Below are 115,343 nucleotides of genomic sequence, written 5' to 3'. Positions count from 1 at the left end.
CCGCCTCGAATCTGCACGCGTCAACGATCACCAACGAGGCCTCCGGCACGGCGACTATCGGCGGCAGGATGCTCGTCGTACTCGACGCGGACGGCAATCCTATTGTCGACAGCGACGACGTACCCGCGCCATTCATGCTGAAGTCGCTCGGCGGCGCTGCCAAAGTCACCAACCACGGCACGCTGAAGATCCAGGACACGGACCTTCAGGACATGGCGTTGACCAATGCTGCGGGCAATACCTCGATCTCGGCGTCAGAGGGCGGTCATGCCATCGTTGCCAATGCTGACGGGGCAACGCTGTCGTTCACCGCCACGCAGCTTGAGCGGATGCACCTGACGAATTCGGGCATTGTCAACATGGCCGATAGCGTCACGGCTCATCAGGCCAAGATCGAAATGGGCGCCGGCGGCGTCCTGGATATTTCGAAGGTAGGCGGTACGAACGCCGACGGCGATTCCGACAAGACGCTTTCCATCGGTTCGTTGACCGGTGCGGGCGCGATCTATACCGGCGATACGGCGCTTGTGCTCGGCGAATTGAATGGCGACGATCGCTTCGCCGGGTCGATTTCGCATGGTGCGCCGCCGGCCCCGGTGGAAGTGGCAGAAGGACACACGTCGGAGACGCTGCGCATGGCGTCGGACGCTACGCTGGACGACGCGGCTCCACTTGCCGCGAAGGTGGTCCGAGTGGTCAAGGTCGGCACGGGCAACCTGACGTTGGCAGGGGATCAAAGCGGTGTCTCGATCCTGAACGTGGATGGCGGTACCGTGACGGCGACGCATGCCAACGCGCTGGGCTCGGGCACCGTGAACGTCGCCAGTGCGAGCGCCGTTTCGTTGAACACGAACGTCAGCGGCGTGAAGAACCTGCAGAACGACGGTACGGTCGACTTGGGTATGAACAGGCTCGAGGTGGGCACCTATGCCTCTGACGCAGGTGCGAAGATCACGTCGCGCATCGAGAAGGTCGAGGGCGCGCTCGCCGGCGGTCAGATCCACGTCACGCAGAGCGGTGACTTCAGCAATACGAAACTCGATGTTGCGCTTGCCGACGACATCGAACTTCTCGATCTCCTGGGCAATTTGCAAGTGGTGACGTCCGAAGAGAATGCCGGAGTGATCGGTGGGGAAGTGACCGTGGGTAGTATCACGGGTGGCAAGCAACCGGAACCGACGATTACGGACGCGACGGATCCGACGACCAACCCGGGCATCGAGACGACGATCACTGGACAGAACCTCGTCAAATTCCTGGCAGCCGAAGGTGGCTACACGGCCAACGAACAAGCGGTGCTGGCGTCGGTCGACGGCGTGGCGGTGGGCGATCTGGCCTCGGGCAAGATCGGCGGCAAGGTGCTTTCGGCAATGGCGCTGCAAACGGCCGGCTCGGAAGCGCAGCGTCGTTCGGCCCGTCTGCTCTCGGGTGAATCGCTGGTGAACAACGCCACGGCGGCGCAAGGCGCGGCCACGTCGTTCCAGCGCGGCATGCAAACGCGCATGATCGCCGGCGGTTCGATGTTCGACGACAAGACGGCGAACGGCGCGATGGCGGCGGACAACGGCATCGCGGGTTGGGCCTCGTTCAGGGGCGGCAACGCGAGCCAGCGCGGCGACGGCATGTCGTTCGACGTGAAGGGCCTGGACGGCGCGATCGGTATCGACAAGCGGGTGGGCCAGAATACGCTGGTGGGCGCGTCGATGGGCCTGGGCAACCAGGAGTCGAAGGCGAAGGGCATGCCGGGCGAGTCGAAGGTCAACAGCGTGAGCGTGGGCCTGTACGGATCGCACCTGAGCAGCGCGAACTGGTTCGTGAACGGCGCGTTGTCGTACACGAATCACAGCGTGAAGACGGATCGCACGGTGGCGGCGCGCAATGCGTCGGCCCGCTTGACGGGCAAAACGAGCGGTCAGACGTTCGGGATGTTCGGCGAGGTGGGTAAGCGCTTTGGGGTGTCGGGCGTGAACATCGATCCGTCGGTGGGCGTGCGCGTGGCCTCGACGCGTCTGAACGCGTTCGACGAAACGAACCGGGATGGCCAGGGTAACGACGGCCTGAAGGTGGGATCGCAAACGCAGACCTCGACGCGCGGGGTGTTGGGCGTACGACTGTGGAGCGAAGTGGCGAGCTTTGCGGGCGGCAAGGTGGCGCCGTCGCTGCGCCTGTCGTACGAGCACGAGTTCGGCAACACGCAGAGCCGCCTGACGAATGCGATCTACGGCGCGCCGCGTGACTTCACGGTGAAGGGGCCGAAGTTGGGCCGGGACATCATCGCGGCGGATCTGGGTGTGGACATGCAGATCAAGAAGCAACTGGAAGTGCGCGTGGGCGGCAACGTCAGCGTGCGCAAGGGCGAAAGCGCGATGGGTGGCGGTATCTCGGCTAAGTATCGGTTCTAAGGAAGTCGGCAAGACGCTTTCCTCGCAAGGGGAAAGCGCAGATCGCCTCCGAAGACGATTCAGATCGCGCATCGCGCAGTCATGATCGATGCGTTATTGGCCGAATACATTTGGGTCGAAACCCCCGCTACTTATCGTCAGGAAAAAGCCGTCCGGCAATGCGCCGGACGGCTTTTTCGCATCTCGCGCCCGGGGGCTCGCTACTACGCCGCCTGATCAGAACGAATGCGACACGCCGACATAGGCGCCGGTCTGGCCTTTCCCTGCGGGCGGGTTGTCGAGCGAGTCGCTCGGAATGGCCGCGACCGAGAAGTTCTGGTTCGAACTGTTTTTCACGTAAGCGAGGGTGCCATACAGGAACGTGCGCTTCGACAGGCTGTACGTCGTGCCCACCTCGAACATCGTCGCGTTGCCGAAGCCGCCCGGCACGTTGACATGATAAACCGCCGCATTAGCGGCCCAAACCGGGGTGGCTTGATACCTTACGCCGGCCCAGTAATGGTCGGCACGCGTGGCGAAGTCGGGCGCGGGCGCGTCCGGCGCGGACATATGCGTGTAGCCGAGTGAAATCGTGAAGCGGTTCAGGAACACATTCGCGCCGGCGAAGTACTCGCGCGACGTGGCGAAGACATCAGTGAAGCGCCCCGTGCTATCGCGAATTTCGTCATACAAGGCGCGCAACTGGAACCGGTCATGCGTGTAGGTCAACTGGGCCCCCATGCCACGCCCGTTGTTGAACTGCCCGGCGATGTTGGAGAACGCGTATTGGCCCGCCACGTCGAAGCCGTACCAGTTCGGGCTCTGGTAGTTGACGGTGTTGCTCGCCTGCGGCCAGTTACGCCCGCGCACGAGCGACGCCGAGGAGAAGGCTTGCTGCTGGAATGGATCGAAGTCCCAGACCCCGTTGCTGATGAACAGATTTCGCCCGATCGTCAGTTGCCCCCACGAGCGGGAGTTGAAGCCGACCAGCGCGCGCCGGTCGAAGATCGAACCCGCGCCATTGTTGTTGAAGCCGTTCATCAACTGGAAGCCGCCTTCCAGGTTGAATACCGCATGCAATCCTTGCCCGAGATCCTCATAGCCGCGCAGGCCGAACAGGCTCGTGCCGTAGTCGCCGCCTTGCGCGCTCCAGCGCGAGACGGTGCCGCCGTTGCCGTCCTGAAGGTGGTTCATGAACTGAAAGCCGCCATCGACGCGGCCATAAAGTTGCACGCTCGACTGCGCGTGCGCAAACGTGCCGATGCTGCAAAGCAGGCTCGCTGCGATGAGCTTCTTTTTCATGGTCTGCTCCCCAGTTGCGTTTTGCCCCGCACCTTCTTGCGCGGTTATGACCGTCGTCGTCGCACAGCGTCCAAGCGAAGACAACACGAGATGTCGTCGAAAAAGCTTGAAAAGCCTGAAAATTCGTTACGAGTGACAAAGCATCGGGAAGCGGGCACGCCTGGGCAACGGGCGCCGCATGGGGGCATGCGGGCGGTTGCGAGTGATGCCGTCACGCTCTGGTTGTCAGAGTTCATCGTCATGGCAGTCCACTGGCGTAGCGTCGTCGGCGGGGCGGCGCCAATACAGGCGCACACGCGGCCATACGACCGGATTCGGCTGGCGAGGCGGCAGGCGATGCTTCGCATGTCATGGACTGCGACGCAACGAGCCGTTATCGCCCGGATGGCTTCATTTATAGACGAATTCCCCCGCGCGCAACATCGGGGAAAGGCTTAATACGACGATTGTTGCGTGCCAGCAACCGAAGCCGGGCAACGCGGCGACCGGGTCCATGCCCGTCGACGTTGGCCGTTCACGTCAGTCCGGGGCGCCAAACGCTTCCATCTTGCTCGCCAAATGGGTCAGCAAGCGGTTGGCCGCGCCGGACAGCCGCCGGCCTGTGCGCGTGACGAGATGGGCTTCGGCCTGATTGAGAATCGGGTGATCGATCGGCAGCGCGCGCAGCTCGCCGGCCTCGATCTCCTGTGACACGGCAAACGCGGGCAGGAATGTGGCGCCCAGTCCGGCGCGCACGAAATGCTTGAGCACGGAAATCGAGTTGGTCGTGACCGCGGGCGTCAGCCGATACTTTTCCGACTGCTCGGCCAGCGCCATCAACTGGCGGGTGCCATACGCCCCATGCATAAGGGCGAGGGGCACGTCGTAGAGCGCGTCGAGCTTGAGTCCCCCGGCCGCGCGACACCGCTCTACGAGCGGCGAGTCGGGCGCGACGATCGCGTGCACCGGTTGGCGCATCTGCGCGCGCGACACGATCTTGGGTTCGATCGGGGGGTTATAGACCAGCCCGATGTCCGCATCGTCTTCCGCGACCCGCCGCATGACTTCGTTGGTTCCCGCCAGATCGAGCGTGAGCGTGATGTCCGGATAGCGCTTGCAGAAGTACTGCAGCGGCGCGCCCATCAGATCGCTGACGAACCCCTCGCCGACCGCCAGCCGGATATGCCCGCGCCGCAACCCCCGCACCTCCTGCAGCTTGGCAAGCAAGTCCTCCTGGTGTGCGCGCTGTTCCCGGTAATACTCCATGAGCAACCGGCCGGCCTGCGTCAGATGGACGCCGCGTTTGTGACGTTCGATCAACGGTAGCGCCATTTCGGCCTCCAGCAGGGCGATCTGACGGCTGACGGCCGAAGGGGCAATGTCCAGTCTGTCCGCCGCGGCGCGCACGGTGCCGCACTGGACGGCTTCAAACAGATACAGCAGTCGGTTTTCGTTGATGGCAGGTGTCATACCCTAAAGACTAATTTTTAGAACAAAAATCTTCAAGCGTTGTCATTGAGCGTCGTTTTTTTTCATCCCACACTGCCAATCAATGTCCAAGCGTTGGCCGGCACGTTCGGCCGACGAAGCAACGCGATGTCGCCCAAGGGGGAGACGTCATCCTCGCAGTCAATCTGGAGTCAACATGAAAATCATCGGAGTGGTCGGACTGGGCAACATGGGACGCGGCATGGCGCTGTCGTTGCAGCGCGGCGGTTTCACGGTGCTCGGCTTCGATCCGTCGCCGGCCGCCGGTCGCGCCTTGGCCGACGCGGGCGTCGGACTGCGGGCGTCGGTGGCCGAACTGGCCCGCGAAGCCGACGCCCTCGTGCTGTCGCTGCCGACCTCGCAGGTCGTCGAGGCCGTGGTGAATGGCGCCGATGGGATTGCCGCGAACGGTCGCAAGGGCCTGATCGTCATCGACACCTCGACGGCCGATCCGGCAAGCACGCGTGGACTGGCTGCCACGCTGCGCGAGAAGGGTATCGCGCTGGTCGACGCACCGGTCTCCGGCGGCCCGAAGGGCGCCCTGAACGGCGCGCTCACGATGGTGCTGGGCGGTTCGGTGGAGGACATCGCGCGGATCGAACCGGTGCTCGCCGCCATGTCCGCCAAGCGCGTGCATATCGGCGACGTGGGCGCCGGTCACGTGACCAAGCTGATCAACAACCTGATGTGCGCGGCGCATCTGGTCGTGGCGGGCGAAGCGATGCGTCTGGCCGAAGCCGCCGGCGTAGCGCCGGCGCAAGTGCTGGAGGGGCTGAATGCCGGCTCGGGCCGCAGCGGCGTGACACAGACCAACTACCCGACGTGGATCCTCAACAACGCGTTCGACTCCGGTTTCACGATGAAGCTCATGCGCAAGGACGTGCGTCTGGCGATGGCACTCGCCGAGCAGACGGGCACGCTCGCCACGGGACCGCTCTCGGCCGAAGTCGGTCGTCTGTGGGCCGCAAGCGCGGCAACGGTAGGCGATGACGAGGACTTCAATCGCATCGTGCAGTTCATCGAGCCGGGCCGGGCGTGATCGCGCGTCAGCCCGCTCCGGCATTACGCCGGGTCGTTTGATTTTCCATTGTTGTTTGACGAAACGATGCGCCCGATGCGGCGCGTCGCACGGAGTGTTCTCATGGCAGACCCACAAGCCGCCGCTTTGCTCGGCGCATTCGCAAAGTTCTTCCCCAAGGCCACCACCCTCGGCTCGTTCGTGAATGGCGAACTGCTCGAAGGCACGGGTGACGCGAACATCGAGATCGTGAACCCGGCCACCGGCCAGACGGTATTGTCGTATCGCGACGCCGGTGCCGCCGTCGTGGCCCAGGCGGCCCACGCCGCGCAAGCCGCGCAGAAAACCTGGTGGGCGCTGACCCATGCGGCGCGCGGTCGTGTGATGCAGGCCGTCGGCAGCAAGATCCGCGAAAACGCCGAAGCGCTCGCGCAACTCGAATCGATTGGCGCGGGCAAGCCGATTCGCGACTGCCGCGGTGAAGTCGCCAAGGTCGCCGAGATGTTCGAGTACTACGCGGGCTGGACCGACAAGTTCTATGGTGATGTCATCCCCGTACCGAGCACGCACCTGAACTACACGCGTCGCGAAGCGATGGGCGTGGTGTTGCAGATCACGCCGTGGAACGCCCCGGTCTTTACGTGCGGCTGGCAACTTGCCCCGGCTATCGCCATGGGCAACGGCGTGCTGCTCAAGCCGTCGGAACTGACCCCGGCCAGCTCACTGGCGGTGGCCGAACTGGCCGAGCAGGCGGGCGTGCCGCGCGGTCTCATCAACGTGCTCGCCGGTTTCGGTCACACCACCGGTCAGGCGGCGATCTCGCATCCGGTCGTCAAGAAAGTGGTGTTCGTCGGCTCGCCCGCCACGGGCAGCAAGATCGCCGCGGCCGCCGCGCAGCGCCTGCTGCCGAGCGTGCTGGAACTGGGTGGCAAGTCCGCGAATATCGTGTTCAACGATGCCGACCTGAAGCGCGCCTGCCTCGGCGCTCAGGCCGCCATCTTCTCGAGCGCAGGCCAGAGCTGTGTGGCCGGCTCGCGTTTGCTGGTGCAGCGTGGCGTGTACGACGAGATGGTCGACATGCTCGCGCGCGGCGCGGAGAAGATCCGCGTGGGCGAGCCGCTCGACGACACGACCGAGGTCGGTCCGATCTGCAACCGTACCCAGTACCAACACGTCATGAACATGATCGATGCGGGCGTCGCGGGCGGCGCCCGGTTGGCGGCCGGTACGCAGCAGCGCAGCGATGGCGGCTTCTTTGTGCGCCCCACGGTGCTGGCCGACGCGAACAATACGATGGGCGTGGCGCGTACCGAAATCTTCGGCCCGGTCGTCGTGGCGATTCCCTTCGACACGGAGGAAGAGGCGCTGGCGATCGCCAATGACAGCGAGTTCGGCCTGGCCGGAGCGGTGTGGACGCAGGATGTCGCGCGCGCGCACCGTGTGGCGGCGCAGGTCAATGCCGGTACGTTCTGGATCAACGGCTACAAGACGATCAACGTGGCGTCGCCGTTCGGTGGCTACCACCATAGCGGTTACGGTCGCTCCAGCGGCATGGAAGCGCTGTATGAGTACACGCAGACGAAGAGCGTGTGGGTCGAGACCGCGGCGAACCCCGCCACGCCGTTTGGCTACGTCTGATGCTGGTCCGCGGCGAGCGTAGGGCCATCCGGGGGGAAGGGGTGTCGTCATGCGTTCGGTCGTCGGGGGCGTCGCGTCGACGGGGGCGCGCTGGATCGGGGCGACGGTCGTGAGACCCCGCTCGGTACGGAGCCGTTTCAGCCCGTGAGATTCGGGGCCGAAACGGCCATTTTGGCCGCGTATAATGCCGCCCTCGGGTGGTTCGGCGCGGAACGCTGTTGTTGTCACCGAGGTGTGCCAACCTGGCGAGCCGTCAGGCGTCATGGGGAAGTCCGACGGTCTGGGGACCGGACGGATGGCGTGCCGAATTTCCTTAACCACCGAAATGTTCGTACACCTTCCGGGTCACCGGACGGCACCGGACCGGTTCAATAGCATGTGCAGGGGAGACCCAGATGGCAGTCATGGAAAAAAGCGCGGGCCAACCGCAAGGGGGCGCCTTCAGCGATGGTGTGCGCCTATATATTTGGGCAATCGTGATTCTCGTCATCGCGGAGCTGATCGGGGCGATCAGCATCAATGCGGGGCACGGCAAGATCGTGTTGCTGCCGATGGTCTGGGCGTTGCTGCTCGGCGCGGCGTTGGGTTTGTCGCAAGCGCGTCTGCCGCGTTTTGCGCAGATCAACCTGCCGATGCAACACAAGGCGTCCGCCATTCTGCAACCGGCGCTACTGCTCTTCGTGGCCAAGCTGGGGCTGCTCGTGGGGGGCTCGCTGCCCAAACTCGTGGCCGCCGGTTGGGCGCTCGTGTTCCAGGAGTTTGGCCATTTCGTGGGCACGATCATCCTGGGCTTGCCGGTCGCGCTGATGCTCGGCATCAAGCGCGAGGCCATCGGAGCGACGTTCTCGGTCGGTCGTGAGCCGAGCCTGGCCATCATCGGTGAAAAGTATGGCTTCGATTCGCCGGAAGGCCGTGGCGTGCTGGCCGAGTACCTGACGGGCACGGTGTTCGGCGCAGTGTTCATCTCGCTGTTCGCGGGCTTCATCGCCAGCCTGAATCTGTTCCACCCGCACTCGCTCGCCATGGGCGCCGGCGTGGGCTCGGGTTCGATGATGGCCGCTGCCGCCGGCGCCATCGCCGCGCAGCAAACGCCGGAAGTCGCCAAGGAAGTGGCCACGTTCGCCGCCGCATCGAACCTGATCACGACGACCATCGGCACGTACTTCACGCTGTTCATCTCGCTGCCGCTCGCCGTGTGGGGCTACCGCGTGATGGAGCCGGTGCTGGGCCGCATGAGCCGCCGCGGTCGCGCCAACGCCGAAGCCGCTGCGGTGGCCGATGCCGACGCCGCCAAGGAACTCAAGGAAGCGAGCACGGCGCACACCGTCGAAATGAATTTCGGTGCACGTTTGTTCGCCTGGGTGTTCTCGGGTGCGCTGGCGCTGGTCGGTAACACCATCGCCTTCAAGACGCCGTTCCTCGACGGCGTGCCGGGCATGGTCATCATGATCGGTGCCGTGATCGTGGGCGAGGCGCTGTACTACGTCACGCGCCGCAAGGTGCCCGCCGTGTGCTGGGTGTCGCTCATTGCGATGTTCCTGACGTCGCCGGCTTTCCCGTTCGCGCCGATCGTCGAGCAGTTCACCGGGAAGATCAACTTCCTCTCGTTGGTGACGCCCATGCTGACGTACGCCGGTCTGTCGGTCGCCAAGGATGTGCCGGCGTTCCGTCGTCTGGGCTGGCGCATCGTGGTCGTGTCGTTCCTCGCGAACGCCGGTACGTTCCTCGGTGCTGCGCTCATTGCCGAGTTCTTCCACGTGTAATACGTGCCTGTTGTGCGCGGCGGTGACACGCCGCACGCATGACGCGCAAGCGAATACGCCACGGCATGCCGTGGCGTATTTTTTTGCGCTACCGAGCGAGGGGCTCAGGGTTTCGTGGTTGCCGCGTCGGCTTGCGCGCGCTCGTGATAGTAACGGCGGAAGTAAGCGCGAATCTCCGCGGGCGAGAGCTTGCCGTCACGATTGGCGTCGATCAGCTCGAAATGCCGATCGAGGAACGGCTCGGCGGCCGCCGTTTCGTCGCGGCTCAGATAACCGTCGCCATCCTTGTCCGCCGCCTTGAAATAGCGCTCGAACGTGGCGCGACGCGCCTGCAACTGGCTGTGCTGATAGGCCGACCATTCATTGCGGTCGATCTTGCCATCGCGATTGGTGTCGATGGCGTCGAACGAGCGTTGCAGGTACAGCCCGAGCGCTGCGTTCTGATCCGACGCGTCGCCGTAGTCCGGGCCCGGTAACGGCGCAGGCATGGGCGCCGAAGGTGTCGTCGGCACGACGCCGTTCATCGGCGTCCGCGTCTGTGCATGGCCGGGCAGCGCGACGAGCGACAGGGCGGCGGCGCTGGCGCAAAGCGTGATGACGGCGAGTGTCCGGCGCGCCGTACGCCGTGTCGCGAGGGTTCGAAGCGTACGTTGATGCGGTGTCTGTTGAGATGTCATGCCGCGCTTCTCCTGATTCGTTGAACAGTGACGGCGGTATCGGCCTCGCGATGCGATGCGCTGACGAGAGGGGAGCCGCCCGATGACGGGGAGACCGGTATCAACGGCGACGGCGGTCGTCCGTGATGACGTTACCGATCACGCCGCCGACGACGGCGCCCCCCACGGTCGTGCCCAGGTCGCCGCCGGAGATGAGGGCGCCACCCAGGGCGCCGACGCCGGCGCCAACTGCCGTATTACGCGATTCGCGTGGCGTCATGCCGCCGCAGCCGGCCAGCGTGCCGATCAATGCGGCCCCTGCGAGTACCGGGCCGGCCGAGCGTGACAGACGGGAGAGGTGCGAGATCCATCGTTGTGTAGTTTTCATGACGCATGACTCCTTCAAAGAGGGGGGCGTCGGGCCCCGGGCAATCGCAGGCATCGCCTGCCGTTCAATAACAGCGGTCGCTGACGGCGCAGGCTTGATACACGATCCATTTACGGTCGATGCGCAGTCCAATGCGGTATTGCGCGGTATTCGTATTCATGGCGTCTGTCGCCAGCGCTGATTGATTTAGGTTTGACGCAAGTTGCGGTATTTGGGTCGCCCGATCTTGTAAGACTTTGTAAAGCCCTTGGGTCGGGCGTGACGGTCGCGAACCTGTGAGCTCCACGGTGCTTTCTGTGCGATCGGTATATAAAATGCAGTCCGAAATAAATTGTGGACGTTCTGACGATGCGGAGGGCGACACCAGCGACGCTGGCGCACGCACCATCGCGCATGTTCCTGTGCTTGTGCGACGCCGCGGGCGGATGTCGTCGTAAAGCGGAGCTGGCGAAAGCGTGACATCGAAATTGTTCAAGTTTGAAATGTCTCGGCCGGCGGCTTTAAAAGCCGCCATTCACGCCGGAAGGTGCGGAATGCGCGGAGTATGCGATTACGCGGCGTATTACGCGATGTCTGTCATCGCAAATCGCGCTGAATGCGTTGAAACCATCGGGAAAGTCCGGGGGAGTATTTGCGCTTAGTTTTCGCCGCAAGCTGCGTTTGCGCTGGCATACTGTGCCCGCTGAAGTTCGGTACTGAATTCAGCGATTGTTGAGACAAATCGATTGAGGTGCTCGGCCTATCCGCGCAAGCTTATCCATGCCACAAGTCAAGAAAGAAGACATTCGTCTGGCCATTTTGGAAGCATCGCATGCCCTGTTTCTCGACAAGGGCTATGTCGAAACGACCATGGTGCAGATCGCAAAGCGTGCCGGCATTTCCCACGCGAACATCTACAGCTACTTCACCGCAAAGTTGCAGGTCTTCTTCTGCGTCTACGAAACCTGGTTCAAGGCGCGCATTACCTTGCTCGAAGCCGAGGTGATGGCGGCACACGGCGCCCATGCCCGCATGCGCACCCTGCTCGACGGCCTGCTGGTCCAGATGCCGAGACTCGACAACGGCTTTTCGCACAACCTGGTGCAGGCGCTGGCCACCGTCCGCCCGGGCGATCCGTACGACGCATCGCTGCTGCGCTGGTTTCGCGAGCATCTGTCGGGCATGCTGGCGGCAGTCGCACCGAGCCTTGCGCGCGATAGCGTGCGACGTGCGCGTCTGGTGGATATGCTTGTGCTGACGTTCGACGGATGCCTCGTCAACCATCATGTCAATCCGGCGTCCCTGCCGGACGCCGCGATGCTGGAGGAGTACGTCGTCGCATTCCTGCCGGGCGAACCTGCCGAGTCTGACGCGGCTGCGTCGGTGGCGCCCGCGGCGCAGGGCGTGCCGGGGGCGGGGGCGGTGATACCGTCCGGCTCCGCGGCGGCGGCCTGAACGGCACGCCGATGCGCTCGCTGCCCTGGACCTCCCTCAATCTCGGACGAAAGCTCAAGTTCCACCAGCTTCAGGTGTTCGATCGCGTGCTCGAGACGGGCTCGCTCGTGCGCGCCGCCAACGAAACCGGTCTCACACAACCGGCCGTGAGCAAGATCGTGCACGAGCTGGAATCGTGTTTCGAAGGACCGCTCTTCGTACGCAGTAATCGCGGCATGCAGCCTACGGAACTGGGCGAACTGCTCGGGCATCGCGTGAAATCGCTGATGGCCGAGCTGCGCTACCTCACGGACGAAGTGAATGCGTTCAGCGCAGGTACCAGTGGACACGTCATCGTCGGTACGCTCATCTCGGCCGCCGCGGATCTTCTCCCGCGCACGATTGCGATGCTCAAGTCGCGGACCCCGGGCGTACTGGTCACAGTGCGTGAAGCGACGACCGCGCAACTCTTCCCCGCGCTGGCCAGCGGCGATCTGGATATTGTCGTGGGCCGTCTGCCCGAGCGGGCATTGCCTGTCGCGAACGCCTTCGCCCTGACGCACGAAGTGCTCTTCAACGAATCGCTCAGCGTAGTCGGTGGGGCGCGTCACTGGCCACAGGGGCCGGCGCGCGTGCCGCTTGCGCAGTTGCGTGAAGGGGCGTGGATTCTGCCGGTGCCGGAATCGCCGTCGCGGCTCGCTGCCGAGCGGCTCTTCCACGATGCGGGGCTGGCATTGCCCGAGGACGTCGTCGAGTCGCTCTCGGTGCTGACCAACATCGGCTTGATGCTGGAGACCCCGCGAGTAGCGCTGATGCCGCGTGTGGCGGCCACGCCGTTCGTGGAATCGGGATTGCTGCGGGTGCTGGCCGATACCATGCCCGGCAGCTTCGGCGATGTGGGGTATTCGCTGCGTGCCGACAGGCCGCCGAGCCCGGCTTGTGAGCGCTTCGTCGCCTGCCTTCGCGAAGCGTGCGGCCTCAGGCCGTAGCGCCTTCCTGCCGATGTCGCCAAAACGAAGGGCGGCATGCCGGTGCATCGGCGTGCCGCCCTTTGCGATGGGCCGGCGCATGAACCTGCCCACGCGCCCCAACGGTAACGCGAACTGCCGACGCGGCGAATGGCGTGAACGCAATCGCGACACTTGCGAAACCCTGCAGCGAAGCCACCACGGATGCGATGACGATCGTGCGAATGCGGGTCAGAGACGTGCGAGCGACGAGACTAGCCCGGGGTTCTGTTGCACGAGCCGAATGAGGCAGGCGGCCTGGGCATTGGGGCGCGCGCGACCCTGCTCCCAGTTCTCCAGCGTGCGCGGATTCGTACGCAAGTAGTGCGCGAAGACGTTACGCGACATGCCGAGATGCTTGCGCAGGGCGAGCAATTCGTCGGGAAAAACTTCAAGTTTCGGAAGCGGTGTGCGCGGCAGCTCCTTGATATTGAGCGGAAGATCCGCAGGCAGGCCGTTCTTGACGTGCGCCGGTTCGGCAGGCGGTGGCGCACCGGTGTCCTGAGAGAGCAGCCAGCGGAAGGGATTCGAAGGCGTATTGGAGTAAGCCATAGTCCTACCCGGGTGTCGGTGTTAAGTGAAGGGATAAGCACGCTTGCGAAGTCAATCAAGCGGAACCGATTGCACCACAGAGTTCTACTGGGTGCTTTCACAAAACACTCCGGATTTTCGCGTATGACACCCATCGAGGACCAAGCACCCCGCCGAAACGAGGTGCCGTAGAGTGTACGCAAAACGGTGCGGTACGCAGCGTGGCGCGTGCCTCAAACGCCCAGATACGCCTGTAATTCCGGCAACGCGCGACGCAGGCTTGGCGAGTCGCCTTGCCAAGCTACACGGCCTTTGTCGACGATGTAGTGGCGATCGCCGAGTTCGAGCATCGGTGCAAGGTTCTTGTCGATGCACAGGATCGACAGACCGCTGCCTTTGAGTTGCTTCAGGCACTGCCAGATTTCACCCCGAATGAGCGGTGCCAGCCCCTCCGTCGCTTCGTCGAGAATGAGTAATTTCGGATTCGTCATCAGCGCGCGGCCGATCGCGAGCATCTGCTGCTCGCCGCCGGACAGGTTGCTGCCGAGGTTTTTCTCGCGTTCGCGCAGCCGCGGAAACAGGGCGTAGATGCGCTCCAGTGTCCACGGCGAGCGCGCACCATGACGATTGCTGGCGGTGGCCACGAGGTTCTCGCGCACTGTCAGCGTGGGGAAAATCTGGCGTCCCTCCGGCACGAGCCCCATGCCCGCGCGCGCGATACGGTGCGACGGGCTGGTGTGCACCGGCTGTCCGTCGAACACGATTTCGCCACGGGCAGGGCGCATGAGGCCTGTCATCGACTTGACCGTGGTCGACTTGCCCATGCCGTTGCGGCCGAGCAGCGTGACGAACGCCCCCCGCTCGATGTCGAGTTGCATGCCGAACAGCGCCTGACTCGCGCCGTAGTACGACTCGACGCCAGACAAAGACAACAAGGGGCTCATGCGGTCGCTCCCAGCATTTCGTTGCGGGTGTCATCCCCGAGATAGGCTTCGCGCACGCCCGCGTCGTTGCGGATCGTGTCGGCGTTGCCGCAAGCGATGGCGCGCCCGTAGACGAGCACGGTGATGCGGTCGGCCAGGGCGAAGACCGCGTCCATGTCGTGCTCCACCAGCACGATGGCGTAATCGCCCTTGAGATCGGCGAGCAGATGTGTCATCTGTTCGGACTCGGCCTGCGACATGCCGGCCATCGGCTCGTCGAGCAGCAGCAGTTTCGGGCGTCCCGCGAGCGCCATGGCCAGTTCGAGCTGACGATGTTCGCCGTGGGCAAGCGCGCTGGCGGGCACGTGCATGCGCGCGGCCAGTCCGGTGCGCGCCAGGATCTCGCGCGCCGGCTCGACGAGCGCCGCTTCGCGAATGGCTGGCCGCCAGAAGCCGAAGCTATGGCCTTGCATCGCCTGCACGGCCACGAGCACGTTCTCCAGCGCGGTGAATTCTCGAAACACCGACGTGATCTGGTACGAGCGCGCGAGCCCCGAGCGGGCGCGCTGCTCGATCGGCATGGCCGTGATGTCGTGTCCGTCGAAATGGATGCTGCCTTCGTCGGCGCGAAGCTCGCCGGCCAGTTGGCCGATGAGCGTGCTCTTGCCGGCGCCGTTCGGGCCGATGATGGCGTGCAGCTCCCCCGGCGCGACATCCAGGCAAAAGTGATCGGTGGCGATCAGCCCGCCGTAGCGTTTGACCAGTTGGTCGACTTGAAGCAGGGTCATGCCTTGCCCTCCACGGTACGGGCGCGCCGGGCGAGCCGCACCTGCAGGTCGCCGAGCAGGCCATACAGGCCGCGTCGCGACACCAGCACCGCCACGACGATGAGCGGCCCGAAGATAATCATCCAGTGCTCCGTCATGCCCTTGAGCCATTCCTCGATCAGCAGCATGGCGGCGCTGCCCAGTACCGGCCCGAAGAACGATCCCAGCCCGCCGAGGACGACCATCACGATCAACTCGCCCGACGCCGTCCACGCCATGTAAGCGGGCGAGACGAAATGCGTGAGGTTGGCGTAGAGCATGCCCGCCACGCCGCAGGTCATGGCGCTGATGATGTAGGCCACCAGCTTGTAGCGCAGTGTCGGATAGCCGAGCGCGCGCATGCGGCGATCGTTTTGGCGCGCACCGCGAATGACCATGCCGAAGCGCGCATCGACCAGCCGGCGACCGGCCCATACGCACAGGCACAGCACGGCGAACGCCACGTAATACAGCGTGGCGGGGTCGTCGAGCGTCATGCTGCCGAAGCGGCTGCCGGCGGTGACCGGCAGGCCGTCGTCGCCGCCGTATTGCCTCAGGCCGACGGCGAGGAAGTAGAACATCTGGGCGAACGCCAGCGTAATCATGATGAAGGCGATGCCGGTCGTGCGCAGCGAGAGCAGACCGGTGACGGCGCCGACGACGGCACACAGCAGCAGCGTCGCCCCGAGATGCAGGAAGCCGTTGTCGATGCCGTGATAGCTGAGAATGCCGACGACATACGCGCCCAGCCCGAGATACAGCGCGTGGCCGAAACTCACCATGCCGCCGTAGCCGAGAATCAGATCGAGCGAGACGGCCGCGATGGCGAACACCACAATGCGCCCGAACAGGGTGAGATAGAACGGTTGCTGGGCAAACGTCGCGTAGAGGGGCACCAACGCCAGCACGGCGAGCAACAGCAGCGGCACGGCGGTGCGAAGATTGAGTTTCATTTCCATCGTCAACCGTGTTTGACCGGGAAGAGACCTTGCGGACGCACAGCAAGCACGGCGGCCATGACAAGGTAGATGAGCATCGAAGCGAGCGCGGGCCCGGCGGTGTCGGCGGTGCTGCGCTCCATGAGGCTGCGCAGCAGCGTGGGCAGGGCAGTGCGTCCCACGGTGTCGACCACGCCGACGATCAGCGCCGCGAGAAATGCCCCGCGCACCGAGCCGATGCCGCCGATCACGATCACGACCATCGTCAGGATCAGAATCGGCTCGCCCATGCCCGGCTGCACCGACAGGATGGGGCCGGCCATGAGCCCGGCGATCCCGGCGAGAATCGCGCCCAGTCCGAACAGCAGCGAGTTGAGCAGCACGATGTTCACGCCGAGCGCGCCGACCATCTGGCGATGGGTCGACCCGGCGCGGATCAGCATGCCGATGCGCGTGCGGTGAATCAGCAGATAGCAGCCCAGCGCCACGGCCAGCCCCACCACGATGATCAGGAAGCGATACGCCGGATACGCGAGGCCGAACAGATCCACCGTGCCGGCGAGCCAGTCGGGCACTTCCATGTAATACGGCGACGGCCCCCAGATCATGCGCGCGAGCTCGTTGAAGAACAGGATCAGACCGAAGGTGGCCAGCACCTGATCGAGGTGATCGCGGTCGTACAGCGTCTTGAGCGCGACGAATTCGACGATCAGGCCGATCACGAGCATTGCGGGAACGATGGCGATCGCGGCGAGCGCGAACGATCCCGTATGGTTGTACACGGTGGCGGCGATGAACGCCCCGATCATATAGAGCGAACCGTGTGCGAGGTTGACGAAGTTCATGATGCCGAACACCAGCGTGAGCCCGGCCGCCATCAGGAACAACAGCACCCCGAGTTGCAGCCCGTTCAGGCACTGCATGACGAAAAGCGTCAGACTCATGCGGCCTCCCGGGGTAGCCCCATCAGGCGAAAGATGGCTTGCGTGAGCGGACTGGCGGTGTCGTTGAGCGTGAGCACGATATCGAAGTGATTGGTGCCGGGCATCGGGACATAATCACCTGCGAAGCCACGGGCGCGCCATGCCGCGAGATAGTCCTCGCTCTGGCGCTTGAATTCCGCCGTCTCGCTCTCGCCGTAGGACACCACGATCGGGCAGCCGTGCGCGGGCAGATGGAAGTGGGGGCTGTTGCGATGCGCGTCGTCGGCGGACAGCTTCATCCAGTCGTTGATGTGCGTGAACGGAATCGGCGTGAGATCGAACAGGCCGGAGAGCGGGGCGGCGCCGGCGACGACGTCGTGGGGCACGCCGTAATCGGCGTGCCAACCCTGAGCGAGCAGCATGCCCACGAGGTGGCCACCGGCCGAGCTGCCGCACACGTGGATGCGGCGGGCGTCGCCGTGGTGTTCGCCAATGTGCCGGTGCACCCAGGCCAATGCACGGCGCGTCTGGTCGACGATGGTATCAAGCGAGGCGCCGGGCGCAAGCGAATAGTTGATCGTGACGACCGTCGCGCCGGCGCGTGTGAAGGCGGGCGCCATGTTGCTCGAATCGTCCTTGCCGAGCGCGCGCCAGTAGCCACCGTGAACAAAGAAGAAGACGGGGGCGTCGGGGACCGGTGACGGGAAGATGTCGAGCGTCTCGTCGGGGTGATCGCCGTAGGCGACATCGAGGACGCAGGGCGTGGTCGCGCGGGCGTGCGCGCTCTCGGTGGCGTACTGCGTCAGGATGTCGAGAACGTTGGGCGTGGTGGCGCGAGCGTTGTACTGAACGTCCAGCTCGGCCTCGTCGAAATTGCGGTAGCGCTTCATAAACCCTCGATCGTGCTCAGGTACGGCTCGGGTCGTGCACCTGCAGTGCCGCCGGCCTATCGCGTGGTATCGCGCCCGCCCGGGACGGCCGGGCGGCGCGTCGGCAACGGCGGGCATCGTCCGCGTCGAACCGCACGCCGGCGATGCCCGCCCGTCGCCTTACGACTTGATCTTGCACTGCGCGGCCAGGTCGGCGCGCGTCTTGATCTGAATCTGCCCCTTGGTCGCGAACCGGGCGCCGTTGGCGTCCTTCACGACATCCACGCGGTAGAACTGCGCCACGGGGAACTGGTTGCTGGCGAACTTGAACGGCCCGCGCACCGACGAGAAATCGGCCGCCTTGAGTGCGGCGCGCAACGCTTCGCGATCCGCCACGTTGCCCTTGGTCTTCGTGAGGGCCGAGTCGATCAGGTTGGCGGCGTCGTAGGACTGCGCGGCATACATCGACGGCACGCGGTTGTATTTCTTCTGGAAGGCCGCCACGAACTGCTTGTTCTGCGCGTTGTCGAGATCGGGCGAGTACGGGGCGCTGGTGATGGCGCCGACCGCCAGTTCCTTGAGCGCGGGCAGGGTCGAGCCGTCGATGGTCGACACGGAGATCAGCGGAATCTTGCCGAGCAGCCCGGCCTGACGGTATTGCTTGACGAAGTTCACACCCATGCCGCCTGGATAGAACACATAGACGGCGTCGGGCTTGGCGGCCTGCAACTGGGCGATTTCGGCCGAGTAGTCGGGCTGGTTGACCTGTGTGTACACCTCGTCGACGATCTGGCCCTTGTAGTCGCGCTTGAAGCCGTTCACGGCGTCGCGTCCGGCCTGATAGTTCGGGGCCATCACGTACATCTTCTTGTAGCCCAGGTCGCTCGAGAGCTGGCCACCGGCCTCGTGCAGTTCGTCGTTATCCCACGACGTCGAGAAGAAGTTCGGCGAGCATTGCGCGCCGGCAATCGGGGTCGGCCCGGCATTCGAGCCGACCATGACCACGCCCGCATTCGTCACGGTCTTGTGAATGGCCATCATGACGTTCGAGAACGTCACGCCGGTGATGAGCGACACCTTGTCGCGCTCCACCAGCTTCTGCGCGGCCTGCACGCCGACGTCGGGCTTGAGCTGGTCGTCTTCCTTGATCACCTGCACCGGCACGCCGCCCAGTTTGCCGCCCTTTTGCTCGATGGCGAGCATGAAGGCGTCGTACTGATCCTGGCCGAGCGCGCCGCCCGGGCCGGAGAGCGTGCCGATGAAGCCGATTTTCACCTGGGCGTGCGCGCCGCTCGAGGCGAATATCGCCGCGCCGGCGGCAAGGGCGCCGAGCACGGCGATGGCTTTGCGTTGCGTGGTCTTCGTTCCCGTCATCATGGTCTCCAAACTTAGTTCCAAAACAGGCAAACACTTTCCGCAGAGGACTCGCGCCGGGAGACTTGACCGCTTCTTCACGTCGGTCATCGCAGGCCAGGCGCGTCAGACTACCTAAATTGTTTAAGCATCAAATATTTAAGTGCCCAGCGTAAACGACGCCTTTTACGTAGGCAAGCGATTTCAAAAACACCTCGGGAAAGCACCAGTTACAGGCCGAAGAACTCGCGGGCGTTCGCGGCCAGAATGCGGTGGCGAGCCACGTCGTCCAGATCGGGCTGCTCGGCCACCAGGCGGCCGATGTCCTGCTCGCCGAGCGGGAACGGATGATCCGAGCCCAGCATGATGCGTTCCGAGCCCAGGGTGTCGACCAGCAGGCGCAAGGCGCGCGGGTCGAACACGGCGCTGTCCACGTAGAAACGATCCAGATAATGGGACGGCGGATGCGGGCTGTCGGCACGCACGATGTCGCGGCAATGCCAGGCATTCTCGGCACGGCCCAGCAGATACGGGAACGCGCCGCCGCCGTGAGCGAAGCACAGCTTGAGCGAGCGGGGCAGACGCTCGAACGCGCCCGAGAGGATCAGCGAGAGGATCGAGAGCTGCGTCTCGGCAGGCATGGCGACGAGCCACGGCATCATCCATCGCTTCATGCGGCCGTCGGTCATCATGTCCCACGGATGCACGAGCACGGGGATGTGTTCGTTGCCGCAGTGCCGCAAGAAGGCCACGAGCTGTTCGTCGTCCAGGTCCTTGTCGCCGAGATGGTTGCCGATCTGCACGCCGACGTGGCCGCTCGCCTTGGCGCGCGAGGCTTCCGCGCAGGCCAGATCGAGGTTCTGCAGCGGTACTTGCGCCATCGCCTTCAGGCGCGACGGCGCGTAGGCACAGTGCTCGAGCGCCAGATCGTTCATGCGCTGCACCCAGTCAATGACTGCGTGCCCGTCGTAGCGATAGCCGAACATGATCGGCGTGGCACAGACCACTTGCAGGTCGATGCCGTGACGGTCGAGTTCTTCGACGCGCAGCGCGGGGTCCCACAGCGCGCGGTAGACCGGTCGGAAGGCGCGGTCGTCGATCATGATGTTGCCGGTCTCGCCGCCGTCGTCGATGCGCAGCCACGGCGCGGTAGCGGGGTCAAGGCGGGCCGCCTCGTCCCGCGTGATGCGCGGGAAGAAGTGGGCGTGCATGTCGATTTTCTTCATGACGTAACGGGTAAGGGGCTGGGCGCGGCGTCGCGAATCAGGCCGACGCCGGTGCCGTAGTCGTGGGTTGCGCGGCGCGGCCCGGGTGGATCTCGCCGCAACTCGGGCAGCGGCGCAGCGATTCGGTGCCGTAGAACGTTTCGAACAGCGGCGGCAGGTCGGTCACAATGCTCTTGAGCTGCACTTCCACACGGTGAACCAGCGTGCCGCATTGGAGGCAGTACCACTCGAAGCCGTCGAGCAGGCCGGGCGGGCGCTGGCGTTCGATCACCAGGCACAGGCTTCCCGCTTCGGGCCGCTGCGGCGAGTGGCGCACATGCGGCGGCAGCAGGAAGATGTCGCCCTCCTTGAGGTCGATGCGCTCCGGGCGGCCGTCGATCCACAGATTGACCCACGCGTTGCCCTTGAACTGATAGAAAAACTCCTCGAGCGGGTCGTCGTGATAGTCGGTGCGATGGTTCGGTCCGCCCACCACCGTCACGATGAAATCGCTGTCCTGCCAGACCTGCTGATTGCCGACGGGCGGCTTGAGCAGTGACGCGTGATCGTCGATCCAGCGCTGGAAATTGAAGGGCTTGCCATACGTCAACATGCTGTCTCCCAGGTCATGCGGCGTCAGGTGGAGTCTCGGGGTGCTTCAGCGCGAACGCGGCGCGTAGGCCACGCACTTGATTTCGATAAGCAGCAACGGATGCGGCAACTGGTGGACGGCCACCGTGGTGCGCGTCGGCCCGCTCTCGTCGAAATACTCGCCGTACACCGCGTTGTAGCCGCCGAAGTCGTTCATGTTCACGAGGAACGCGCCGACTTCGACCACGTCGGCGAGGGTGGCGCCTTCGCTGGCGAGAATGTCGCGAATGTTTTCAATGACGGCGCGCGTCTGCTCACGAATGTCGAGCTGCGTCACGCCCAGCGCATCGACCTGCGCACCGGCGTAGGTGTTGTCCGGGCGGCGCGAACTGGTGCCCGAGACGAACAGAAAGTCGCCGGCGCGCTTGATGTGCGGGAACTTGCCGCGCGGCTTGGCCTTGCCGGCCACCACGCGGGCCTGCGTGTCTTGCGATGCGCTCATGTGTCGTCAGTCTCCGTTGTGCCTTGTTCTTGGGACGGCGCACGGGTGCGGGGGGCTCGACCCCCATCGATACCCCCGCACCGTCGCCTCACAGTTTGATGCAGATGTTGGTGATTTCGGAATAGAAGTCGAGCGAGTGGCGTCCGCCTTCGCGGCCCAGTCCCGAGCGCTTCACGCCGCCGAACGGCGTGCGCAGGTCTCGCAGGAACCAGGTGTTCACCCACACGAGCCCCGTCTGGAACTGACGCGCCACGCGATGCGCGCGCGACAGGTTCGTTGTCCATACGCAACCGGCAAGTCCGTACTCGCTGTCGTTGACGCGGCGAATCACTTCGTCCTCGCGATCGAACGGGGCGACGTGGCACACGGGGCCGAAGATCTCCTCGCGGACACAGCGTGCCGTATCGGGCAGGCCGGTCCAGACCGTGGGCTGGACGAAGGCGCCGTCGTCGCGGGCATCGCCGAAGGCGGGCACGCCGCCGCCGGTCACGACCGTCGCGCCTTCTTCCACCGCCAGACGATAGTAAGCGAGCACCTTCTCTCGATGTTTGCGAGACACGAGCGGACCCATCTGCACGCCGATGGCGTCGGGCGCGTCGATGCGCAACGCGGCGGCACGCTCGGCCAGCGCGGCGACGAAACGGTCGAAGATCGGTCGCTCGACATAGACGCGCTCCGAACACAGGCACACCTGACCCGCGTTGGTGAACGACGAGCGAACCACGCCATCGAGCGCGCGCTCGAAGTCGGCGTCCGCGAACACGACAGCGGCGTTCTTGCCGCCCAGTTCGAACGAGATTTCCTTCACGCCGTCGGCCACGGCCTTCATGATCGCGCTGCCGGTCCGCGACTCGCCGGTAAAGGTGATCGCCGCTACGTCCGGGTGTTTCGTCAGGTGTTCGCCGGCCGAGTCCGGGCCGAAGCCGTGCACGAGGTTGAAGACCCCGGGCGGCACGCCGGCGGCGTCCATCACCTCGGCGAGCAGGGTGGCGGAAGAGGGCGTTTCTTCCGACGGCTTGGCGACCACGCAGTTGCCCATCGCCAGCGCGGGGGCCACCTTCCATGTGAAGAGCAGCAGCGGCAGGTTCCACGGCGAGATGATGCCGATGACCCCGAGCGGTTTGCGCGTGACGTAGCTCATGACGTCGCCCCCGTCGGCGGCGCGCATGTCGTACATCTCGGTGCCGGCCGTCTGGACGAGATCGGCGAACATGCGGAAGTTGGCGATGCCGCGTGCGATGTCGAGGGTGCGGGCCTGTTCGACGGGGCGGCCCGTGTCGGCCACTTCGGCCGCGACGAAATCGTCGAAGCGCGCCTGGATGCCGTCGGCGATCCGATGCAGCACCGCGGCGCGCTCGGCGGGCGTGGTGTTGCCCCACGGCCCGTCGTGCAGGGCACGGCGCGCGGCGCGCACGGCGCGATCGACGGTAGCGGCGTCGGCTTCGCAAACCTTCGCGACGAGCCGCCCGTCGACAGGGCTGACATTATCGAACTGGCGATCGGTGGCAATGAACGCGCCATCTACGTAGTGCCGCAGCAGCGGCGGAGTCGCAAGGCTCACGAGGTCTCCTGGAGCAGGGTGTTTTGCGGGGTGGCGAGGGCGCGAACGCCAGGGCACAACCGCCGGATGCCCTCCAGTCTAGGCATCTGGCTATATAAAAAATAATGAAAACTATCGTGGCGTCTATTCCTGATTGGAATAGCAAGGGGCAACAGGGAACAGAAAGGGGGCAGCGGGGAACAGCAGCCAGGCTCAGTGGTGCGCGTCGTGGCTCATCCGTGCGCGCGCCTCGCGCAGGTCACGCGCCTCGCGCGCTTCGCCGATGGCGGCGGGCGGCAGGTCGGTGTCGAGGCACTCGACCAGATGGGCGTTGAGCAATGCCGCGAGACCTTCGCCGCCACGTCGCATGACGTAGTTGTGATTCCAGCGGAACAGCGGACGGGCAATGGGCGCGAGCTTGTTCATCCAGGCGCGCTCCGTATGCACGTCCCAGGCATAGCGCACCGCCGTGATCGGCCCTTCCGTGTCGAAGCGCCACACGCCGGTGCCCTCCAGCTCGCCTGACGCGACACTGCGCACCTCGCGCATCGGGTCGACGTGCGTGACGCGCGTCTCGATGGTGAGCGAGTAGGGCAGCGCACCGTGCCAGGTCAGCACACGCACCGCGCCCACGCCTTGCGCGTCGCCCGGATCAAGCGTGCGCACGTCGCGCACGCACGGCCACCACCGTGCCCAGTGGTCGACGTCGCGAATCGCGTCCCAGACTTCGTCCAGCGGCGCGGTGAGCCGCCACAAGGTGAGGAAGTGATAGTCGTTCATGGCCGATCCCGGTCGTGGAGGGAGAGGGTGCCGTCATGCCCCTTCGGGCTGGGGAATTTCAGTATAGGCGGCATCCCGGGGGCCGGCGTGCCGCTGCTCATGTCGACCACGCCGGGCAATGCGAGCCAGGGCTGGACGGGCGAATTGCCGGCGGTGTCTGCCCGTTGTCGTTCCTTGTCATTTTTTGGGCGATGTCATGAATCCATCACATTGTCTCCATAGAATCCCGAAGTGAAAACGTTTTCGTAAACGTTTACATTTGCAAAAAATCCGTCAACGGCAAGTATCGACGGTACGACACAAGGGAGACGAGCGTGGCAGATATCCGGGACGTGGCGCAGCGCGCGGGGTGTTCGATTGCGACGGTGTCGCGCGCGCTCAATTCACCTCGGTTGGTGCGTCCCGAGACACTGGCGCGCGTGCAGGCGGCCGCCGCCGAGCTCAAATTCCGTCCCAATGCACTTGGCCGTCAGTTGCGCGGCGAGCGCACCGGACTGATCGGCGTGATGCTGCCCACGCTGGGCAACCCGGTCTTTGCCGATTGCCTGGAAGGCATTGAAGCCGCCATTGACGGCACGGGCCGACGGTTGTTGCTCGTTACCACCCAATACGACCCGGAGCGCGAGCGCAACGCCATCGAGACCTTGCTGCAACAGCGCGTTGATGGCCTGCTGCTGACGCTGGCCGACGCCGAGCACAGCGCGCTGCTCGACGATATCGCGGCGGAGGGCGTGGCGTGCCAACTCGTCTATAACGATGCGCCGGAGCGTCCATGCGTCTCCGTGGACAATCGGACCGCTGCCGCGCAGGGGGTGGCCATGCTGATCGAGGCGGGTCATCGCGACATCGTGATGGTGACGGGCGCGTTGCATGCTTCCGACCGCGCCAAGCGCCGCTATCTCGGCTACGGCGATGCCATGCAGGCCGCTGGGCTGACGCCGCGGCCGGCCTTTGAGATCGACTTCAACAGCGGGGCCCGTGGCGAGCGGGTGCGCGAATGGCTGGCGCAGCGCGAGCGCGACGGCGCGCGTCCCACGGCACTTTTTTGCTCCAACGATCTGCTCGCCCTTGGCGTGATGCGCGCCCTGCGCGAGGCGGGGCTGCGAGTGCCCGACGATATGTCGGTGCTGGGCTTCGACGGGCTGGGGGTGGGCGAGCTGCTTTCGCCGACGCTGGCGACTGTCGTACAACCGAGTGTGGACATCGGCCGTCACGCGGCGCAACGTTTGCTCGCCCAGATCGACGCGCGCGTCGGCGCGACGCCCTCGCACGACGCCTCACTCAGCCATGCGCTGATTCTGCCGCACGAGATTCGTCGCGGCGGCACGGTGTCGGCACCGCCGCGCCGGCGGGGGTGAGACGCGCCATCGAACGGTATTGCACGGTTTTGAAGGGAACGTAGTAGCAAGGAAAGCGGCCGACGACTGGCTCCGGAAAGAGAGTTCAGCGCCGGCCGAGGCAATCAGGCATCCGGGCATGAGGCCCGCACTTATCCGGCGGCACGTGAGTTCCGCCAACGCTCAGACATTCAGGAGCTTACCAACATGAAGCTTTGGATCACCCGCGCCGCCCGCACGCTGGCGCTGTTCACCCTGCTCGGCGCTGGCGCCGCGCAGGCCCAGCAGACGGCCATCTGCTACAACTGCCCGCCGGAATGGGCCGACTGGGCCGGTCAGGTCAAGGCGATTGCACAAGACACCGGCATTCGCGTGCCGCTCGATAACAAGAACTCCGGCCAGGCCGTTGCGCAATTGATCGCCGAGCAGAAAGCGCCGGTGGCCGACATTGTGTATCTGGGCATCACGTCTGCCATCGAAGCGGCGAAGAAGGGCCTGCTCGCGCCGTACAAGCCGGCGAACTGGGATCAGGTGCCGGCCGCCATGAAGGATCCGAACGGCATGTGGACGACGATCCATTCGGGCACGGTCGGCTTCTTCGTGAACCGCGACGCGCTGGAAGGCAAGCCGGTGCCGCGTTCGTGGGCCGACCTGCTCAAGCCGGAATATCGCGGCATGGTGGGTTACCTGGATCCGAGCAGCGCATTCGCCGGCTATGCCGCCGCGATTGCCGCCAATCAGGCGCTCGGCGGGTCGATGGACAACTTCGGTCCGGCCATCAGCTATCTCCAGAAGCTCAAGGCGAACGCGCCGATCGTGCCTAAGCAAACGGCGTATGCGCGCGTGCTCTCGGGTGAGATCCCCATCCTGATCGACTTCGATTTCAACGCCTACCGTGCCATCTACAAGGACCACGCCAACGTGCAGTTCGTGATCCCGAAGGAAGGCACCGTGTCGCTGCCGTACGTGATCGCGCTCGTGAAGAACGGCCCGCACCCGGACAACGGCAAGAAGGTGATCGACTACACGCTGTCCGACAAGGGCCAGGCGCATTGGGCGCAAGCGTTCCTGCGTCCGGTGCGCGCGAGCACGATGCCGGCCGAGGTCGCCGCCAAGTTCTTGCCCGCGAGCGACTACGCGCGGGTGAAACCGGTCGATTTGCAGAAGCTCGCCGCGCAGCAGGACGCGTTCGGTCAACAGTATCTGAAGAACGTGCGCTAAGCACGCAGGGTCGTTTCGCCCTGATGTTCAACGAGGAAGAGGAGCAAAACAAGCGATGCGTGACCTGACTCTGCCGCGCGGCTGGCGCGTGGCACTGCTGCTGCCGGCGCTGGCGGTCTTTCTGGCGTTCTGGCTGTTGCCAATGGCTGCCCTGGTGCAGGTGAGCGCCGACGGTCACGCGTTCGAGACCTATCGCGCCATTCTCACCAATGCGCGTTATCTCGACAGCCTGTGGCAGACCATCGCGCTCTCGGCGCTGGTCACCCTTGCCACGCTGGCGTTATCGCTGGTGGCGGGCCTCTTCCTCACCCGTCACGACTTCCTGGGGAAATCGGCGCTCGTATCGATGCTGACGCTGCCGTTGGCGTTCCCCGGCGTGGTGGTCGGCTTCATGGTCATCATGCTGGCGGGGCGTCAGGGGCTCATCGGCGATCTGTCGGCGAAACTCCTTGGCCACAAACTCGTGTTCGCGTACTCGCTCACCGGGCTCTTCATCGGCTACCTGTATTTCTCGATTCCGCGCGTGATCCTCGCCGTGATGGCCGCGGCGGAGTCGCTCGATCACTCGCTCACGGAAGCGGCCGCGTCGCTGGGCGCCGGGCCGTTCGCCATCGCGCGCGACGTGACGCTGCCTGCGTTGGCGCCGGCGCTGATCGCGTCGGGCGCGATGTGTTTCGCCACCTCGGTCGGCGCATTCGGCACGGCCTTTACGCTGGCGACCGATATCGACGTGCTGCCCATGACCATCTACACCGAGTTCACGCTCAACGCCAACGTGGCGACGGCGGCGGCGCTCTCGGTGGTGCTCGGCGTGGTGACGTGGGCGGTGCTCATGCTGGCCCGCAATTTTACGGGGCAGGCGGTTGCCGCCGGAGGTTGATTCGCATGCTCAAGAAAACGCTTTTCACGCTGCAACTGCTGCTCACGCTGCTGATGTGTGCGTTCCTGCTGGTGCCGGTGGGTATGTCGATACTTGCCGGGCTGTCGGTGAACTATTTCCGGGGGCCGTCGGCCGGCCTCACGTTCAAGTGGGTGATCCAGGTCTGGCAGGACTATCACGACGCGATTCTGAATTCGCTGTACGTCGGCGCCGCCACGCTTGTGCTGGTGACGCTGCTCGGGGTGCCGGCCGGTTACGTGCTGGCGCGCTGGCGCAGCCGCATGGCGCGCTGGATCGAGGAGCTGCTGACGTTGCCCATCGCGCTCCCCGGGCTGGCCAGTGCGCTCGCGCTGATCAGCGTGTATGGCGGCATGCGCGGCTTCCGCGAGAGTCTCGCGTTCATTGTCGTGGGTCACGTCATCTTCACGCTGCCGTTCATGGTGCGTGCCGTGGCGGCGGCATGCGCCGACGCGCGCATCAAGCTGATGGAGGAGGGCGCGGCAAGCCTCGGCGCGGGTTTCCTGCGGCGCTTCACGACGGTGGTGCTGCCCAACATCCGCAGCGAGATCGTGGCGGCCGCACTCATCGTGGTGACGCTCTCGCTCGGCGAATTCAACCTGACATGGATGCTGCACACGCCCGACACGAAGACGCTGCCCGTGGGGCTGGCGGACGCTTACGCGTCGCTGCGCCTGGAGATCGGCAGCGCGTACACGGCGGTGTTTTTCGTGATGATCGTGCCGTTGCTGGTCGTCATGCAGATGACGGCGCAACGGGCCAAAGTGTCGAACGGGAAAACGTCGGCGCGTGGCCGCACTTGATCCGGCGGATGCGAGTACGCCACCGAATGCTTAGGATATGACGATGAAACTGACTTCCATCCCAATTCATCTCGAACGCTGTGCCAAGACGTTTCACGGCACCACGGTGTTGCAGCCCCTCGATCTGACGATCGGCGCGGGCGAGACGCTGGTGCTGCTCGGCCCGTCGGGGTGTGGCAAGACCACGACCCTGCGCATGATCGCCGGACTCGAGCGGCCCGACGCCGGCGGCCGCGTGCGCTTCGGCGACGAAGACGTCACGCGTCTGCCCATCGAGAAGCGCCGCGTGGGGATGGTGTTCCAGAACTACGCGCTGTTCCCGAACTTCACCGTGCGCGGCAACGTCGCGTATGGCCTGAAGCTGCGAGGCCTGCCGTCCGCGCAGATCGACAAGCGCGTGAACGAGCTGCTCGACCTCGTGCAGCTCACGCCGTTCGCCGAGCGCGCGATCGCGCAGCTCTCGGGCGGTCAGAAGCAGCGCGTGGCGTTGGCGCGCGCGCTCGCGCCGGAGCCTCGCGTGTTGCTGCTCGACGAGCCGCTCACGGCCCTCGACGCCAAGCTGCGCGAGACGGTGCGCGCCGATATGGATCGTCTGCTGCGTGGCCTGGGGGTCACAACCGTGTATGTCACCCACGACCAGGACGAGGCGATGGCGTTGGGCGATCGCATCGTGGTGATGAGCGCGGGGCGCATCGAGCAGATCGGCGCGCCGCGAGACATCTACTACCAACCGGCCTCTCGCCATGTCGCCAACTTTGTCGGCACGATCAACCGTCTGGCCGGCGTGTGGCGCGAGGGACATTTCCATCTGGAAGGCGGACGTTTTGCCTGCCCGAATGTGCGTGCCGACGTGCAGGAGTTGTACTTCCGCCCGGAAGATGCGGTGGTCGTGCCGGCGGACGATGCAGCGCTCGTCGGCCGTATCGAGGAAGTACAGTTTCTCGGCGACCGTACCCGACTGACGCTGGGCGGCGTGTCCGCCGCGGGGTCGGTGCTGGTCGAAGTGTCCAGCCGTCGCGCATGCCGCGTCGGCGAACAGGTCGGGTTGTCGCTGCCCGCCGCCCATGTCTTTTCGCTTCACGGATAAACTGCCCATGCTGTTCGCACAAATCAGCGACCTTCACATCAAACGGCCCGGCAAGCTGGCCTATCGGCGCGTGGATACCGCCGCCTATCTCGAACGCTGCGTGGCGCGTCTGAATACGCTGGTGCCGCGTCCCGAATTCGTTGTGCTGACGGGCGATCTCGTCGATTTCGGTGCGCGCGAGGAATATGAGCACCTGCGTCGTTTGCTCGCGCCGTTGCAGATCCCGTACTACCTCATCATCGGCAATCACGACGGTCGCGACGCACTGCGCGAGGTGTTTCCCGAGCACACGTATCTCGGCGAGCCGGGCAGCTTCGTGCAGTACACGGCGACGCTCGGCGCGCTGCGGCTCGTGGCGCTCGATACGCAGGACCCGCCCAACGGCGGTGGGCGCTTGTGCGACCAGCGTCTGCAATGGCTCGAAGCGGTGCTCGCCAGCGATACCGCCACGCCGACGGTGATCGCCATGCACCATCCGCCTTTCGCGTGTGGTATCGAGCACATGGATGCTCAGGCGCTCGATGCCGCCGATGCGGCGAAGCTCGCCGACGTGGTGCGCCGTTTCGACAACGTCGAGCGATTGATTTGCGGTCACGTGCATCGGCCGATTCATACGCGCTTTGCCGGCACGATTGCGAGCGTATGCCCGTCACCGGCCCACCAGGTCGCGCTCGATCTGCGCGAGGGCGGACCGTCCGCGTGGGCGCTCGATCCGCCGGCGTTCCAACTGCATCGATTCACGCCGCAGATCGGACTGGTCTCGCATCTGGCCTTCGTCGACGATGCGGGCGGCTCGCATCCGTTCTATGACGCCTCGGGCGCCTTGATCGACTGAGGTGTCATCGGCGGCGGCCCGCGCGGCGGGGGCACTGCATCTCGATGACAAAACGACACGAGGCCCCCAGATTCGGGGGCCTCGTGTCGTTTACCGCGGGGCTGGATCAGAGCAGGTGATCGAGCGCGTCCGGACCGAAGACTTCACGATGCAGACGCTCAGCCGGCACGCCGGCGTCGCGCAGGGCGCGCCATTGCGTCTGCATGAACGGCACCGGGCCGCACAGCAGGTAATCGGCGTTGGCAGGCAGTGTGAGGCGCGAGATGTCCATGCGGCCGGCGTAGCTGTAGTCGGCGCCTTCGCGTTCGTGGCTTTGCGGCGTTTCGAAGAACGTCGCCACGCGCAGGTTGGGCAGTTGCGTAGCCGCGAACGTCAGGTGACGGCGCAGAGCGACATGCGAGCCGTGGCGGGCGGCATGCGCGAACAGAATCTCGCGGCGCGACCCCTTGGCCGCCAGCGCGGCGACCATCGACATCATCGGCGTAATACCGACGCCGGCGCTGAGCAGCACGAGCGGACGAGCCTCGTCGAGCGACGTCGTGAACTCGCCGTACGGCGCGCTCACGAGCAGGCGGTCGCCGGCCTTCACATTCGCGTGCAGCCAGTTCGAGACCTGACCGGCCGGCTTCGTTTCGTCGGCGGCCTCCGCCTTGACGGTGATGCGCCAGTGCGCGGCTTGCGGTGCGTCGGACAGACTATATTGACGGCGTTGTTGCAAGCCATCCGGCAGCGTCACCGAGACGCTCACATATTGTCCCGGGGAGAACTCACCCGGCGAGCCACCTTCGGGCGTGGTCAGGTAGTACGAGACGATGTGATCCGTTTCGCGGTCGACATCGGCCACCACCAGTTCGCGCAGCGCGCCCAGCGGCGAGTGCGTGCGTTCCGACAAACGGGCTTCGGCCGCGATCAGTTCGCCGGCGAGCAGCCAGTAGGCTTCGTCCCACGCGGCGATCAGTGCGGGCGTGGCGGCGTCGCCCAACACGTCCTTGATGGCACCGAGCAAATGGCGGCCAACGATCGGGTAATGCGACGGCGTGATGCCGACCGACACGTGCTTGTGCACGATACGCTCTAGCACCGGCCCAAGCGCTGCGGCGTTGTCGATGTTCGCGGCGTACGCGAACACGGCCGAGGCGAGCGACTGTTGCTGCGCGCCACTGGCTTGATTGCCCATGTTGAAGAGATTGCGCAGCTCAGGATGGGCTTCGAACATGCTTGCGTAGAAGTGGCGCGTGATCGCAAGACCGTGCTCGCGCAAAACCGGAACACTCGCATCGATGTAGGGGCGGGAAGCTGCGGAAAGCATGGCAAAAACTCCTGAGTTTGTAAGATGCAATTCATATGCATCTTTTTTGTCGCACTTGTGGGTATTCCATCAGCACCGCCGGATCTCATTGTGCGGAAGATTCTCGGTGCGGCATTCGGTCGCCGGTGTCCCAGGGCTCACAACACGACCATCTCTTTAGGGACCCGGCGAGCGCATTATAAGATGCAAATTAAATGCATGTTATGGGGATGCGGCGTAATGTCGCATCGTCGCGACGGGCTGTCGCGCGATCGACACGGCCGAAGCGCCCGATCCGCCCGATCCGCCCGATCCGCCCGAAGCGCGCGATCCGCCGCATGTTGGGGCGCGCGCTATTGCCGTTGGGCGACCTTCTGTCGCGCGCTGTTGCGCGTCTCGGAGACGAACGCGAAGCTGGCCCGCACGAACCGGGTGCGCTCGGTGCTCAGGAACGAGAGTGCCGTATTTCCGCATCGATTGGGCCGGGTGGGATCGCCACCATACCGCAACGCTGTGCTCAGCATGTAGTCGGCCAGGATGGCGCTCTCACGCGTGCGGGTCGCGCCCGCCAGGGCGTGAATGAGCGTATTGCCGTCCGGCCCGCAGGCGTTGGCGTTCGGGTGGAGTGCGAGCAGCACTTCGGCGGCGCCGCAGTATCCCTGTCGGGCCAGCCACAGGACCGGGGGCGTGCCGTCGGTATGTCGTTGCCCGATGTCGACGCCGTCGCGCTGGAGCGACATCCCCAACTGGAAGATCGATTCGTGCGGCAGCAAGGGGTCGTGCCCCTGCGCGATGAGTCGATGCGCCTCGGCGGCCACGGCAATGACGAAGGGCGGTACATGACGGTTGGCGTTCTGGGCACCCGGCGCCGTGGAGGCCGACACGCCACGCCTTGCCCGCTCGCGAGCTTGCGCAATCATCGTCTGATTGAGCCGCAGGTACTGCGCAAGGCCGTCGCGAAGCAGTGCGCACGGCGTCGTGCCTTCCCGGTTGGGTTCGGCGGGATCGTGGCCGAATCGCAAGGCGAGGTTGAGCAGGAAAAAGGCGGAGACGGCGTGTTGCCGGAGGTGCGTCACGGCCGCGAGATAGTGCATGAGCGTATTGCCGTTGCGGTCGGGATGACTACCGCCCGCGCCGAGCGAAAGCAGGGCCTCTGCCGCGGCGCAATAGCCGTTCAGCGCGAGCAGCATGGCAGGGGGGGATCCGGTGCGGGAGCGCTGCGACAGATCGGCGCCATGTGACTGGAACATCGCGCCAAGTTGCTGATACGACACATGCGGGACGAGCAAATCGTGGCCCTCCGCATAGAGACGTTGGGCCTGGGCCGCCAGGGCGGTGGCCACGAGCGGCACACCGTTGACGGTGCGTTGATTGACGTCGGCGCCGTAGTTCAGCAGTGACGGCAACCATTCGGGCGCGACCTGGCTGCACACATGCGAGAGCGGGAGATGGACATCGCCCGCGACTTCGGACGCCGCGACGTCGTTGGTCGTGTCACGGCCGCAGGCGACGAGCACCCGGAGCGCCGCGGCGAGCGTCCCTGTCAGCTCGGCGGGGGCGTTCAGGATCGAATCGACAAACACGCTGAGGTAGCCCGATGGCGACGCGGCAAAACGGAGCCAGAGCCGCAGTCCTTCGTCGCTCAACAGCAAGGCGGCGTCCTCGGGGCGTAACCGGTCACGTCGTGTCCGGTCGATGAAGATGCCGGCTTCGTCGAGTTTGGCGAGGGTGCGGTCCTGCGCTGCCGTGCAGAACAGCGTGGCCATCGAAAAGGCCAATTCCTCGGGGCGGGACGCGCCGGAAATCAGGCAACTGTCGCGTAGCTCCCGGCCTGCCGTCGTGTTCAGGTTCATCAGTATTTCCCATGCCTGCTGCGGTGAGCATTGGCCGTCTTGTTTGGCGATCAGCAGGCGATCGAGCGTCATGTCGGACAGCGCCGAGGAGGCGGTGGCGACTGAACCGCTGGGGCCGATGTCAGAGGGCTTGGGCTGTGCTGCGGGACTCAGGCAAGTGGCCCCGCTACAAGCGGACGGCGTGGCCAGTGGTGATTGAGGCATGGAGAATAGGAGTGCAAAGCAATATGGGGGTGCGCATGTCGAGGCAAGCGCGATGCGGCAAGCCGCCGTCGCGCGACGCCATGTCGCATGGCGATGGCCGCCGCGCGACGGCGTGCGCGCCGGAGGACGGCGGAACTCGGGCCGGTGCGCGAACTAGATCAGTGCGCGAATCCGTCGACGCGCCGTGGTTCTGACGGTGTCGAGGTGCTGATCGCCGATCTGAGGGGCGGCGGGCAACGGTTCGGGGATCCACGAGCGCGGCGTTTGTCCTGCATGGTTGGCTCGGGTCATGTCGCCGCCGTAGCCGGACGCGACGACGAGGGCGTGTCGCGCGAGGCACGCGCAGTCGATCTTTACCGGGTCGTCCTGCAGGCGAACGATGTACGCGAGATGGTGCATCAGCGTGTTGCCGTTCCGGTCGGGGGCGTTCGGATCGGCGCCGGCGGCGAGCAGGGCTTCGGCGGCGCCGCAGAGCCCGTGGAGCGTGAGCAGGGCCGGCCCGGGCATACCATCGCGATTCGATTGTGCGAGATCCGCGCCTTGGCGCCTGAGCAGTTGTGCGAGTTGGTGCAGCGAGTCGTGCGGATCAAGGGGATCGTGATCGGCGGTGTACAGGCGAAGCGCTTGCGCGCGCATGGCGACCACCGTCAGCGGCATGCCTTGGTCGTTCATCTGCTCGGGGCACGCACCGAGTTGGAGCAGGCGGCGCAGCCATTGTGGGGCGGTCTGGCTGCACAAATGCGCGAGGGGATTGCGAGGGGCCGTGGCGGTCGGGTTCGCGGGCGTGGCGTCGGTCTTGTCGCGCCCGACCGCCACCAGCACGCGAAGGATCTTGTCGATGCGCGCGCGGCTTTTGGTGGTGGCTTCGCCGAAGACGTCGGAGCCGTCGAACACGCTCAGATAGCAGGTCGGCGACGCGGCGTATTGCAGCCAGAGTTTCAGGCCTTCGTCGCTTCGCAGCAGGGCGGCGTCGTCGGCGCGAAGTTGCCGGGCGCGGGCCGGTACGAGGAAGATGCCCACGTCAATCAAACGATCCAGCGTGCGCTCCTCCTCGGGCGTGTTGAGCAGGGTTGCCATTTGGAGGAACAATGGTCCGTTGGGGGAGGCGCTCTCGCAAGCGAGTCGTAGTTCGCGACCCGCATCGACTTGGGGATCGACTATCGCACGCCAGATATCCTGCGTGCGATAGTCGCGCGACCGGCTTGCCGCGAGCAGTTGACTGAGTGTCATGCTCGCCAATGACGCTGTGTCGCGATGGTGGATACGCCGCACGGCCCCATTTTCGGCGGAGGGCGGAGCAGGCGAGAGAATTTCGGGCGTGCTGGCGGCGGGAGACGGGATGGACGACGGACCGGGCATAGTCGTTGGACGCGTGGCGGTGGGAAAACCGCATGGTGGCGCAGATGCCGTCGGGCCGTTTTGGCATTCGTGCCCCTGAATTATCGATGCTGAGCATGCTGGCGGACATGCGTGTTGGACGCGGTGGGAATTACAATGCGGTATTCATGATGAATCGCCAAGTGCCCGTATGACGCAGAAGACCTTTCCCGTCCCTGACACCACACCCCCCATGGCGCAAGCGCAAGCGCAAGACCATGAGGCTGTGATCGCGGCGACGCGTCATTGGCTCACGCGTGCGGTGATCGGGCTGAACCTTTGCCCGTTTGCGAAGGCGGTGCACGTGAAGGAGCAGATTCGCTACGTCGTGAGCGCCGCGCGCGACATGGAAGGGACGTTGCTCGATCTCGAACGCGAGTTGCAGTGGTTGGCGCAAGCCGATCCACAAGCCGTGGACACGACGCTGCTGATCATGCCGGGTGCGCTGCTCGATTTTCACGAGTACAACGACGCGCTGTTCTTCGCGCAGCGCATGCTCAAGTCGTTGCATCTCGAGGGCGAACTACAGATCGCGAGTTTTCATCCGGACTATCAATTCGAAGGTACCGCGCCGGACGACGTGGAAAACTACACGAACCGCGCGCCGTATCCGATATGGCATTTGCTGCGCGAGTCGAGCATCGATCGCGCAGTCGAAGCGTTCCCCGAGGCCGAGATGATCTTCGAGCGCAACGAAGCGCTCATGCGGCAGATGGGCGTGGCGGGCTATCACGCGTGGATGGCGCAGGCGGCGGAAGATGAAGATGGGGCGAATGATAATGCGGTCGATGGCGCGGCCGACGGCAGCCAAGCGAAGCGCTGAACCGCGAGGCGATCGCTCGCGTCCCGGTCGTGGTGTGGTGTGGCGGGAGGCCTCGTTATGCCCCTAAAAATGCCCTCGGATGGGGCGAGAATAGGGGGGGCATGGCGTCCCAATTGCGAGAAAACAAAAAACCCGCAAAGCTAATGCTTATGCGGGTTTTGAGGACTTCGTCGTACCCAACGATTTAAGTCGCTGGTGCCGGAGAGAGGAATCGAACCCCCGACCTTCTCATTACGAATGAGCTGCTCTACCGACTGAGCTACTCCGGCGCTGCGAAGAAGTGAGATAATAGCAGACTTTGCCCGTTTGTCACTACCTTTTCCAAAGATTTTTTACTGTCTTTGCGTGAGTCACGCGTAAATCTTTGAAATCTCGGACATTCAGCGCTTTCGTCGTCGCGAAGCATTTTTCCCAATCACGGGCTCGCGTCATGCGGCCTTCGCAACGACGATCCATCCGCCTTGATTCCGCTTCATTCGCCCTGTTTCGCACCCGCTTCCAGGTGATAGCCCGTCACGCGCTCGACTTCATGCTTCGAGCCGAGGAACACCGCCACGCGCTCATGCAACTTTTGCGGTTGAATTTCCAGAATGCGCTGCACGCCGTTCGTCGCCGCGCCACCCGCCTGTTCGACCAGGAAGCTCATCGGGTTCGCTTCATACATGATGCGCAGCTTGCCGGGCTTGTCCGGATCGCGCTTGTCAGCCGGGTACATGAACACACCGCCGCGCGTGAGAATGCGATGCACGTCCGCCACCATCGAGGCGATCCAGCGCATGTTGAAGTCCTTGCCGCGCACGCCTTCCTTGCCTTGCAGCAGCTCGTTGATGTAACGCTGCACCGGCGCATGCCAATGACGCTCGTTCGACATGTTGATCGCGAACTCCTTGGTGTCCTCCGGAATGCGCATGCCTTCCTGCGTGAGCACCCACGACCCCATCTCGCGATCGAGCGTGAAGCAGTTCACGCCGTGACCCGTTGTCAGCACCAGTACCGTTTGCGGGCCATACACCGCGTAACCGGCCGCGACCTGTTGCGTGCCCGGTTGCAGGAAGTCCTTCTCGGTCGGATCCGTCACGCCGTCCGGACAACGCAGCACCGAGAAAATCGTGCCGATCGACACGTTCACGTCGATATTCGACGAGCCGTCGAGCGGATCGAACATCAACAGATACTCGCCCTGCGGATAACGGTTCGGAATATGGAAGACGTCTTCCATCTCTTCCGATGCCATCGCCGCCAGATGACCGCCCCATTCGTTCGCTTCGAGCATGATTTCGTTGGAGATCACGTCGAGCTTCTTCTGCACTTCACCCTGGACGTTTTCGCTGCCGGCGCTGCCCAGCACGCCGCCAAGCGCGCCCTTGGACACGGCATGGCTGATCGACTTGCACGCGCGCGCGACCACTTCGATCAGCAGGCGCAGCTCAGCAGGAATATTGTCGAACTCCCGCTGCTGTTCGATGAGATATTGGGTAAGGGTCTTGCGCCGCATGTGGGCCTCCGGAAAAGCAAAAAAGCGTACCGATTCGAGATGGACGCAATTTTACTCGTAAAGACACACTGCCCCCGCGAAAAATCCTTGGGGGCAGTGCAATTTCAGGTGTGTCTGAGGTCGGTTTCGGTGTTTTCCGAGCGACGACCGATCAGTCGAGGCCGTCGAACAGGGCGTCGTCCGGGCCGATGTGCGAAGGCGCGCGCCACGCGGCGTCGCGCATGCTGTGCTGCACCTGCTTGTCCACGCCGAGCAGGATCGCGAAGATCGCCATGCGCACCGGAATGCCGTTGTCGGTCTGACGGAAGATCGCCAGGCGCGGGTCGTGATTCAGGTCCGTCGACAGATCGTTGGCGCCGGGCCGGCTGTCACGCGGCAGCGGGTGCATGATGATCGTGCGGGCGTCGCAGTACTGATTGATCAGCGCTTCGTTGATCTGGAAGTCCGGCGTATAGCCCTCGATGGCCTCATCGGCGAAGCGTTCCTTCTGGATGCGCGTGGCGTACACCACATCCGCACCGTTCAGATCGGCGAGCGAGTGGCTCTGCACGATCACGTGACCATTTTGCGAGATCTGATCGAGGATGTACGTCGGCATTTCCAGCGACGGCGGCGAGATCAACGTAAACTTCAGGCCGCGGTACAGGGCGAGCAGCTTGATGAGTGAGTGCACCGTGCGGCCGTAGCGCAGGTCGCCGACCATCGCGACATGCGCGCCGTCGACCAGCTTGCCCAGACGCGAAAATTCCCGGCCGATCGTGTACAGGTCGAGAATCGCCTGGCTCGGGTGTTCGCCCGGGCCGTCGCCGCCGTTGATCACGGGAATGTTCGTGGCGCGCGCAAACTCGGCGACCGAACCCTTTTCCGGGTGACGTACGACGAGCGCGTCGACATATCCGCTCATCACGCGACTCGTGTCGTAAATCGACTCGCCCTTGGCCATCGACGAGAACGTGAAGCCGGTCGTGTCGCACACCGAGCCGCCCAGGCGACAAAAGGCTGCGCCAAAGCTTACGCGGGTACGCGTGCTGGCTTCAAAGAACAGATTGCCGAGCACCGCGCCTTCGAGCACGCGCGAAATCTTTTGCCGGCGTGCAATCGGTTGCATGATATCGGCAACGTGGAACAGGGCTTCGAGCGAATCGCGCGAGAACTGGTCGACCGAGATCAGATGCGGCTTGCCGTCGAGGCCCATGCGTTCACGCAGCGGTTTGTGTGCGCTTTGCGTAGATTCCGAGGACGGAGCTTCGCGACCGAGGATTTCACCGACGAATTTCTCCACGATGCTCGGCATCGTGCGATATTCGCTCGAGTCCTCCGGCAGCAGCCAGGTGTCGAGGGCGCGCCGGCGAACGCCGATGCGCTCGGCGAAGCTGTCGCGGGTCATGTTCAGGCGGCGCATCGCGTCGCGCAGGAAAGTCTGCTGTGCACTCATGGTCGGGTCGGCAGGGAGGTGTACGCGATGCGTATAATAGGCGTCGATTCGTTGTTTGTCCAGCAAAAGACGTGCCCCGCGCGGGGCCGCGCCAGCCGGGCGTTTCCGGCATTTCCGGCGTATGCCGTACGGGTATGGAAAACCTTCTCCGCAAGCTAGACCTTACATCGTTGCGCCTTTTCGTGGCCGTGTGCCAGGAGCGGAGCATGGCGCGTGCCGCCGAGCGCGAATTCATTGCGCCGTCGGCGATCAGCCGGCGCATTGCCGACATCGAGGCGATCGTCGGCCTCCCGCTCATCCAGCGTCATCAGCGCGGTATTACCGTCACGCCGGTGGGCGAGACGGTGCGCCGCTATGCCGAACACATTCTCGGCACCATCGAATCGCTGGGGGCGGAGTTGTCGCAGTTCCACGAAGGTGCGCGCGGCAGTGTGCGCATCGCGGCGAACCTGTCGGCCATCGTGCAGTTCCTGCCGGAAGATCTGGCCGCGTTCGGCCGAGTGTTTTCCGCCGTGGACGTCGAGCTCGACGAACAGCACAGCAACGAAGTGCTCCAGCGCGTGGCCGAGCGGGCCGTGGACGTCGGAATCTGCAACGCCGTCGAAGGCATCGAGGCGTTCACGATGGTGCCGTACCGCCGCGACCGCCTCGCCGTGATTCTGCCCGCTGGACATCCGCTGGCCGCGCGTGCGGGCGAGATCCCGTTCTCGGCCTGTGCCGGCGAGACGCTGGTGGGCCTTCAAGGCAACAGCGCACTCACGCAGTTGCTGCGCCAGCAGGCGAGCGCAGCAGGGGCGCCGTTGCGGATCAAGATTCGCGTGTCCAGTCTCGACGCGTTGTGCCGCATGGCGCATGCGGGCCTGGGCATTGCCATCGCACCCGAGCAGGTCGGTCAACTCTACGTGGGCAAGCTCGATGTGGTTGTGCGCCCGCTGACCGACGAGTGGGCGCATCGCCAGCTCTGGCTCGTGTTCCCCTCGCGCGAGCAGTTGAGTGCGACAGCATCCGCCGTGGTGAATTTCCTCGCACAAGGGCAGGCGGGATCCGGGCTGTAACGGGAACTCGCGACGCGCGAAGGCCTTTCATCGGCTCGTCGGCGGCACGCCGGCGGCCCGAGGCGCCGCCGCAACGGGTCACGCCGACGCACCGAACCGGCGATCCGCCGCGCGCGCCTCACTTCGCAAACGGTCACGCCGGCCTTGCCAAGACGGCACGGCAGGGCGCAAACCGCGCCGCTATGCTGTCTTCGGGAGCACGGTCCGGCTGCGACGTTCGTTTCGGTGGCTGCATTCGGTTCCTGTCCGACGTTCCGGTCATCGTGCGCGGTGCGCGGACTTGATGAATATCGCCATTTTTCGTAGTACGTGGCAAAGCTGACAGGTGCGGTGTCATTCGTGGCACAATTTCGCCCCCTTGCCTGTCGATTCATGGTGTATCCGATGCGCCGGTCACGGCTCGTCAGGCGATTGCCTGCCAGCCGGTCGGCCGGGACGCGTCGGACAATGATCTGTTCGGCCATGACCGAGCGGGCCCGGAGACGATTTCCATGCTATCCCCCGACGCTTCAATGCCTTCCATGCCTCGCGCCGCTCAAGCCCCCGCTGCGGCAACTCGCCTGAGCGCCGGCGAGATCTCCGCCCGCCTCGACCGTTTGCCCCCGACGCGCACCGTCTGGAAACTGGTGGTGTTGCTCAGCCTGGGCTTCTTCTTCGAACTCTACGACCTACTGTACACGGGCTATGTGGCGCCCGGGCTGGTGAAAAGCGGCATCCTGACGCCCACGACATCGGGGTTGTTCGGGATGACGGGCGTGGCGAGCTTCATCGCGGCGCTGTTCACCGGTCTGTTCATCGGCACCATCGCCTGCGGCTTTCTCGCGGATCGGTACGGCCGTCGCGCCGTCTTCACGGGCTCGCTGCTCTGGTACACGGTGGCCAACGTCATCATGGCGTTTCAGGACACCGCCACGGGCCTTAACTTCTGGCGCTTCGTGGTGGGGCTTGGCATCGGCGTGGAGCTGGTGACGATCGGCACCTATATTGCCGAACTCGTACCCAAGCAGATTCGCGGTCGGGCGTTCGCGTGCGAACAGGCGGTCGGCTTCACCGCCGTGCCGGTCGTTGCGCTGCTCGCCTACTGGCTCGTGCCGCGCGAGTTCCTCGGCCTGGAGGGCTGGCGCTGGGTGGTGCTCATCGGCGCCCATGGTGCGGTGTTCGTCTGGTGGATTCGCCGCGCGCTGCCGGAGAGCCCGCGCTGGCTAGCGCAGAAGGGGCGCCTCGACGAGGCGGACCGCGTCTTGTCAGAACTCGAAGCGAAGGTCGCCCGCGAATACGGCAAACCGCTGCCGCCCCCGGGCGAGCCGGAGCGGGTCGTGCCGAAGGGCGCGTTTCGCGACATGTGGGTGCCGCCGTATCGCAAGCGCGCGATCATGATGATTCTGTTCAACATCTTCCAGACGGTCGGCTTCTACGGCTTCGCCAACTGGGTGCCGACGCTGCTCATCAAGCAGGGGATTACCGTGACGACGAGTCTGGCATACGCCAGCGTGATCGCGCTGGCCGCCCCCGTGGGTCCGCTGATCGGGCTGTGGATGGCAGACAAGGTCGAGCGCAAGCACGCCATCGTGTGGACGGCCGGCATCGGTATCGTGTGTGGGATCGCGTTCTCGCAGGTGACGTCGTCGTTTCTGCTCGTGGCAATGGGGATCGGCCTGACGCTCGCGAACAACATCATGTCTTACAGCTATCACGCGTATCAGACCGAACTGTTCCCCACGGGGATCCGGGCGCGCGCCGTCGGCTTCGTCTATTCGTGGAGCCGCTTCTCTGCGATCTTCACGGCGTTCCTGATCGCCGCCGCGCTGCGCCATTTCGGGGTGACCGGGGTGTTCGTGTTCATCTCCTGCGCGATGCTGATCGTCATGCTCGCCATTGGCCTGATGGGCCCGCGCACGCGTGACATCGCGCTGGAGAAAATCTCGCAGTAAGGCATAGTGCCACGCGCTGACGCGGTCATTCCCCGCTGGCTTCCGGAGTCGCCGATCATGACGGATCTGCAAACAGAAGCGGCCTACGAGGCCAACGCCGTTCGTTACAACGAGGACTGGTGCAACCAGCCGCCGCCGGACGACATGTACGCACTGCTGGTGCGCCATTTCGTCCCCGGTGGACGCACGATCGATGTGGGCTGCGGCAACGGACGCGATGCCGCCTGGCTCGCGCAGCAAGCGTTCGACGTGGTCGGCTACGACAGTTCGCCCGCGCTCGTCGAACTGGCGCGTCAATCGTTTCCGTCGGTGACGTTTCACCTCGGGCACCTCCCGGGACTGGAGGGCGTGACGGCGCAGTTCGATAACGTGGTGTGCGAGACGGTGCTGATGCATCTGCCCGCGAATGATGTGCCGCAGGCGGCCGCCCGGCTCTGGGCGCTCGTGCGTCCGGGGGGCGTGCTTTACGTTTCATGGCGTGTCACCGAGGGTGACGATCTTCGCCATGCGGACGGACGGCTCTATAGCGCCTTCTCGCCCGACGTGGTGCGCGCTGCCCTTCACGGCGGCGTTGTCTTGCACGAGGAAGACGTCACCAGCGCGAGTTCCGGTAAGCGAGTGTGCCGTCTGGTCGTACGTCGCCCGGCATGACACCGCGGATGGCTATCGGCCGCGCGACGCCGCGTCAGAGCAATTCGATTTCCGGAAGCGTGAGCAGGCTCGTCTCGCGCATGAGCGAGACGAATTCGCCGATATAGGGACGCGCGGTGATCGCTGGCAACGTTGCGGCCCAGAGTTCCGCGGTGAGCCCTTGTGGTGTGATCGGGCGCGCGCTCACATAGCGGCGCTCGAGATAGCCCGACACGGCCCACAGCGGCAGGGCAGCCAGCCCGCGCCGGCTGGCGACCAGTTGCAGAATCGCCACCGTCAACTCGGTGGTACGGCGCGTCGGTTCGATCCCTGCGGGACGCAGCACCTGACGCACGATATCGAGCATGTCGTCGGGCACGGGATAGGTGATGAGCGTTTCGTCACGGAAGTCCGCGGCGTCGAGATACGGTTTGCCGGCGAGCGGATGGTCGTTCGCCATGAGCGCCATCATCTGGAAGCGGAACAGCGGGTGGAAATCGACCGCCTCGCCTTCTTCACGTTCGGAAATGATCGCCAGATCGGCGCGGTCCTGATGCAACAGCCCGATGGGGTCGGCATGAAAGCCCGACACGATATCGAGTTCGACTTCCGGCCAGCGTTGCCGGAAGGCATCCATCGCGGGCATCAGCCAATCGAAACACGTGTGGCACTCGACCGCGATGCGCAGCGTGCCCTGGGTGCCCTGCGCAAGCCGCGTGAGGTCGCGACCCGCTTCGTCGACGGCCGGTACGACTTCTTCCGCCAACGCCAGCAGCCGCTTGCCCGCGGGGGTGAACACCAGCGGCGACGACTTGCGCACGAACAGCGGCAAGCCATAGAAATCCTCCAATGCCTTGATCTGATGCGAGAGCGCCGACTGCGTCAGGTGCAGCCACAGCGCCGCACGCGAAACGCTGCCCGTATCGCGCAGCGCGAGCAACGTCTGCAGATGGCGAAGTTCGATGGGAGTGCGTTGCATGAATAAAATTAATAATAAATGGCAAAAACTTTCGTTTGAATAATACACGGATGGCCGGGATACTGCCAGCCTGGGCGGGCATTGCCCGCAGACGACGACTTCGCAACATCGCACGCTTCCCGGAAGGACACCCCCATGGCTCAGGCCCACGTACTCGGATTGCCGCGCATCGGCGCACACCGTGAACTCAAATTCGCCGTCGAGGCGTTCTGGCGCGGCGAGATGAGCGCCACCGCGTTGCAAGAGATCGGACGGCAGATTCGCGCGGCCAACCGGCGCGCGCAGCGCGAGGCGGGGCTCGACTGGATCACCGTCGGCGACTTCCATTGGTACGACCACGTGCTCTCGACGCTGGCGCTCGTCGGCGGGCTGCCGGCGCGCTTTGGCTGGGCGCCCGCAGCGCTCAGCCTCGACGACTACTTCGTCGCTGCGCGGGGCGATGCTGGCCAAAGCGCGATGGAAATGACCAAGTGGTTCGATACGAATTACCACTATCTCGTGCCGGAATACTCGCCGCAGACGCGTTTCGGCGAGGGCACCGAGTGGCTGTTCGACGACGTGGCGGAAGCGCTGGCCGAGGGCGGAAGCGTCAAGCCGGTGTTGCTCGGCCCGCTTTCGCTGCTGTACCTGGGCAAAGAGAAGAACGGCCTGGCCGACCGTCTCTCGTTGCTGCCCGACCTGCTCACGCAATATGAGCGGGTGCTGGCGCGCCTGAAGACGCAAGGCGTGACGTGGGTGCAGATCGACGAGCCGATTCTGGCGCTCGACCTGCCCGAGCCGTGGCGCGACGCCTTCACGCCTGTGTATCACCGTCTCGCGCCCGTCGCCCCATCACTGCTGCTCGCCACGTACTTTGGCGATGTCAGCGAGCACGCGGCGCTGCTGGCGGCGTTGCCCGTGGCCGGGGTGCATCTCGACGGCGTGCGTGCACCGAAGCAACTCGACACATTCGCCGCGCAGTGGCCGCATCAGAAGGTGCTGTCTGTGGGAGTGGTCGATAGTCGAAACGTCTGGCGCTGCGATCTGGCGAAGGCGAGGGCGTTGCTCGTGCCGTTGGCGGATGCGCTCGGGGACCGGCTGTGGGTGGCGTCGAGCGGCTCGCTGATGCACTGCCCGGTCGACCTGGCGAGCGAAGGGCGTCTGGACAAGGAAGTGCGCACTTGGCTCGCCTTTGCCGTGCAGAAGCTTGCTGAAGTGGCGTTGCTGCGCCGCTCGCTGGACGCTGCGGCGTTCGCGAGCGCCGACGTAAGCGCCGCCTTCGTCGCCGATGCCACCGCGCAGGCCGCGCGCCGAACGTCGCCGCGCATTCACAACAGCGTGGTGCAAAAGCGTCTGGCGGCGCTCACCGACGCGCACGCGCGCCGTGCGTCCGACTACCCAGCGCGTGCCAGCGCGCAGCGCGCGTGGCTCAAGCTGCCCGTACTGCCGACGACGACCATCGGATCGTTCCCGCAGACGCCGGCGATTCGTCGGGCGCGAGCCGACTTCAAGCGACGCGCGCTGTCGCATCTCGATTACCTGGAGACGATGCGTGCGCAGATTCGTCTGGCCGTCGAGAAGCAGGAAGCGTATGGACTCGACGTGCTCGTGCATGGCGAGGCCGAACGCAACGACATGGTCGAGTACTTCGGCGATCTGCTGTGGGGCTTCGTGATCACCGAGCAAGGCTGGGTGCAGAGCTACGGTTCGCGCTGCGTGAAGCCGCCGGTGATCTACGGCGACGTGTACCTGCCCGAGCCGATGACCGTCACATGGAGCGCTTATGCGCAGCAACTGACGGACAAGCCGGTCAAGGGCATGCTGACCGGCCCGGTGACGATGCTGCAATGGTCGTTCGTGCGCGACGATCAGCCGCGCGAACTCACGGCGTTGCAGATTGCGCTGGCGCTGCGCGAGGAAGTGGCTGCGCTGGAGAAGGCGGGCGTGCGGGTGATTCAGATCGACGAACCTGCGCTGCGTGAGGGGCTGCCGTTGCGCGAGGGCGATTGGCCATCGTACCTCGATTGGGCGGTGCACGCGTTCCGTGTGTGCTCGTCGGGGGTGGCCGACGACACGCAGATCCATACGCATATGTGCTATTCGGAGTTCCACGACATTCTGCCGTCGATTGCGGCGCTCGATGCCGACGTGATCTCCATCGAGACCACGCGCTCCGACATGGAACTGCTTGGCGCCTTCGAGGCCTTCGCGTATCCGAACGAGATCGGCCCGGGCGTGTACGACATTCACTCGCCGCGCGTGCCGTCGCAGGCGGAGATGGAGCATCTGATCGAGGCGGCGCTCACACGCATTCCGGCCGAGCGTCTGTGGGTCAACCCGGATTGCGGGTTGAAGACGCGCGACTGGGCGCAGGTCGATCGCGCGTTGACGAATATGGTTGCCGCCGCGAATGCCGTGCGCAAGCGTCTGTCGGCGGGGCAGCGGCAGGTGTTGGCTGCCTGACGTTGCGGTCGTCTCCGGCGTGGGGCATTCAAGACAAAACGCCGCTGATGCACGGGCGCATCGGCGGCGTTTCTTGCGTTGCGGGGCCGGTCAGCCCAGGTCAGCTCAGGCGAGCGATTTTTCGACGATCTCGCGCACATCCTTCGACAGTGCCGCGTGCTGCGAGACTTGCTGCAACGCCTCACGCATGCGCTCGCGCAGGGCGGGCGTGTATTTGCGCCAGCGGTCGAGCACGCGAGCCAGCCGGGCGGCCACCTGCGGGTTCAGCGCGTCGAGCGCGAGGACCTGTTCGGCCCAGAATCGATAACCGGAACCGTCGGCCGCATGGAACTGCGCGGGATTGCCGCTGCAGAAGCTGAAAATCAGCGAGCGCGCGCGGTTGGGGTTCTTCAGCGTAAAAGCCGGATGCCCCATGAGGGCGCGCACCCCGTCGATCACGCAATGGCCGCCGTCGCCGCGTTGCATGGCTTGCAGCGCGAACCACTTGTCGATGGCGAGCGGCTCGTGCTCGAAGCGCTGATAGAAGTCTGCCAGTACCTCGGCGGCATGGAGCGACCCATGTGCCGCGTCGCTCTCGCGCGCGGCGCCGCCGCGTTGTACGAGCGCGGTGAGCGCGGCGAAACGGTCGGTCATGTTGTCGGCCGAGTCGTATTGGGTGCGCGCGGTCTGCGCGATACCCGCATCCGAGAGTTCCATCAGGTACGACAGCGCGAGGTTCTTCAGCGCGCGCTCGCCCGCCGAGGCGGCGTCCGGGCGGTAGGCGCCCGGCACGCGATGGTTGTGATACGCGGCGAGCCACTCGGTATGCAGCGATGCGGCCAGACGCTGACGCAGATACTGACGTGCCGCGTGAATGGCCGCCGGGTCGATTTCCGTCATCTGCTCGCCGAGATACGACTCGGCCGGCAGCGTGAGCGCTTGCGCGCGGAAGGCGGGGTCGAGCGTCTCGTCGCGCAGCACCTGGCGGAAGGCTTCGAGCACATAGCTGTCGACGCTCGGCAACTGGCCCATCTGAATCGATTCGACGAGCGCCAGCAACTGACGCGTGGCCAGCCGCTGTCCCGCCTCCCAGCGGTTGAACGGATCGCTGTCGTGCGCCATCAGGAACGCGAGTTCGTCGATGGTGTACTCGTGCTCGACGATCACCGGCGCCGAGAAGCCGCGCAGCAGCGACGGCATCGGGTTGTGCGGCACGTCGACGAACGTGAAGCTCTGGCGCTCCTGCGTGAAGTCGAGCACCTGCGTGGTGGCGGCCGGCGCATCGCCGGGCTCACCGGCCAGACGCAGTGCCATGTCGCGACCGTCGCGATCGAGCAGGCCGACGGCGAACGGGATATGGAACGGCTGCTTGACGAGCTGGCTGTCCTGCAGCTCCACACCGACCTTCGGGCAGCGCTGCGTCAGCGTGAGGGTATAGGTGCGCGCGGCCTCGTCATAGGCGGCTTCGACGCTTACGCGCGGGGTGCCGGCCTGGCTGTACCAGCGGCCAAACTGCGTGAGATCGCGCTGATTGGCATCGGCCATAGCGGCGCGGAACTCGTCGCACGTGACCGCCTGCCCGTCGTGACGCTCGAAGTACAGGTCCATGCCCCGGCGGAAGCCCTCGCGCCCGAGCAGCGTCTGATACATGCGCACGACTTCGGCGCCCTTTTCGTAGACGGTGACCGTGTAGAAGTTGTTGATTTCGACGTAGCTCTCGGGACGCACCGGGTGCGCCATCGGACCGGCGTCTTCCGGGAACTGGGCCTGACGCAGCACGCGCACGTCGTCGATACGCTTGACGGCGCGGCCCGACTCGGAGCCCATCATGTCGGCCGAGAATTCCTGATCGCGGAACACGGTCAGGCCTTCCTTCAGGCTCAACTGGAACCAGTCGCGGCAGGTCACGCGATTGCCGGTCCAGTTGTGGAAGTACTCGTGGCCCACCACGGCTTCGATGTTGCCGAAGTCGTCGTCGGTGGCGGTGGCGGCATCGGCCAGCACATACTTCGTATTGAAGATGTTCAGGCCCTTGTTCTCCATCGCGCCCATGTTGAAGTCGCTCACGGCCACGATCATGAAGCGGTCGAGATCGAGCACGCGGCCGAAGCGCTGCTCGTCCCACCGGATCGAGTTGACCAGCGAATCCATCGCATGTTCGGTCTTCTCCAGATCCTGCGGCTGTACCCAGACCTGGAGCAGCTTCTCGCGGCCGTCGCCGGCGACGAGGTGCTCCTCACGGCACACCAGTTGACCGGCGACCAGCGCGAACAGGTAGCTGGGCTTCTTGAACGGGTCGTCCCAGACGGCGAAATGACGGCCATCGGGCAGGTCGCCCTGGTCGATGAGGTTGCCGTTGGCCAGCAGCACAGGATACGCTTCGCGATCGGCGCGCAGCGTCACGGTGTACGTTGCCATCACATCCGGGCGGTCGAGGAAGTACGTGATCTTGCGAAAGCCCTCGGCTTCGCATTGCGTGAAGAAGTTGCCGCCCGAGACATACAGCCCCATGAGCGACGTGTTCTCCTGGGGGCGACAGCGCGTGACGAGCATGAGGTCGAAGGCCTCGGGGGGCGCGTCGACCGTGAGCGTTTCCTCGCCGGTGCGGTAGCCGGGCCAGGGCTTGCCGTCGAGTTCGAGGCTCACCAGTTGCAGGCCTTGCCCCACCAGTTCGAGCGCGCCGCCCGGACCCGCCGGGTTGCGGTGGACCCGCATGCGGCTGGTGACGGTGGTGACGTCGGGGGCGAGGTCGAAGTCGAGTTGGACGGTGTCGATCAGATACGCCGGGGGCGTATAGTCGGAGCGTTGGATGACACCTGCGAGGTCGGTTCTGAGCATGGACGGTGTTTTGCGGACGGCCAAGGATTTGCAAATTGTAACGGAGTGGCGGCGCCTTGGCGTTCAGGCGAGCGATTTGCTGAATTTTGCTTCGGCGCCGCCGTCAAAGGTTTCGGATGTGCGCGCTGCGCCGTCCTATGTTTAAATCGGCGCGACGGGTGCACGGCGGTGCGCCCGGCCGCTTACTGGAGCAGGCGATCATGGGGAAACGATGGGCCTTGGCGACGTTGGCCGTCGTCAGTGTTTTGCTGGCGGGGTGCGCCAGCACGGTCACGAGCCAGGTGACCGCGTTCGGCGATGCACCGGGCTTCGACGGCCCGCGAACTTACGCGCTCGTGCGCACGCCCGAACAGCAGAACAATCAGGAGCACGCGACTTACGAGCAGTGGCTGCGAACGCGTCTGGCCGGAGACGGCTTCAGCGAGCGAAGCCCGTCGAGCGCGCACTATCTGGTTGGGATGAGCTACGGCATCACCCAACAGATAATGCGTGTGGCTGAGCCCGTCTACGATCCGATGTTTGCGCCCGCCCCGTGGGGGCCTTGGGGGCGTCCGTGGGGCGGTTACGGCTACCCGTTCGGCGCGCCGCCCGCGTACGTCCAGAGGGATTATTCGTATGGGCTGGCGGGTTTGCAGTTGCGCTTCACGGACCGTGCGAGCGGCAAGGAGGTCTACCGAGTGCAGGCCAATACCAGTGACGCAGGCACGTCGCTGGCCTCGGCCATGCCGTACCTGATCGACGCCGCGCTCAGGCAGTTGCCGTTGCCGAGCGGGCGCACGATTAATGTCGAGCAGAAGGTCGGGCGTTAGGCGGGCGTCAGGCCGGCCGAGGGCGGGAAGGGGGTAGGTTGCCAGGGGAGAGACCCGGCAGACGTTGGGCGGTCATCCAGAGGTCACGCCGACGAACGGCATGCGACAGACTTACGCCAAGGCGAGGCGACGTGTCTTCGAGACGCGCGACTCGCCTTGGCGTTTGCGGTTTACTGCATCAACGTGATGATGCCGAGCACTGCGAAGATCACGGCGGCCACGGCGTGTACGGTCTTGGTCGGCAGACGACCGGCGAATTTGTGGCCCACGAGCACGGCCGGCACGTTGGCCAGCATCATGCCGAGCGTGGTGCCGGCCACCACGCCGAAGAAGTCCTGGTAGCGCGCGGCGAGCATTACCGTGGCGATCTGCGTCTTGTCGCCCATCTCGGCGATGAAGAACGTGAAGACGGTCGTCACGAACACGCCGAATTTGCGGCGCGTGGTGGTCTCTTCGTCATCGAGCTTGTCGGGGATGAGAATCCAGATCGCCATGCCGAGGAACGACGCGACGACGGCCCACTTCATGATGGCAGGACTGATGGCCGTGGACAGCCATTCGCCGACGGCGCCGGCAAAGCCATGATTGACGAGGGTGGCGACGAGAATGCCAAGAATGATCGGCACGGGCTTCTTGAAGCGCGCGGCGAGCACGAGGGACAGCAGTTGGGTTTTATCGCCGATTTCAGCGAGCGCGACCACACCGGTCGAGACCAGGAAGGGGGACATCGTATTTTTTATCTCCGCCGGGCCGTGAGTACGCGAGCCAATGACCATGCGTCCCGGCCCGGATGGCGGAAGCATCGTCATCGGTCTCGCCAGGCCCGAGGGCTGCGCACGCCATAGCCGGTATCGGCCAAGTCTGTTGACGTACGCCCCTGCAGATGACAATCGTCTCTGACAGGGCGGCTACTCCCCAATGAATCGGAGCGGATTATAGCATTTGCCACGTGACATGGGCATGACGGGGAGGGTTGGCCGCTGGATGGGCACTTGATAAGCACTTGACGGGCGTATGCCGGGAAAGGAAAAAAGGGCAGCCGATCGGCTGCCCAAGGAGATCCCCGGCCGCATGCCCCTTGCGCGCGACCGGTGACCGCGAGGGAATGCGCGTCGTGCCAAGGCGACGGCGCGCGTTCTCTCGCGTAAGTCGTGACGCTCCGTGATGTCTCACAGCGTCTTGCAACGTCTCGCAGCGTCCCAAACGTCCCAAACGTCCCAAACGTCCCAAACGTCCCGAATGTCGTGAACAAGCTGAACGACCCGAACGCCCGTGCGGACGCCAGGCGCGTCAGTGCGTCAGTGCGTCCGTGCGGCGATGCACCGGCTGGCCGGCGGCGTAGGTTGTGGCGATGGCACGATCGTCGCCAAGCATGGCGAATGCGAACAGCAGCTCTTCGAGCGATTCGGCCAGTGCCGTGCGACGGGCGAGCAGCGGGGTGGCCTTCGGGTCGAGCACCACGAAGTCGGCCTCTGCGCCCACGGCCAGCGTGCCGATGGTGCCGTGCAGATCCAGCGCGTGCGCGGCGCCTTCGGTGGCCAGGTAGAACATGCGTTCGGCCGAGAGGTGATAGCCCGACAATCGCGCCACCTTGTGGGCCTCGTTCATCGTCTGCAGCATCGAGAAGGTCGAGCCGCCGCCCACGTCGGTCGCGAGCGTCACTGGCATGCGGCTCGCTTCCGCTGCCGCGAAGTCGAACAGACCACTGCCGAGGAACTGATTCGACGTCGGGCAATGCGCGGCGACAGTGCCCGTTTCGAACATGCGGCGACGATCATGCTCGTCGAGCCAGATGCAATGGCCGTACACGGCGCGCTTGCGCAGCAGCTTGTAGTGGTCGTACACGTCGAGGTAGCTGCGATGCCCGGGAAACAGCGAGCGCACCCATTCGACCTCGTCGGTGTTTTCGGCCACGTGGCTCTGGATGAATACGTCTGGATACTGCGTGGCGAGTTCGCCGCAAACGCCCAACTGGGCTTCGGTCGATGTCGGCGCGAAGCGCGGCGTGAGCGCGTAGAGCTGGCGTCCCTGGTTGTGCCAGCGCTGAATCAGCGCCTCGCTGTCGCGCGCGCCGCTCTCGGCCGTGTCGCGCAGGAATTCGGGGCAGTTGCGATCCATCATCACCTTGCCGGCGATCATGCGCAGATTGCGCGCGTCGCTGGCCGTGAAGAACGCATCGACCGAGCCGGGGTGCACCGTGCAGTACACGAGCGCGCTCGTGGTGCCGACACGCAGAAGTTCATCCAGGAAGAACTGGGCGACGTCGGCCGCGTAAGCCGGATTCTCGAAACGGCGTTCGGTCGGGAACGTGTACTTCTCGAGCCACGGCAGCAGCCCCGGCGCGGGCGACGCGATCATGTCCGTCTGCGGATAGTGGATGTGCGTGTCGATGAAGCCGGGCGTGACGACCTTGTCGCGCAGATCGTCGATCGGCGTGCCGTCGGGCAGCGTAGGGGCCACCTTCGCGTAGTCGCCCACGGCGGTGATGCGCCCATTCTCGAAGGCGACGAGGCCGTCGGTATGGTGCACGGTGCCTGGCGAGCCGTCGAGGTAGGCGCGCGACGGATCGTGCGTGAAGTAGACCAGTTGCGCGCGCACAGCGCGCAGGGCTTGGTGTGTCGTGGACATGTACAGGGTCCTTGCGTCGTTACATTTGCGTGAGCAGCAGCACTGCCAGCGCGGCGACGATCCACATCGCCGGCTTGATCTCCTTCACGCGTCCCGTGAACAGCTTGAGTACGACGAACGCGAGGAAGCTATAGGCAATACCGTCGGTGATCGAGTACGAAATCGGAATCATCACGACTGCGATGAAGCTCGGAATCGCTTCGTCCATGCGGTGCCATTCGATGCGCGCCACGGACTCCATCATAAACACCCCGACCAGGATCAGCGCCGGCGCCGTCGCGATGGCGGGCACCAGCGAGAGCATCGGGGAAACGAACAGGAACGGCAGAAACAGCAGGGCGCATACGACGGCGGTCAGCCCGGTGCGTCCGCCCTGGGCAATGCCGGCGGCCGATTCGATGTAGGCGTTGGCCGGGCTCGTGCCGAGCGGGCCGGAGATCAGCACCGAGAACGAATCGACGATCATGGCCTGACGCATATTGCGCGGATTGCCATCGCGATCCTTCATGTTGCCGGCCTCGGCAATGCTCATGAAGGTCGAGAGCGTATCAAAGAACGCGGTGAAGAGCATCACGAAGATGAACGGCAGGTACGCGACCTTGAGCGCACCCAGCAGATCGAGCTGGCCGATGCCCGAGAAATCGGGCGCGGCGAAGAAACCGTGGAAGTTCACTAACGTGGCCGTGGCGATTTCCTTGGGGAAATACGCGCTGCCGTCGCCCCACAGACGTCCGACCGGAATGGCCATGAGCGTGGTCGCGATGATGCCGATCATCAGCGCACCGTTCACGCGGCGCGCGACGAGCACGGTCGTGAGCGCCAGCCCGATCAGGAACGTGACGGTCGGCGGCGACAAGTGGGCCAGCCGCACGACGGTGACCGGGTCACCCACCACGAGCCGGGCGTTGACGAGGCCGATCACGGTGATGAACAGGCCGATGCCGCACGAGATCGCATAGCGCAGGTTCGCCGGAATCGCCTCGACCACGAAGCGTCGCACATTGAGCGCGGCGAGCAGCGCGAAGAGGATGCCCGACCAGAACACGCAGCCGAGTGCGGTCTGCCACGGCATGCCGACGCCGTGCACCATCGTGAACGCGAACAGCGCGTTCAGCCCCATGCCCGGCGCGACCAGCACCGGATTGCGCGCGTAGAGCCCCATCGCGCAACTGCCGAAGAAGCTGATGAGCACCGTAGCGGTCAGGGCCGCCGGGAACGCCATGCCGGTCTTCGACAGAATGGCCGGGTTGACGACGATGATGTACATCGCGGCAAGGAACGTCGTGATACCCGCGATCACTTCCGTACGGAACGTCGATCCGAGTGCGGTGATGCCGAAATATCGGTCGAGGGGCGAGACAGGTTGCGCGCCCGCCACGCGCGTGCTGTCGTGGGCCGCTTCGGGCGCGGCACTGCCCGCAGGAGGGCTGAGCGATGAGTCCATGGGGTGTTGTCTCCGATGTTCTAAGGTGTCGTGCTCGCATGACGCCGCGGGTGTGGGGGCACCGCGTGACGCCTATCTGGGCACGCTCGAAAAATAGCATCGGGCCCCGGCGAAAATATTCCCCTTGCGGCATGTTCCACATCATCGCGAGATGATGTGGCGATGCATCGGGGCGCGGTGTGCGTTGCGCGGGCATAAAAAACGCCCGAAGGGCCTTCGGGCGTTGTGAGATTCGATGCGGTTCGGGGTGGCCGATCGACAAGGCTCGGCTAACGCTTACCCCGCCTGTGCGGCGCGAAAACGCACCAATTCGTCCACCAGACGCCGTTTTTCGCTGTTGTCGATAAACGAGGCTTCGAAACTATTCCTTGCCAACGTGTAAGCGTCGTCGAGCGTCATGTCCAGCGCGTCGAACGTGGCGAGGAAGTTCTCATTCAGGTAGCCGCCGAAGTAAGCCGGGTCATCCGAGTTGATCGTGACGGCCAGTCCGCGCTTGAGCAACGCGTGCAGCGTGTGCTGACCCATATGGTCGAACACCTTGAGGCGGATGTTCGACAGCGGGCACACTGTCAGCGCGATCCTTTCCCGGGCCAGGCGCTCGAGCAGCGCCTCGTCTTCAATGGCGCGAACACCGTGGTCCACACGCTCAACGTGCAGCACGTCCAGCGCCTCGTGAATGTACGCGGGCGGCCCTTCTTCCCCGGCATGCGCCACGAGGTGCAGCCCCAACTCGCGGCATCGCGCGAACACGCGTGCGAATTTGGCGGGCGGGTGGCCTTGCTCGGACGAATCGAGGCCTACGCCGACGAGCCGGTGCCCGTGGCTGTTGAAATACGGCAGCGCCGTTTCCAGCGTTTGCAGGGCGTCCGCTTCGGGCAGATGACGCAGGAAGCAGAGGATCAGGCGGCTTGTGATGCCGTGCTGCGTCTCGGCTTCGGCCAGTGCGCGTTCGATGCCGTGGATCACCGTCGCCATCGATACGCCGCGCGCGGTGTGCGTCTGCGGATCGAAAAAGATTTCCGTATGGCGGATATTGTCGGCGGCCGCGCGCGCAAGGTAGGCGCGGGTCATGTCGTAGAAATCGTCTTCGGTGAGCAAGACGCTCGCGCCCGCGTAGTAGATGTCCAGGAACGACTGGAGATCGGTGAAGGCGTAGGCGTCGCGCAGGGCCTCTACGCTCGGGTAGGGCAGCGTGACGTGGTTGCGCTCGGCGAGCCGGAAGATCAGTTCGGGCTCCAGCGTGCCCTCGATATGCACGTGCAGCTCCGCCTTGGGCATGGCGCAAAGGGTCTTGGCGAGTTCGGGCGTGAGTGGCATGACTAGGTCTTGATGAGGGGGATGGGCGGGATTTTACCGTCGCCCGCGAAAGTCGGTCACCCGGTGTCCCGGGCGCCAGGGGGCCTTCAAACGTGGACACCGGTGTCCTGCGACGCGGCCGGTCCGCTGTGTTGCATCTGTTGCTCGCGCACGCGCAGCAGTTGCGCGGCGACCGCGATCGCGATCGTCGCCGGCGCCTTGCCCGTGATGCCCGCCACGCCGATCGGGCAGATCATCTGCGCGAAACGCTCCGGCGGCACCCCGCGATCGCGCAGGCGATGCTCGAACTGACGACGTTTGGTCATCGAGCCGATCAAGCCGAAGTAGGCGAAGTCGTCGCGCTTGAAAATGGCCTCGCACAGGCGCTGATCCAGCGCATGGTTGTGCGTCATGACCAGGAAATACGCGCCCGGTGGCGCTTCGTCAACGACGGCTTCGGGGGTGTCGGTCGACTCGACGATGGTGTTCGGCGGCACCGTTTCCGGGAAGGTCTCGGTCCGCTCGTCGGCCCAGGTGACGCGGCACGGCAGCGTGGCCAGCACCTGCACGATGGCCTGTCCGACGTGACCGGCACCGAACAGCACGATGTGGAAATCGCTGGGCGCCAGCCGCTCGCTCAGCCAGAGCCAGCCATCGCTGGCTTGCCAGAACGAGCAGGCGGCGTCGTCGGCGTCGCGGGTCAGCGTGTGCGGATGCGCGAGCGGTTCGCTCGGATCGAGTGCCGTGAGCAAGACGGCGCCGCCTTGCTGCTGGCTGGCCGCCGCATCGGCCCCGGGTGCGCCGAACGCCACGCTGCGCAAGCTGGCCTCGCCGGCTGCGAGCCGTTTGTGCAGGGCACTTACCCAGGCCAGATCGGTTAGCGTGAGCACCTCGAAGGCGAGGGTGACGGCGCCGCCGCAGCACTGTCCGAGGCTCGGGCCGAGCGCGAAACGCTCGACGTGCCGCGCGCCTTGCTGTCCGTACTGGCGCAGCAACTGGCGCGCGACGTCCATCGCCCGCCATTCGAGATGGCCGCCGCCGATGGTCTCCCACGCGTGCTCGCGTGTCACAAGCAGGTGCGTGCCCGCTTCGCGCGGCGCGGAGCCTTCCACGCGCGCGATCGTCACCAGTACCGCGGCCTCGCCGCGGACCAGCAGCCTGTGAGCGGCCTCGACCCAGCGATGCATCAGGCGGCGCTCCGCGTGCGCAGCTCGGTGATCGCCGTGAGCAGCGCCTCGGACGTTGCCGGCGCATTGAGCACCGGCTCGTCCCGATAGTCGTTCACGCTCGCCACGGCGTCGCGCAACGCGTTGAACACCGAGAACGGCAGCAGCAGCGGCGGCTCGCCCACGGCCTTGGAGCGGTGGATGGAGTCCGACACGTTCGTGTTCTCGAACAGCGCCACGCGGAAATCCGTTGGGCAATCGCTGATGCCGGGGATCTTGTACGTGGACGGCGCGTGCGTCATGAGCTTGCCCTCCTGATTCCACCACAGTTCTTCGGTCGTCAGCCAGCCCATGCCTTGAATGAACGCCCCTTCCACCTGCCCGATGTCCAGCGCGGGGTTGATCGATTTGCCGGCGTCGTGAAGCACGTCGGCGCGTAGCAGACGCCATTCGCCGGTGAGCGTGTCGAGCACCACTTCGGAGACGGCCGCGCCGTAGGCGAAGTAGAAGAACGGGTTGCCGTTCATGGTCGCGGCGTCCCAAGACAGGCCCGGCGTGGCATAGAAGCCGTCGGACCACAATTGCACGCGGGCCCAATAAGCCGCTTCCACCAGATCGGGGAAGGGGATGTCGTGGCCGTTTGCACTCACCACATCGTTGGCGAACTGCACGTCGTCGGGCGCACCGCCGTACTTCTGCGCGGCAAACGCGGCCAGACGTTGGCGGATCTGCCATGCGGCGTTCTGCGCGGCCTTGCCGTTCAGGTCGGCGCCCGTCGAAGCTGCGGTGGCCGACGTGTTCGCCACCTTGCTGGTGTCGGTCGCCGTCACGCGTACATGCGAGAGATCGACGCCCAATTCGTGCGCCACGACCTGCGCAACCTTCGTGTTCAGGCCCTGGCCCATCTCGGTGCCGCCGTGATTGACCAGCATCGAACCGTCACGATAGATGTGCACCAGCGCGCCCGCCTGATTGAAGGCCTGCACGTTGAACGAAATGCCGAACTTGAGTGGGGTGAGCGCGAGGCCCTTGCGCAACACGGGACTCGTGCGATTGAACGCGCGCACGGCGTCGCGACGTGCGCGATACTCGCTCGTCTGCTCCAGTTGCGCGACGAGTTCGTGAATGATGTTGTCCTTGACGACCTGTCCGTACGGCGTGACGTTGCGCTCGGTCTTGCCGTAGAAGTTCACGCGGCGCACGTCGAGCGCGTCTTTGCCCAGGCGCCGTGCAATGGCGTCCTGTACGACTTCCATGATGAGCGCGCCCTGCGGGCCGCCGAAACCGCGAAACGCCGTGTTCGATTGCGTGTTCGTCTTGCCGCACAACGCGCGCAGGTCGGCGTCGGGCACGAAATAGGCGTTGTCGAAGTGGCAGATGGCGCGTGTGGCGACCGGTCCCGACAGGTCGGCCGAGAAACCGGCACGCAGTGTCATGTCGACCTTCGCGCCCGTGATACGGCCGTCGTCGTCGAAGCCGACGTCGTATTCGAAGTAAAAGCCGTGGCGCTTGCCGGTCATCATGAAATCGTCGTCGCGATCCAGACGCAGCTTGACCGGGCGTTTCAGACGCGTGGCGCACAACGCGGCGACACAGGCAAACAGCCCCGATTGCGATTCCTTGCCGCCGAAGCCGCCCCCCATGCGACGGCATTCGACCTGCACCTGATGGCTGTGCCAGCCCAGCGCGTGCGAGACGAGCGCCTGCATCTCGGTCGGGTGCTGCGTCGAGCAGTAGACGTGAATGCCGTCGTTTTCCTTCGGGATCGCGTACGAAATTTGCCCTTCGAGATAGAACTGCTCCTGCCCGTTGCACTCGAATGTGCCGCTCAGACGGTGCGGCGCGGCTTGCAGCGCGGCGTCGGCGTCGCCACGGCGCAGTTGATAGGGCGGCAGCACGCTGGCCCCCGCGGCCTTGGCGGCCTGTGGCGTGAGAATGGCGGGCAGGTCTTCGTATTCGCCCTTGGCCAGACGCGCCGCGCGGCGGGCCGCGTCATGCGATTCGGCCACCACGGCGAACATCGGCTGCCCGATGTACTGGACGAGGCCGTCCGCGAGAATCGGGTCGTCGTGAATGACCGGACCGCAATCGTTCACACCGGGGATGTCGGCGGCAGTGTAGACCGCGACCACGCCCGGCGCCCGACGCACGGCGTCGAGATCGAGCGAGAGCACGCGTGCGTGCGCCTTGGGCGACGCCCCGAGCGCGCAGTGCAGCGTGCCTTGCAGTTCGGGGATGTCGTCGGTGTAGGTGGCTTCGCCGGCCACGTGGAGTTCGGCCGACTCGTGGGGCCGCGAGCGGCCCACCTGTGCGCTGGCGCCTGCCGCGGCACCGGTCTGCGTCATGAAGCCTTCGACTTGCGTGTTCATGGGCAACTCCGGTTAGACGTTGGCGAACGCGTTGACTTCGTGTGCCGCAAGCGGCGCATCGAGGCGCGTCTCCAGGAAAAAACGATACAGCAGATTCTGCGCGCCGGCGAGCCGGTAGGCGCTGGTCGCGCGCATGTCCGAGAGCGGCTGGTAGTCGGCGGGCAAGGCCGACATTGCCGCGCGCACGGTGGCGTCGGTCCAGGGCTGGCCGATCAGGGCCGCTTCGATGGCGCTGCCGCGCTTGGGCGTGGCCGCCATGCCGCCGAAGGCCACGCGTGCCGAGCGCACGATCTCGCCGTCGAGTTCGACCGCGAAGGCCGCGCATACCGCCGAGATGTCCTGATCGAAACGTTTGGCCAGCTTGTAGGTGCGAAAGCGTTGCACCGCCGGGGGCAGCGGTACGCGGATGCCCTGCACGAATTCGCCCGCCTCGAGCGCGTTCTTCTGATAAGCGACGTAAAAGTCTTCGAGCGGCATCTCGCGCACGGCCCCGTCGCGATGCAGCACGATGCGCGTGCCGAGCACGATCAACGCGGGCATCGAATCGCCGATGGGCGAGCCGTTCGCGACGTTGCCGCCCAGCGTTCCGGCGTTGCGGATCGGGAACGAGGCGAAGCGCTGACGCAGCTCGGCCAGATCCGGATAGTGGGTGACGAGCGCATCGAACGCATCGTTGAGCAGCGCCCCCGCACCGATGTAGAGGCCGTTCGGACCCTCCGAAATCTCGCGTAGTTCCGCCACCTGTCCGATATAGATCAGATGCTTCAACTCGCGAAATTGCTTGGTGACCCACAGACCGACATCGGTGCTGCCAGCCAGAAGGCGCGCGTCCGGGTAGGCGGCGCGCAGGCGGCCCAGCTCGGCCAGCGTGCGCGGGGCGTGGAAGACCTGGCCGTCGTGCGAATACGACAGCGTGTCGTCGCGTTGCAACGCCTGGAGCTGCTTCGCCAGCGCCGCGCGGTCGAATTCCTGGCGCGGCAGGTCGAACATCTGCTGGGCGGCGTCGACGATCGGACGATACCCGGTGCAGCGGCACAGATTGCCGGAGAGCACGTCGTCGATCTCGCGGCGGGTCGGGCAGCCGGCCTGCTCGGGGCGGTTCACGTACATGGCCCACAGCGACATCACGAAGCCCGGCGTGCAGAAGCCGCATTGCGAGGCGTGGCAGTCCACGAGCGCCTGCTGCACCGGATGCAGCGCGCCGTCGGGCGCGCGCAGATCCTCGACCGTGAAGAGCGCGCGGCCGTCGAGCGTGGGCAGAAACTGGATGCAGGCGTTCACCGCGCGCAGCGCCACGTTGCCGTCGTCGGCCAGTTCGCCGATCACGACGGTGCAGGCGCCGCAGTCGCCCTCGGCACACCCTTCCTTGGTGCCGGTGCAGTGCAGGTCTTCGCGCGTGTACTGAAGCACGGTACGGGTCGTGGCTTCGCCAGTGACCTCGTGCACCTTGCCGCGGTAATAGAAGCGGATGGCTTGTGTCTCCATGGTTCTCAGTGTAGTGCAGTGGGATTGCGGGCGCGCCGGGACATGGCCGGCGTGGGAATGAGCCGAAGATAGCACCGGCGGCGGGGGTAAATATTTCGCGGCCATGATGATGGCTATTCGGTCGCCCCGATGACGTGGCATTGTCATAAACTATGGCTCGACCCCAAGCCTCGCAGAGCGCGCCCGCCCCATGCAAAGACCCCGCGAACAGATCGACGCGTACCTGCTGCGGGTACTGCACACACTGCTCACCGAGCAGAGTGTCTCACGCGCTGCGCTCAAGCTCGGCCAGTCGCAGCCGGCCATCAGCAACTCGCTGCGCCGCCTGCGCGAGATCACGGGTGACGCCATCCTGGTGCGCGGCAAGAGCGGCATGGTGGCGACCGAGCGTGGCCGGGAGTTGCTGGGCTACGCCACCGACGCGCTCGCCGCCATCGAGCGCATCACCCATCCCGCTACGGAATTCGCGCCTCAGACCACCACGCGGGCGTTTCGCCTCGGTGCCCCCGATTACCTGGACGCCGTCTTCCTGCCCAACATCGCCGAAGTGCTGCGCCGTGACGCCCCCTCGGCGCGGCTGCACGTGCAGCCGATCAACACCGCCTTCGACTACGCGGGCGCGTTGGAGAACGGTTCGCTCGACGTGGTGATCGGCAACTGGCTGGAGCCGCCGCCGCAACTGCACATGTCCCGGCTGTTCGACGACGAAGTGGTTTGCATGTTGGGCGCGCAGCATCCGCTCGCGAACAAGGGCATTTCGCTTAAGCATTATCTGGAATTGCCGCATCTGGCACCGACGCCTTACGTGGCCGAGCGCCAGAGTTTTATCGACGGATGTCTGGCCGAGCAGGGCCTGCGCCGCAATATCCAGATGACGATGCCTTACTTCGGACTCGTGCCGTACGTGCTGATGCGCACCGATCTGGTGTTCACGACCGGGCGGCAGTTTGCGCAGCACTATGCCCGCTATCTGCCGATTCGCGTGTTGCCGTCGCCCTTTGCCTTTCCGCCGATGCGCTTCTATCAGCTATGGCACGAGCGCACGCATGCCGCACCGGAGGTGACGTGGCTGCGCCGACGCGTGGCGGAGGTGGCAACGGAACTCGATGCCGCGAACGGCGGCGGGACGCCGGCGCCTGTGGTGGCGCGACCTTGACGGCGGGGGGCGGACGTTTGAACGACCGGACGGCTAAAGGGGCGGTGGGATAAGGCCGCTGCCAAGAAGCAGGCGGCCCGGGAGACGCGTGACGCTCAGCGCAGCGAAATCGCGCGGCGCGGACGATGCAACGCCAGCGAGAGGAAGATCACGACAAACGCGGCGAGCGACCACATCGGCAGGGTGAGACCGAGGATGGGCGGGTACATCGTCTGACACATCCCCTGAACCTGGAAGACTTGCGGCAGCAGGCGCGACGTCGGCAACGCATCGACGAATGCCTCGACCACGTCGTACCCGCAGCTCACCAGCGGATTGGCCTGCACGTAGATCAGATACCCCGACGCCGCCATGCCGCCGATCGCCGACAAAGCGGCGAGCACACGCGCGAACTGAATACCCGCCCAGCCACGCGAGACCGCGCCGGCCAGCCCGAAGATCGCGATCAGCACAAGTGCGTAACGCGCCAGAATGCACAGCGGACACGGATCCTCGTGACGCACATACTGGAAGTACAGCGCGCCGCCCAGCAAGGCGAGGCAGACGACGGTGAGCAGGAGGTACCGCAGGCGTTCGCGGCGCAGGGCCGGGTCGATTTGAGCGTTCATTTCACTTCGGGCGGTAGGCCATCACGAATCCCGCTCAACCCCACATGACGCCGGGCGGCAGGCACTTGGGCTGGCATTGTAACCCCAGCCCGAGGCGTGCGTGAGTCGAAAAGTTGCGGAACTATTTGCCCGAGAATGAGACGGTTGCGGACGCTGCGTCGACGGTCATGGCCCGGTGTTGCGGCGCAGCGCGAGCGGTGCCGCCGCCCGCGCTGCCAACATCAACCGCCCAGGCCGGCCGAGCGCAGGGCGTGCTCGATGGCGCGTCCGACCGGGAACAGGCGGGCGTCGTCGCCTGCCGCGGCGCTGACCATCAGGCCGATGGGCGCTTCGCCCTCGGCCTGGCACGGCAGCGAGAACGCGCAGCCGTCGATCATGTTGATGGCCGTCGGGTTGCGCAGCACCAGCGCGTTGGTGGCCGTAAAAGTGTCGTCGTTCGCCTCGAGCGGCGCGATGGCCGGTGGCGTGAGCGGCACGGTCGGACACAGCACCGCGTCGAAGCCCTGCCAGACAGGGGTCGCTGCGGCGATGAGCGCGGCGCGGGCGTTCAGCAGGTCAATGTAGTCGGCGGCGCTGGCCGGCTCACCCTTGCGGATGCGCACCAGCACCCGAGCGTCGTAGTCCTGCGCACGCTCGGCCTGCAGCTTGCGATGCCACGCGAAGGCTTCGATGGGCGAAAAGCCGAATCGATTGATGGCGGGCAACTGTTCGAACGGCGTGAACTGGAATTCCACCAGCGTCGCCCCCGCCCTGGCGAGCGTGGCGAGGGCGCGCTCGTAGATCTCGATGGCGGCGGGTTCCGCCCCGTCCAGCACGAAGTTCGTCAAGACGCCCAAGCGCATGCCGCGAACGTCGCGCGGCGGCGGCAGGGACTCGTCGACGGCATGGCCCGAGAGAATCGCATCGACCCAGGCGCAGCAATCGACCGAGCGGCCGATGGGGCCGACCGAGTCGAGCGATGTCGACAGCGGCAGGGCGCCGTCGCGCGGCGTGCGCGCCGCCGTCGGCTTGAAGCCTGTCAGGCCGCAGAAGGCCGACGGAATACGGATCGAGCCGCCGGTATCGGTGCCGAGTCCGACCGCCGCCATGCCATCGGCCACCGACGCGGCCGCGCCCGACGACGATCCCCCGGCAATGTGCCCGGCCTGACGCTGCCACGGCGAGCGCGGCGTGCCGTAATGCGGGTTCAGGCCGAGTCCGGAAAAGGCGAATTCGGTCATGTTGGTGCGGCCGATGATGACGGCGCCGGCCTGACGCAGGCGCGCCACGGCGAGGGCGTCGTGCTTGGCCGGGGCGGCGTTCGACAGGACTTTGGACCCTGCGCGCGTGACTTGTCCGGCGACGTCGAACAGATCCTTCACCGACACGGGAACGCCCATCAGCGGCGACAGACGTGCACCGGCCCGGCGCAGGGCGTCGAGGCCGTCGGCGGCGCTGCGCGCGGCTTGTGCATCGACTTGCGTGAAGACGACGTTGCCCTGACCCGCCGGATCATTGATGCGCGCGAGCGCCTGCTCGGTCAATGCGCGGCTGGTGGTGCGTCCGGCGTCGAGCGCGGCGGCGAGGTCGGACAGGGGGCGTTGCAGATCGATGGCGTCGGTGCTCATGGTCAGATCGCTTTCAGGATATGGGTACGGAATTCTTCGATATGCCGGGCGATGGCCCGGCGGGCGCGTTCGGCATCGTGCGCGGCGAGCGCTTCAAATAGTTCGAGGTGTTCCTCGTAGACGTCTTCCATATGGCTGGGCGTCGACAGGGCGAGGAACCAGAATCGCAGCGAGCGCTCGTGCAGACCGCGCAGAAGCTCGGCGAGCGTCTGGTTGCGCGAGGCGCGCGAGATGGCCAGATGGAAGTCGCGGTCGATGCGCATCATCGCCGCCACGTCGCGTGCGGCGATGGCCGCCTGAGACCGTGCCAGCACGGCTTCGATGGCGGCGAGGTCGTCCGGCGTGGCGGCGCGCGCGGCCAGCCCCGCGCAATACGTCTCGTTGATCATGCGCACGTCGATGATCTCGAGCGCATCGTTGAGCGAGACCGGCGCGACCATCGCCCCCTTGCGCGGCAGGATCACCACCCACCCTTCGAGGGCAAGGCGGTGCATCGCCTGATGCACCGGGGTGCGTCCGAGTCCCGTCGACTGCATCAACTGCGCTTCGTTGAGCGTCTCGCCCGGGCGTAGACGCAGCGTGATGATGTCGTGCTTGATCGCGTCGTACGCGCGCTCGGTCAGGCTGCGGCCATCTGCGGCGGCCTGCGGTGTGGCGGTAGCGGACGCATCGGGATTGGCCGCGAGAAGCGTGTCGTCGGGGGTGTCGTTGGGCATCGGGGCGGGTCGGTTCTGTCGGCCAGCGTCGGGTCGGCGCTTCGATGGGCGCCGGTCGGCGTCAGTCGGCTTTAGTCGGCAATCGCCAGCGCCTGCGTGGCGTAGCGATGTCGGATCGTGCGGCCGAGGACCGGATCGTGCAGTTCGATCTCGAACTGCTCGCCGCCAGCCACGCCGCCAATGGCAGCGAGTGTGCCACAGAACATGGCGGCGCCCGCCGGCAGGCCATCCGGCCCGAGTTTGTCCATCAATTCCTGCGGCGAGAGCAGGCTGGCCACGGTGCCTTCCTGATAGAGGCGCCGTTCGCCGTCGCACGTCACCCAGGAGCGCAGCATCAGCTGATCCCAGTGCGCGCCGACATCGGCAAAGCGCCACGCGTCGCGTGCCACCGGCTTCGCGCAGACTTGCTTCGAGACGGTCACGCCATAGGCTTCGACTTCGCGGTCGGTGTGATCCGAGCCCACGCTCACGAGCAAGTCGCCACCGTGGCGCACGAGCACGCATTCAGCTTCGCCGCTGCTCGTCTGGCCGACGACGTCGATGGTGTCATCTTGCGCGAGCAACGCGGGCGCCAGTCGGTAGAAGCACGGCGTGCTCGACGGGCGGCGCACGCCCAATGCGGCCAACTCGGCAATGTGGTGCTCGACGGCGTCGCGATCGCGTCCGGCCCAGCCGGCGATGATCAACGTGTCGACGGACACGTCGACGCACGGATGGGGGCCGTCGCCGGACACCCTGAAGGACAGACGGGAACGCATACGTGACCACTCCTGTAAAATTCTGTTGATATCTGTGTGATATTTCACAAGGTCGGAAGACAAAAAGCAAGCGGAAAAATTTCGTCGTGTGCGACGAATATGGGGAATTTTTTATGAAAAGCCCCGTCAATCCTGGGTTGCGCGCGTGTTCGCCGATCGCGTATATTGAATCGGCATCGGTATTAGATTGGGTATTCGTCTGATTTTTGCCGAAACGGTCGCGGAGGCCGACGCCCCTCAGGGGGATTGGCGGGACAGCGGACCGGCGGCCAATGCCCGAGTGACGACCGGGCGAACGAGCGCAACGTCAATCAGGTCGGCGGCACACCGCCGGCTTCCCACCTTCATCAAGCATCGCGTTTTGCATCGTCGCGGCGGCCCGTCAGGGAAGCGGCGCGCGGCGGGCGTGACATCAAAAACAGCAAAATCGGCGCAGCGCGCCGCGGGGAGAACGTATCGGATGCATCACGCCATCGACTTCATTCAGGACCTGGCCGTCATCATGCTGCTGGCCGGCATCGTGACGGTCATCTTCAACCGGTTCCGACAGCCGGTCGTGCTCGGCTATATCGTGGCGGGCGTGATCATCGGCCCGTATACACCGCCGTTTGCGCTGATACATGACGAGAAGACGATCGGCATTCTGGCCGAGCTCGGTGTCGTGTTCCTGATGTTTTCGCTGGGGCTGGAGTTCAGCTTGCGCAAGCTTGCGCGAGTGGGCGTGACGGCATTCGTGGCGGCGATCACCGAGATTGTGCTGATGCTCTGGCTTGGCTACGAGATCGGCCGCTTCTTCGGTTGGAAGGCGATGGACTCGATTTTCCTTGGCGCGATGCTCGCCGTCTCGTCGACCACCATCATCGTCAAGGCGCTCGACGAACTCGGCATGAAGCGAGAGCGATTCGCCCAGCTCATCTTCGGTGTGCTGATCGTGGAAGACGTGCTCGCCATTGGCATGATCGCGCTGCTCTCGGGCATCGCCATCAGCGGCTCGGTGGATGCCGGCGAGGCCACCTTTACGCTGGGCAAGCTGCTGCTGTTCATGGTGGTGTCGCTTGTCGTGGGCATTCTGCTCGTGCCGCGCATTCTCGCGTACGTGGCGAAATTCAAGAGCGATGAGATGCTGCTGGTCGTCGTGCTCGGCCTGTGCTTCGGCTTCTGCCTGCTGGTGATTCAGATGGGTTACAGCGTGGCGCTCGGCGCGTTCCTGATCGGCGCGATCATGGCCGAGGCGCGAGAGCTGCATACCATCGAACGGTTGGTTGCACCGCTGCGCGACATGTTCAGCGCCGTGTTCTTCGTCACCATCGGACTGCTGCTCGATCCGCACGTGCTGGCGACGTACATCTGGCCGATTCTCGTCATCACCCTCGCCGTCGTGATCGGCAAGATCGTCTCGTGTGGATTGGGGGCGTACCTTTCGGGGCAGGACGGCCGGACGTCGATGCGCGTGGGCATGGGGCTGTCGCAAATTGGCGAGTTCTCGTTCATCATTGCGTCGCTCGGGTTATCGCTCAAGGTGACGAGCGACTTCCTCTACCCGATTGCGGTCGCCGTCTCGGTCATCACGACGCTGCTCACGCCGTACCTGATCAAGAGCGCCGATCCGTTCACGGGATGGCTCGGCCGCATGATGCCCGGGCGCCTGTCATACGTGCTGCGTCAGTACACGCAGTGGTTGCAGAGCATTCATCTGACGGGCGATAGCGCGGCGCTCGTCGGCATCGTGCGTCGCATCGTGATGAGCGTGGCGATCAATCTTGCGCTCGTGGTGACGATCTTCCTCGGCGGCGCCTTCTTCTATCGGCGTTTGGCGGCGCTGATGTCGCCGTGGGTGCGCGACCCGAGCCTGCAAAGCGCGGTGGTCTGGGGCGTGGCGCTCGTGCTGTCGCTGCCGTTCCTGATCGCGGTGTACCGCAAGCTCAAATCGCTCTCGCTACTGCTTGTGGAGTTGTCGGTGCCGCCGAGCCTGACCGGTCGCTACACATACCAGGTGCGCCGCGTGGTGGCCGAAATCCTGCCGATTGCCGCCATGGTCGGGGTGATCCTGCTGGTGGCGGCCTTGTCGGCGAGTATCCTGCCGTCCACGGAGATGGTCGTGCTGATCGTGGCGGGAACGGTGGTGCTGGCGATCATCATGCGGAGCTGGTTCGTGCGCATGCACGCCAAGCTGCAGATTGCACTCAAGGAGACGCTGGAACACCAGCCCGATAGCGAGCAGGGCGGCGGGTCCCCGCATTGAGCGACGCGCGAGCCGTGGCGACGTCCTGACGACGGCGCGCAGCGGCACAAAAGCCCGCCGGGGGATTTGCTTCCCCGGCGGGCTTTTTCATGGGGCGTCGCTGCCCTTATGTCTTGCGCGGCGGCAAGTCGAAGATCAGGCACGTCGTCGTGGCGTGCGCATACAGGGTGCCATCCGGACCGACGATGCGGCCCTCGGCGATGCCGACCTGACGCCCGACCTGGATGACTTCGCCTTCCGCACGCACGCAAGGCACGTCACGCGTGAGGGCGCGCACCATATTGGTCTTGAGTTCGAGCGTGGTGTAGCTGCGTCCGGCGGGTAGCGTGGAGTGCACCGCGCAGGCGACCGCGGAGTCGAGCAGCGTGGCGAACCAGCCGCCGTGTATGGCACCGAGCGGGTTGTAATAGGGCAACGCCGGGCGGCCCTGAAAGACCGCGCGGCCGTTCGCGGCTTCGATGGCGATGAAGCCCAGCGTCTCACTGATCGGCGGCAGCGGCAGCCTGCCGTCGAACATCGCTTCAAATATTTCCATGCCCGACAGGCCGATCACGTCGGACGGCGTTGCCACGCCGTAGCGTAGCGGACCGTTACGTGTGAGCCGTTCGCGCACGGCGGCTTCGTCGGCTTCCCATTGCGCCAGTACGGCGGCGGCATCCGGTCGGGTATTCATGGCGTTTTCCTCGTAACTTTTATCAGGCAAGCGATGGCGCGAGATTATAAAAGTCACGGTGCGCCCCGGGGGTTTCGGCGTTAGAGGGAAGCGTCGAGACCGGAGCACGGCAACGGCGGCTCACGCCGTCGCCGTGATTCGGGTTGTCGTCGTTACCTCGGAAGGAGGGGGCTGGCCGCGCCGCCAGCTCAGGCCGCTTGGGCGTGCCTGCGACGATACTGGGCCAATTCGTCGATGGTCAGGATCGGCAGGCCATGTTGCTCGGCGAAGCGCTCGATGTCGGCGCCGCGCGTCATCGTGCCATCTGGATTCATCAACTCGCACAGCACGGCGGCAGGTTTCAGGCCGGCAAGCACCGCCAGATCGACCGAGCCCTCCGTGTGACCGCGACGCGTCAGCACGCCGCCCGGCTGTGCGCGCAGCGGGAAGACATGGCCCGGGCGGGACAGGTCGGCGGGCTGGGCATCGTCGGCGATGGCGGCGCGAATCGTGGTCACGCGGTCGGCCGCGCTCACGCCGGTGCTCACGCCCTGGCGCGCCTCGATTGTCACGGTGAAGGCCGTGCCATGGCGGCTCTGATTCTGCTCGACCATCGGCGGCAGATCGAGACGGCGCAATGTCTCGTCAGGCAGACACAGGCACACGATGCCACTGCATTCGCGGATCAGCATGGCCATGGTGGCCTGCGTGATTTTCTCGGCGGCGACGATCAGATCGGCCTCGTTCTCGCGGTCCAGGTCGTCCATCAGAATGACCGGACGGCCTTCGCGCATGGCGTCGAGCGCGGCTGGCAGACGGACGTCGACCGGTGCCAGGTTGGCGAACGCCGGGTAGGCATGCAGATCGTCGGTTGTGCGGGTCGCATCGGCCCTGTGAGCGGTCGATGTAACGGCTTGCGATACGGCTTGGGTGGTGCTTTGGGTAACGGACATGAAACGCTCCTCGCGTAAATCAATCGGGCGAAAAACGTTTTCGGGGCATGCGAACGGACGCCTCCATGGGACAGTGCCCCATAGCGCGCGGGTATCGACGCATCTTCTCTCATCCGGACTATGACCGTCGGCTCTGGCTTCGCACCAGATCTGCTGACCCTGTCAGTGTCACGAAAGCGACGGTGACAGGCGCTCGCGGGCTCATGACCCACGCAGCTTGCACTGCGCGGCGTCACATACCGCCGGTGGGGACTTTCACCCCGCCCTGAAGACGTGTATGCCGCAAGCAGCGCGCCTCGCAGTCACTGATCGCGTGGCGTCGTTGCGTAGTCGGCGAGAGAGAGCGTAGCACAGGGTGTTGCTGCGCTGCAGGGAAGACTGCGCGGCGCTCGTGGGAATGATGGCGGGCGATTGGCTCAACGTCGGCTCGGGAGGAAGGCCGGCGCGGATGTCGCGCCGACCGCCGACGTGAGCGTTGCGCGACGTCGGACGTGCCAGGCGATGCTCAGGCGTGGGTGCCCTTGACGGTGTACCCGGCGTCGGTGATGACGGCGCTGACCTCGGTGGGCGAGAGGCGGCTTTCGACGTCGACGCGACCGGAGTCCAGATCCACATTGACCTTGGCGGCCGGATCGCGCTCGGTGATCGCACGCGTGACGGCTTTGACGCAGTGACCGCAGCTCATTCCTTCGACTTGCACTTGCATGTTGCACTCCTTGAAAGCGGTTTCGGTGACGGTGATCAAACAAATCGATGGTAGACCTTCCTACGACAGGAAGCTCAAGCGCTATTTTCAGTGTATTCGCTGGATCGCCCAGACGCAGCCCAAACCCGAGCGGTTCCGGGCGCGCTATCGTAATAAATGACGAGACTGTCATGGGATGGTGTGCGGCAGATTGACGCTGGCGGCTTGACCTTCCCTTCATGGAAAGGTCTATGCTTCGACGCATGATGACAGTCCTCCTGGAGACCCTGAAATGATTCGGAACTGGTCGGTCGGTATCGAAGGCATGACCTGCGCCTCATGTGTGACGCGGGTTGAGAAGGCATTGCGGCGCGCGCCGGGCGTGGCCAGCGCCAACGTCAATCTCGCGACCGAGACGGCGGCCGTGGAAGCTGCGCCCGGCGTGACGCCCGCGGCTCTGCTTGGCGCGGTCGAGACGGCCGTCAACGACGCGGGATACCAGGTGGCGGAGCAATCGTTCGAGTTGGCGATTGGCGGCATGACCTGCGCATCGTGCGTGGGGCGTGTGGAGAAGGCCCTTCGTCAGGTGCCCGGTGTGGTCGAGGCGAACGTGAACCTGGCGACGGAGCGTGCCGCCGTGCGCGGGGTGCGTGGCGTCGTCGACGCGGCGGCGCTCACCGCTGCCGTGGAGCAGGCGGGATACGAGGCGTCGCCAGTCACGGACCCCGCGCAGGCGGCCGCATCCCACGAAGGTCCGGCGTGGTGGCCGGTTGCCGTGGCGGCGGTCTTGTCCCTGCCGTTGTTGTTGCCAATGCTGCTCGAACCCTTCGGCATTCATCTGATGCTGCCGCCGTGGGTGCAATGGTTGCTCGCCACACCGGTGCAGTTCTGGCTCGGGGCGCGCTTCTATCGGGCGGGGTACAAAGCGGTGCGCGCCGGTAGCGGCAATATGGATTTGCTGGTGGCATTGGGCACGTCGGCCGCCTATGGGCTGAGTCTTTACGAATGGTGGCGTGCCCCGGCGCACGGCATGACACACCTGTATTTCGAAGCGGCGGCCGTGGTCATCACGCTGGTGCTGCTTGGCAAGTGGCTGGAAGCGCGGGCAAAGCGTCGCACCGTGGAAGCGATTCGTGCGCTGGCGGCCTTGCGTCCCGAGACCGCGCGCGTGTTGCGCGATCCGCAGGGCGCGGCGAGCGAGGTGACGGTGCCGCTGGGCCAAGTGAAGGTCGGCGACTGGGTGGTGGTGCGCGCCGGTGAACGGGTGCCTGTCGACGGCGTCATTCGCGAGGGGGCGAGCCAGCTCGACGAGTCGTTGCTGACCGGCGAACCGTTACCGATCGAAAAAGCGGCCGGCGACAAGGTCGTTGGCGGCTCGATCAACGGCGCCGGTACGCTGCGGGTGGAGACGACGGCGGTCGGCGCCGATACGGCGCTGGCCCGCATCATTCGCATGGTCGAAGATGCGCAGGCGGGCAAGGCGCCGATCCAGCGCGCCGTCGATCGGGTGGCCGCGGTGTTCGTGCCGGTGGTGGTGCTGGTCGCCGTCGTGACGCTGGTCGTTGGCTGGGGGCTCGGCATCGGCCTGGAGACAGCGCTGCTCAATGCGGTGGCAGTGCTGGTCATCGCGTGCCCGTGTGCGCTGGGCCTGGCAACGCCTGCCGCGATCATGGTGGGCACTGGGGCGGCGGCACGGCAGGGCATTCTCATCAAGGATGCCGAAGCGCTCGAACTGGCGCACCGCATCCGCGTCGTGGCGTTCGACAAGACGGGCACGTTGACCGAGGGCAAGCCGCGCCTCGTGGCACACCTGCCGGTGACGGGGGTGCGTGCCGATACCTTGCTGCGATGGGCCGCGGCGGTGCAGTCGGGCAGTTCGCATCCGCTGGCGAAGGCGGTCACGACCGCCGCAGCGGAAGCCGGGGTGACCTCGGCGGTGCCGACGGCATTCGACATCGCTGCGCTGCCGGGGAGAGGGATGCGGGCACGTATCGAGGAAGTTGGGGAGGGTGGGGGTGTTGGGGGCGTCGAGAACGCGGGCGCCTCGCGCAACGGTCATACGCTGCAGCTGGGGAACGCGCGGTTGCTTGAGGAGTTGGGTGTCTCGGAAGGGGCGCTGGCTCACGAGGCAGCGCGTCTGGCGGCCGAGGGACGTACCGTCTCGTGGCTGGTCGAGACTTCAGGGGAGGGCGCAAATGTCGAGGCACCGGCGCGCTTGCTTGGGCTGTTGGCGTTCGGTGACACGCTCAAGGCCACGGCGCGGCCGGCCGTCGACCGCTTGCATGCGCTGGGCGTGCGTTGCGTGATGGTGACCGGCGACAACGCGGGGAGCGCCAAGGCGGTCGCCGACGCGTTGGGACTCGACGAGGTGCATGCCAACGTGCTGCCGGAGCACAAGGCGGCGGTGATCGCGCAACTCAAGCGTGACGGCGTGGTCGTAGCGATGGTGGGCGACGGCATTAACGACGCCCCGGCGTTGGCCGCGGCCGACGTCGGCATCGCGATGGGCTCGGGTACCGACGTGGCCATGCAGACGGCGGGCATCACACTCATGCGCGGCGATCCGCTGCGGGTGGCCGATGCCATCGATGTGTCGCGTCGCACCTGGTCGAAGATTCGCCAGAACCTCTTTTGGGCGTTCGCGTACAACGTGGTCGGGATTCCGCTGGCGGCGTTCGGGCTGTTGAGCCCGGTGATTGCGGGGGCGGCGATGGCGCTCAGCAGCGTGAGTGTGGTGAGCAACGCGTTGCTGCTGCGGCGCTGGCGTTCATCGGCGACGCAAGACGTCAGTGCCGGCGCTGCCGCCAAGATTGGCGAGGCCCGCAGCGCGAGTGCTTGAGGGCGGTTTGCCCGGGCACAAGGCGAACGGCGCATAATGAATTTGTTAGAGGCACGCGCGGTCGGCGACTGCCCGATGCGTTGCCTGAATTTTTAATTGACTTGAAATTCGTCGAAAGCGGCATCATTTGATTGGTATCGTCTGCCTTCCGGCGCGGAATGAATCCTGCCGAACATGAATAGCCTCCATATCGCAAGTTACAACATCCACAAGGGCTTTTCCGCATTCAACCGTCTGCGTGTTCACGAACTGCGTGCCGGCTTGGAAGGGCTTGCGCCGGATCTGGTCTTCTTGCAGGAAGTGCAGGGCCTGCATCAGGGGCATGCGGTGCGTCACAGGAATTGGCCGGTGCAGCCGCAACACGAGTTTCTGGCCGGCGCCATGTGGCGCGATCACGCGTATGGGCGCAATGTCGTCTATGAACAGGGGCATCATGGCAATGCGATTCTGAGCCGTTATCCGATCGTCAGGTCGGACAACCACGACATCACAACCTATAGTTTTGAGAAGCGCGGCATGCTTCACTGCGAGATTGCCGTGCCGGGTCTGAAGCAGCCGCTGCATTGCCTGTGTGTGCATTTGTCGTTGGCCGGACATGGTCGCCGTCGCCAGTTCGAAATGTTGACGGAGCGTGTGGCCGACGCTATTCCCGCCGATGCGCCGTTGATTATCGCGGGTGACTTCAATGACTGGAGCAATCAGGCAGACCGGTTGCTGGCGGAACGCTTGGCGCTGACCGAGGTGTTTCAGAACCGCGGGGGGCGTCCGGCGCGCAGTTTTCCGAGCGGATTGCCGCTTTTACGACTTGACCGCATTTACGCACGAGGCTTTCATATCGAAGGGGCGCAGGTTTTACACGGGCGTCCCTGGTCACGGATTTCCGATCATTCACCGATCAGCGCCCGACTTGTGCCGTCGGACGCCAACAGGACGATGAGCGGTTCCTCCACTCCCGTCGTTCAACCCTCGTTCCCCCCAGTGAGGCAGCCATGAACATCGGACAAGCGGCGCAGGCCAGCGGCGTCACGGCCAAGATGATCCGGTACTACGAAAGTATCGGCCTGATGCCCCCGAGTCCCCGCTCCGAGGCGGGTTACCGGCGATATGGCGAGCCGGATCTCCATCTGCTTCGCTTCATTCGCCAGGCGAGGCGGCTGGGTTTTGGGATCGATCAGATCCGTCAACTGCTGGCACTATGGCAGGATCGAGACCGATCCAGCGCGCAGGTGAAGGCGTTGGCGCAAACCCATGTCGATGAACTCAACCAACGCATCGGTGAATTGGTGGCCATGCGCGACACGCTCTCTCATCTCGCCATGCACTGTCACGGTGATGATCGTCCAGACTGCCCGATACTCGAGGGGATCGCTGCCGCTGACCTTCCCGGTGACCTGGGCGGCAAGGGGGCGCGTTTCGCGAGCGCGATAGCGTCGTGCGGTCCGGCGCAGTCGGCCACAGCCTCAGACGCCGCAACCGGCACCGATGCCCCGGCGTCGGCAGGCGGCTCGGTCAGTGACAGCGAGGGGCAGATCCGTCACGTCCCCCAGCCCTAACACATGAAGTCGACATGACCGGCTGACGCCCGATATCCCCTATGACGCGCCGCAATGACGGCGCTTTTTTTGTTTCCTGAATTTTGATTCGCCCGCTGCGACAGCATGCCGCAGCGGGTGTTGCGTTACGTCGACAGCCGAATATGTATTTGATTTTAAATAGAATTTTCACGAATTGACTGGATTCGAAGTGAGCCTCTAGCAGATTTTTGATGTTTTTCGCAAATAGGGGCTAACCCTTAACGGGAAAACCCTATACAATGCGAAGCACTGCTGCAATGCAGCACACTAAATGAATTGGAGAAACATCATGGTTGCCGCCCTGTTTGAAGTCGTGAACACTTGGTTTGAAACGGCTGAGCGTCGTCGTCGCGAAGCGTTCCTGGCTGAGTCGAAGGACATCATTGAGTTGGAACAACGTATCCGCGCGCTCGAAACCGCCGGTTACTAAGCAAGTTTGTAGCAAGTCCCTCCGGACGAACGGTCGTCGCTGGCGCAATCAGGCAAGTCGATCGTCACAGCGGGCGATCCCCGTCATCCATGCGATGGCGTGCGACGGCGCCCAACCGTGAGTCCGGATGCCAATCCCTGCGGTTTCGGGGTTGGCGAGTGCAAGCCCGCCACTTTGGCGGGCTTTGTCGTTAATGTCCTGCCCTTTCGTCCTTCGCTTTCGCCGTACCCCGGCGGAACGTGTCTATTTCTCGATTCTGAACTCGGTGGCGAGCGCCGCGCCGTTGGCGAGCGAGGTCACACCGTAGTACTTGTCACCGACCTTGAACATGAAGCGGCACCAGTTCTCGGTCATCGCGCGCCATTCGAGGTTCACGCAATACGAACCGTTGTCGTTGACCGACCACGTGCCGGTGGCGTGAGCGACCTGGTTCGCGCGGCTACCCGACCCGATGCTGCCCTTGTTGTCGCTCGTGGCATTGAGCGACCCATTGGTGTCGTTGATCCATTTGCGCGTACTGCCGTTGTTGGCGAGGTGGGTGATGTGCGCGCCGGGCATGAGCGAGCGCAATTCGTCGACACTGAGTTGCTGACCGCTGGCACTCTTGATATCGGAGAGATGCATCGGGTCCGCGTGGGCGAACGACGACAGTGCGAGCAGGCCGGTAGCAAGGAATGCCGTGGCGGGGGAAGTGAAGCGGCGGACCATGATGACTCCCGGACGAAGCCTGCCAATGTTGCGTGCAGGCCGACGGAACACGCGTCGCGATCGGTCGTGCGTGCCGTCAGACGTTATCGTCCCGCATTGAGACGCGGTGTCGCTATCGGTCCAGATGATGCGCTATTACTATAGGCGACAAGCGGGCGTCTGCACAGATGCGTGCCGTCCGGGGCGCGCGGTGAGCAACCCATCGCCTCGTCCCCGAAGATCTCGCGCAGCTTGGCCGGACTGACCTGGTGGATGTCGCCGGCTACGGGCAGGTCGTTCTGGCGGAACGACTCGTCGTCGTGTTAGTGCGTCGACGGAGGTATGCGCGCCGCTGCGCCAAGCGCAGCTTGGCGATACACTCGCACGGCTTTCCCCTCATACTTTCGATAGGAGTGTTGTCATGGCCGACAGTGAAGCCCGCCCGCCGTTTCCGCCATTCACGCGTGAGACTGCAATTCAGAAGATTCGTATGGCCGAGGACGGCTGGAACTCGCGCGATCCTGCACGGGTTGCGTTGGCCTATACGGTCGACAGTCGCTGGCGCAATCGGGCCGAATTTCCGCGTGGCCGTGAACAGATCGTCGAATTCCTGACGCGTAAATGGCAACGCGAACTCGACTACCGGCTAATCAAGGAACTGTGGGCGTTTACCGAGAATCGCATCGCGGTGCGGTTCGCTTACGAATGGCGAGACGATTCGGGCAGTTGGTTCCGTTCGTATGGCAACGAAAACTGGGCGTTCGACGCGCAAGGGCTCATGGCCGAGCGCCATGCCAGCATCAACGACTCGCGCATCACCGAAGGCGAGCGCCTGTTCCATTGGCCGCAGGGACGCCGTCCCGACGATCATCCGGGATTGACCGAACTCGGGCTGTAAAGCCGGCGGGCATGGCGACGATGACGCTGACGCGCGTCGCGTCGCCGTTTGCGCGACCTCAGTCCAACCCGACGATGAGCAGCAGGTTAGTGGCGGTGATGACCGCGAAGAGGCCCCACGCGAGCGCCTGTGCGGGACGCCCGAGCGTGTTGCCGTTCATCACGCGCGGGTCGCTCACCGAGCGGATGAGCGGCCACATGGCGAACGGCAGTTGCAGACTGAGCAGCACCTGACTCCATACCAGCAGCTTGCCCACGGCGCCGTCGCCGAGCCACAGCACGCCGATCAGCGCGGGCACGAGCGCCAGCCCGCGCGTGATCAGACGACGCTGATAGCAGGGGATCCGGGCGTGCAGAAATCCGTCCATGATGACTTGCCCGGCGATCGTCCCGGTGAGCGTGGAACTTTGTCCCGACGCAAGCAGGGCGATGCCGAACAGGAAGGCCGCGGCGCCGCCCGCAAGCGGCGTGATGAGCCGATATGCCTGCTCGATATCGGTGACGTTGGTCTGGCCGCTGGCGTGAAATACCGAACCCGCCAGTATCAGAATGGCCGCATTCACGCACATGGCGAGCGCGAGCGAGACCCATGTGTCGATGCGCACCAGCGCGAGGGTGTCGCGCACGTCGCCGCGTTTGCCGCCGACCACCCGCCGCGTCTGCACGACCGACGAATGCAGGTACAGATTGTGCGGCATGATCGTGGCACCGACGATGCCGAGCGCCAGCACGAGGGCATCGTGCCGGTCGTGGCTGGGCGCACCCGGCATGAGACCGGCGGCCACCGCATGCCAATCGGGCGGCACCATGGCCACTTGCGCGACGAAGCACAGCGCCATCGTGCCGATCAAGCCGAAGACAATGGCTTCGATCTGACGGAAGCCTTTGCCCTGCAGGCCGAGCACGATCATCGTGTCGAGCGCGGTGAGGACGATGCCCCAGGCGATCGGCACCCCCAGCAATAGCTTGAAGGCGAGCGCACAGCCCAGGACTTCGGCGATATCGCAGGCGACGATCGAGATCTCGGCGGTGATCCACTGGACGAGTCGTCCCGCCCGCCCGTAGCGCTCGTAGCTCGCCTGCGCGAGGTCGCGCCCGGCGACCAGTCCCAGCCGGGCAGCGAGCATCTGGAGAAAGATGGCGGCAAGGCTGGAGAGCGCCACCACCCAGAGCAGCGAATAGCCGAATTGCGATCCGGCCTGGATGTCCGTCGCCCAGTTGCCGGGGTCCATATAGCCGATGGCGACGAGCAGGCCCGGGCCGGCAAAACGCTTGAGTTTGATCCAGCGGGGTTCGCGTGCGTCGATGACGATGCTGCCTTTGACTTCGGAAGGACAGAAGGGCGCAGTGGCGGTGGTCGGCAGCGGCATGAGAAAAGGAGATCGGTCGATGACGCCAACGGTAGCCGGGCCGGCGCCTGCCCGCAAGCGCGATCATGGCGGCGGCAAGGTCACGGATATCACGGCGGTGGCAGATGAACTGCTATACTGTACATTCATACAGTATTTTGGGTGCGCGATGACCCTGCCACTTTCCTCTTTGCCTGCCGGGCTGTGGCGCGCCAGTGAACTGGCGCATTGCCACCGTGCTGGCCACACCACGGGTTTTGCCGCGCTGGACGCCGAGCTGCCCGGCGCCGGGTGGCCGCATGGTGCGGTGACGGAGTTGCTGAGCGAGCGTCCGGGCATCGGTGAATGGCGGTTGCTGGCCCCGACGCTACGCGATCTCACGCAGGCGGGCCAGCCGGTGATGGTGATTGCGCCGCCGATGCTGCCATATGCCCCGGCGCTGGCGGGATGGGGCATCGATCTGCGCTGGCTCAGTGTCGTGATGCGTCCGGTGAGTCCGGCACGTCAGGCGCCTCGGGCGCGCGGCACACGCGGCCTGAAGGCGGAGGATCGCGACATGCTCTGGTGTGCCGAGCAGGCCCTCAAAAGCGCGTGCTGCGGGGCGGTGCTCACCTGGCTTCCGGCCGCGACGCCCGAGCAGATCCGGCGGCTTCAGGTCGCGGCCGGTGGCGGCGAGACGCTGACCTGGGTGGTGCGAGGGCCCGCCGCCGTCGCGACCGCCTCGGCGGCACCGTTGCGACTGGGGCTTGCCGTTGGGCCGGGGAGTCGTCTCGGCGTGCAGTTTCACAAGCGGCGGGGGCCGCCGCGTCTCGAACCGCTCTGGCTGACGTTGCCCGCGCCGTATGCGCATGTCTCGCAACCGGTGACGGGCGCGGCCGACGATGCGCGGCCGGGGCCTGTCGGGCCTGGTCCGGCACCTTCGTCCACACCGTCCACGGTGCCTTTGGTTTCTGTTTCCGGAGTCTCGCATGGCTTGCTGGATCGCCCTGCATCTGCCCTATCTGGCGCTCGAGATCGCCTCTCCGCTCACACCGGCTGACACGCTGACCGACACAACGGTCGTGCTGGCGCAGTCGCGTGTCTGGCAGGCGAGTGAGGCGGCGCAGGCAGCCGGCGTGCAACCCGGCATGCGCCGTGGCGGCGTGCTGGCGCTATTGCCGCAGGCGCGATTCCACGATCGCGACGAAGCGGCCGAGACGGTCGCGCTCGAGGCGCTGGCGCTGGCCTTGCTGCGCTTCGGCCCCGACGTTGCGATCGCCTCGCCACAATGCGTGCTGATCGACGTGGCACCGAGCCTGCGCCTGTTTGGCGGTCTGGCATCGCTGGCGGCGCAGGTGTTTGAGAGTGCCGAGGCGCTCGGGCACCGGGCGTCGTTGGGCCTTGCCGCCACGGCCAGCGCGGCGGCGCTGCTCGCGCGTGCCGGTACTCCTTGTCGGCCGCCGCGGTTGCCACCGACACCACCGACGCCGATGACGCTGCCGCAATCCCTCGATTCCCGCTCGGTCGCCTTGTTGCCCGAGGCGCAGCCGTGGCTCGACTGGCTCGCGCAAATCGGCTGTGTGACGTTGGGCGAACTGCGCGCGCTGCCTGCGGCGGGCGTGCGGCGCCGCTGCGGTGCGGAACTGCCCGCTGCGCTTTCCCGGGCCTATGGCGAGACGCCGGAGGCCCCCGCCTGGTATCGCGCCCCGCCCCATTTCGAGGCGGTGCTGCCGCTGCCATCGCTCACGCATGACGTGGATGTGCTGCTCTTCGGTCTGCGCCGTCTGCTCGCCCAACTCACGGGATGGCTGGCCGCCGGGCAACTGGCCACGCGCGCGCTCGCGCTGGTGCTCGAGCATGAGCCGCTCGGGCGGCAAACGCTGGCACCGACGCGTTTCGACATCCGTCTTGCCGAAGCGAGTGCGGCGCCCGCGCACTTGCTGTCGTTGTGCAAGGAGCGGCTGGCCCGCTCGCCACTGGTGGCCCCGGTGCTGACGTTGCGGCTCGATGTCACGCAGACGGCGCCCCATGTGCCGCAAAGCGGCTCGCTCCTGCCGGAGCCGGGCCGCGCCCGGCAGGATTTTGTGCAACTGATGGAGCGTGTGGCGGCGCGGTTGGGCGACGAGCACGTGCGGCGTTTGCAGGTGCGTGGCGATCACCGGCCCGAGGCGGCGTTCGTCAGCTTGCCGTATGGGGCGTCCGGCAATCCTTCCCATGCCTCCCACGGCACGATGTCCGGCGCGGTCGGTCATCGGCCCGATGGCGAGTCCCTGTTGCCGCCGCGCCCGGCGTGGCTGCTCGATGTACCGCAGCGCCTCGGCGTACGTCAGGAGCGCCCGTGGCGGCAGGGGCCGCTACAACTGATGAGCGGTCCTGAGCGTATCGAAGCCGGCTGGTGGGAGCCAGGCACCGTCACGCGCGACTACTTCATTGCGGCCGATATCACGGGGGCGTTGTTGTGGGTGTTTCGCGAGCGGCCCGTGAATGGGGCGGATGCCGCGTGGTACTTGCATGGCCTGTTCGGCTGAGTCCGGCGGGTCCGCTGTGCGATGAATGTCGACGATTTCCTGCCGTGGCAAGGCCCGACCGAAGGGCTGGCCGCCAATGATGAGCGTGCCGACGCGGCCGGCGCCGATCCGGCGGCGCCCCCCGATCCGCGTGCGGCCGACGACGGCAGCCTGCCTGCCTATGCCGAACTGCACTGCCTGTCGAATTTCTCGTTCCAGCGTGGCGCGTCGCATCCGGAGGAACTGATCGCGCGGGCCGCGCACCTGGGCTACACCGCGCTGGCGATGACCGACGAGTGCTCGCTGGCCGGTGTCGTTCGCGCACTGGCCGAGGCGGTGCAGTATCCGTCGGTGTCGTTGATCGTGGGCAGCGAGTTTCGTCTGACGCCCGAGGACAGCGCAGCCGCGCTGGGCAGTGTGCATCTGGTCGCGCTTGCGCAGCACCGCGAAGGCTACGGCAATCTTTCCGAGATGATTACACTCGGTCGCATGCGCGGCCCGAAGCGCGGTTATCGGTTGCACGCGCGAGACTTCAGCGCGCCGGCAACCGGGCAGGCGCATCTGCGGGGTCTGCCGGGGTGCCTGATGATCCTGGTGCCGGAGACCGGCGCGAGTCCCGAGCGCACGCTGGCCCAAACCCGCTGGGCGGCACAGACGTTCGGCGAAGGACGCGTGTGGCTCGCGCTCGAACGCCATCACCGAGCCGACGACGACGCGCATCTGGCCCGGCTGCGGGCGATCTCCGCCGAGTGCGACGTGCCGCTCGTCGCCACCGGCCATGTCCTCATGCATGTGCGCTCGCGCAAGCCGTTGCAGGACACGCTCACCGCCATTGGACTGGGCAAGCCGGTGCAGGCCTGCGGATTGGCGCTCGCCGCCAATGCGGAGCAGCATCTACGCACGCGGTTGCGGCTCGCGTGGCTCTATCCGCCGGACGCCCTGGCGCAAACGATTGCCATCGCCTCGCGTTGCCATTTCGATCTGCGCAGCCTGCGTTACGAGTATCCCGAGGAACTGGTGCCCGCCGGGCATACGCCGGTGACGTATTTGCATCAGGAAGTCGAGGCCGGCGCGGCGCGGCGCTATCCGAACGGGGTACCGCAGAAGGTGCGTCGTCTCATCGAAAGCGAACTGACGCTGATCCGGGAGCTGGCGTACGAGCCGTATTTCCTGACGGTCTACGACATCGTGCGTTTCGCCCGCAGCCAGAACATCCTGTGCCAGGGGCGCGGGTCGGCGGCCAACTCGGCGGTGTGCTATTGCCTGGGAATCACGGCGGTCAATCCTGACGAGGTGCAGGTGCTGTTCGGGCGTTTTCTGTCGAAGGAGCGCAACGAGCCGCCCGATATCGATGTGGACTTCGAGCATCAGCGGCGCGAAGAGGTGATCCAGTACATCTACGACAAGTACGGCACCGACCGGGCGGCGCTGGCTGCGACGGTGATTTCGTATCGCATGCGCAGTGCGGTGCGCGACACGGGGCGGGCGCTGGGCATCGATCTGTCGATTGTCGAGCAGGTCGCGCAGAGTCAGCAGTGGTGGGACGGTCGCGAGAATCTGCTCGCGCGCATGGCGGCACAAGGGTTGTCGCCCGACGCCCCGACCACGCGGCTATGGGCGGATCTGGTCGCCCGGCTGATCGGCTTTCCCCGGCATTTGTCGCAGCACGTGGGCGGTTTCGTGATTTCGCGCGACAAGCTCTCGCGCCTGGTGCCGATTGCGCCGGCGGCGATGGACAAGCGTTACGTCATTCAGTGGGACAAGGACGATATCGAGACGCTCAAGCTGCTCAAGGTCGATGTGCTGGCGCTCGGCATGCTGAGCGCGTTGCGCCGCACGCTCGATCTGCTGGGGGAATGGCGCGGTGAGCCGATCTCGCTGGCGGACATTCCGCGCGACGATCCGGCGACGTACGGCATGATTCGTCGTGCCGATACCGTGGGTGTCTTCCAGATCGAGTCGCGTGCGCAGATGAGCATGTTGCCGCGCTTGAAGCCGGACAAGTTCTACGACCTGGTGATCGAGGTGGCGATCGTGCGGCCGGGGCCGATTCAGGGCGGGATGGTGCATCCGTATCTGCGTCGCAAGCAGGGCAAGGAGGACGTGGTCTATCCGCGCGAGGAGATCAAGGCGGCGCTCGAGCGCACGCTGGGCGTGCCGATCTTTCAGGAGCAGGTGATGCAGATCGCGATGATCGCCGCCGATTTCTCGGCCGGCGATGCCGATCAGTTGCGTCGTTCGATGGCGGCCTGGAAACGCAAGGGCGGGCTCGAGAAATTCCAGACCCGCATCATCGACGGGATGCTGAAAAACGGCTATCCGCGCGAGTTTGCCGAGGCCATCTGCCGCCAGATCGAGGGCTTTGGCGAGTACGGTTTTCCGGAGAGTCATGCGGCAAGCTTCGCACTGCTCGCCTATGCGAGTGCGTGGCTCAAGTGTCATGCACCGGAGATGTTCCTGTGCGGGTTGCTCAACAGTTTGCCGATGGGATTCTATTCGGCGTCGCAGCTGGTGCAGGATGCGCGACGGCATCATGTCGAGGTGCGCGCGGTCGACGTTTGCGTGAGCGATGTCGAGTCGCGTCCCGAGGCGCGCATCGGGCGGTACGGCAATGCCCGCCGGCCGGCGGTGCGGCTAGGGCTGTCGCTGGTCAAGGGCTTGTCCGACGACGGGGCGCGCGCGATCGAGCGTGCGCGTCGGCAGCGACCGTTTACCGACATCGACGATCTGACCGCGCGGGCTGCGTTGTCACGTCGGGACCTCGACGCCCTGGCGGCTGCCGACGCGCTGTCGGCGTTGCTCGGCGGTCGGCGGCAGGCGCGCTGGGCGGTCGCCGCATGGCAGCCACCCACGCCGCTGCTGGGGGCGACGGTGCTGCGCGACGCGGTGCCGGGCAGTGCCGACGAGCAGGTGGCGCTGCCGCCGATGGCCGAGGGGCAGGACATCGTGGCCGATTACGCAAGCACGGGGCTGACGCTGCGGCGTCACCCGCTGCTGCTGTTGCGCGAGACGCTCACCCGGATGCGGGTGCGAACGGCGAGGGATTTGCAGACCGAGGGCGTGCACGGGCGCCGGGTGCGCACGGCGGGCATTGTGACGGGACGGCAGCGCCCGGGCACGGCCAATGGCACGGTCTTCGTCTCGCTGGAAGACGAAACGGGCGTCATCAACGTGATTGTCTGGCCCGATCTGGTCGAATCGCAGCGCACGGCGTTGCTGGCGTCGTCCTTATTGGGGGTGGAAGGGGTATGGCAACGCGAGGAGCGCGTGACCCATCTGGTGGCGCATCGTCTGGTCGATCTCTCGTCGATGCTCGGCGAACTCACGATCTCGAGTCGGAACTTTCACTAAGGGGACTTCGATAGGATGGGGTGTCTCCGGCCCCCCGCCATGCGCAAGCTTCAGCAATTGCATGCCGCCGCGACACTCGCTTTCTCGCGCGCACTGCCGGGTAACCGGCTCGAGGCGCTGAGAGGAAATCGCCTGGGGCAGTACAGCATTCGTATCAACGATCAGTGGCGCTTGTGTTTTCGCTTCGACGCGGGCAACGCCTCGGACGTCGAGATCGTGGATTACCACTGATCGGATGGGCGGGCGCGTTCCGATAATTCTGCGGATTCTGCTAAAGGTCGACGGAGGCCGAAGATGACCCGACAAGTACCCCTGGCGACGCCGGGCGAGATTCTCGCGCAGGACTGGCTGGGCCCGATGGGGCTTTCTCAATATGCGCTGGCGAGGGCCATTGACGTGCCGCCTCGCCGCATCAACGAAATTGTCCTGGGCAAGCGTGCGATTACCGTCGATACGGCGCTGCGCCTGGGGGCGTTCTTCGGCGTGGATGCACAGAGCTGGCTCAATCTGCAAAATCAGTACGATGCCGAGATCGCACGCGCCAACATGGCCGATGTGCTGCGCGACATCAAGCGACGTGCCCGGGATCTTCTCGCTGCGGCGTGATGTTCCCCCAAAGACACGTCAGCCGTTGCCGTCGCGCGTCGACGGATGTCATGCCATTGCTCAATGCGCGGCGTCGGCCTGCTTGCCGGCCGCTTGCGCGAGGGCGCTCGCTTCGGCTTCGCTGCGCAGGCCGTTGAAGTGCGCGTTGAGCAGCACCGCGCTGATCGACGCGAGCAGAATGCCGCTGTGGAAGAACGGGGCGAGTGCATGCGGCAGTTTCATGAAGAACTTGTCCGACGCCACCGGAATCATCCCCACGCCAATACTGATCGCGATGATGTACAGGTTGTAACGATTCTTCGACAGGTCCACCGTCGAGAGAATCTTCACCCCCGTGGCCGTCACCATGCCGAACATCACGATGCCCGCGCCCCCCAGCACGAACTGCGGCACCGACGCCACCACGTGTGCCACCTTCGGAAACAAGCCCAGCGCGATCAGGATCAGGCCCCCCATGGCACACACCCAGCGGCTCTTCACCCCGGTCACGCCGACCAACCCCACGTTCTGCGAAAACGAGGTGTAGGGGAACGTGTTGAAGATGCCACCGATCATCGTGCCCAGCCCATCGACGCGCAAGCCGCGCACCAGCGTCTTCCTGTCGACCGGACGGCCGACAATGTCGCCCACCGCCAGGAACATGCCGGTCGATTCGATGAACGTCACGAGCATGACCAGCGTCATCGTCGCAATGGCAACCGGATCGAAGCGTGGCACGCCGAAATGGAACGGCATGACGAAGCCGAACCACGGCGCGTCGGATACGCCCGCAAACGACACTTTGCCCAGCGCCATCGCCACGATCGTGCCGAACAGAATGCCCAGCAGCACCGCAATGTTGGCGAAGAAGCCGCGCACGTACTTGGTGATGAACAGAATGCACAGGAGCACGGCGAACGACACGCCCAGATAGAGCGGATTGCCGTAATCGGGATTGCCGAAGCCGCCCGCCGCCCAGTTGATGCCCACGCCCATGAGGGAGATCCCGATCACCGTGATGACGGTCCCGGTCACCACCGGTGGGAACAGCCGCAGCAGCTTGCCGATGAGCGGTGCCATCAGAATGCCGATCAGGCCCGAGGCAATGGTCGCGCCATAGATATCGAGCAACCCGAGATCGGGATTCGTGCCGATGGCGATCATCGGCGTGACGGCGGTAAACGTCACCCCCATCATGATCGGCAGACGCAAGCCGAAGATCCACAAGCCGAGTGTCTGGATCAAGGTGGCGATCCCGCAGGCGAACAGATCGGCGTTGATCAGAAACGCGACCTGATCGACCGACATGTGGAGCGCACCGCCGACGATCAACGGTACCGCCACCGCCCCCGCATACATCACCAGTACGTGTTGCAGTCCCAGCGTGAACAACTTGGGGAGCGGCAGGCGCTCGTCGACCGGATGCACCGGTGCAGCAGCAGATTGCGTCATGTCTTCTCCTGGTCCGACGGTACGAATCGATTTACATGGTGGAACCGAGCGTAAATTTTTTACCGAGGCGCAGCGAGTGCCGTCAAAAATGCAGAGCGGATGGTGTGGGGTGCGTCGTGCTCGCCCCCCGGCGGGGCGTCATGGAGAAAAATTGAGGCATCGTGACAGGGTACGCCGGTTGGCGCCGCAGCGGGCGACTTCCCGGAAAGCCTTACGACGTATGGCTCAGACGTTGCGGGGGCGTGACAGGCGGGAGGGGGCGCGAAGCGTTCGGACGCGTGCGAATCGTACCGAGCTGTGCGGCGGCCGTTGGCCGCGCGCCGAGGATCATATCGAATCCGCAATACTAAAGATTGCAACTGACGTATGAATCTCGGCGACAGTGCGATACCGGGATATCGCCCCGCCACAACGCCGTAAGGCGGCGCGGCTCAGCGTGTGCCGGTTGTGCCGGAGGCCTTGCGGGCGAGCATATCGCCGGCATTGGCGGTAATGCCCGCGCCACCGCTTTGCTGTGCCACGCTATCGAGCTTGCTGGAGATCTCGTTGCCCATGTGCTGCAGGAATTCCAGCTCCTTCGCGCCGATGCCTCCCGCGCACAGCGTGCCGCCCCAGTCGCCGTAAAGCAGTGCCACGGTCTGGTTACGTTGGCGAACTGGCAGCAGGAAGAACGACTTCACGTTCGAGAAATGCTCACGGTGCCACATCGGAATACGCGGCACGATACGCGGTTCGCGAGCGTTGTCGATCAGAATCGCGCGGCCGTTGGTCAGAGCCAGATGGAAGACGTCCGGTTCGAAGGCTTCGGGGAACGACAGGCCCAGCGCGGGCTGCACGTCGCGGCCGATGCCGAAGCGCAGCTCGAACGACTTGCCCGCCGGCACGCGCACGAAGGCCGCGCAGTTGGCGAAACCCAGCGACTGCATGATCGCTTCGAGCGTCAGGTTGAGCAGACCGACCGCGTCGGTCTCGCCCGTGGCGGCCCGCACTTCCGAGAGACCGTCTGCCAGACGTCGCGCCGAGTCCAGCGGCTTGCCCGCCGGCGGCTGGCGCGTGCTCGACGCCTTGGTGCTGATCGCAATGAATTCCTGGTGGCTCGTGTCGCGCACCATTTCTTCGCCCACGGACACCACGTCTCGCACGTCCAGCGCGAGACGGTCGGCATAGCGCTCCGCCAATTCGGCCAGACGCTCCGGGTCGGCCCCGCGCGTGAGTTCCGTCACCATCTCGTTGGACATGTTCGCCACCGCACACAGCCAATCGCTATGCGAGAGCGGGGCGTCGCCCTCCAGATCGATCGGACGCATGCTCGTCGCGATCGACTCCGGCAAGCCCCACTTGCGGGCCGCCGCTTCGGCCAACTCCGGGAACGAGATGGCGAGCACCTGTTCGCAGGCGTCGCTGTCGCTGATGCCTTGCGCTGCGGCGAGGGTCTGGATTTCCCCCCATTCGGCCGGGAAGCAATAGGTCACGAGCAGTCGTGCGACATGGTGCAGCAAGGTGCAGACTACGGCTTCCTCGCCGTCGCGAATGCCATTCTTGGCGGTGATGTCACGGGCGAACGCCCCGGCGAGCGTGGCGCGCGCAAGTTCGCGGGCCATGTCGTCGCGCTGTGCGGCGACTTCACCGAAACCCTCGAGCAGTTTCAGGCTCAGGGCGAGGTGGCCGATCGTGTCGACACCGAGAATCATGATGGCGCGCGAGACCGTCGTCACGTTGCAGCCGAACGGCGCATACATGGCGGAGTTGGCCAGGCGGATCACTTTCTGGGTGAGGGCGAAGTCGGATAGCACCGACGCCGCCAGGTCGGCCGTGCTCGTGCTCTCGCTTTGCATGGCGCTCACGATGCCGCTGACGGAGCGCTGCAGCGACGGAAATTCGCCGCGCTCAGCCAGGCGCTGCCACAACAATTCGAGCGTTTTTTCTTTGGTCAGGCTCATGGTAGCGGGGTTATCCGGTCAGTGGCCGGCATCCACATTGAGACGCCCGCTCGCAAAGGCCGCCTCCAGTTCTCCCGCAGGCAGGGCCTTCGACACCAGCCAGCCCTGGATGGAATGGCAGCCGCGCTCGATCAGCATCTGCCGTTGTTCTTCTGTCTCGACCCCTTCGGCGACCGCCGACAGCCCCAGCTCACGCGCCAGTCCCAGGACTGCCGTCACAATCGTACGGTCATTCGATGACGTGGGCATGTCTTTCACGAAGCTGCGGTCGATCTTGAGCGCGGAGAGCGGGAAACGCTTGAGGTATCCCAGGCTCGAGTAGCCCGCGCCGAAATCGTCGACGGAGAAGCGCACGCCCAGCGTTTGCAACTCGCGCAGCACCAGATTGGCCTGTTCCGGGTCGCGCATCAGGACGCTCTCGGTAATTTCGAGCACCAACCGGTGCCCTTCCACGCCCGAATCGGCAATCGCTTGCCAGACCAGGCTCGGGAACGACGGATGGTGAAATTGCTGTGCCGAGACGTTGACCGACATGTACAGCCCGTCGAGCCGGGTGCGATCCCAGCGCGCGAGCTGCATGCAGGCGGCGCGTAACGCCCAGCCGCCCAGCAGGTTGATCAGGCCATTGGCCTCGGCCAGCGGAATGAATTCGTTCGGTGACACCGGGCCGAGCGCGGGATGCCAGCGCATGAGCGCCTCGACACCCTTCACGTTCAGCGAGATCGGATCGCAGATCGGCTGGTAGTGCAGGCTGAATTCGCCATTGTGAATCGCCTCGAACATTGCCGATTCGAGCGAGAACGCCTTGCGGTGCAAGTCGCCCAGATCGTCCGTATAGACGAACAGACCGTTACGGCCGCGATCCTTCGCGCAGTACATGGCGGCGTCGGCGTGCTTGATCAGCAGGCCGGCCGAGTCGCCATGGCGCGGATAAAACGACACGCCGATGCTCGTGGTGAGGTGCAGCAACTTGTCGCCAATCTGGAACGGTTGCTGCACCGCCGAGAGCAGGCGCTTCATGATGCCGCCAAGCGCCTGTTCGTCGTCGCAGCCGGGCAGCACGAGCACAAACTCGTCGCCGCCCATGCGCGCGGCCATGTCCGTCTCGCGGATCTGCGCGATCAGGCGTTGGCCGGCGTCGCACAGGAGCTGATCGCCCACGTCGTGGCCGAGTGAGTCATTGACCTTCTTGAAGCCGTCCAGGTCGAGCAGGGCGACGGCAAAGTTCGGCCCGCCTTCACGCGCGTGCTGGATGGCTTCGGTAATGCATTGATGAATGTACTGACGATTCCCCAGCCCGGTCACCGCATCGCGCACCGCCAGATCGGACAGGCGTGCTTCGTTTTCCTTGAACGCGGTGATGTCCTCGCCGTGCACGACGAACGTTGCGCTCGTTCCGGCGATACGGGGCGTGTACTGGGCAATGCGCAGACGCATCCAGACCCGGTCCGTCAGACCGCGCAGCAGGCGCACGGTGCACTGCTGGGGACCGAGCATCTGGGCGGCGGAGAAGGCATCCTGCAGCGTCGGCACATCTTCGATACCGGTCAGCTCGAAGAGCGTGGCGTGATCGGTGTACTCGCGCGAATATTCCAGCAGGCGCAGGGAGGCTTCGGCAATGAAAAGGAAACGGCCGTCGGCAGCAACGTGCGCCGAGAGGCCGCCGGTCAGCTCGACCAGCGCCCGGGACAATGCCGGGGCCGGCACCGCGGCGTGAGCCTCGGCGATTGCCGATGCCAAGGTCGAAGGTTCGACCAAAGGGACGCCGGCGGGGAGTCGATCTGAACTCATTGTTGTTGTCTGTGCATGCATCACGTCGAGCGCGCTGCGACCCATGTGCTTCCCCGTTCAGGCAAACGCGCTCATGGCCGAACCTTGGTCCGGCAGGTGTCCGATGGATTGTGGGCCATTATAGCCAAAGACGCCAGCGAATTTGGTAGCGGGAATCCCCGATTCATGCCACTTTCCACACGTTTTCTCGCGTAGGTTTTTTTCTGACAAGGCGATCGGGGATTATTCCTGCGCGGCGGCTGGCCTGCCGCCGGTATTTCCTTGGAATTGCCCGTCAGATGGCACTTCCGCACATCGGGACATTCACTGGCGCGATTTTCCCGTGGGCGTCTCGTGCGCGAGCGACCAGGCGATGCAGGCGCGCGCGAGGGCGGCCGAGGCGTCCAGGCCGAAGCGGCCCAGCGGTGTTTCACAGGTGGCCAGCGCCACCGGGATTTCCGTACAGCCGAGAATGACGCGTTGCGCGCCGGCTGCCAGCAGGGTCTCCAACGCCATGGCCAGGGCCTCGCCGCCGCGACGATTCTCCCCGGCCTTGGTCAGCCGGATGCCTTCGTTCACGAGCGCCTGGTGCGCAAGCGGTTCGGCAACCTGAACGAAACGATAGCCCAGCGCTTCGAGCCGTGGCCGGTAGACGTTGGCGTGGTGGGTGCCTTCGGTGGCCATCAGGCCGATGAGCGCGCCCGGCGCGACGCATTGGGCCAGCTCGCCCGCGACGGCTTCGACCACATCGAGCACCGGCAGCCGGGTGCGATGACGCAGTGCGTCAAGCCAGGCATGGGCCGTGTTGCAGGCAATGGCAATGCAGCCAACGCCGGACTGCTCCAGCGCGTGAACGCCGTCGAGCATACCGTCCAGCGGTGAAGCACCGTCGCGCAATAGCGCCTCGGTGCGGTCGGGGATCTGGGGCACCGAGTAGAGAATGAACGGGATGTGATCCTGATCGCGGTGGGCCGGATGTTGATCGACGATCTTGCGGCAGAGGTCGATGCCGGCGGCGGGGCCCATGCCGCCGAGGATGCCGAGCGTGGCGTGCGAGTTCATGGTGATGACCATCATTCAACGGGAACGGCAAACATCGGGATCGCGCGCGAGGGCAGGGGCCGTGGCCCCGCCCCGCACGGCGTCCGACAGGATCAGTCGTAAGCCTTGGTGATCGGATCCTTGAACATGGCACGCATTTCCGCCGTCATCGGATAGTGCATATTCTGGTTCTTCGGCGGCACCGGTTCCATGAACCACTTGTTGTACAGCTTCTCCATCTCGCCGGACTTCTCCATCTTGGCGATGACCGTGTCGACGACCTTCGTGAACGCCGGATCATCGTGGCGCAGCATGCACGCATAGTTTTCGAACTGGAGGTTCGGACCGACGACTTCGTAGCCCTTGGCTTCGTCGGCCGACAGGGCGGCGCGCTGGCCGTAGAGCAACGGCTCGTCCATCACGAAGGCCACCGAGCGGCCTTGCTTGACGGTCAGGAAGCCGTCCGAGTGATCCTTCGTCTGAATCAGGTTGAAGCCGATCTCACCCTTCTTGCCCGAGAGAATCCGATCGGCGGTCGTGCCGGCGGTCGTCGCGATCGTCTTGCCCTTGAGGCTGTTCAGATCGGTGATGCCCGAGCCCGACTTGGCGATCATCTTGATCGAGTACAGGAAGATGTTGTGCGAGAAGCCTACTTGCTTCTCGCGCTCGAACGTGTGCGTGGTCGAGCCGCATTCCAGGTCGATCGTGCCGTTCTGCACCAGCGCGATACGGTTCTGCGACGTGATCGGCGTTTCCGTGACCTTCAGGTTCGGCAGGTTCAGGTCTTTCTTGACGGCGTCGACGATCTTGAGCGCGATTTCCTGCGAGTAGCCGATCGTCTTGCCGGCGTTGTCCGTGTACGAGAACGGAATCGACGACTCCCGCACCCCGAGCGCGATCACGCCGGTGTCCTTGATCTTCTTGAGCGTGCCGGTCAGTTCCTGCGCGCTCGCGGTGTGCGCGAACAGGGCGGCGGCGGCGCTGACGAGCAGCAGGGGAGCAAACAGCTTCTTCATGGTCTCTGTCCTATCGGAAGTGAATGGCACGGTGGTCCGCGCCGTTGGTATGTCAACTGCCAAAAACACTGGTACAACCCGACACGTCCCTCCGCTGTTCCCCACGGAAACGACGCCCCGCAATACCCCATAACGCCCCGTGTCATGACGGCGATCGACCCGGGAGGCCGGCTATGTTCGATCAACGCGATTCACGCGGCCAGCCGGGCAAACCCTGCCAGATCGACCGCGGGACGCTTGCCGCCGATGGCATCGGCAATCACGCGCGCCGCGCCCATCGACAACGTGAAGCCCAATCCGCCATGGCCAACGTTCAGCCACAAATTGTCCAACGTATCCGCGCGCTGGAGGATCGGGCGGCCGTGCGGCGTGGCCGGTCGCATACCGGTCCATTCCAGCGGGGGCCCCTCGCCGGCCAATGCGGGAAACAACGCCGCCGAGAGCGTGCGCAGCGCCTGGATGCGCCGGGCCGCGATGCGATAGTCGTACCCCACGAGGTCGGCCATGCCCGCCACTCGCAGATGCTCGCCGAGGCTGGCGTAGACGACCTTGTTGTCGGCGTCCGTCACCGATACCTGCGGGCGCGCGTCGACCGGGGCGTGGCGATACGTCAGGCTGTAGCCCTTGAGCGGGTAAAGCGACACCGACTCACCGACCTTGTGCAGCAACGGCATCGCCGCCAGGCCGTTGGCGACGACACAGGCATCGACGGCCACGTCGCCCATGCGTGTGCGAATCGACCGCACCGTGCCGCCACGCACATCGAAGCCGGTCACTTCGCGTTCATACAGCAACTTGCCGTCGGCGTGCGCACCGACGATCCGCGCCAGTTCCATGCATAACGACTGGCAGTCCCCGGTGCCTTCGCCCGGCGTGTGAATGCCGCCGGCCAGCTCACCGGCGATCGTCGCCAGGGCGGGCTCCAGCATGGCGCATGTCGCGGCGTCGACCCGTCGCTGTGTGTAGCCAAGTCCGTTGGCCAGTTCGAGCGAGCGTTCGGCGGCGGCGAGCTTGTCCGCATCGCGGTACACCACGAGCTTGCCGCTCAGTCGGTAATCGAACGACACCGATTCCCGCGCCAGAAATTCCTGCATTACCGCGCGGCTGTGCAGGCCGAGCGAGAGCAAACGCAATGTGGAACTGGCGTTCGCCTGCGCATTGCAATGCTTGACGAATGCGATCGACCAGCGCCAGAAGTCCGGATCAAACGACGGCTTGATGCGTAGCGGCCCGGTGCGAGCGAACAGCAGCGAGGGCAACTGCGAAAGTACGCCGGGGGCGGCCAGTGGCGACACGTACCCGTAGCTCAGTTGGCCACCGTTGGCGAAACTTGTCGCCAGACCCGGACCGCGTCCGGCGTCGATGACCGTGACCGCATGGCCTGCGCGCAGCAGTTCATACGCGCTGGCGAGGCCCACGATGCCTGCCCCGATGACTCCAATATGCATAGCGATGAATGACAACCAAAAACGTCAGGGAATGCAAGGCGGGAAAATATTCGGCGTGGAGAGCGAGGCCTCGCGGCCGTGTTTTCCCCCTACCTTTGCTACGCAGTGTAGGGCGAGAAAATTCGGTAACCTATGCGGATTTGAGGCAGCATATGTCTTTTGGCTATAGGGTCGGCACCACCGCCGATCCGCTTTTCGCGACACGGGGACAACGTCAGGCATGAAATTGCGGCATATCGAGACGTTTCGCGCAGTGGTACTGACGGGCTCGGCCAGCGGCGCCGCGCAATTGCTCAACGTGTCGCAACCCGTCGTCTCGCGCGTCTTGCAACATGCCGAACAGCAACTCGGCTTCAAGCTGTTCGACCGCGTCAAGGGCCGACTCGTGCCGACGGCCGAAGCGCGTCGCCTCTATCCCGATGTCGAACGCATCTTCAGTGATCTGGAACGCCTGCGTACCACGTCGCGCAATCTACGCCAGCATGGCGTGGGTCATCTGCGCATTGCCGCGACACCGAGTCTTGCGCAGAGCCTGTTGCCTGCCGCCATCGAGCGCATGCGGCGCGCGCATCCAGACGTGGTCTTCGAACTCATTACGCACCACACGACCGAGATGATCACGGCGATCCTCACCTCGTCGGTCGACGTGGGCATCGTGTCGGCCCCGCCGATGGCGGCCGGCATTGTGAGCCGTCCGGTGGCGCAGGGGCATATTGTGCTGGCGGTGCCCGCGGCGTGGCCGAAGCTCTCGCGACGGGGGCCGGCCAGTGCCGATGCGCTCGCCGGGCGCGATCTCATCAAGCTGCACGATGACACGCCGCTCGGTGCCCTGATCAACGAGCGTCTGGAGCAGACCGAGTTGCTGCAGGACGCCGAAGTGATGGTGCAGACCTATTCGCTCGCGGCGGCGCTCGTTGAGCACGGTCTGGGCTACGCGCTGCTCGATCAATTCACGGCGGCCAGTGCCCATGAGCAGGCGCAGCGCCTGTATCGCGTGGCTCCGGCCATCGAATTTCCGGTAGAGATGTTGCGGCCGTCGCATGAACCCGAGTCGGTGCTTGCCGACACCCTGCGGCGGCATCTGGCGGACGTGGCCAGCGAACTCAGCACGCGAGCCGAGGCGTTGTGCGAAGGGCGTGAGATCGTTCTGGCGCCGGGAACGGACATCGACGAGCCGTAAGCGTGCCGGCAGGACTCACCGGCAGCCGGGCTCGCTCTTCACTTCGAAATAGGTAAACGGTTGCGGCTGGAGCTTACCGGCCAGCGACGGATAGTTCGCCTGCACGAAGCGCCGCGCGCCCGCCATGTCGAACTCGGTGCGCAGCCAGAGCTTGCCGTCGTGGCTATCGAGCATCAGGGTGCCCGCGTAGATCACATCGCCCCGCTGGACCTGCACCGTTGGCACCTTGCGGCCCTTGCAATAGCGAAAGCGATAACTCTTGTCGGCCGGCGTGAATTCCATCGGACCGAAGCGCTCGTTGCGCATGAGCGGCGAGACGCGCATCGCCACGAAGCCACGCGTCGGCGGATTGCTGTTGAGTGTGCGCGTGACCTTGCCGCCGACGATGCCATTCACTGTCTGTGAGAAGTCGGAGTAATTCCACGGCCCCCAGGTGCTTTGCAGTGGCGTGTCGAGGCCAACGATGACGATCGCGTACTCGTCGAGCGTGTCTTCGGTGAGGACAGGGTTGGGCGGCACGCCCTGGGTGCTGCAGGCCGTCAGCCAGCCTGCGGCAAGCGCGGCGAGCGCCGAGCATCGCGCACGGCGCGCGACGGGAGAGAACCACAGGGTACGCAGTGACCTCATTGCAGCCTCCTTGCCGCGCGCGGCGCGCAGGGGACGATCCGAAAACGGCGTCGGACGCCGGCGTCTGACCCGCCCTTAATCCTGCAGGAATCTTACCTTGACCTTGCGGCCTTTGACGCGGCCGTCGGACAACTTGCGCAACGCCACCGGGGCGATGTCGCGCTCCACCGCAATATACGTGAAGTTATCCAGAACGTTGATTTTTCCGATCTGGCTGGCGGCAAAGCCGGCTTCGCCGGTGAGGGCGCCGAGCACGTCGCCTGGGCGGATTTTGTCTTTCTTGCCGCCCAGCATCTGGAGCGTGACCATTGGCGGCAGCAGGTGCCCGCCGCCCGACGGCGTGAGTTCCTCGAGCTTGTGCCACGGCACGTCGTGGCCCAGCGCCGCTTCGAGGTTACCCACGCGGCCCATCTCGTTCATGCTTGCCAGGCTGAAGGCCCAGCCCGCTTCGTCGGCGCGGCCCGTGCGGCCGATGCGGTGCACATACACCTCGGGGTCGGGCGTCACATCGACGTTGATCACGGCTTCGAGTTGCGTGATGTCCAGCCCGCGAGCGGCCACGTCGGTGGCGACCAGCACCGAGCAACTGCGGTTCGCGAACTGGATCAGCACGAGGTCGCGCTCGCGCTGCTCCAGCTCGCCGTGCAGCGTCAGGGCGTGAAAACCTTCGGCGCGCAGCACGTCGGTCAGATCGCGGCATTGCGCTCGCGTATTACAGAACGCGATGGTGCTGACCGGCCGGAAATGATCGAGCAACTGGCCCACGGCGTGCAGACGTTCCTCTTCGCGCACTTCGTAGAAGCGTTGGCGAATCTTGCTGGCGTCGTGCTTCTCGGTCAGACGAATTTCGCGCGGCGTGCGCAGCAGGCGTTGAGCGAGCTTCGCAATGCCCTCCGGGTAGGTGGCGGAGAAGAGCAGCGTCTGGCGCGAGGCGGGCGTTTGACGCGCGACCGTGGCGATGTCGTCGAAAAAGCCCATGTCGAGCATGCGATCGGCTTCGTCGAGCACCAACGTCTTGATCCCGGCGAGCGAGAGCGTGCCGCGCTCCAGGTGATCCATGATGCGGCCCGGCGTGCCGACGACCACGTGCGCGCCGTGGGCGAGGCTTTCCGCCTGCGGACGCAGCGGTGCGCCGCCGCACAGCGTCAGGATCTTGATGTTGTCTTCGGCGCGCGCGATGCGTCGCACTTCCTGCGCCACCTGCTCGGCGAGTTCTCGCGTGGGGCAGAGCACGGCGGCCTGCACCGCGAAATCGCGGGCATCGACGCGCTGGAGCAGGCCGAGCGAGAATGCGGCGGTCTTGCCGCTGCCGGTCTTGGCCTGGGCGATGAGGTCGTGCCCGGCGAGCATATCGGGGAGCGACGCCTGCTGAATGGGCGTCATCGAGACGTAACCCAGCCGTGCGAGGTTCTCCTGCATGGCAGGCGAGAGCGGCAGGCTCGAGAAGGGGGCGCTGTCGGTGCGCGAATCGGTGGCTTTTGAGTTCATGCGCAATTATACCGGGCCGACCGGGGCCGCCGGGGTGGGCGCCGACGCGGGGTTAGGGATCGCGCCGTTGCCAGTCCGGGGCCGCCGGGCGTAGCATGGCTTTGCTTGTCGATGTCTCGTCCATTCCTGCAGAGGTTGCCCATGCCTGTGAATCCGGAAGAGAAAGTCCGCCAGCATATGGCGGAAGTCGTCGCGATGGCCCGTGAGCGTGCGCCCGACGTGGTCGCGCTGTTCGAGCCCTTCGTGCGGCATTACTACGGTCTGGCCGATGCCGAGGACGTTGTCTCGCGCAGTGTCGACGACCTGTATGGCGCGGCGATGGCGCATTGGCAACTCGGCCAGAAGTTCGTCAGCGGCGAGCCACGCATCCGCATCTACAACCCCACGCTCGATCAGCATGGTTGGCATTGCAGCCATACGGTCGTCGAGATCGTCAACGACGACATGCCGTTTCTCGTCGATTCGGTGACGATGGAGATCAACCGGCAGGGGCTCGCACTGCACTCCGCGTTTCACCCGGTCTATCGCATCAAGCGCGACGGCGCGGGCAAGCGCCTCGCCGTGTCGCCGGGCGGTGGCCTTGGGCAGCCGGTGTCCGCGGGCGAGCGAGTGACGGGCGATAACGGTGATGGCGGCGATAGCGGCACTAAAGGGGCGAACGGCGTGAACGGCGTGAACGGCGGCGACGTCGGGGCGCTGCTGGCGTCGGGCGCGACGGCGCAACGGGCGGGCGATGCGAGCGCCGACGGCGGCCGCTTCGAGTCGTATATCCACATCGAAGTCGACCGTTTTTCCGAGCCGGACCGCATTCAGGCACTGGCTGACGGATTGCAGCGCGTGCTTGGCGATGTACGCGCGGCGGTCGAAGACTGGCGCGCGATGCAGGCGGCCGCGCATGCGGCCATCGAGTCCCTTCGGCAGCGGGCCGAACAAACGAGCGTGAGCCCGCCGGAGCGTGTGGAGATTGACGAAGCGCAGGCGTTTCTCGACTGGATGCTTGCCCGGCATTTCACGTTCCTCGGTTATCGCGATTACGCGCTGGTCGTGCGCGACGGCGAGCACTACCTGCAAGGCGTGGCGGGCACGGGGCTTGGCGTATTGCGCGAGGCCCGCCGCGATGCCAGCACCCCCGACGAGACGCGCCTGTCGCCCGGGGCCATTGGCGTGGCCCAGACGAGTACGCCGATCTTTTTGACCAAGGCCAATTCGCGGGCGAGCGTCCATCGTCCCGGCTATCTCGATTACGTAGGCGTCAAATGCTTCGATGCGCAGGGGCGCGTGTGCGGTGAGCGGCGCTTCCTCGGGCTTTACACGTCGAACGTCTACATGGTGCCCGCCGACGAAATTCCGCTCGTACGACGCAAGGTCGCCGAAGTGATCGGGCGCACGGGCTTCCTGCCCAACGGGCATCTGGCCAAGACGCTCGCGACGATCCTCGAACAATATCCGCGCGACGAACTTTTTCAGATCGACGTCGATCCCCTGGCCAATATCGCGCTGGGCATTCTGCGACTGCAGGAGCGCCAGCGCACGCGCCTGTTCGTGCGGCGCGACCGCTTCGATCGCTTTGTATCGTGCCTCGTCTTCGTGCCGCGCGAGAAGTTCAACACCGATCTGCGCGTCCGCGTGCAGAACTTGTTGCAGGCGGCGTATCACGGGACCAGTGTTGAATTCACGCCGCAGCTCTCCGAGTCGATGCTCGCGCGCATTCACATCACCGTGCGGACCGAGCCGGGCAATGTGCCGGATGTCGATGTCAACGATCTGGAAGCGCGCATCGTCGAGGCGACCCGCCGGTGGCAGGACGATCTGTCCGACGCGCTGCGCGAGCAGTTTGGCGAAGAGCGCGGCACGCGCGCACTGCGGCGGTACGCGCAGGCGTTCCCCGCGGCGTATCGAGAAGATTACGCCGCGCGCATGGCGGTGCGCGACGTCGAGTTGATCGAGCCGCTGCTGAGCGTCGGACACGCGGTGCCGGTCGAGGCTTCCGACGCCACGCCGCTGGCCATGCAGCTCTACCGGCCGCTGGAGGCCGCGCCCGGCACGCTGCGCTTCAAGATCTATCAGGCGGGCGAGCCCATCGCGCTCTCGCGCAGCCTGCCGATGCTCGAACACCTCGGTGTGCGCGTCAACGACGAGCGCCCCTATCGGATCGAACCGGCCGACACCGGCGTTGTCTGGATGCACGACTTCGGCATGACCAGCCTCGACGGCGCGGATGTCGACCTGGAGAATGCCCGCCTGCGCTTCGAGGAGGCGTTCGCGCGCATCTGGGCGGGCGACGTCGAGAACGACGACCTCAACCGGCTGGTCTTGCGCGCCGGACTGACGTGGCGCGAAGTCCGCATTTTGCGCGCCTACGCGAAGTACATCCGCCAGGTGGGGTCGACCTTCAGCAATGCGTATATCGAGAATGCGCTGACCGGAAATCCGTCGATTTCGGGCATGCTCGTGCGGTTGTTCCTGGCCCGCTTCGATCCGGGGCTGGCGGCACCGGATCGCGCATCGCAGGCGGAGCGGCTACGGGCGCAAATTCACGCGGCGCTCGAAGACGTTCCCAACCTCGACGAGGATCGCATTCTGCGTCAGTTCCTTGGCGTGCTCGAAGCGACCTTGCGCACCAATTACTTCCAGACGGGCAAGGACGGCGTGACGCAGAAGCGCTATCTGTCGTTCAAGTTCGATCCGTCGAAGGTGCCGGGTCTGCCCGAGCCGAAGCCGATGTTCGAGATATGGGTGTATTCGCCGCGCGTGGAGGGCGTGCATTTGCGAGGAGGGCGTGTGGCGCGTGGTGGCTTGCGCTGGTCGGATCGCCGCGAAGACTTCCGCACCGAGGTGCTGGGTCTCGTCAAGGCGCAGATGGTGAAAAACACCGTCATCGTGCCGGTCGGCTCGAAGGGCGGGTTCGTGGTGAAGCAACCGCCATCGCCAGGCGACCGGGATGCCTATCTGGCCGAGGGGGTGGCGTGCTACCAGACATTCCTGCGCGGGCTGCTGGATCTGACCGACAACTACGTCGACGGTCAACTGGTGCCCCCGTCGCAGACCGTGCGTATCGACGGCGACGATCCGTATCTCGTCGTCGCAGCCGACAAAGGGACGGCGACTTTTTCCGATTACGCCAACGCCATTTCGGCGGAGTACGGATTCTGGCTCGGCGATGCCTTTGCGTCCGGCGGCTCGGTCGGCTACGACCACAAGAAGATGGCCATCACGGCGCGCGGCGCGTGGGAGTCCGTCAAGCGGCATTTCAGCGAGATGGGCGTCGACACCCAGACGCAGGACTTCACCGTGGTGGGTATCGGCGATATGTCGGGCGATGTCTTCGGCAACGGCATGTTGCTCTCGAAACACATCCGGCTGGTGGCCGCGTTCGACCATCGGCACATCTTCCTCGACCCCACGCCCGATGCTGCAACGTCGTTTGCCGAGCGCGAGCGCCTGTTCCAACTGCCGCGTTCCAGCTGGGCCGACTACGACACACGGTTGATTTCGGCGGGCGGCGGCGTGTTCCCGCGCACGGCCAAAGCCATTGTGCTCTCTGCGCCGGTGAGGGAACTGATCGGCACCGAGGCCACGGAGATGGCGCCGAACGACCTGTTGCGGGCGTTGTTGAAAGCGCCGGTCGATCTGCTGTACAACGGCGGCATTGGCACGTACGTCAAAGCGAGCACCGAGACGCATGCGCAGGTGGGCGATCGTGCCAACGACGGCTTGCGCGTGAATGGCGCGGAACTGCGTTGCAAGGTCGTGGCCGAGGGCGGCAACCTTGGGCTGACGCAGCTCGGGCGCATCGAGTACGCGCAGCATGGCGGTCGCATCAATACCGATGCCATCGACAATTCGGCCGGTGTCGATTGTTCCGATCACGAGGTCAACATCAAGATTCTTCTGGGCCTGGTGGTGACGGACGGCGAGATGACACTGAAGCAGCGCAACACGTTGCTCGCGGAGATGACCGAGGAAGTCGGCATTCTTGTGTTGCGCGACAACTATTTGCAGACGCAGGCGCTCTCACTGGGCCGGTTGCGAGCGGTGGCGTCGCTCGACGACGAGACGCGCTTCATGCGGTACCTGGAGCGGGCACAGCGGCTCTCGCGCACCATCGAGTTCCTGCCCGACGACGAAACACTTGACGCGCGGCGTGCGTCCGGCGCGGGGCTGACCTCCCCCGAACGCGCGGTCCTCATGGCCTACAGCAAGATGTGGCTCTACGACCTGCTGCTGGCAAGCGATCTGCCCGACGCCGATTTCGTTGCCGACGAATTGCCGTCGTACTTTCCCAAGCCGCTCGCGAGCCGATGCGGCGCGGCGATGTTGCGTCATCCGCTCAAGCGGGAAATTCTCGCGACGATGCAGGCCAATGCGCTCGTCAACCGGGCGGGGGTCACGTTCGTGCATCGACTGAGCGAGGAAACTGGCGCTGAGCCGGCCGACGTCGTGCGGGCCAGTCTGGCGGCACGCGGGGCCTACGACCTCGACACGTTGTGGGACGAGATCGATGCGCTTGACGCGCGCGTCTCGCACGAAACGCAGGCCTCGCTCTTTGCCGCGATTGCGCAGTGGCACGAACACGCCACCCTATGGTTCTTGCGGCGGCGTGTGGCCGACGTGCCGCAGACGCTCGAGCGTCTGCGCGCTGTGCTCACGCCCATCCTGCCGACACTGGACACGCTGGTCAGCGGCGCGGCCGCCGATGACGCGCGGGCCAGATGCCAGACCATGATCGATGCGGGCGTGCCGCCGTTGCTTGCACAAACGGCCGCGGGCGTCGGCGCGCGGGTGGCGTTGCTCGACATTGCCGAAGTGGCGAGCAGCAGCGGGTGCGAACCGTCGCTGGCCGCGCAGGTGTATTTCGCCCTCGACGCACCGCTTGGCTACGCTTGGCTCCAGGCGGGGGTGCTCGGCCTGCCGATGCAGACGCACTGGCAGCGCCTCGCGCGGGCCACCTTGCTCGAAGAATTGTCGGTATTGCGGCGACGCCTGACGGCGAGCGTGCTGGCGGGCGGCGAGGCGGTGCTTGATCCAGTGCATGCCGGCGAGCCAGCCGACCCAAGCCCGGCGGGCAAGCGCGTCGCCCACTGGGAGACGTTGCATGCAGACGCGCTCGCGCGCTACCACCGTGTGCTGGCCGACCAGGTCGCGGCCGGTAACGCCGACCTGGCCATGTTGTCGGTGAGCCTGAAAGCGTTGGCGGAAGTCGACCGCTGAGCCGAGCAGGACGGTCGCCCCCGAGCGCCGTGGGGGGCGTCCGCGCCGCGGCTGGCGAATACGCGACGGGCTGTCGTCGAAAGCCGTCGCGGGGGCATTTTTAAGCGTTTACACAAAAGTCACGAAACCGCGTATGATCCGGGAAAACCCTAGGATTGAGTTGACCTGCGCGGATGCTTGCCCGTCGCGCGGGGTGGCGCGTCCTGGGGTTTCGTCGATTCCTGAACTCCTGCGCAATGCCCAACGACACCCGCCCTGCGAACCCACCGTTCGCCACGACGCTGCAGATCGTCTCCACCGTGTTCTTCACGTTCCTCTGCTATCTGACGATCGGATTGCCGCTCGCGGTGTTGCCGTCGTTCGTGCATGTCGATCTCGCATACAGTTCGGTCATTGCCGGCTTGGCCATCAGCGTTCAGTACCTTGCGACGCTGCTCTCGCGTCCTTACGCCGGGCGGACTGCCGACGCCTGGGGCCCGAAACGCACCGTGTTGTGCGGACTGGTGGCTTGCGGTGCCTCCGGGTTGCTCGTGGCCTTGGGCGGTGTGTTTTCCGGCGTGCCATGGTTGGCGCTCCTCACGCTGATCCTTGGACGTCTTGTGCTTGGCTTTGGTGAGAGCTGGGTGTCGACGGGCGCGATCATGTGGGGCATCGGCCAGGTGGGTCCGTCGCACACTGCACGCGTCATCTCATGGAACGGCGTGGCAACCTACGGCGCGCTTGCGCTGGGCGCGCCGCTTGGCGTTGCACTCGACAATGCGTATGGCATCCAAGTACTTGGCGCGGCGATCGCGCTGGCGGGCGTCGCTGGCCTGCTGCTCGCGCGCATGAAGCGTGCGACGCCGGTTATCCATGGAGAACGTCTCGCATTCCGCGCCGTGCTCGGTCGCGTGTTGCCGTTCGGCATGGGGCTTGCGCTGGGCTCCATCGGTTTTGGTGCCATCTCCACGTTCATCACGCTTTACTACGCAAGCCATCACTGGGACAACGCTGCACTGGCGTTGACCGCGTTCGGCGTGTGCTTCATGGGCGTACGACTGCTCTTCGGCAGCAGCATCGGGCGCTTCGGCGGCTACCGTGTGGCCATGATGTCATTCACGCTCGAGGCCTTCGGCCTGATCGTGCTCGGGATCGCGCCTACGGGATTCACGGCGTTGCTCGGCGCGGCGCTCTCCGGCGCGGGGTTCTCGCTCGTGTTCCCGTCGTTGGGCGTGGCGGCCGTCAATCTGGTTCCTGCACAGAACCGGGGTGCGGCACTGGGGGCGTACTCCGTCTTCCTCGATGTTGCGCTTGGCGTGACCGGACCGGTGGCGGGCCTGATCGTCGGGGCATACGGCTACGCCGAGGTCTACCTGTGTGCATCAGTGGCTGCGGTGGCGGCCGTCTTGCTCACGCTATGGATGGCGCGAGCCGAGCAGGCGCGCGACGCCGACAAGAAAGTCGTACAGACGGCGTAATCGCTGACGGCGGGGTCAGTCGGTCGCCACCGTCTCCAACGTCGCCCGCTGCTGCGCCGCGACAATCGCGGCGAGCCGCTGGATCAGGCCCGGGATGCGTGCCGCGTCCGTATCGCCGTAGCCGATCACCAGACCGTTATCCGTGGGGTGTGGATCGAGTGCAAAGCTCGATAGGGCGCGGGGGCCGATGCCTTCGCGCTGCGCGGCGGTCACGATCGCCTTGTCCGGGAATGCGGGATCGAGCCGCACCGTCAGGTGCAGGCCGCAGCGCTCGCCAATCACCGCATACGCCGGGTCGAAGTGGGTGGCCAGCGCGTTGCGCAAAGCCGTCTGACGTTCCCGATACAGCCGTCGCATGCGACCCAGATGCCGTGCAAACTGGCCGCTGCGGATGAATTCCGCCAGTGCCAGTTGTTCGAAGCGATGCCCGCCGCGCAAGAGTTCGTCGAGGGCGTCGCGGGCTTGCGCGGCGAGCGCGGTCGGCAGAATCAGAAAGCCCAGGCGCAGCGCGGGAAACATCGTCTTGCTGAACGTCCCCACATAGACAACGGGGGCGTCGGCCACCATCCCCTGCATGGCGGCGATCGGTTCGCCTTGATGGCGAAACTCGCTGTCGTAATCATCTTCCAGAATCCAGGCGCCGTGACGCCGCGCCTGCGCGATCAGATCGAGGCGGCGCGAGGCCGACAGCACGCTGCCGAGCGGATACTGATGCGACGGCGTGACATACACCAGTCGTGGCGGCGAGCGTTCCCACTGTCCTTCCGGAATCACGATCCCCTCATCGTCGACGCGCAGCGCGTGAAGGCGAACATCGGCCGAATGGAAAGCGGCCTTCGCACCGCGATAGCCTGGGTCTTCCATCCACACCGTATCGCCGGGATCCGTGAGCAGGCGGACGCAGAGAATCAGCGCCTCGTGGGCGCCTTCCGTGATCACGACTTGCGACGCATCGCAACGCACGCCGCGCGAGATCCGCAAGTGTGCGGCAATGGCGTCTCGCAGCGCGGGTTCGCCGAGGGGATCGCCGTAGTGATAGTGGCGGGGTTGGGCTTCACGCATGACGCGTTCGAGCGTGCGTCGCCAGGTACTGGTGGGAAAGTGGGTGAGTGCGGGAACCCCGGGCGTAAACGGCAGGGGCGACTCGTCGGCGCGGGCGGCGTGGCGCGTCGCGGGCAAGCGTTGGATGCGGCGCGAGGCGAGTGGTGTTGGGGGACCGTCGGGGGCGCTGGGGGGCGTCGCCACCGGGTCATTGGCTTTCGGCGTCTTGGCGCTGGCGGTATGTGCGGCTTTGGCGGCGAAGAGGGGATCGAGAGGGAGTTGGGCGACGCGGGTACCGAGCCGGTGGGGCACGATAAAGCCTTCGGCGGCCAGTTGGTCGTAGACGATCGAGACCGTGTTGCGTGAAATGGCGAGATCTTCGGCGAGCGTGCGCGAGGCGGGCAGACGGGCGCCGGCGGGCAAACGACCTTCGAGAATGGCGTGTTTGAGGCGGGAGAGGAGTTGTTTTTGAAGCGAGGTGCCAGCGCGCCCGGGGCCGGTCGTCAGGGGGCTGTCGAACAGTGCGGCGACGTTCTCCGGAGCAGGATCGGGAGTGCCGGGACGGGGCGCCGGTCTGGCTTGCCGAGCGGTGGAGTGAGCGTGTGGCACCATGAGATTCTCAAAGAGTGGTGCTTTTCATCATACCACTGAGGCGATACTTTAGACGTCATGACTTGCGTGTTGCGCCAACTTCCGGAGATGAGCGAGATGACTGACGCCCCGAATTTCAACGAATACGACCAGCCGATCGGTGCAGCGCTGCCGGACTGGAAGTCGAGAGCGCAGCCGCCGCGTGCGCCGATCGATGGGCGTTACTGCCGGATCGAGCCGATCGACGTGGAGCGTCACGCGAAGGACCTGTACGAGGCGTATGCCAGCGCCGCGGACGGTCGCGACTGGACATACATGAGTGGGGGGCCGTTTCCGGATTTCGACAGCTACTACGCGTACGCGACCAGGATGGCGGCGTCCAGCGACCCGTTGCATTACGCGATCATCGATCGGGAGACGGGGCGGGCGGTGGGGACATTGGCGCTCATGCGCATCGACGCGGTGAACGGCGTGATTGAAGTCGGGCACGTGGCGTACTCGCCGTTGCTCAAGCGCACGCGTGCTGGCACGGAGGCGCAATACTTGCTGATGCGTCGGGCGTTCGACGAGTTGGGGTATCGCCGATATGAGTGGAAATGCGACGCGCTCAATGCCCCGTCGCGGCGGGCGGCGGCACGTTACGGGTTCACGTTCGAGGGCATATTCCGTCAGGCGATCGTCTACCGGGGTCGTAGTCGCGACACGGCGTGGTTCTCGATCACGGATGGCGAATGGCCGGCCATCAGTCGGGGGTTCGAACAATGGCTTTCGCTGGAGAACTTTGACGCACAGGGCCGCCAGCGCACGGGGCTAGCCGAATTGATTTCGGCGGCGAGGGCGTGAGCCTCGGGTAGAAACAAACGGCCCGCCGGGGATGCTCCGGCGGGCCGTCACGCTATCGGGACATCGTCTCGATCAGCTCGGGAAGAACACGTACTTCAGTACGAAGAGCACGGCGATCACCCAGGCGGCCGGGTGGACATCCTTCGCGCGGCCCGTGAAGAGCTTGAGCACGGCGTACGAGATGAAGCCGAATGCCAGACCGGTGGCGATCGAATACGTGAACGGCATGGCGAGGGCGGTCAGGGCGGCCGGGGTGGCTTCCGTGATGTCGTCCCACTCCACGTCGAGCAGCTCGCGCAGCATCAACCCGGCCACATAGAGCAATGCCGGTGCGGCCGCGTAGGCGGGCACCGAACCGGCCAGCGGCGCAATGAACAGGGCGAGGATGAAGAGCGCGGCAATCGTGAGCGCGGTGAGGCCGGTGCGTCCGCCCGCCTGCACACCCGAGGCGCTTTCCACGTAGGCCGTCGTGCTGCTCGTGCCCAACAGCGAACCGAAGAAAATCGCAATCGAATCGGCGAAGAGCGCGCGGCCGAGGCCCTTGTAGTGCGTACCTTCGAGCAGGCCGGCTCGCTTTGCCACGCCCATCAGCGTGCCCGTTGCGTCAAACACTTCCACCAGCACGAAGGCCAGAATGACGTGAACGAAGCCTGCATGCAATGCGCCCGGGATGTCGAGTTTGAGGAACGTCGGGGCGAGGCTCGGCGGCATGGCGAAAACGCCCTGGAACTGATTCAGTCCCAACACCATCGAGAGCACCGTCACGGCCAGAATACCGATCAGGATCGCGCCGCGAACGCGCAGGGCGTCGAGCACGGCAATCAGGAAGAAGCCGAAAATCGCGAGCAGGGCTTGCGGGGCGTGGAGATCGCCCAGGCCGATCTTCGTTGCCGGATTGGCGACGACCACGCCGGCGTTACCGAGCGCGATGATGGCGAGGAACAGACCGATACCGGCGGCGATGGCGCATCGCAACGATTTGGGTACCCCGGCAATCAGCCAGGAGCGTATGCCCGTCACCGTCAGAATGATGAACAAACAGCCTGAGATGAACACTGCCCCCAGGGCTTGCTGCCACGAGTAGCCCATCGCGCCCACGACCGTGAAGGCGAAGAAGGCGTTCAGCCCCATGCCCGGCGCCATACCGATCGGGTAGTTGGCGATGAAGGCCATTACCACCGAGCCGATCGCGGCTGCGAGACAGGTCGCCACGAACACGGCGCTCTTGTCCATGCCCGTTGTGCCGAGAATATTGGGGTTGACGAAGATGATGTACGACATGGTCAGGAAGGTCGTGAGACCTGCCACCATTTCGGTGCGTACGTTGGAGCCATGCTCCTGGAGTTTGAAGAATTTTGTCAGCAACGTGCTCTCCTTGTGCCTTTGTTATGCCGTTGTCCGTGTGCAGCGGGGGCGCGCGCATTGTACTGTGCGCGAGTCCGTGCAGCGGAGTTTCTCAGAACTTGGTTCGCATGCCCAGCCCAAAAGTATTCCCGGCCTCCAGCCCGGATACCTTGTCGTTCAGGTAGGCCACATACAGATCGGTGCGCTTCGAGACGTTGTAGTCATAACCGACGGCCCAGGTATTTCGGCTGACGTCGTTCTGGCCAGAATTCTTCGTATAGGCGTACGACGCGATCGCGCTGCCTGCGCCGAGCGGCACCGACACCCCGAACTGAGCGCCGTTCGACGTCAGATTGCCCCCGGTGATCGTGTTCTTGATGTACTGATATTGCCCGTAGAATTTGACGACGTGAAAATCGTAAGTCAGGCCAGCCTGGAGCGCTTGCTGATTGCGAAAGCCGGTGATGCCGGCCTGATCGTCGGGCGTCGAATCGAACTTCACTTGCTGATACGCGAGCGTGGCGGCGAGCGGGCCGTGAAAATACATCGCGGCGGCGCTCCACTTGTTCTGCCCGGTCTCGCCGGCTTTGTTGCCGAAGGCATAAGACACGCTGGCCCCGAGCCCCTTGTAATCCGGCGTGGCGTACATCACGGCGTTGTTCCATCCCGAATCACCGACGATGCCTTGGCCGGCGAGGCCGAGGAACGTGTGATAGACCATCGGGCTGAACGTATACGAGTCAACGAAGGGGTTGAACAGAATCGTCGAGACGAAATACGACGTGGTAAGTCGGCCCATCGTGACCGTACCGAGCGTATTCGACTGTAGGCCGACGTAGGCATTCCGGGAGAAGAAGCTGTCGCCGGTGAAGCGTCCGTAATGTCCGGTTTGCGGCAGGAAGAAGTCCTCCAGCGCAAAGATCGCCTTGAGACCGTCGCCGAGATCTTCCGTGCCCTTCATCCCCCAGTACGACGTGGACATTCCGCCGCCGGCCTGCGTCCAGGCGCGTTCGCCGCCGGGCGTTTTGACCGCGCCGGCCCAGGCGTCGACCTGACCGTAAAGCGATACGTTCGATTGCGCGTGGGCGACGCCCGCGGCTCCGCAAACCGCGAGGGCAAGCGCGCCCCGCAGCCAACCTGCTGCCTTGCTCATGACTGTGTCTCCGTCTCGTTTTGATTTATGCGTGCCTCTGAACTTCGCTTCTCACCGAAGGGTGCAAGGGGGCACGCCTGAGTCATTGACACACTGACTTCACGTTGCGCGGGTATCGGTGCTGCTTTGAGGTGTGATTATTATTATCAAGATGCCGCTTGTGGCATATCACTCGGCGTTGATACTCGGTATTCCGTTGTTGGGGTGACGCTTGACCCTCGCATCCCTCTGCGGTCGGCCGCCGGGCCGGTACCCGTTTTCGTCGCTCCACGAAATTCGCTTTGGAAAACGGGTACCGGCCCGACGACTCGAAACACGCCAATCCATCGTCGCAACCTCCCCATCCACCCACCCCGCCACCATCACCACCCCCACCGGCCCGACGACACCGCCGCTTCATGCGCGCAGGCTCTCGCCGACCGTCCCCACGTGCTGCGCATCTGCTGGTGACGGTCGGCGAGACCCTCGACATCCCATCAGTCCCTCGCCTCGCCCAGTCCACAACGGCCGTGGCTACCGACGACGCTGCAACACCATGCGTCCAACCAGCCCATGCATCAATTCGCGACAACATCGCAATACCCGGTGCGATCAAGTGTTTCGGCGTGGGCCTAATCAGGGAGAGAAGCAGCGCGCGGCGACGACATCACGGTACCTGGCGTGGCCAAGTGTTTCAGAGTGAGCCTACTCAGGGCGAGAAAAAACTCACGACGAAGACATCACGATGCGGGCGTGGCGAAGTGCTCCGGATGCGTCCAGATGGCGCGTGAAACATTTCGCGAAGAAGTCACGAAACCGGGCATAGGGAAGTGCTTGGGGGATGGCGAGGCTCTCGACGATCGTCACCAGCAGGTGCGTAGCACGTGGGGACGGTCGGCGAGAGCCTGGGCGCATGAGAAGACGGTGTCATCGTGACGACGAGGTGGGGGAATGCGGCGAGGTAGGGGCGTGGGGGAGGGGGCGACGATGTGTGGGTGCGTTTCGAGCTGTCGGGCCGGTGCCCGTTTTCCAAAGCGAATTTCGTGGAGCGACGAAAACGGGCACCGGCCCGGCGGCCGACCGCAGAGGGAGGCGAGGGTCAAGCGCCAAGCAGCACGAACAAAGCGTCGAGCAAAAATCAGCGAACCGCCCGCCAATTGGCCTGATGCGCCGTCAGCCACTTTTCGGCGAGCGAAGGATCGCCGTGCCGGTTCGGATGAAACGAAGGCGCGAGGTACTTGAGCATTGGCCCGGTGCTACGCCAGACGACCCCGTCGCGCCCGAAGAACATCGTGGTGAAACCCCACCACGTGCGGGGCTTGAAGAGGGTGCCGTCATGCCAGAGGTTATTGATCGTCTGCGCGTGGCTCTCTACTGCGAACATGAACAGCACGTAGAGATACGTGAGAACGCGTTGCCGTTCGCTGCCGCCGAGTGCGCGATAGAGATCGAACGCTACAGCCTTGTGTTCCGTTTCCTCGGCCGCGTGCCAGCGCCACATCAGGCGCATCTTCGGTTCGGCCTTCGCGAGCCAACGGTCGTAGCGAAGGGCCCCGTCGCCGAATACCGCCGTGCAGTGCTCGTAGGCGGCCGTCACGGCCAGCATGTACATTGGCGAGAGCTTGCGGCGGCGCGCCCACTGAATGCGTGTCGTCGCCCAGTCCTCCCAGTGATTGACCAGTCCCTGCTTCGCCAATTGTGCGTTGTACTGACCATGCAGGTGCCGATGCGTCGCTTCCTGTCCGATGAACTGGGCGATGTCTGCCCGAAGCGTGTCGTAGCTCGCATCGGCGGGCAGGCGATCCATCGTGTCGCGCACCGAGTCGATGAACGATTGCTCGCCCACCGGGAAGCTCATCGACAGCGCGTTGTAATACATGGTGCGATAGGCATCGCCGCTGTGCCAATGACGCGCGAAGCCATCGGCCAGATCGACAGTCAGTTTGCGTACGGTCAGGGCAGAAATGTCGTGGCTCATGGTGTCTTGCCTCTGCGGCGATGTTGAGGGATTCGCAGCGCCGACGCGGCGCGGCAAGCGCGTTCCGTTGCGGTCTCTTGAGTTTTGCGGCGAATGTGAGCATTATTCATTTTTCAGGCGCTTTGCCGCAACTCGCTTCCCGCTCAGGTTTTTCAAAATGGCCACACCCAAGCCGCCCGCGACCCAGAACACCCCGTCCGCCATGCGAAAGCGGCCGATGCAGGCACGGGCGCAACACACCGTCGAGACCATTTTTGAGGCTACCGCTCAGGTTCTCGACGAAGAAGGCGAGGCGGCGCTCACAACCAATCGCATCGCCCGCAAGGCAGGCTTCTCCATCGGTACCCTGTACCAGTACTTCCCGACCAAGGAGGCGATTCTGCTCGCGATGATCGCGCGCGAACGGCGTCGGGTGATGGACGAACTCAACGAGCGCATCGCCCGAGCGGCGGACGAGGGGGCCGACCCGGAACGCGTGATTCGCGAGCGGCTGCGGGTGCTTATCGAAGCTTTCGGCGCAGGCGGGCGCGTGAAACGCTCGCTCATCAAGATGGCGTGGCAACTCGATCACCACGAGAACATCATGCAAGCCATGCGCGAGGCGGCCGAACATATCGCTGTCGCCATGTCGCGGCGCGACGCGCCCGAAATGCGTCCACCCACCGCCGCCACCGTCTTCGTGCTCACGCGGGCCGTCATGGGCACGCTGCGCTCGGCCGCGCTGGAAGATTCCCCCTTGCTTGGCACTCCCGAGTTCGAGGACGAGCTTTACCGGTTGTGCTGGGGGCTGTTGCGCGCGGACGGCTAAGGCTACGGGTGCCCGTGTTGAAGAAGGCAACAAAAAAGCTGGCATCTGCCAGCTTTTTTGTGGGGACTACCGGGCGATCCTTGATGATCGCCCGTCGTTCGGCCCGGACGTTACTTCTTCATTACGCCTTCGCGACGCTTTCCAATGCAGCGTTGAACGTCTTGCTCGGACGCATGACCTGCTCGAGCTTCTCGAAGTCCGGCTTGTAGTAGCCGCCGATATCCGCCGGCTTACCCTGCACGTCGGCGAATTCGCCCACGATGGCCTTCTCGTTCTCGGTCAGTTGCTTGGCGAGCGATACGAAGTGCTTGGCCAGATCGGCGTCGTCGTTCTGCTCGGCCAATTCCTGCGCCCAGTACATCGCCAGATAGAACTGGCTGCCGCGGTTGTCCAGCTGGCCGGTCTTCGGCGACGGACCCTTGCTGTTGTCGAGTAGCTTGCCGGTGGCAGCATCGAGCGTCTTGGCGAGGATCTTGGCGCGCTGGTTGCCCGTCTTGATGCCCAGGTCTTCCAGCGAGACTGCCAGTGCCAGGAATTCACCCAGCGAGTCCCAGCGCAAGTGGTTCTCTTCCACCAGTTGCTTGACGTGCTTAGGTGCCGAGCCGCCGGCACCCGTTTCGTACATGCCGCCACCGGCCATCAGCGGCACGATCGACAGCATCTTGGCGCTGGTGCCCAGTTCCATGATCGGGAACAGGTCGGTCAGGTAGTCGCGCAGAATGTTGCCGGTCACCGAGATGGTGTCCAGACCGCGAATCACGCGCTCGAGCGTGTAACGCATGGCGCGCACTTGCGACATGATCTGGATGTCGAGACCGTTGGTGTCGTAATCCTTCAGGTACGTTTCAACCTTCTTGATCAGCTCGGCTTCGTGCGGGCGGTACGGGTCGAGCCAGAACACGGCCGGCATGCCCGAATTGCGCACGCGGTTCACGGCGAGCTTCACCCAGTCACGGATCGGCGCGTCCTTGACCTGGCACATACGCCAGATGTCGCCGGCTTCCACGTTCTGCGAGAGCAGCACTTCGCCCGTGGCGATGTCGACGATGTTCGCCACGCCGTCTTCGGCGATTTCGAAGGTCTTGTCGTGTGAGCCGTACTCTTCCGCTTTCTGAGCCATCAGGCCGACGTTCGGCACCGTACCCATGGTAGTCGGGTCGAAGTTGCCGTTGGTCTTGCAGAAGTTGATGATTTCCTGATAGATGCGCGCGAACGTGCTCTCCGGGATCACGGCCTTCGTGTCCTTCGGACGGCCGTCGGCACCCCACATCTTGCCGCCGATACGGATCATGGCCGGCATCGAGGCGTCGACGATCACGTCGTTCGGCGCGTGCAGATTCGAAATACCCTTGGCGGAGTCGACCATCGCCAGTTCCGGGCGATGCTCGTGGCAAGCATGCAGGTCGCGGATGATCTCTTCACGCTGCGTGCTCGGCAGCGATTCGATCTTCTCGTACAGATTCACGAGGCCGTTGTTGACGTTCACGCCCAGTTCGTCGAACAGCTTGCCGTGCTTTTCGAAAGCTTCCTTGTAGAAGATCTTCACGGCGTGGCCGAACACGATCGGGTGCGAGACCTTCATCATGGTGGCCTTCACGTGCAGCGAGAGCATCACGCCGGTCTTGCGCGCGTCTTCCATCTGCTCTTCATAGAAGTCGCACAGCGCCTTCTTGCTCATGAACATGCTGTCGATGATTTCGCCGTCGAGCAGCGCGACCTTCGGCTTGAGCACGATCGTCTTGCCGCTCTTGGTGACGAGTTCCATCTTGACGTCACGGGCACGGTCGAGCGTCATCGACTTTTCGCCGTGGTAGAAGTCGCCATGCTTCATGTGCGCCACGTGCGTGCGCGAAGCCATGCTCCACTCGCCCATGCTGTGGGGGTGCTTCTTGGCGTAGTTCTTGACGGCGAGCGGGGCGCGACGATCCGAGTTGCCTTCGCGCAGCACCGGGTTGACGGCCGAACCGAGGCACTTCGAGTAACGCTTCTGGATGGCTTTCTCTTCGTCGGACTTCGGGTCTTCCGGAAAGTCCGGCACCTTGTAGCCCTTCGATTGCAGTTCCTTGATCGCGCTCTGGAGCTGGAACACCGACGCGCTGATGTTCGGCAGCTTGATGATGTTCGTATCCGGATCTTGCGTCAGACGGCCCAGCTCGGCGAGGTTATCCGGCACGCGCTGGTCGTCCGTCAGAAATTCGGGGAATTCTCCGAGGATACGAGCCGCGACCGAGATGTCGCTCGTCTCGACCGACACGCCCGCCGGTGCCGTGAACGTACGAATGATCGGGAGGAAAGCGCTGGTGGCCAGAAGCGGTGCTTCGTCGGTCAGGGTGTAGATGATGCTGGGTTGCTGCGTACTCATCGCTGGTCTCGGATTCAAGAAGCAGGGAACGGTGGGGGAGCGCTGCCGACTGGGGTAACAGTCAGCTAGCCATGACGAATTTTTCCGATTGTGACACGGGTCGGGGGCAAAACTGAAATGCCTTTTCGTAATGTGAATGCTTTAGTCTTATATAAGACTGGCACTGAAGCGCCCATGATGTCGTGGAAAACCCCGTAGGACGGGGCACGGCTCACCGAAGCCTGGGTCATGAAGCGAGCGGAAAAGCGATTAATTCAGATTGTTCTTCATTTTCAATAGGTAAAATCTATTGAAAATGAGTGCGGCATGGACTCGGTAGCGCGAGATTCCGTGAGGCGTGCGTGCCGGTTATTCGCATTTCCCCGAGAGAACGAGGGCCTCAGCCTTTCGTGGCTGGAGACATGCCCATGCGACAAGTCCATGAACTACGCGCGTCCAAGTCTGAAATATGCGGGGGGAAGGGCGGACGCGGTTGCGAGCAGAGAGATGTGGGCGCTTTGTCGCCAATAGGATGACGGTCACGCGCCGGGCATTGTGTATTGGCGTATTCAATTCGGACGCCCAATGCAAAAAGGGCCGACGCATCGTCGGCCCTTCGAATCTGGTGGGTGGTACAGGGATTGAACCTGTGACCCCTGCCGTGTGAAGGCAGTGCTCTACCGCTGAGCTAACCACCCAAATCATTAACTAAATCAATGATTTAGTGCTGATTGCTGAAGCTTTTGTTTCGCAATCAGGAGCAGAACTTTAACTGTTTTCGTAGAAGCCTGCAACTTTTCTTTTGTTCTTTTTTGCTGCCGCCGTGACGATATCTCTCGATCACTTCACGCCGTTTCTCGCGATGACTCGCAAGCAGCAAAGACCGCAATTATAGGGATGTTTTTCGTGCTTGGGAAGGCCTTCGTGCGAATTTTCCGTGTGGTTCGTTGCGAACTCACGCCGTTTGTGCCGTGTCGCCTTCCGGGGGCGCCGGTTCGATACGCCATACGCACGTCCCCTTCATCCCCTTGTCGATGTCGTTCAGCACACCGGCATGCTGAGCGACCTCGTCATCTGCTGCCGCGATTACGGGAAGATCGAACTGGCGCAACGAAATCTTTTCGCGCTGGGTGCCCACATCGCCCCCGTCGCCATCGCCGATCTCGATGACGAGACTCTCCTGGCCGCGCGTCATGGCGAGGTACACGTCGGCGAGCAATTCCGCGTCGAGCAAGGCGCCGTGCAGCGTACGGTGCGCGTTGTTCACGCCGAGACGCTCACAGAGGGCGTCCAGCGAATTGCGTCGACCGGGGAACATCTCCCGGGCACGCAGCAGCGTGTCGATCAGACTCGAGCAATGCTGCATGAACGGCGGCCAGCCGAGGCGGGCGAATTCCATATCCAGGAAGCCCAGGTCGAACGCCGCGTTGTGAATAATGATTTCGGCGTCGCGGCAGTACTCGCGCAACTCTTCCGCAATCTCGGCGAATTTGGGTTTGTCGGAAAGGAATTCGGTGGTGAGTCCGTGCACCGCCAATGCGCCCGGATCGCTGTCGCGCTCGGGGTTGATATAGAAGTGCAGGTTGTTGCCGGTCAGGCGGCGATTGACCAGTTCGACGCAACCGATTTCCAGCAGACGGTCCCCCGTCTTCGCATTCAGGCCGGTGGTTTCGGTATCGAGGATCAGTTGTCGCATGCTGTTCGTTGAATCTAGTGTGCTTCGTGTGCTTTCGGAATTGACGCGCCGCGGGTCATGACCCCTCACGCAATGCGCGGATACTGCTCAAGCCGCGGCGATGGCCACCGGCTCACTGGCCGCGACGCAGGCTCTCAACGCCTCGGTTGGCCAACTGGTCGGCGGCTTCGTTGCCGTCGTGGCCGGCATGACCTTTCACCCAACGCCAGTCGATCTCGTGTTTCTGCGAGACGGCGTCGAGTGTCTGCCACAGGTCGGCGTTCTTCACCGGCGCCTTGGCGGCGGTTTTCCAGCCACGGGCCTTCCAGCCGTGAATCCACTCGCTGATGCCTTTCTGCACATACTGCGAGTCGGTGTGCAGCACCACGCTGCAGGGCTTGTTCAGGGCTTCGAGCGCGCGAATGACGGCCAGAAGCTCCATGCGGTTGTTGGTCGTGTTGGCTTCGCCGCCGAACATTTCCTTGCGGTGTTTGCCCGCGACGAGCAGGGCGCCCCAGCCGCCGGGGCCAGGATTGCCTTTGCAGGCACCGTCGGTGTAAATCTCAACTTGCGGCAAGGTCATCTCTCAAACGATCAATCGGGCGCGTCGGCCGCTTCCGCCATCTGGCGATGCGTGGTGTTGGGGGTTGCCACGGGGGCCGCCGCCGGCTGGAGGCCGAGTATACGCTTGCGCACTTTGCCGACCAAGCGCATGCCTCGCACGCGCTTGACCGCGCGCACCGCATAGAGTGCCCCGAAAATTGGCCACCAACGGTCGCCGGCCGGTTCCATGAACTCGAAGCGCTGCAGCCAGTGCTCGCCGCGCAGGGGCGGGCGGTAGCAGCCGAAGCGGCCGCGATCGATGTCGAAAGAGAGCAGCTTGAGCCAGTCCTTCAGACGCGTGAAGGCGATGAGATCGGCGCCAGGCGGCAGGAACGGCGTGCCGGCGAGTCGTCCCAGCTCTTCGCGCGCACCCCACAGGCTCAGATTATTGAAGCCGGTGATGATGACCTGTCCCTCGGGCACGAGTATGCGTTCGACCTCGCGCAGGATGTCGTGCGGATTCTCGGCAAACTCGAGCACGTGCGGCAGGACCACGAGATCGGTGCTCGCCGTGGCGATAGGCAACTCGTCGAAGCGGCTCACGAGGATGTCGCGTGGGATCATGTCGGCCGCGCCCGCGTGGCACGACGGCGTGCCACTGGTTGTATCGCTGGCGGCCTTGGTCACGAGCGGCGAGGCGTCGGGGCCGCGCGCAGCCGTCAGGACGAGACCGCGATAAGGCATGCGGTTCTCGCGCAGGGTATCCAGTTCGGGGCGGCCAAGTTGCAGCGCGTGATAGCCGAACAGATCCCCGACCCATTGGTCGAAAAGGGCCTGTTCCCATGCGAGCGCGTAGCGGCCTGGTGGTGAGACGAGCCAGAGGGGCCAGTCTATAATCGGACGTTCTGACATGGTGGCGAGTATATATGGATGCGCACGCAGATGCGGTAAGTGAGGCGTCGGCCGGAACAATGACCGTCTTTCCCGTCCCCGCGTTCCAGGACAATTATCTCTGGGTCGTTGATAACGGCAAAGATGCCGTGGTGGTCGACCCGGGCGACGCCGCGCCGGTGCTCGCCTATCTCGAATCGCGTAATCTCACGCTGCGCGCCATTCTCATCACGCACAAACATGCCGATCA

General features: G+C 64.8%; 91 protein-coding genes, 2 tRNA genes, 2 pseudogenes and 2 riboswitches (1 of these 97 running past the window's edge). Of the genes and pseudogenes, 36 read left to right on the top strand and 59 right to left on the bottom strand.

The features are described 5' to 3' along the window. Positions 1–2,402: the 3' portion of an autotransporter family protein gene (locus tag BGP02_RS06050; RefSeq protein ID WP_286798212.1), read on the top strand. The gene continues 1,036 nt to the left of window position 1, outside the view; 2,402 of the gene's 3,438 nt are visible here — the last part of the coding sequence; its start codon lies off the left edge, out of view; the stop codon is at positions 2,400–2,402. 216 nt (positions 2,403–2,618) lie between these two features. On the opposite strand, the gene BGP02_RS06045 is transcribed toward BGP02_RS06050, so the two are convergent. Then, complete coding sequence (locus tag BGP02_RS06045) at positions 2,619–3,683, bottom strand: porin (protein WP_017234248.1); 1,065 nt, start codon at positions 3,681–3,683, stop codon at positions 2,619–2,621. 519 nt (positions 3,684–4,202) lie between these two features. Then, complete coding sequence (locus BGP02_RS06040; RefSeq protein WP_017234246.1) at positions 4,203–5,132, bottom strand: LysR family transcriptional regulator; 930 nt, start codon at positions 5,130–5,132, stop codon at positions 4,203–4,205. Between the two features lie 82 nt (positions 5,133–5,214). Here BGP02_RS06040 and BGP02_RS06035 point away from each other — a divergent pair, with 82 nt between their 5' ends. From BGP02_RS06035 to BGP02_RS06025, 3 genes are all read left to right on the top strand, one after another. Further along, complete coding sequence (locus BGP02_RS06035; RefSeq protein ID WP_286798211.1) at positions 5,215–6,189, top strand: NAD(P)-dependent oxidoreductase; 975 nt, start codon at positions 5,215–5,217, stop codon at positions 6,187–6,189. Positions 6,190–6,291: 102 nt separating this feature from the next. After that, on the top strand, positions 6,292–7,806 hold the full coding sequence (locus BGP02_RS06030) for an aldehyde dehydrogenase family protein (protein ID WP_017234244.1): 1,515 nt from the start codon (positions 6,292–6,294) through the stop codon (positions 7,804–7,806). A gap of 395 nt (positions 7,807–8,201) precedes the next feature. Further along, positions 8,202–9,569, top strand: a complete 1,368-nt coding sequence (locus BGP02_RS06025) for a DUF3100 domain-containing protein (RefSeq protein ID WP_017234243.1) — start codon at positions 8,202–8,204, stop codon at positions 9,567–9,569. A 104-nt stretch (positions 9,570–9,673) separates the two neighbouring features. Here the strand turns inward: BGP02_RS06025 and BGP02_RS06020 are convergent, their stop codons facing one another. The 3 genes from BGP02_RS06020 to BGP02_RS06010 all read right to left on the bottom strand — a co-directional run bounded on the left by BGP02_RS06020 (position 9,674) and on the right by BGP02_RS06010 (position 11,088). Next, positions 9,674–10,246, bottom strand: a complete 573-nt coding sequence (locus BGP02_RS06020) for an EF-hand domain-containing protein (protein ID WP_017234242.1) — start codon at positions 10,244–10,246, stop codon at positions 9,674–9,676. A gap of 100 nt (positions 10,247–10,346) precedes the next feature. Then, a complete protein-coding gene (locus BGP02_RS06015) occupies positions 10,347–10,613 on the bottom strand; it encodes a YMGG-like glycine zipper-containing protein (RefSeq protein ID WP_017234241.1) in 267 nt (88 codons plus the stop codon). Positions 10,614–10,677: 64 nt separating this feature from the next. Beyond that, complete coding sequence (locus tag BGP02_RS06010; protein WP_286798210.1) at positions 10,678–11,088, bottom strand: hypothetical protein; 411 nt, start codon at positions 11,086–11,088, stop codon at positions 10,678–10,680. 284 nt (positions 11,089–11,372) lie between these two features. On the opposite strand from BGP02_RS06010, the gene BGP02_RS06005 reads away from it, so the two are divergent. Continuing rightward, complete coding sequence (locus tag BGP02_RS06005) at positions 11,373–12,047, top strand: TetR/AcrR family transcriptional regulator (RefSeq protein ID WP_261938183.1); 675 nt, start codon at positions 11,373–11,375, stop codon at positions 12,045–12,047. 11 nt (positions 12,048–12,058) lie between these two features. Beyond that, positions 12,059–13,015 (top strand): LysR substrate-binding domain-containing protein, encoded by a 957-nt coding sequence (locus BGP02_RS06000; protein ID WP_017234238.1) that lies wholly within the window; start codon positions 12,059–12,061, stop codon positions 13,013–13,015. A gap of 210 nt (positions 13,016–13,225) precedes the next feature. Here the strand turns inward: BGP02_RS06000 and BGP02_RS05995 are convergent, their stop codons facing one another. From BGP02_RS05995 to BGP02_RS05940, 12 genes are all read right to left on the bottom strand, one after another. Continuing rightward, on the bottom strand, positions 13,226–13,585 hold the full coding sequence (locus BGP02_RS05995) for a helix-turn-helix domain-containing protein (protein WP_017234237.1): 360 nt from the start codon (positions 13,583–13,585) through the stop codon (positions 13,226–13,228). Between the two features lie 212 nt (positions 13,586–13,797). Then, entirely contained in the window at positions 13,798–14,508 is a 711-nt protein-coding gene (locus BGP02_RS05990; RefSeq protein ID WP_286798209.1) for an ABC transporter ATP-binding protein, read from the bottom strand. Continuing rightward, complete coding sequence (locus tag BGP02_RS05985) at positions 14,505–15,275, bottom strand: ABC transporter ATP-binding protein (RefSeq protein ID WP_017234235.1); 771 nt, start codon at positions 15,273–15,275, stop codon at positions 14,505–14,507. Before BGP02_RS05985 ends, BGP02_RS05990 begins: the two co-directional genes overlap by 4 nt. Further along, positions 15,272–16,246 (bottom strand): branched-chain amino acid ABC transporter permease, encoded by a 975-nt coding sequence (locus BGP02_RS05980; protein ID WP_017234234.1) that lies wholly within the window; start codon positions 16,244–16,246, stop codon positions 15,272–15,274. The genes BGP02_RS05985 and BGP02_RS05980 overlap by 4 nt, the downstream gene beginning before the upstream one ends. A gap of 8 nt (positions 16,247–16,254) precedes the next feature. After that, complete coding sequence (locus BGP02_RS05975; RefSeq protein WP_017234233.1) at positions 16,255–17,175, bottom strand: branched-chain amino acid ABC transporter permease; 921 nt, start codon at positions 17,173–17,175, stop codon at positions 16,255–16,257. Next, positions 17,172–18,044, bottom strand: coding sequence for an alpha/beta hydrolase (locus BGP02_RS05970; RefSeq protein WP_017234232.1), 873 nt, complete (start codon positions 18,042–18,044; stop codon positions 17,172–17,174). The genes BGP02_RS05975 and BGP02_RS05970 overlap by 4 nt, the downstream gene beginning before the upstream one ends. 159 nt (positions 18,045–18,203) lie before the next feature. Beyond that, entirely contained in the window at positions 18,204–19,397 is a 1,194-nt protein-coding gene (locus BGP02_RS05965) for an ABC transporter substrate-binding protein (protein ID WP_017234231.1), read from the bottom strand. A gap of 209 nt (positions 19,398–19,606) precedes the next feature. Then, the gene (locus BGP02_RS05960) at positions 19,607–20,602 is read right to left on the bottom strand and encodes an amidohydrolase family protein (RefSeq protein WP_017234230.1); all 996 of its coding nucleotides are present in this window, start codon (positions 20,600–20,602) and stop codon (positions 19,607–19,609) included. A gap of 37 nt (positions 20,603–20,639) precedes the next feature. Next, positions 20,640–21,194, bottom strand: a complete 555-nt coding sequence (locus BGP02_RS05955; RefSeq protein WP_268566697.1) for a 3-hydroxyanthranilate 3,4-dioxygenase — start codon at positions 21,192–21,194, stop codon at positions 20,640–20,642. 45 nt (positions 21,195–21,239) lie between these two features. Beyond that, a complete protein-coding gene (locus BGP02_RS05950) occupies positions 21,240–21,674 on the bottom strand; it encodes a RidA family protein (protein ID WP_017234228.1) in 435 nt (144 codons plus the stop codon). Positions 21,675–21,762: 88 nt separating this feature from the next. Further along, a complete protein-coding gene (locus BGP02_RS05945) occupies positions 21,763–23,235 on the bottom strand; it encodes a 2-hydroxymuconic semialdehyde dehydrogenase (protein WP_286798208.1) in 1,473 nt (490 codons plus the stop codon). Between the two features lie 192 nt (positions 23,236–23,427). Beyond that, positions 23,428–23,994: an SRPBCC family protein gene (locus tag BGP02_RS05940; RefSeq protein WP_261938187.1), complete on the bottom strand. Its 567-nt coding sequence runs from the start codon at positions 23,992–23,994 to the stop codon at positions 23,428–23,430. 314 nt (positions 23,995–24,308) lie between these two features. Between BGP02_RS05940 and BGP02_RS05935 the strand changes: the two genes are divergently transcribed. The 6 genes from BGP02_RS05935 to BGP02_RS05910 all read left to right on the top strand — a co-directional run bounded on the left by BGP02_RS05935 (position 24,309) and on the right by BGP02_RS05910 (position 30,175). Then, positions 24,309–25,352, top strand: a complete 1,044-nt coding sequence (locus BGP02_RS05935; RefSeq protein ID WP_017234225.1) for a LacI family DNA-binding transcriptional regulator — start codon at positions 24,309–24,311, stop codon at positions 25,350–25,352. A 186-nt stretch (positions 25,353–25,538) separates the two neighbouring features. Then, positions 25,539–26,552: an extracellular solute-binding protein gene (locus tag BGP02_RS05930; protein WP_017234224.1), complete on the top strand. Its 1,014-nt coding sequence runs from the start codon at positions 25,539–25,541 to the stop codon at positions 26,550–26,552. A gap of 55 nt (positions 26,553–26,607) precedes the next feature. Beyond that, complete coding sequence (locus BGP02_RS05925; RefSeq protein WP_261938188.1) at positions 26,608–27,432, top strand: ABC transporter permease; 825 nt, start codon at positions 26,608–26,610, stop codon at positions 27,430–27,432. Continuing rightward, positions 27,372–28,253 (top strand): ABC transporter permease, encoded by an 882-nt coding sequence (locus BGP02_RS05920; protein ID WP_369751581.1) that lies wholly within the window; start codon positions 27,372–27,374, stop codon positions 28,251–28,253. The genes BGP02_RS05925 and BGP02_RS05920 overlap by 61 nt, the downstream gene beginning before the upstream one ends. A 43-nt stretch (positions 28,254–28,296) precedes the next feature. Next, a complete protein-coding gene (locus BGP02_RS05915) occupies positions 28,297–29,340 on the top strand; it encodes an ABC transporter ATP-binding protein (RefSeq protein WP_017234221.1) in 1,044 nt (347 codons plus the stop codon). Between the two features lie 7 nt (positions 29,341–29,347). Next, positions 29,348–30,175 (top strand): phosphodiesterase, encoded by an 828-nt coding sequence (locus tag BGP02_RS05910; protein WP_261938190.1) that lies wholly within the window; start codon positions 29,348–29,350, stop codon positions 30,173–30,175. Positions 30,176–30,281: 106 nt separating this feature from the next. Here the strand turns inward: BGP02_RS05910 and hmpA are convergent, their stop codons facing one another. The 3 genes from hmpA to BGP02_RS05895 all read right to left on the bottom strand — a co-directional run bounded on the left by hmpA (position 30,282) and on the right by BGP02_RS05895 (position 34,750). Then, positions 30,282–31,484 (bottom strand): NO-inducible flavohemoprotein, encoded by a 1,203-nt coding sequence (gene hmpA / locus BGP02_RS05905; protein WP_017234219.1) that lies wholly within the window; start codon positions 31,482–31,484, stop codon positions 30,282–30,284. Between the two features lie 332 nt (positions 31,485–31,816). Then, positions 31,817–33,388 carry an ankyrin repeat domain-containing protein gene (locus tag BGP02_RS05900; protein WP_017234218.1) on the bottom strand — a complete coding sequence of 524 codons (1,572 nt, stop codon included), beginning with the start codon at positions 33,386–33,388 and terminating at the stop codon, positions 31,817–31,819. 285 nt (positions 33,389–33,673) lie between these two features. After that, positions 33,674–34,750 carry a hypothetical protein gene (locus BGP02_RS05895; RefSeq protein WP_286798207.1) on the bottom strand — a complete coding sequence of 359 codons (1,077 nt, stop codon included), beginning with the start codon at positions 34,748–34,750 and terminating at the stop codon, positions 33,674–33,676. Between the two features lie 340 nt (positions 34,751–35,090). Here BGP02_RS05895 and BGP02_RS05890 point away from each other — a divergent pair, with 340 nt between their 5' ends. After that, entirely contained in the window at positions 35,091–35,720 is a 630-nt protein-coding gene (locus BGP02_RS05890; protein WP_017234214.1) for a DUF1415 domain-containing protein, read from the top strand. A 193-nt stretch (positions 35,721–35,913) separates the two neighbouring features. Here the strand turns inward: BGP02_RS05890 and BGP02_RS05885 are convergent. The 3 genes from BGP02_RS05885 to BGP02_RS05875 form a co-directional block, all read right to left on the bottom strand. After that, positions 35,914–35,989: transfer RNA gene (locus tag BGP02_RS05885), tRNA-Thr, on the bottom strand. A 203-nt stretch (positions 35,990–36,192) separates the two neighbouring features. Then, positions 36,193–37,215, bottom strand: coding sequence for a class 1 fructose-bisphosphatase (locus tag BGP02_RS05880; RefSeq protein ID WP_261938194.1), 1,023 nt, complete (start codon positions 37,213–37,215; stop codon positions 36,193–36,195). A 151-nt stretch (positions 37,216–37,366) separates the two neighbouring features. Beyond that, a complete protein-coding gene (locus BGP02_RS05875; protein WP_026131998.1) occupies positions 37,367–38,650 on the bottom strand; it encodes an aspartate carbamoyltransferase in 1,284 nt (427 codons plus the stop codon). 134 nt (positions 38,651–38,784) lie between these two features. Here BGP02_RS05875 and BGP02_RS05870 point away from each other — a divergent pair, with 134 nt between their 5' ends. The 3 genes from BGP02_RS05870 to BGP02_RS05860 all read left to right on the top strand — a co-directional run bounded on the left by BGP02_RS05870 (position 38,785) and on the right by BGP02_RS05860 (position 42,287). Further along, positions 38,785–39,705 (top strand): LysR substrate-binding domain-containing protein, encoded by a 921-nt coding sequence (locus BGP02_RS05870; RefSeq protein ID WP_026131997.1) that lies wholly within the window; start codon positions 38,785–38,787, stop codon positions 39,703–39,705. A 512-nt stretch (positions 39,706–40,217) separates the two neighbouring features. Next, positions 40,218–41,636: an MFS transporter gene (locus BGP02_RS05865; protein WP_017234210.1), complete on the top strand. Its 1,419-nt coding sequence runs from the start codon at positions 40,218–40,220 to the stop codon at positions 41,634–41,636. A 57-nt stretch (positions 41,637–41,693) separates the two neighbouring features. Then, entirely contained in the window at positions 41,694–42,287 is a 594-nt protein-coding gene (locus BGP02_RS05860) for a class I SAM-dependent methyltransferase (protein WP_286798206.1), read from the top strand. A gap of 34 nt (positions 42,288–42,321) precedes the next feature. On the opposite strand, the gene BGP02_RS05855 is transcribed toward BGP02_RS05860, so the two are convergent. Further along, the gene (locus tag BGP02_RS05855) at positions 42,322–43,245 is read right to left on the bottom strand and encodes a LysR family transcriptional regulator (RefSeq protein ID WP_017234208.1); all 924 of its coding nucleotides are present in this window, start codon (positions 43,243–43,245) and stop codon (positions 42,322–42,324) included. Positions 43,246–43,380: 135 nt separating this feature from the next. Between BGP02_RS05855 and metE the strand changes: the two genes are divergently transcribed. Next, positions 43,381–45,687, top strand: coding sequence for a 5-methyltetrahydropteroyltriglutamate--homocysteine S-methyltransferase (gene metE, locus BGP02_RS05850; RefSeq protein ID WP_286798205.1), 2,307 nt, complete (start codon positions 43,381–43,383; stop codon positions 45,685–45,687). 105 nt (positions 45,688–45,792) lie between these two features. Here the strand turns inward: metE and pepN are convergent, their stop codons facing one another. Continuing rightward, entirely contained in the window at positions 45,793–48,504 is a 2,712-nt protein-coding gene (gene pepN / locus BGP02_RS05845) for an aminopeptidase N (RefSeq protein WP_268566631.1), read from the bottom strand. A 200-nt stretch (positions 48,505–48,704) separates the two neighbouring features. Here pepN and BGP02_RS05840 point away from each other — a divergent pair, with 200 nt between their 5' ends. Next, positions 48,705–49,313 (top strand): DUF4136 domain-containing protein, encoded by a 609-nt coding sequence (locus BGP02_RS05840; RefSeq protein WP_017234205.1) that lies wholly within the window; start codon positions 48,705–48,707, stop codon positions 49,311–49,313. A 170-nt stretch (positions 49,314–49,483) separates the two neighbouring features. On the opposite strand, the gene BGP02_RS05835 is transcribed toward BGP02_RS05840, so the two are convergent. From BGP02_RS05835 to xdhA, 7 genes are all read right to left on the bottom strand, one after another. After that, on the bottom strand, positions 49,484–50,041 hold the full coding sequence (locus BGP02_RS05835) for a TMEM165/GDT1 family protein (protein ID WP_130027900.1): 558 nt from the start codon (positions 50,039–50,041) through the stop codon (positions 49,484–49,486). 16 nt (positions 50,042–50,057) lie between these two features. Next, positions 50,058–50,242: riboswitch (yybP-ykoY riboswitch) on the bottom strand. 361 nt (positions 50,243–50,603) lie between these two features. Continuing rightward, complete coding sequence (gene guaD / locus BGP02_RS05830; RefSeq protein ID WP_017234203.1) at positions 50,604–51,941, bottom strand: guanine deaminase; 1,338 nt, start codon at positions 51,939–51,941, stop codon at positions 50,604–50,606. 19 nt (positions 51,942–51,960) lie between these two features. Continuing rightward, on the bottom strand, positions 51,961–53,385 hold the full coding sequence (locus BGP02_RS05825; RefSeq protein ID WP_254440943.1) for an NCS2 family permease: 1,425 nt from the start codon (positions 53,383–53,385) through the stop codon (positions 51,961–51,963). 276 nt (positions 53,386–53,661) lie between these two features. Further along, on the bottom strand, positions 53,662–54,702 hold the full coding sequence (locus BGP02_RS05820) for an adenosine deaminase (protein ID WP_286798204.1): 1,041 nt from the start codon (positions 54,700–54,702) through the stop codon (positions 53,662–53,664). 86 nt (positions 54,703–54,788) lie between these two features. Beyond that, a complete protein-coding gene (xdhC, locus tag BGP02_RS05815; RefSeq protein ID WP_286798203.1) occupies positions 54,789–55,868 on the bottom strand; it encodes a xanthine dehydrogenase accessory protein XdhC in 1,080 nt (359 codons plus the stop codon). Continuing rightward, on the bottom strand, positions 55,868–58,216 hold the full coding sequence (gene xdhB, locus BGP02_RS05810) for a xanthine dehydrogenase molybdopterin binding subunit (protein ID WP_017234199.1): 2,349 nt from the start codon (positions 58,214–58,216) through the stop codon (positions 55,868–55,870). The genes xdhC and xdhB overlap by 1 nt, the downstream gene beginning before the upstream one ends. Before the next feature lie 12 nt (positions 58,217–58,228). Further along, positions 58,229–59,701, bottom strand: coding sequence for a xanthine dehydrogenase small subunit (gene xdhA / locus BGP02_RS05805; RefSeq protein ID WP_286798202.1), 1,473 nt, complete (start codon positions 59,699–59,701; stop codon positions 58,229–58,231). A gap of 190 nt (positions 59,702–59,891) precedes the next feature. Between xdhA and BGP02_RS05800 the strand changes: the two genes are divergently transcribed. Next, complete coding sequence (locus BGP02_RS05800; protein ID WP_017234197.1) at positions 59,892–60,857, top strand: LysR substrate-binding domain-containing protein; 966 nt, start codon at positions 59,892–59,894, stop codon at positions 60,855–60,857. A gap of 95 nt (positions 60,858–60,952) precedes the next feature. Here the strand turns inward: BGP02_RS05800 and BGP02_RS05795 are convergent, their stop codons facing one another. The 4 genes from BGP02_RS05795 to BGP02_RS05780 form a co-directional block, all read right to left on the bottom strand. Then, entirely contained in the window at positions 60,953–61,465 is a 513-nt protein-coding gene (locus BGP02_RS05795) for a disulfide bond formation protein B (protein WP_017234196.1), read from the bottom strand. A gap of 221 nt (positions 61,466–61,686) precedes the next feature. Continuing rightward, the gene (locus BGP02_RS05790) at positions 61,687–63,072 is read right to left on the bottom strand and encodes an amidase (RefSeq protein WP_017234195.1); all 1,386 of its coding nucleotides are present in this window, start codon (positions 63,070–63,072) and stop codon (positions 61,687–61,689) included. Between the two features lie 2 nt (positions 63,073–63,074). Beyond that, entirely contained in the window at positions 63,075–63,788 is a 714-nt protein-coding gene (locus tag BGP02_RS05785; RefSeq protein WP_017234194.1) for a GntR family transcriptional regulator, read from the bottom strand. 71 nt (positions 63,789–63,859) lie between these two features. Then, entirely contained in the window at positions 63,860–64,546 is a 687-nt protein-coding gene (locus BGP02_RS05780; RefSeq protein WP_017234193.1) for a DUF2848 domain-containing protein, read from the bottom strand. A 460-nt stretch (positions 64,547–65,006) separates the two neighbouring features. Between BGP02_RS05780 and BGP02_RS05775 the strand changes: the two genes are divergently transcribed. Continuing rightward, positions 65,007–66,788, top strand: coding sequence for a cation:proton antiporter (locus BGP02_RS05775; RefSeq protein WP_017234192.1), 1,782 nt, complete (start codon positions 65,007–65,009; stop codon positions 66,786–66,788). Between the two features lie 106 nt (positions 66,789–66,894). On the opposite strand, the gene BGP02_RS05770 is transcribed toward BGP02_RS05775, so the two are convergent. The 3 genes from BGP02_RS05770 to BGP02_RS05760 all read right to left on the bottom strand — a co-directional run bounded on the left by BGP02_RS05770 (position 66,895) and on the right by BGP02_RS05760 (position 69,099). Further along, positions 66,895–67,461, bottom strand: a complete 567-nt coding sequence (locus tag BGP02_RS05770) for a PaaI family thioesterase (RefSeq protein ID WP_017234191.1) — start codon at positions 67,459–67,461, stop codon at positions 66,895–66,897. Positions 67,462–67,649: 188 nt separating this feature from the next. Further along, positions 67,650–68,393 (bottom strand): 3,4-dihydroxy-2-butanone-4-phosphate synthase, encoded by a 744-nt coding sequence (gene ribB / locus BGP02_RS05765; protein ID WP_261938203.1) that lies wholly within the window; start codon positions 68,391–68,393, stop codon positions 67,650–67,652. 97 nt (positions 68,394–68,490) lie between these two features. Further along, positions 68,491–68,670: riboswitch (FMN riboswitch) on the bottom strand. 228 nt (positions 68,671–68,898) lie between these two features. Further along, positions 68,899–69,099, bottom strand: coding sequence for a heavy-metal-associated domain-containing protein (locus BGP02_RS05760; RefSeq protein WP_026131995.1), 201 nt, complete (start codon positions 69,097–69,099; stop codon positions 68,899–68,901). 271 nt (positions 69,100–69,370) lie between these two features. On the opposite strand from BGP02_RS05760, the gene BGP02_RS05755 reads away from it, so the two are divergent. From BGP02_RS05755 to BGP02_RS05740, 4 genes and pseudogenes are all read left to right on the top strand, one after another. Continuing rightward, positions 69,371–71,917, top strand: a complete 2,547-nt coding sequence (locus tag BGP02_RS05755) for a heavy metal translocating P-type ATPase (RefSeq protein WP_286798201.1) — start codon at positions 69,371–69,373, stop codon at positions 71,915–71,917. 174 nt (positions 71,918–72,091) lie between these two features. Continuing rightward, positions 72,092–72,910 (top strand): endonuclease/exonuclease/phosphatase family protein, encoded by an 819-nt coding sequence (locus BGP02_RS05750; RefSeq protein ID WP_268566626.1) that lies wholly within the window; start codon positions 72,092–72,094, stop codon positions 72,908–72,910. Continuing rightward, positions 72,907–73,296, top strand: a pseudogene (cueR, locus tag BGP02_RS05745) (Cu(I)-responsive transcriptional regulator); the annotation flags it as partial. The gene BGP02_RS05750 and the pseudogene cueR, both read left to right, overlap by 4 nt. A gap of 484 nt (positions 73,297–73,780) precedes the next feature. Further along, a complete protein-coding gene (locus tag BGP02_RS05740; protein WP_017234185.1) occupies positions 73,781–73,921 on the top strand; it encodes a DUF3563 family protein in 141 nt (46 codons plus the stop codon). Positions 73,922–74,164: 243 nt separating this feature from the next. Here the strand turns inward: BGP02_RS05740 and BGP02_RS05735 are convergent, their stop codons facing one another. Beyond that, a complete protein-coding gene (locus BGP02_RS05735) occupies positions 74,165–74,629 on the bottom strand; it encodes a DUF995 domain-containing protein (RefSeq protein WP_017234184.1) in 465 nt (154 codons plus the stop codon). A gap of 83 nt (positions 74,630–74,712) precedes the next feature. Next, a pseudogene (locus BGP02_RS22385) lies at positions 74,713–74,913 on the bottom strand (hypothetical protein); the annotation flags it as partial. A gap of 116 nt (positions 74,914–75,029) precedes the next feature. On the opposite strand from BGP02_RS22385, the gene BGP02_RS05725 reads away from it, so the two are divergent. Continuing rightward, positions 75,030–75,506 carry a nuclear transport factor 2 family protein gene (locus BGP02_RS05725; RefSeq protein WP_017234183.1) on the top strand — a complete coding sequence of 159 codons (477 nt, stop codon included), beginning with the start codon at positions 75,030–75,032 and terminating at the stop codon, positions 75,504–75,506. A gap of 58 nt (positions 75,507–75,564) precedes the next feature. Here the strand turns inward: BGP02_RS05725 and BGP02_RS05720 are convergent, their stop codons facing one another. After that, the gene (locus tag BGP02_RS05720) at positions 75,565–76,875 is read right to left on the bottom strand and encodes an Nramp family divalent metal transporter (protein WP_017234182.1); all 1,311 of its coding nucleotides are present in this window, start codon (positions 76,873–76,875) and stop codon (positions 75,565–75,567) included. Between the two features lie 19 nt (positions 76,876–76,894). On the opposite strand from BGP02_RS05720, the gene imuA reads away from it, so the two are divergent. The 5 genes from imuA to BGP02_RS05695 all read left to right on the top strand — a co-directional run bounded on the left by imuA (position 76,895) and on the right by BGP02_RS05695 (position 83,297). After that, positions 76,895–77,893, top strand: a complete 999-nt coding sequence (imuA, locus tag BGP02_RS05715; protein WP_261938207.1) for a translesion DNA synthesis-associated protein ImuA — start codon at positions 76,895–76,897, stop codon at positions 77,891–77,893. Then, complete coding sequence (locus tag BGP02_RS05710; protein WP_268566624.1) at positions 77,823–79,361, top strand: Y-family DNA polymerase; 1,539 nt, start codon at positions 77,823–77,825, stop codon at positions 79,359–79,361. The genes imuA and BGP02_RS05710 overlap by 71 nt, the downstream gene beginning before the upstream one ends. Positions 79,362–79,382: 21 nt before the next feature. Continuing rightward, complete coding sequence (locus BGP02_RS05705; RefSeq protein ID WP_261938209.1) at positions 79,383–82,691, top strand: error-prone DNA polymerase; 3,309 nt, start codon at positions 79,383–79,385, stop codon at positions 82,689–82,691. A 39-nt stretch (positions 82,692–82,730) separates the two neighbouring features. Continuing rightward, positions 82,731–82,922, top strand: a complete 192-nt coding sequence (locus tag BGP02_RS05700; RefSeq protein WP_017231790.1) for a type II toxin-antitoxin system RelE/ParE family toxin — start codon at positions 82,731–82,733, stop codon at positions 82,920–82,922. 63 nt (positions 82,923–82,985) lie between these two features. Continuing rightward, positions 82,986–83,297, top strand: coding sequence for a HigA family addiction module antitoxin (locus BGP02_RS05695; RefSeq protein WP_130026523.1), 312 nt, complete (start codon positions 82,986–82,988; stop codon positions 83,295–83,297). Between the two features lie 60 nt (positions 83,298–83,357). Here BGP02_RS05695 and BGP02_RS05690 read toward each other — a convergent pair whose 3' ends face one another. The 6 genes from BGP02_RS05690 to BGP02_RS05665 all read right to left on the bottom strand — a co-directional run bounded on the left by BGP02_RS05690 (position 83,358) and on the right by BGP02_RS05665 (position 91,943). Then, positions 83,358–84,728, bottom strand: a complete 1,371-nt coding sequence (locus BGP02_RS05690; protein ID WP_017231792.1) for a nucleobase:cation symporter-2 family protein — start codon at positions 84,726–84,728, stop codon at positions 83,358–83,360. A gap of 431 nt (positions 84,729–85,159) precedes the next feature. After that, positions 85,160–86,668, bottom strand: coding sequence for an HDOD domain-containing protein (locus tag BGP02_RS05685; RefSeq protein ID WP_017231793.1), 1,509 nt, complete (start codon positions 86,666–86,668; stop codon positions 85,160–85,162). An 18-nt stretch (positions 86,669–86,686) separates the two neighbouring features. Continuing rightward, entirely contained in the window at positions 86,687–88,408 is a 1,722-nt protein-coding gene (locus BGP02_RS05680) for a putative bifunctional diguanylate cyclase/phosphodiesterase (RefSeq protein WP_198288636.1), read from the bottom strand. A 354-nt stretch (positions 88,409–88,762) separates the two neighbouring features. Continuing rightward, positions 88,763–89,500, bottom strand: coding sequence for a cysteate racemase (cuyB, locus tag BGP02_RS05675; protein ID WP_026131564.1), 738 nt, complete (start codon positions 89,498–89,500; stop codon positions 88,763–88,765). Between the two features lie 92 nt (positions 89,501–89,592). Then, entirely contained in the window at positions 89,593–90,495 is a 903-nt protein-coding gene (locus BGP02_RS05670) for a transporter substrate-binding domain-containing protein (RefSeq protein ID WP_286798200.1), read from the bottom strand. Between the two features lie 191 nt (positions 90,496–90,686). After that, positions 90,687–91,943, bottom strand: coding sequence for a D-amino acid dehydrogenase (locus BGP02_RS05665; protein WP_286798199.1), 1,257 nt, complete (start codon positions 91,941–91,943; stop codon positions 90,687–90,689). 220 nt (positions 91,944–92,163) lie between these two features. Between BGP02_RS05665 and BGP02_RS05660 the strand changes: the two genes are divergently transcribed. Continuing rightward, entirely contained in the window at positions 92,164–93,123 is a 960-nt protein-coding gene (locus BGP02_RS05660) for a LysR family transcriptional regulator (RefSeq protein WP_017231798.1), read from the top strand. 15 nt (positions 93,124–93,138) lie between these two features. On the opposite strand, the gene BGP02_RS05655 is transcribed toward BGP02_RS05660, so the two are convergent. Next, a complete protein-coding gene (locus BGP02_RS05655) occupies positions 93,139–93,750 on the bottom strand; it encodes a hypothetical protein (protein ID WP_017231799.1) in 612 nt (203 codons plus the stop codon). 75 nt (positions 93,751–93,825) lie between these two features. Next, positions 93,826–95,238, bottom strand: a complete 1,413-nt coding sequence (gene dbpA, locus BGP02_RS05650; protein ID WP_286798198.1) for an ATP-dependent RNA helicase DbpA — start codon at positions 95,236–95,238, stop codon at positions 93,826–93,828. 141 nt (positions 95,239–95,379) lie between these two features. Here dbpA and BGP02_RS05645 point away from each other — a divergent pair, with 141 nt between their 5' ends. Both BGP02_RS05645 and BGP02_RS05640 read left to right on the top strand, forming a co-directional pair. After that, the gene (locus BGP02_RS05645; RefSeq protein WP_286798197.1) at positions 95,380–100,449 is read left to right on the top strand and encodes an NAD-glutamate dehydrogenase; all 5,070 of its coding nucleotides are present in this window, start codon (positions 95,380–95,382) and stop codon (positions 100,447–100,449) included. A 236-nt stretch (positions 100,450–100,685) separates the two neighbouring features. After that, positions 100,686–101,906 carry an MFS transporter gene (locus BGP02_RS05640; protein ID WP_268566620.1) on the top strand — a complete coding sequence of 407 codons (1,221 nt, stop codon included), beginning with the start codon at positions 100,686–100,688 and terminating at the stop codon, positions 101,904–101,906. A gap of 15 nt (positions 101,907–101,921) precedes the next feature. Here the strand turns inward: BGP02_RS05640 and pdxR are convergent, their stop codons facing one another. Beyond that, on the bottom strand, positions 101,922–103,559 hold the full coding sequence (gene pdxR / locus BGP02_RS05635; RefSeq protein WP_286798196.1) for a MocR-like pyridoxine biosynthesis transcription factor PdxR: 1,638 nt from the start codon (positions 103,557–103,559) through the stop codon (positions 101,922–101,924). A gap of 96 nt (positions 103,560–103,655) precedes the next feature. Between pdxR and BGP02_RS05630 the strand changes: the two genes are divergently transcribed. Continuing rightward, a complete protein-coding gene (locus BGP02_RS05630) occupies positions 103,656–104,381 on the top strand; it encodes a GNAT family N-acetyltransferase (protein WP_286798195.1) in 726 nt (241 codons plus the stop codon). A gap of 72 nt (positions 104,382–104,453) precedes the next feature. On the opposite strand, the gene BGP02_RS05625 is transcribed toward BGP02_RS05630, so the two are convergent. From BGP02_RS05625 to BGP02_RS05615, 3 genes are all read right to left on the bottom strand, one after another. Beyond that, complete coding sequence (locus tag BGP02_RS05625) at positions 104,454–105,746, bottom strand: NCS2 family permease (protein WP_017231806.1); 1,293 nt, start codon at positions 105,744–105,746, stop codon at positions 104,454–104,456. A 91-nt stretch (positions 105,747–105,837) separates the two neighbouring features. Then, the gene (locus BGP02_RS05620) at positions 105,838–106,878 is read right to left on the bottom strand and encodes a porin (protein ID WP_268566618.1); all 1,041 of its coding nucleotides are present in this window, start codon (positions 106,876–106,878) and stop codon (positions 105,838–105,840) included. Between the two features lie 1,117 nt (positions 106,879–107,995). Further along, positions 107,996–108,835, bottom strand: a complete 840-nt coding sequence (locus BGP02_RS05615; protein WP_286798194.1) for a metal-dependent hydrolase — start codon at positions 108,833–108,835, stop codon at positions 107,996–107,998. 157 nt (positions 108,836–108,992) lie between these two features. On the opposite strand from BGP02_RS05615, the gene BGP02_RS05610 reads away from it, so the two are divergent. Next, entirely contained in the window at positions 108,993–109,643 is a 651-nt protein-coding gene (locus tag BGP02_RS05610; RefSeq protein ID WP_261938219.1) for a TetR/AcrR family transcriptional regulator, read from the top strand. Positions 109,644–109,764: 121 nt separating this feature from the next. Here BGP02_RS05610 and BGP02_RS05605 read toward each other — a convergent pair whose 3' ends face one another. The 5 genes from BGP02_RS05605 to BGP02_RS05585 all read right to left on the bottom strand — a co-directional run bounded on the left by BGP02_RS05605 (position 109,765) and on the right by BGP02_RS05585 (position 115,114). Continuing rightward, entirely contained in the window at positions 109,765–112,005 is a 2,241-nt protein-coding gene (locus BGP02_RS05605; RefSeq protein WP_286798193.1) for an NADP-dependent isocitrate dehydrogenase, read from the bottom strand. 602 nt (positions 112,006–112,607) lie between these two features. Beyond that, positions 112,608–112,682, bottom strand: a tRNA-Val gene (locus tag BGP02_RS05600). A gap of 257 nt (positions 112,683–112,939) precedes the next feature. Continuing rightward, entirely contained in the window at positions 112,940–113,680 is a 741-nt protein-coding gene (dnaQ, locus tag BGP02_RS05595) for a DNA polymerase III subunit epsilon (protein WP_017231811.1), read from the bottom strand. Between the two features lie 112 nt (positions 113,681–113,792). Beyond that, complete coding sequence (rnhA, locus tag BGP02_RS05590; RefSeq protein ID WP_017231812.1) at positions 113,793–114,242, bottom strand: ribonuclease HI; 450 nt, start codon at positions 114,240–114,242, stop codon at positions 113,793–113,795. Positions 114,243–114,253: 11 nt separating this feature from the next. After that, entirely contained in the window at positions 114,254–115,114 is an 861-nt protein-coding gene (locus tag BGP02_RS05585) for a methyltransferase domain-containing protein (protein ID WP_017231813.1), read from the bottom strand. 59 nt (positions 115,115–115,173) lie between these two features. Here BGP02_RS05585 and BGP02_RS05580 point away from each other — a divergent pair. Then, positions 115,174–115,343: MBL fold metallo-hydrolase (locus BGP02_RS05580; protein ID WP_502688466.1), on the top strand; the 170-nt coding region annotated here is incomplete at its 3' end.

The organism is Pandoraea sp. 64-18, from assembly GCF_001899225.1.
Classification (GTDB): domain Bacteria; phylum Pseudomonadota; class Gammaproteobacteria; order Burkholderiales; family Burkholderiaceae; genus Pandoraea; species Pandoraea cepalis.
Note: the sequence above shows the minus strand (reverse complement) of the source record. Positions and strands in the feature narration are given on the sequence as shown.

Bases quoted from the DNA above. Each gene is read 5' to 3' on its own strand.
- BGP02_RS05915 (WP_017234221.1), top strand. From the start codon at position 28,297: ATGAAACTGACTTCCATCCCAATTCATCTCGAACGCTGTGCCAAGACG.
- guaD (WP_017234203.1), bottom strand. From the start codon at position 51,941: ATGTCCACGACACACCAAGCCCTGCGCGCTGTGCGCGCGCAACTGGTC.
- BGP02_RS06040 (WP_017234246.1), bottom strand. From the start codon at position 5,132: ATGACACCTGCCATCAACGAAAACCGACTGCTGTATCTGTTTGAAGCC.
- BGP02_RS05925 (WP_261938188.1), top strand. From the start codon at position 26,608: ATGCGTGACCTGACTCTGCCGCGCGGCTGGCGCGTGGCACTGCTGCTG.
- BGP02_RS05605 (WP_286798193.1), bottom strand. From the start codon at position 112,005: ATGAGTACGCAGCAACCCAGCATCATCTACACCCTGACCGACGAAGCA.
- BGP02_RS05895 (WP_286798207.1), bottom strand. From the start codon at position 34,750: ATGACACTCAGTCAACTGCTCGCGGCAAGCCGGTCGCGCGACTATCGC.
- BGP02_RS05655 (WP_017231799.1), bottom strand. From the start codon at position 93,750: ATGAGGTCACTGCGTACCCTGTGGTTCTCTCCCGTCGCGCGCCGTGCG.
- BGP02_RS05825 (WP_254440943.1), bottom strand. From the start codon at position 53,385: ATGGACTCATCGCTCAGCCCTCCTGCGGGCAGTGCCGCGCCCGAAGCG.
- BGP02_RS05670 (WP_286798200.1), bottom strand. From the start codon at position 90,495: ATGAAGAAGCTGTTTGCTCCCCTGCTGCTCGTCAGCGCCGCCGCCGCC.
- BGP02_RS05660 (WP_017231798.1), top strand. From the start codon at position 92,164: ATGAAATTGCGGCATATCGAGACGTTTCGCGCAGTGGTACTGACGGGC.
- BGP02_RS06020 (WP_017234242.1), bottom strand. From the start codon at position 10,246: ATGACATCTCAACAGACACCGCATCAACGTACGCTTCGAACCCTCGCG.
- ribB (WP_261938203.1), bottom strand. From the start codon at position 68,393: ATGTCCGTTACCCAAAGCACCACCCAAGCCGTATCGCAAGCCGTTACA.
- BGP02_RS05700 (WP_017231790.1), top strand. From the start codon at position 82,731: ATGCGCAAGCTTCAGCAATTGCATGCCGCCGCGACACTCGCTTTCTCG.
- BGP02_RS05785 (WP_017234194.1), bottom strand. From the start codon at position 63,788: ATGCCCAACGACACCCCCGACGACACGCTTCTCGCGGCCAATCCCGAT.
- BGP02_RS05710 (WP_268566624.1), top strand. From the start codon at position 77,823: ATGGCTTGCTGGATCGCCCTGCATCTGCCCTATCTGGCGCTCGAGATC.
- BGP02_RS06030 (WP_017234244.1), top strand. From the start codon at position 6,292: ATGGCAGACCCACAAGCCGCCGCTTTGCTCGGCGCATTCGCAAAGTTC.
- BGP02_RS06015 (WP_017234241.1), bottom strand. From the start codon at position 10,613: ATGAAAACTACACAACGATGGATCTCGCACCTCTCCCGTCTGTCACGC.
- BGP02_RS06000 (WP_017234238.1), top strand. From the start codon at position 12,059: ATGCGCTCGCTGCCCTGGACCTCCCTCAATCTCGGACGAAAGCTCAAG.
- BGP02_RS05620 (WP_268566618.1), bottom strand. From the start codon at position 106,878: ATGAGCAAGGCAGCAGGTTGGCTGCGGGGCGCGCTTGCCCTCGCGGTT.
- pdxR (WP_286798196.1), bottom strand. From the start codon at position 103,559: ATGGTGCCACACGCTCACTCCACCGCTCGGCAAGCCAGACCGGCGCCC.
- BGP02_RS05755 (WP_286798201.1), top strand. From the start codon at position 69,371: ATGATTCGGAACTGGTCGGTCGGTATCGAAGGCATGACCTGCGCCTCA.
- xdhC (WP_286798203.1), bottom strand. From the start codon at position 55,868: ATGCATCGCTGGGTCGAGGCCGCTCACAGGCTGCTGGTCCGCGGCGAG.
- BGP02_RS06025 (WP_017234243.1), top strand. From the start codon at position 8,202: ATGGCAGTCATGGAAAAAAGCGCGGGCCAACCGCAAGGGGGCGCCTTC.
- BGP02_RS05760 (WP_026131995.1), bottom strand. From the start codon at position 69,099: ATGCAAGTGCAAGTCGAAGGAATGAGCTGCGGTCACTGCGTCAAAGCC.
- BGP02_RS06035 (WP_286798211.1), top strand. From the start codon at position 5,215: ATGTCCAAGCGTTGGCCGGCACGTTCGGCCGACGAAGCAACGCGATGT.
- BGP02_RS05840 (WP_017234205.1), top strand. From the start codon at position 48,705: ATGGGGAAACGATGGGCCTTGGCGACGTTGGCCGTCGTCAGTGTTTTG.
- pepN (WP_268566631.1), bottom strand. From the start codon at position 48,504: ATGCTCAGAACCGACCTCGCAGGTGTCATCCAACGCTCCGACTATACG.
- BGP02_RS05990 (WP_286798209.1), bottom strand. From the start codon at position 14,508: ATGAGCCCCTTGTTGTCTTTGTCTGGCGTCGAGTCGTACTACGGCGCG.
- BGP02_RS05790 (WP_017234195.1), bottom strand. From the start codon at position 63,072: ATGAGCACCGACGCCATCGATCTGCAACGCCCCCTGTCCGACCTCGCC.
- BGP02_RS05930 (WP_017234224.1), top strand. From the start codon at position 25,539: ATGAAGCTTTGGATCACCCGCGCCGCCCGCACGCTGGCGCTGTTCACC.
- BGP02_RS05910 (WP_261938190.1), top strand. From the start codon at position 29,348: ATGCTGTTCGCACAAATCAGCGACCTTCACATCAAACGGCCCGGCAAG.
- BGP02_RS05735 (WP_017234184.1), bottom strand. From the start codon at position 74,629: ATGGTCCGCCGCTTCACTTCCCCCGCCACGGCATTCCTTGCTACCGGC.
- BGP02_RS05975 (WP_017234233.1), bottom strand. From the start codon at position 17,175: ATGAGTCTGACGCTTTTCGTCATGCAGTGCCTGAACGGGCTGCAACTC.
- BGP02_RS05665 (WP_286798199.1), bottom strand. From the start codon at position 91,943: ATGCATATTGGAGTCATCGGGGCAGGCATCGTGGGCCTCGCCAGCGCG.
- BGP02_RS05740 (WP_017234185.1), top strand. From the start codon at position 73,781: ATGGTTGCCGCCCTGTTTGAAGTCGTGAACACTTGGTTTGAAACGGCT.
- hmpA (WP_017234219.1), bottom strand. From the start codon at position 31,484: ATGCTTTCCGCAGCTTCCCGCCCCTACATCGATGCGAGTGTTCCGGTT.
- BGP02_RS05875 (WP_026131998.1), bottom strand. From the start codon at position 38,650: ATGAGTGCACAGCAGACTTTCCTGCGCGACGCGATGCGCCGCCTGAAC.
- BGP02_RS05640 (WP_268566620.1), top strand. From the start codon at position 100,686: ATGCCCAACGACACCCGCCCTGCGAACCCACCGTTCGCCACGACGCTG.
- BGP02_RS05890 (WP_017234214.1), top strand. From the start codon at position 35,091: ATGGCGCAAGCGCAAGCGCAAGACCATGAGGCTGTGATCGCGGCGACG.
- BGP02_RS05880 (WP_261938194.1), bottom strand. From the start codon at position 37,215: ATGCGGCGCAAGACCCTTACCCAATATCTCATCGAACAGCAGCGGGAG.
- BGP02_RS05780 (WP_017234193.1), bottom strand. From the start codon at position 64,546: ATGCGTTCCCGTCTGTCCTTCAGGGTGTCCGGCGACGGCCCCCATCCG.
- BGP02_RS05615 (WP_286798194.1), bottom strand. From the start codon at position 108,835: ATGAGCCACGACATTTCTGCCCTGACCGTACGCAAACTGACTGTCGAT.
- xdhA (WP_286798202.1), bottom strand. From the start codon at position 59,701: ATGGAGACACAAGCCATCCGCTTCTATTACCGCGGCAAGGTGCACGAG.
- BGP02_RS05955 (WP_268566697.1), bottom strand. From the start codon at position 21,194: ATGTTGACGTATGGCAAGCCCTTCAATTTCCAGCGCTGGATCGACGAT.
- BGP02_RS06045 (WP_017234248.1), bottom strand. From the start codon at position 3,683: ATGAAAAAGAAGCTCATCGCAGCGAGCCTGCTTTGCAGCATCGGCACG.
- BGP02_RS05695 (WP_130026523.1), top strand. From the start codon at position 82,986: ATGACCCGACAAGTACCCCTGGCGACGCCGGGCGAGATTCTCGCGCAG.
- BGP02_RS05835 (WP_130027900.1), bottom strand. From the start codon at position 50,041: ATGTCCCCCTTCCTGGTCTCGACCGGTGTGGTCGCGCTCGCTGAAATC.
- BGP02_RS05775 (WP_017234192.1), top strand. From the start codon at position 65,007: ATGCATCACGCCATCGACTTCATTCAGGACCTGGCCGTCATCATGCTG.
- dbpA (WP_286798198.1), bottom strand. From the start codon at position 95,238: ATGAACTCAAAAGCCACCGATTCGCGCACCGACAGCGCCCCCTTCTCG.
- BGP02_RS05870 (WP_026131997.1), top strand. From the start codon at position 38,785: ATGGAAAACCTTCTCCGCAAGCTAGACCTTACATCGTTGCGCCTTTTC.
- BGP02_RS05795 (WP_017234196.1), bottom strand. From the start codon at position 61,465: ATGAACGCTCAAATCGACCCGGCCCTGCGCCGCGAACGCCTGCGGTAC.
- BGP02_RS05585 (WP_017231813.1), bottom strand. From the start codon at position 115,114: ATGTCAGAACGTCCGATTATAGACTGGCCCCTCTGGCTCGTCTCACCA.
- BGP02_RS05865 (WP_017234210.1), top strand. From the start codon at position 40,218: ATGCCTTCCATGCCTCGCGCCGCTCAAGCCCCCGCTGCGGCAACTCGC.
- BGP02_RS05960 (WP_017234230.1), bottom strand. From the start codon at position 20,602: ATGAAGAAAATCGACATGCACGCCCACTTCTTCCCGCGCATCACGCGG.
- BGP02_RS05800 (WP_017234197.1), top strand. From the start codon at position 59,892: ATGCAAAGACCCCGCGAACAGATCGACGCGTACCTGCTGCGGGTACTG.
- BGP02_RS05970 (WP_017234232.1), bottom strand. From the start codon at position 18,044: ATGAAGCGCTACCGCAATTTCGACGAGGCCGAGCTGGACGTTCAGTAC.
- dnaQ (WP_017231811.1), bottom strand. From the start codon at position 113,680: ATGCGACAACTGATCCTCGATACCGAAACCACCGGCCTGAATGCGAAG.
- BGP02_RS05980 (WP_017234234.1), bottom strand. From the start codon at position 16,246: ATGAAACTCAATCTTCGCACCGCCGTGCCGCTGCTGTTGCTCGCCGTG.
- BGP02_RS05690 (WP_017231792.1), bottom strand. From the start codon at position 84,728: ATGACGCAATCTGCTGCTGCACCGGTGCATCCGGTCGACGAGCGCCTG.
- BGP02_RS05750 (WP_268566626.1), top strand. From the start codon at position 72,092: ATGAATAGCCTCCATATCGCAAGTTACAACATCCACAAGGGCTTTTCC.
- cuyB (WP_026131564.1), bottom strand. From the start codon at position 89,500: ATGAACTCGCACGCCACGCTCGGCATCCTCGGCGGCATGGGCCCCGCC.
- BGP02_RS05900 (WP_017234218.1), bottom strand. From the start codon at position 33,388: ATGACGCTCGATCGCCTGCTGATCGCCAAACAAGACGGCCAATGCTCA.
- imuA (WP_261938207.1), top strand. From the start codon at position 76,895: ATGACGCCAACGGTAGCCGGGCCGGCGCCTGCCCGCAAGCGCGATCAT.
- BGP02_RS05985 (WP_017234235.1), bottom strand. From the start codon at position 15,275: ATGACCCTGCTTCAAGTCGACCAACTGGTCAAACGCTACGGCGGGCTG.
- BGP02_RS05770 (WP_017234191.1), bottom strand. From the start codon at position 67,461: ATGAATACCCGACCGGATGCCGCCGCCGTACTGGCGCAATGGGAAGCC.
- BGP02_RS05610 (WP_261938219.1), top strand. From the start codon at position 108,993: ATGGCCACACCCAAGCCGCCCGCGACCCAGAACACCCCGTCCGCCATG.
- BGP02_RS05950 (WP_017234228.1), bottom strand. From the start codon at position 21,674: ATGAGCGCATCGCAAGACACGCAGGCCCGCGTGGTGGCCGGCAAGGCC.
- BGP02_RS05940 (WP_261938187.1), bottom strand. From the start codon at position 23,994: ATGAACGACTATCACTTCCTCACCTTGTGGCGGCTCACCGCGCCGCTG.
- rnhA (WP_017231812.1), bottom strand. From the start codon at position 114,242: ATGACCTTGCCGCAAGTTGAGATTTACACCGACGGTGCCTGCAAAGGC.
- BGP02_RS05685 (WP_017231793.1), bottom strand. From the start codon at position 86,668: ATGAGCCTGACCAAAGAAAAAACGCTCGAATTGTTGTGGCAGCGCCTG.
- BGP02_RS05820 (WP_286798204.1), bottom strand. From the start codon at position 54,702: ATGCCACTCACGCCCGAACTCGCCAAGACCCTTTGCGCCATGCCCAAG.
- xdhB (WP_017234199.1), bottom strand. From the start codon at position 58,216: ATGAACACGCAAGTCGAAGGCTTCATGACGCAGACCGGTGCCGCGGCA.
- BGP02_RS05720 (WP_017234182.1), bottom strand. From the start codon at position 76,875: ATGCCGCTGCCGACCACCGCCACTGCGCCCTTCTGTCCTTCCGAAGTC.
- BGP02_RS05645 (WP_286798197.1), top strand. From the start codon at position 95,380: ATGCCTGTGAATCCGGAAGAGAAAGTCCGCCAGCATATGGCGGAAGTC.
- metE (WP_286798205.1), top strand. From the start codon at position 43,381: ATGGCTCAGGCCCACGTACTCGGATTGCCGCGCATCGGCGCACACCGT.
- BGP02_RS05995 (WP_017234237.1), bottom strand. From the start codon at position 13,585: ATGGCTTACTCCAATACGCCTTCGAATCCCTTCCGCTGGCTGCTCTCT.
- BGP02_RS05705 (WP_261938209.1), top strand. From the start codon at position 79,383: ATGAATGTCGACGATTTCCTGCCGTGGCAAGGCCCGACCGAAGGGCTG.
- BGP02_RS06005 (WP_261938183.1), top strand. From the start codon at position 11,373: ATGCCACAAGTCAAGAAAGAAGACATTCGTCTGGCCATTTTGGAAGCA.
- BGP02_RS05860 (WP_286798206.1), top strand. From the start codon at position 41,694: ATGACGGATCTGCAAACAGAAGCGGCCTACGAGGCCAACGCCGTTCGT.
- BGP02_RS05855 (WP_017234208.1), bottom strand. From the start codon at position 43,245: ATGCAACGCACTCCCATCGAACTTCGCCATCTGCAGACGTTGCTCGCG.
- BGP02_RS05630 (WP_286798195.1), top strand. From the start codon at position 103,656: ATGACTGACGCCCCGAATTTCAACGAATACGACCAGCCGATCGGTGCA.
- BGP02_RS05965 (WP_017234231.1), bottom strand. From the start codon at position 19,397: ATGACGGGAACGAAGACCACGCAACGCAAAGCCATCGCCGTGCTCGGC.
- BGP02_RS05725 (WP_017234183.1), top strand. From the start codon at position 75,030: ATGGCCGACAGTGAAGCCCGCCCGCCGTTTCCGCCATTCACGCGTGAG.